This is a genomic window from Agrobacterium rosae (assembly GCF_002915175.1).
Lineage (GTDB): Bacteria > Pseudomonadota > Alphaproteobacteria > Rhizobiales > Rhizobiaceae > Agrobacterium > Agrobacterium rosae.
In genome coordinates this window covers 1-115,343 of sequence record NZ_NXEJ01000004.1, presented here as the reverse complement: position 1 = coordinate 115,343, position 115,343 = coordinate 1, and the positions used below count along the sequence as shown (strand labels likewise).

The following is a 115,343-nucleotide window of genomic DNA, read 5'->3' as shown; positions in this document are numbered from 1 at the left end:
GGTTTCTTCCTCATCACGGCGACCGAGCGAATTGGTGATCCGCTTCAGAAGACCCATCGGGCCACGCTCTTCTGGCACGGCAGATGCCGGGTGGGCGCGGTGATCCATCTCGGCTTTGACGACCGGAGGGAAATCCTCGACCTTTGGCATGCGGACCGGCTCAGGCGCACGGGCGACCGGGGCTGGCTCATGGTAAACAGGCGCTGGTGCCTGCATGCGAGGAGCAGGTGCTGCCACCTGTTCCGGCGCATGGTAGACAGGCGCAGGCGCGGTGTGCACCGGTGCTGCGGGGCGAGCAGCAACCGGTGCTTCCGCTGGAGCAGCTGCGAACAACTTGCTCTGAGGACGGAATTCGGCTTCTGCCTGGGCCTGACGGAGACGCTGTTCAGCGGCCGCCAGTGCCAGTTCGCGTTCCATGTCGGCTTCGCGAATGGTCTGGGCAATAGGGTCTATGGTCGACTTTGGTGCCTGCATGACTGGGGCAGGCTGAACTGCGGCCGGAGCAGAAGCAACGGCCGCGGAAGGACGGATAAGTGGCTTTGCAGCCGCAGCCTGGCGCAGTTCTTCTGCGTTGCGTTCCATCTGGCCAGGAACGCGGTCGATGCCTGTGGCAACAACCGACACGCGGATGAGACCTTCCAGAGCTTCGTCGAATGTCGCGCCGAGGATGATGTTTGCGTCCGGATCGACTTCTTCGCGAATACGGGTCGCAGCTTCGTCGACTTCGAACAGGGTCATGTCGCGACCACCGGTGATGGAGATCAGGAGGCCCTGCGCACCCTTCATCGATGTTTCATCGAGCAGCGGGTTGGCAATAGCCGCTTCCGCAGCCTGCATCGCACGGCCCTGGCCGGAAGCCTCGCCGGTACCCATCATTGCACGGCCCATTTCGCGCATCACGGAGCGAACGTCGGCGAAGTCGAGGTTGATAAGACCTTCCTTCACCATCAGGTCGGTAATGCAGGCAACGCCCGAATAGAGAACCTGGTCGGCCATCGCAAATGCGTCAGCAAACGTGGTCTTGTCGTTGGCAATACGGAACAGGTTCTGGTTTGGAATGACGATCAGCGTATCGACGGACTTCTGCAGTTCCTCGATGCCCTGTTCGGCCAGACGCATGCGGCGACCGCCTTCGAAGTGGAAAGGCTTGGTCACGACGCCAACCGTCAGAATGCCCTTGTTGCGGGCAGCCTGTGCGACGACGGGCGCAGCACCGGTACCGGTACCGCCGCCCATGCCGGCAGTGACGAAGCACATATGCGTGCCGTTCAGGTGGTCGATGATTTCATCGATGCACTCTTCGGCAGCAGCGCGGCCAACTTCCGGCTGCGAACCGGCACCCAAACCTTCGGTGACGTTGACGCCGAGCTGGATAACCCGGTCGGCCTTCGTCATCGTCAGAGCCTGTGCATCGGTGTTGGCAACGACGAAGTCGACGCCCTGAAGACCTGCCGTGATCATGTTGTTGACAGCATTACCGCCGCCACCGCCAACGCCGAAAACGGTGATGCGTGGCTTCAGCTCGGTGATATCCGGCTTTTGCAGCTGTATCGTCATTTTAACATTCCTTCTTTCTCTGGCCGCATCGCCCTGCAGGCCAATTCATATCAACTTCACTCGGTCCCCTGCCCGATGGGCAGGCAAGGGATCAAAAACTTTCCTTCAGCCATTGCCCTACGCGGGCTATCCGGCCACTACCTGTTCCGAACGGCGAGAACATTCCGTTCTGCGCCGCATGGATTTCGATGTCCGCGATCTGCGGATAAATCATCAGCCCGCAGGCTGTGGAAAAGGCCGGGCCTTTGGCCGCGACCGGCAGGCCGGACACGCCCATGGGGCGGCCGATGCGAACGTTGCGGGCAAGAATGCGCCGCGCCGTTTCCGGCAGGCCGGTCAACTGACTGGCACCTCCGGTCAGAACCACGCGCTTACCGACAATCGGGGAAAAACCCGATTTCTGGATGCGGTCGCGGATCAGTTCCAATGTCTCTTCGATGCGGGCCCGAACGATGCGGCTGACGAGCGCGCGCGAAACCTGCGAAGGCTGGTCGCGGTCGTCTTCGCCAATCGGTGGCACGGCAATCATGTCGCGGTCGTCGGAGCCGTTGGCCAGCGCCGAACCGTGAACGACCTTCAAGCGCTCCGCATCTTCGATACGGGTCGAAAGACCGCGCGCCAGATCGGTGGTGACGTGGTGTCCGCCAAGGCCGATGGCGTCAGTGTGAACCAGACGTCCCTCAGCAAAAACCGAAATCGTCGTCGTACCGCCGCCCATGTCGATGGCCGCACAGCCAAGCTCGACTTCGTCATCCACCAAAGCTGCAAGGCCGCTGGCGTAAGGTGTCGCAACGATGCCCTCGACCGAAAGGTGAGCACGGTTGATGCAAAGCTCCAGGTTCTTCAGAGCAGTCCGCTCAGCTGTGACCACATGCATGTCCACGCCCAGCAGGTCGCCATACATCGAAAGCGGATCGCGAATACCGCGCTCGCCATCCAGCGAATAACCTGTCGGCAGCGAATGCAGAATGGCACGATCCTGACGCAGAGATTGCTGGCTGGCAGCAATCAGAACCTTGCGCAGATCGCCCGATTCGACTTCTTGCCCGCCCAGATCGATGCTGGCGGTATAGATGTCGCTGGCCAGACGGCCTGCGGAAACGTTGACGATCAGGCTATCGACAGTCAGACCGGCCATACGCTCTGCTGCATCGACTGCCAGACGAATGACGCCTTCCAGCGCATCCAGATCGGCAATGACGCCGGATTTTACGCCGCGCGAACGCTGGTGGCCAATGCCGATGACGTCGACCTTGTGTGTGCGACCCGGCAGCACTTCGGTTTCCTCACGCGGCGTGAGACGGCCGATCATGCAGACGACCTTGGTCGAACCGATATCGAGCACCGAAACCACATGGGTCCGCTTGGACGACAATGGCTTCAGGCGCGGCAGACCGAAATGGGAAGAACCGAATAAGCTCATGTGTTCTTCTCCGCTGTCTTGAGCGCTTTGGAGCGAGCTTCAACCGCTTTCTGACGACGCTCGGCAGCACCTTCAGTCAGTTGAACCGTTGTGCGGTCCGACAGGCGCAGATCAACGGCGGCCACATCACGCGACAGAACTTTTTCTTCCATATCCATCCGCGACAACAGCTGCAGCGCCTTCGGAACATTCTCTTCCGGCAGCTTTACGACAATGCCGTTATCCAGATGCAGGTCCCAGCGACGTCCGGCGATGCGAACATAAGCGCGCACACGGTTGCGGATTTCCGGCCAGTCGGCCAGCTCGTCAACGAAACCGGCAGCGCCTGTTTCGGCATCACGCCCGACGAATAGCGGCAGACCAGCATATTTGTTGTCACGCAGCGGCGCGATGACGCTGCCGCTTTTTTCGATCAGCGAAAGCTCCGTGCCGTGCTGCCAGATGCCGAAGGCCTGACGTTCTTTCAAACGCACTTCGATTGTCTTGGGGTAGATCTTGCGGACATCTACATCCTCGACCCAAGGCAGTTCCGTCAGCTTCTTGCGCGCAGCGTTCACATCGAGCGCGATCAGCGATGTCGCACCATCAAGCCCGAGAAGCTGAAACACATCGATTTCAGACGTCTGGATATTGCCGGAAACCTTGACGTCCTCGATCGCAAAACCCGCAGCGGATGTAGTTGCCTGGGCAACGACATCGGTATGCCCACCCAGCGACATGCCGTAGAGACCGATAGCCGAGAAAAATGCGAGAGTCGCAAGCGTGCCCGTATGAGCGGGAATATGGACGCGTCCTGTGGCGAGCGAAACGCCGAAGCGAAAGCCCTTGCGCAGCGGACGTGGCAAAACCATCCGCTCTTCGGCAGAACCCGAGGCGGACTGCCCGCGCTTTTTAGCCGCCGATTTTTTGCTGTTCATCGCAAACACGATGCGTCCTCCACCATCCACCGGACCAAATCACCAAAGGTGTGTCCGGCATGAGCTGCCATTTCGGGCACGAGGGAGGTTGGCGTCATACCCGGCTGGGTGTTGACCTCAAGCCAGATAAGTTCGCCTTCTTCTGAGAAACGGTCGTCGTAGCGGAAGTCCGAACGGCTTACGCCACGGCACCCGATCACCTGATGCGCCATAACCGCCAATGATTGAATTTTTTGGTAAATTTTTGGTGAAATTTCCGCGGGAATGACGTGTTTTGAGCCACCTTTGGCATATTTCGCATCGTAATCGTAAAAGGCGTGACCCATTGGCACGACTTCGGTCACGCCCAGAGCCTCGCCGTTCATCACGCCGCAGGTGAACTCGCGGCCATGAATATAGCGCTCGACCATGACTTCATCGCCATAGCGCCATTCGGAGGAGCCGATGATCTGCGGCGGGTGCGATTGATCTTCCTGAACCATCACAACGCCGAAGCTGGAGCCCTCACGCACAGGCTTCACGACATAGGGCGGCTTCATGGGGTGCTGGTTGCCGATATCGAAGCGGCTCATGACCTTTTCAGCAGCAACCGGCATGCCGGATGCGGCAGCAATTTTCTTGGCTTTCGATTTATCCATAGCCAGCGAAGAGGCCAGCACGCCGGAATGCGTGTAGGGAATTTCGAGATATTCTAGAATACCCTGAATGGTGCCGTCTTCGCCGAAGGGGCCGTGCAAGGCGTTGAAAACGACATCCGGTCGCAGCCGTGAAAGCGTAGCGGCAACATCACGGTCCACGTCTATCCGTGTAACCTGAAAGCCCTCGCCTTCCAGAGCCGATGCGCAAGCCTCTCCGGACGAGAGGCTAACTGGCCGCTCGGAAGAAAACCCACCCATAAGAACAGCTACGTGCTTGCCGCTCATAAAAACCTCTGACACAAAAATCACTCAGACGAGACCACCGGAGCAACGAACCACTCCACGATTCGCTCGCCAGCTTCGTTCCAAACACTTAAGCGGCATTAAGGTTAATGAAGTGTTTACTTTCGTTAACCGATGCCAAGCCCGATGTAATTTTTGTTAAAGAATCACACGAGGTCCGGATTCCTTCCTTGGAATCAGAGAGTTGTGCGCAATGCAAGATTCAGAGTTCGAAGATAATAAAATAAAACTGTTGCACGCCCGTGAGGCCTCACGCCGAAAAGCAAGATCGATTCGTTAACGCAATCGGCTTTTCCCCAGCCAATTTTGGGACAGAGGGAGGAGCTCTCCCTCCCAGCGAACAATTATAACGTCGCCTTCAAGGCCTAAGCCACGACGTTTTTGTGGCAGCAAGCAACCCTCCCTCATTTCTGTCCTTGTGACAGGAATCCAGTCGACGCGCGTCTGCGCGGCTAAGGACGTCTTTTCAGCTCAGGACTTGGGCTGGCTGGATTCCTGTGACAAGCACAGGAATGAGGTGTGGGGATGTGGCGACATTTAACCCAGTGTGCCGCGTGCTACACATCCTCGCTTCTCAACACCCGACCTTTTCAGCCACATATATTCGCTCTTTTTGTGAAATATTGCGTTTCAGGCGTTTCAAAAGACGGAAAATTGCGTTAACGCACCGCTATCTCTTCCAAGAGTGATAAGTGTTACTTAACAACGGAATCCAAACAATGACCGACGCGATATCTCCAATATCGCCGACCGCTGACAATCCGAACGATGTAAAGACAAATTCGCCTGCACGAGTTCTTACTGCCAGCGTGGTCGGCACGACCATCGAATTCTTCGATTTTTACGTTTATGCGACCGCAGCAGTGCTCGTGTTTCCGACGTTGTTCTTCCCAAACAATGACCCGATGACGGCGCTTCTGGCATCTTTCGCCACCTTCTCCATCGCCTTCTTCGCCCGCCCGCTGGGTGCCGTGGTCTTCGGCCATTACGGCGACCGCATTGGCCGCAAGACAACACTCGTCGCCGCCCTTTTGACCATGGGCGTGTCCACCGTCATCATCGGTCTGCTGCCGACCTATGAAACCGCGGGCGTTCTGGCTCCGCTGCTTCTGGCACTGTGCCGTTTCGGTCAGGGCTTCGGCCTTGGTGGCGAATGGGGCGGTGCGGTGCTTCTGGCAACGGAAAACGCCCCTCCCGGCAAGCGCAGCTGGTACGGCATGTTCCCGCAGCTTGGCGCACCACTCGGCCTGTTCCTGTCATCAGGCGTCTTCTGGATTCTGCTGCACTTCATGTCGCAGGAATCGCTGCTGAGCTGGGGTTGGCGCATTCCCTTCGTCGCCTCGATCATCCTGATCGCCGTCGGCCTCTGGGTTCGTCTCTCGATCACCGAAACGCCCGCCTTCCAGAAAGCCATCGACAAGGACGAACGCGTTGCTGTTCCCGTTGCCGAACTCTTCCGCAACCACAAGCGCAGCCTGGCGCTCGGCACATTCGTCGCACTGGCCACCTTCGTGCTGTTCTACATCGGCACCGCGTACCTGCTGTCCTACAACGTCAAGATTCTGAAAATCCCGTTCCTCGACGCCCTGGAAATCCAGATCGTCGGCTCGATTGTCTTCGGTCTCTTCATTCCGTTCGCAGGCAAGCTGGCAGAGCGTTTCGGTCGTCGCGAAATCCTGATCCTCACCACGGTGCTGATCGCAGCTTTCTCATTCCTGCTGCCAAGCCTGATGAGCGGTGGCGAAGGCTCGATCTTCGTATTCGCGGCTCTTTCCATGGCATTGATGGGCATGACCTATGGCCTGATCGGGACGGCCCTCGCTGCCCCCTTCCCGACCACGGTGCGCTACACCGGCTCGTCGATCACCTTCAACATGGCCGGCATTTTCGGTGCATCGCTCGCACCTTACATTGCCACATGGCTACAGGTGAACTACGGCATGACCTATGTCGGCTACTACCTCTGCGCAGCCGCCGTGATCACACTGGCCTGCATTCTGATGTCTGGCAAAGACAAAGTCTAAGCCTTGAATCAAACACAAAGAAAAACCCGCGAAGTCATTGGCTTCGCGGGTTTTTTTGTCTCGTTATTTCTTATCGCTGACGGTGCCGATATTTATCATACACTAGCCAGCACAGGCCGGAAGCAGACACCAGCCACGGAAAAACATACCAAAAGAATTCCTGAGAATTCATACTTTAAGTCCTCCAAGGACGTGTCTTGCTAACAGACAAAGTACACCTGCGAGAAAAAATATCCCCCTCATTCCTGTGCTTGTCACAGGAATCCAGTCGTCGCGCGTCTGCGCGGCAGAGGGAGTCTTTTCAGCCCAAAGACTTGGGCTGGCTGAATTCCTGTGACAAGCACAGGAATGAGGGAGACAATAAGCGTAGTCGCGCTGACCGCGCTGACGCAATCACGCTCCCATAAACGGCTCAACCTCACGGCCCGGCATAAACAGCCCTAACCGCTTAATCTCCCATTCCAAACGAATACCCGCATGTTCGAACACGCGCTTGCGCACGGCTTCACCCAGATATTCCAGATCGTAGCCCGTGGCGTGGCCGGTGTTGATCATGAAATTGCAATGCAGCGAGGACATCTGCGCGCCACCAATAACCATGCCGCGGCCCCCTGCCTCATCGATGAGGCTCCAGGCTGAATGTCCTTCGGGATTCTTGAACGTCGAGCCGCCGGTCTGTTCGCGGATCGGCTGGACCGTCTCTCGGTGAAGGCGAACCGCATCCATGTCTGCGCGGATTTTTGCGCGATCTTCCGGGTGGCCTTCGAAAAGAGCGCCCGTAAAGATCAGATCCTTTGACGCTTCCGAATGACGATAGCTGTAGCCCATATCCGCGTTGGACAGCACGTGGCTGTTGCCCTTGCGGTCGACAGCATAGACTTCCACCACGCGGTCGCGTGTTTCGCCGCCATTGGCACCGGCATTCATACGCAGCGCGCCACCGATGGAGCCGGGAATACCGTAATAGAAATGGAAACCGCCGATGCCGTTGTCCATGGCCATCGCAGAGATGTGCTTGTCCGGGCAGATCGCACCGGCCTTGATGCGGTTTTCGCCCGCCAGTTCCACCTGGCCGAAACCCTTGGCGGACAGACGCACGACGACACCGGGAATACCGCCGTCACGAACCAGCAGGTTCGAACCGACGCCGACGACCGTCAGCGGAACGTCTTCCGGCAGAATTTTGAGGAACGCGATGAGGTCGTCCGTATCATGGGGCTGGAACATCAGTTCCGCCAGACCGCCTGCTCTGAACCACGTTACGCGATCCATCGGCGAATCCGGCGTTAAACGTCCTCTGAGTTCCTTTACTCCGTCGCCGAGTCTCTCCAGCAACTTTACCCCATCCACCTGTCTCATGCAGACTTTCCTGAAATGCTATCCAATTCCGAGGGCAGCACCGCTGCCCATTGCGTAATATTACCTGCCCCCAAAAGAACCACGAAATCACCCGGTTTCGCGATCCCTGCGACAGTCTTGGCCAGATCGTCGCGGGAGGTGAGATAGCGAGCATCACGATGGCCGGCAGCCCGTGTGGCTGAAACAAGCGTCTCGGAGTTCACACCCTCGATTGCATCTTCGCCCGCCGCATAGACCGGAGCAAGAAGAATTGTGTCCGCATCGTTGAAACAATGCGCAAAATCTTCAAACAGGCTGGACAGACGCGAATAGCGGTGCGGCTGATGCACGGCAATGATGCGACCGCTGCAAGCCTCACGCGCCGCCTTCAGCACCGCTTTGATCTCGACCGGATGGTGGCCGTAATCATCAAAAACCTGCACACCGTTGGATTCGCCTGTCAGCGTAAACCGGCGCTTGACGCCACCGAAGGAGGCGAGCCCCTTCTTGATATCCTCGACCGAAATGCCGAGACGATTGGCAACAGCAATCGCCGCCGTGGCATTCGAGACATTGTGGCGGCCCGGCATCGGCAGAACGAGATCGGTAAAGGTGAAGATCTTGCCGGTGCGACGACGACGGATTTCCACGTCGAAAATCGACTTGGTCCCGTTGATGCGAACATTGGAAAAGCGGACGTCGGCCTGCGGGTTTTCACCGTAAGTGATGACCTTGCGGTCCTCGATCTTGCCCACCAGCGTCTGCACTTCGGGATGGTCGATGCACAGCACGCCGAAACCGTAAAACGGCACATTTTCCACGAACTGGCGGAAGGCTTCGCGCACGGCATCGAAATTGCCGTAGTGGTCCAGATGCTCCGGATCGATATTGGTGATGACGGCGACATCGGCGGGCAGCTTCAGGAACGTGCCGTCGGATTCGTCGGCCTCCACCACCATCCACTCGCCCTCACCCATGCGCGCATTGGTGCCGTAGGCGTTGATGATGCCGCCATTGATGACGGTCGGGTCGAGATTGCCCGCTTCCAGCAGCGTCGCGACCATGGAGGTCGTCGTGGTCTTGCCATGCGTACCGCCAATGGCAATCGCATTGCGGAAGCGCATCAACTCGGCCAGCATCTCGGCGCGGCGAACGATCGGCAGATGCTTTTCACGCGCCGCGATCAGTTCGGGGTTGTTCTTCTTGATGGCAGTGGAAACCACCACCACCTCAGCATCGCCAAGGTTTTCGGCAGCCTGTCCGACGAAGACCTCGATGCCCTTGTCACGCAGACGCTGCACATTGGCGCTGTCTGCCTGATCGGAGCCCTGAACGCGATGGCCGAGATTGTGCAACACCTCAGCAATGCCGCTCATGCCGATGCCGCCAATTCCGATGAAATGGACGAGACCTATGGCTTTCGGCATCTTCATGGATGCACTCCTTTATTGTTTGTTTTGAATTGCGCAACCGGCTGTCCCCGCGCGATGGCTTCGACCAGATCAGCGAGCGCGCCAGCGGCATTCGGCTTGCCGGTTGCTTTCGCCGCCGCCGCCGTGCTTGCCAATCGTTCGGGATCGTTCATCGCATCGCTGAGCAGCGAAGACAATTTCTGCGGTGTCAGGTCCGACTGCTTGATAACGCTTGCGCCACCGGCAGCCGAAAGGGCCGCGGCATTGGCCGCCTGGTCATGATCCAGCGCATGCGGATAAGGCACGAGCACAGACGGACGTCCGATAACCGAGAGTTCGGAAACCGTCGAAGCACCCGAACGGCTGATGACGAGATCGGAACCGGCGATGCGCTCCGCCATATCGCCAAAGAACGGCGAGACATCTGCGGCAACGCCGAGCTTTTTGTAGGAGGCTATGACGCTCTCCTTGTCTTCAGGGCGCGCCTGCTGCGTCACGGAAATGCGGCTGCGCTGCTCATTCGGCATAAGGCAGATGGCCGCAGGAACAGCAGCCGAGAAAAACTGCGCGCCCTGGCTTCCGCCGAAAACAACCAGTTGAAACGGCTCACCAGCATGCGACGGCGTATAGGCCACGTCGGCAGCCGTCAGCACGGCGGGACGCACTGGGTTGCCGGTCGTCACCGTCTTGGCGGCATATTCCCCCTGGCTCTCGGGCAGGAAACCACCCGCGATAGCCTTCACACGCTTCGCCAGCGCCTTGTTGGCGCGGCCCATCACGGCGTTCTGCTCATGGATGATCGATGGCACACCGAGGCCCGTGGAGGCCAGAAGCGGCGGCACGGTGGGGTAACCACCAAAACCAACCACAGCCACCGGCTTCAACTTGGTTACCAGACGGCGGGCAGCGCGAAGGCCGGTCCACAGTTTCAGCAAGGCTTTGGCAACGGCAATGGGGTTCTTGGAGCCGATGGTGGCAGATGGCACGACGTGAATTTCATCTGCCGGAAACTTGCCCGCGTAACGTTCGGCGCGGCTGTCGGTCACCAGATGCACAGAATAACCGCGCGCCTTCAACTCGTATGCCAGCGCCTCTGCCGGAAACACATGGCCGCCGGTTCCCCCAGCGGCTAGCAGAACAATACCTTTGCTCATATTTTTACTCCGCAGGAAGGCCTGCATTGACCCGGAAGAAACTGCGCTCCTGCGCACGTTTTTCAGGGCGATGGCGGGTCAACGCCAGCAGAAAACCGGCCGTCACACAAATCGCCATCATGGAAGAACCGCCGTAGGAAATCAGCGGCAGCGTCATACCCTTGGCGGGCATCAGTTCCAGATTAACGCCGATATTGATCATCGACTGCATACCGATCTGCAGCACAAGGCCAGCAACGGCGAAACGGACGAAATCATCCTTTTCCTTGAAAGCGTGGCTCAAACCCCGCAGAACGATAAAGGCGAAAATCGCCACCAGCAGCATGCAGAACAGAATGCCGAACTCTTCCGCCGCAACGGAGAAGATGAAGTCGGTGTGGCTATCAGGGATGATGCGCTTGACGATGCCTTCGCCCGGGCCTTGGCCGAACCAGTTACCGCGAATGATGGCTTCGCGCGCCGTATCCACCTGAAACGTGTCGCCCTCGCCCGTCCAGAACCGGTCGATACGACCGGCAACGTGCGGCAGCATCAGATAGGCGGTGACGATACCACCAACACCTAGACCGCCGAGCATGATGATCCAGAACCACGGAATACCAGCCATGAAGAACATGCCGCCCCACACGACCGAAGTCAGGATGGTCTGGCCGAAGTCCGGCTGGGCGATAAGCAGCGCCGCCACGATACCGAATGTGATGATGGCAAACAGATTGCCCGGAATTTCAGGATGACGGGCGCGTTCGGCAAACAGCCACGCGCAGACGATGACGAAGGCAGGCTTCATGAATTCGGAAGGCTGAATGGAAAACGAGCCGATGGAAATCCAGCGGCGCGCACCTTTGACTTCGATCCCGAAGAAAAGCGCAAAAATCATCATCAGCAGCGCGGCAATCAGCATGATAACGGCGACACGGCGCACCTGGCGCGGCGTCAGGAAGGACAGGCCCAGCATGATCGCCACCGATGGCACCATGAACATGGCCTGACGCTCCACGAAGAAGAAGCTGTTGAGGCCGATGCGCTCGGCAACAGCAGGAGACGCCGCAAACGACAGCATCAGGCCGATGCCCATCAGCGCGATGAACGCCGTCAGGAAGAAACGGTCGATGGTCCAGAACCATTCCGCGACCGGTCCACGGTCAATACGGCTTACCATTTCTTCAGCCTCCCTTTTCCGAGCCTACCAACATCGTCATGCCATCCAGTGCTGCGACATGGCCGACGAACGAATCACCACGTATTTCGAAATTCTTATATTGGTCGAAGCTTGCGCAAGCCGGGGATAACATCACGACATTGCCATCTCTGCCATCCGCCTGCGCATCCGCTGCCGCATGCGCGACGGCCTTGTCCAGCGTCCCGGCGATTTCGTATGGTACGCTCTCACCCAGCGTCGCGGCAAAATCAGGTGCTGCTTCGCCGATAAGATACGCTTTTGCGACATGAGAGAACAGGGGTGAAAGGCTGCTGATGCCGCCCGCCTTCGGCAGACCGCCCGCAATCCAGTAGATGCGGTCGTAGCTCGACAGGGCTGGTGCCGCCGCATCCGCATTGGTTGCCTTGCTGTCATTGACGAAGGTCACGTTGCCACGCCGGCCAACCGGCTGCATGCGGTGTTTGAGACCGGGGAAGGAGTTCAGCCCCGCCTTCACCTCATCGACTGAAACGCCAACCGCGAGGCAGGCAGCAATGGCCGCTGCCGCATTCTGGGCATTGTGACTGCCGCGCAGGGTCTGGATGCCATCGAGATCAACCAGCAGCGACGAGGTGCCACCCTCGGCCTTCATGATGCGACTACCTTCGGCATAAAGACCGTCAGCCACCACGTTGCGTTTGGAAATCCGCGACACCTTGACGCCAGCGCGCTCGATGCGGTCGGCAATCAGTGTGCAATAGCTGTCATCCACGCCGACAACGGCCGTGTCGCTGCCCGCAACCAACCGCTCCTTGATGTCGGCGTAATGCTGCATCGTGCCGTGACGGTCGAGATGGTCAGGTGTAAGGTTGAGCAGAATGCCAGCGGTCGGGTTCAGTGTCGGTGCCAGATCGATCTGGTAGGACGAGCATTCGACCACGTAGAAGCGCTGCGCCTTCGGCGGCTCAAGGCTGAGGATCGCAGTCCCGATATTGCCACCCAACTGCGTGTCACGTCCCGACGATGTCAGAATATGCGCGATCAGCGCCGTCGTCGTGGATTTGCCGTTGGTGCCGGTAATGGCGATGAAGGGGCAATCCGGCGCATGCGCGCGGCGCTCGCGCACGAACAGCTCGATATCCCCAATCACCTCCACGCCAGCCGCCTTTGCAAGATCGACCAACCAATGCGGCTTGGGGTGCGTCAGCGGCACACCGGGTGCCAGAACGAAGGCCGCGAGCTTCGACCAGTCGAGCGTGCGCAGGTCGGCTGTGTGTATACCTTCGGCTTGAGCCTTGGCGACGCTATCCGGGTTATCATCAAATGCCGTGACATCTGCACCGCCAGCCACCAGCGCCCGCGCAGTCACGAGGCCCGAGCCACCCAGACCAAACAGGGCGACCTTTTTATCCGCGAGTGAGGTGACAGGGATCATGCGATTATCTCAGCTTCAACGTGGCAAGACCAAGCATCGCAAGACCGACGGAGATGATCCAGAAGCGGATAACAACCTGGCTTTCCGTCCAGCCCTTTTTCTCGAAGTGGTGGTGGATAGGTGCCATCAGGAACACACGTCTGCCGGTGCGCTTGAACCAGAACACCTGAATGATGACCGACAGCGTTTCCATGACGAACAGACCGCCGACGATGATCATGACGATCTCGTGCTTGACGGCAACCGCGATGGAGCCGATCAGGCCGCCAAGTGCCAGCGAGCCCGTATCTCCCATGAAGATAGCGGCGGGCGGCGCGTTGAACCAGAGGAAGCCAAGGCCCGCACCAATGACGGCGCCGACGATGACCGCGAGTTCACCCGTGCCGGGCACGAAATTGATCTGGAGATAATTGGCGAAAATCGCGTTACCGACGAGATAGGAAATGACGCCGAAGGTCGCCGCCGCAATCATGACAGGCACGATGGCGAGACCGTCGAGACCATCCGTGAGGTTAACGGCGTTGCCCGCACCAACAATGACAAATGCGCCAAACAGCACGAAGAAATAGCCGAGATTGACCACGAATTCCTTGAAGAATGGAAAGGCGATCGAGCTTCCAAGCGTGCCGCCATGCGGTGCGGTCGCCAACGCGATTTCCATCATGAAGAACACGGCAATCGCGGCAATCACGAATTCGATGCCAAGGCGTGCCTTGCCCGAAAAACCCTTGTCGCTCTGCTTGGTGACCTTCAGATAGTCATCGTAAAAACCGATGGCGCCAAAGCCGAGCGTCACCATCAGAACGGCAACGACATAGACGTTGGAGAGGTCACCCCAGAGCAGCGAACCGCCAAGAATGCCTGCAAGGATCATCAGTCCGCCCATGGTCGGCGTACCGGCCTTCTTGAAATGGGTCTGCGGGCCATCGGCACGGATCGGCTGTCCCTTGCCCTGGCGGATGCGCAGGGAATTGATGATGGCAGGACCAAATAGGAAGACGATGAGGGCGGAGGTGAACAATGCAGCGCCAGCCCGGAACGTAATGTACCGGAACAGGTTGAAGACTTGAACTTTGTCCGACAGTTCAACGAGCCAGATCAGCATGTTTGCCCTTTCAAAAGGCCGTTAAAGCGGCGGGCAGCAAAACGCGGGTGCCTGCGCCGCTTCAAGTTATCGTTTCAGCACGGTTTCACCGAACACTGCTCTAGTGTCCGGTTAAAACGCTCAGATTTGGCGTCCCGTCTCGGGGAATGCCGGATACTTGTCAAGAAGGGCGGTTACGATCTTACCGAAACCGACGCCAAGTGACGATTTTATCATCAATACGTCGCCCGGCTGTACCCATTTGAGAACGAATTCGTTGAGTTCTGCCGTTGTTGGAAACCACGCAACGCTCACGCTTTCCGGTAGAGCATCGCGAAGAGCCGTCATCGACTCACCCGCAAGCCACACATGTTCGATGCCGGCAGACAGAAGCGGGCCGGATAATTCCTCGTGCACTTCAGCCGCGAATTCGCCCATTTCAAGCATATCGCCCAGCACGGCCACGCGCCGCCCGTTACCGCTCACCTCTGCCGCCGCCAGCAGCGCGATGGCCGCGCGCATGGAAGCGGGATTGGCGTTGTAGCTCTCGTCGATCATCAGGAACGAGCCTTCGCCGATTGAGAGGCGATGACGCTGCCCCCTGCCCTTCACGGCTTCCAACGTTCCAAGTGCAGCAAACGCCTTGTCGATATCCGCACCCAGGACGGCAACTGTGCCGATAGCGGCCATGGCATTTTCGGCGATATGCCGTCCAGCCGCACCGATATGCAATTCGCTGGTCTCGCCGTTGATGATGGCCCAGATGGTAGATCCGTTCGGCGTGCTCTCGAAATCGGCCAGACGGAAGTCAGCCTTGGCATGCTGGCCGAATGTCAGCACATGCTCGATACCCGCATCGAATGCCGCTCGCTCCAGCTGTTCGAACTGCGCATTGTCGTGGTTGAGAATGACAGCGCCGCCCGGCAGGACTCCGTCGAAGATTTCTGCCTTGGCAGCTGCGATTTCTTCGAGATTGTTGAAGTTGCCGAGATGGGCCGCCGCAATGGTGGTGATGATGGCCAGATGCGGCTTGACCTGCTTGACCAGCGGGCTGATTTCGCCCGCATGGTTCATGCCGACTTCGAAAATACCGAATTCCGTATCGGCAGGCATGCGCGCCAATGTCAGCGGCACGCCCCAGTGATTATTAAAGGAAGACACCGCGGCATGAACCTTGCCGGAGGGTGCGAGCACCTGCCGCAGCATTTCCTTGGTCGTCGTCTTGCCGACAGAACCGGTGACAGCGATGACACGCGCCGACGTCCGCTCTCTGGCAGCGATGCCGAGCTTCACCAAGGCAGCCAGAACGTCTTCCACGACGATCATCGGTACGGTCAGCCGACCAAGCGCCGGCAGTTTGGATTCCGATACCACCAGAAGCCCCGCCCCATTGGCGACAGCAAAGCTTGCGTAATCATGGCCATCCACCCGGTCGCCCTTGATGGCGAAGAAGGCTTCGCCCTCCTGCACCGAGCGGCTATCGATGGAAATGCCTGTAATGCCTTGCGGCAGGTTGCCGACCGGACGGCCTGCCATGACGGCGACCATATCCGGGACTGTCCATAACCAGTTCAAATCTACAATCCTTCCAGCGCAGTACGCACCTGTTCATGGTCCGAAAATGGCAGCGTCACGCCGCCAACAATCTGACCTTCCTCATGCCCCTTACCCGCTACAATTAAAGTATCGCCATTCCCCAACAGCGAAACAGCATGGCTGATAGCCTCTGCCCGGTCTGCAATTTCAAGCGCACCGGGTGCCGCAGCCATGATTTCGGAACGGATGGTCTGCGGCTCTTCCGAGCGCGGATTGTCATCCGTCACGATCACGATGTCGGAGAGCCGGGTCGCGACCTCACCCATGATAGGGCGCTTGCCCTTGTCGCGATCTCCACCGCAACCGAACACGGTGATGATACGACCGGATGTAAATGGCCGCACCGACGTCAGTACATTTTCCAGCGCATCCGGCTTGTGGGCATAATCCACATAGGCCAGCGCACCGTTTTTCGTCTGGCCGATCAGCTCGAGACGGCCAGCCGCCCCAACCAGCTTCTCCAGCGCTTTCAACGCCACCGCAGGGGCAACGCCTGTCGAAATCGCAAGCCCTGCGGCTACCAGCGCATTGGCCACCTGGAAATCACCGGCCAGCGGAATATCGACTTCGTAAATCTTGCCCTGATGATGCACTTCGATCATCTGCTTGTGGCGGAAATGCTCGACGCGCTTCAGCGCAAGATAATCGCCCTTGCGACCAACGGTGCGCACATCATGGCCCGCATCCGTTGCGGCCTTGATGGCGCGGTCCGACCATGCATCGTCAGAGAAGATGACGACCGGCGAACCCTTCGGCAACAATGTATCGAACAGCCGCATCTTGGCAGCCATATAGTCTTCAATGGTTGGATGGTAATCCATGTGGTCGCGACCGAGATTGGTAAAACCGGCAGCAGCCAGTTTCACGCCATCCAGACGGCGCTGGTCGAGACCATGGCTGGAGGCTTCCATCGCCGCATGGGTCACGCCTTCGGAGGCCAATTCGGCCAGCAGCGCATGCAGGGAAACCGGATCAGGCGTCGTCAGCGAACCATACTCTTCGCGACCGGGTGCGATAACGCCTGTGGTGCCAATCTGTGCGGCAGCATGGCCCGCAAAAGCCCAGATTTGACGAATGAAGGAAGCGACCGAGGTTTTACCCGCCGTGCCGGTCACGGCAATCATCGTCTCAGGCTGCTTGCCATAGAAGCGAGCGGCAGAAAGGGAGAGATAAAGGCGCGGATCGGAGACAACGAGAACCGGTACACCGGCGTCAATGGCATGACCGGACACGACTGCGACTGCACCCTTGGCCACCGCGTCCTGCACATAAGTGCTGCCATCCGCCTTGGTCCCGGCAACCGCCACGAACAGCGATCCTGGCTGGGCCTTGCGGCTATCCGCCGTAATCCCGGTAATATCCAGCGCTCCGGTGTCTGTCCGCAGCAACTCGTTCAGTTCCGGAAACTCAGTCCCGGAGAGGTCTCGCAAATTCATCGATATGTCCGTCTTGTCCCCCCGGCGCGATTCGCCGGTCCGTCATAAGCTGTACCAATCAATAAGACACCAGCAAGGCCGAACCGTCCTTGCCGAACTTGGGTTTGACGCCAAGAATGGCTGCGGAACGGGCGATGATATCGTGCACCATCGGTGCCGCAGATGTACCGGCCAGTGCCGCGCCATTGCCCTTGTCCGTCTTCGGTTCATCGATGAAGGACAGAACCACATATTCCGGCTTGTCCATCGGGAAGGCAGAGAGGAAGGCGTTGAAGTTCTTGTCGTGAACGTAGCGACCATTGACGACCTTGTCGGCCGTGCCGGTCTTGCCGCCCACATTGAAGCCTTCGACACGCGCGTTACGGCCAGAGCCATTGACGCCGTTCCATTCGAACAGGAAGCGCATGTCCTTGCTGGCCCCCGGCTGCAAGACCTGCTTGGCAACCTGATCGGCCTGCGCCACCGTGCGCGGCAGGAAAGTCGGCTCAATCAGCTTGCCACCATTCACCAGTGCCGCACCGGCAATCGCCGTCTGCAAAGGTGTCGTGGACACGCCGTGACCGAAGGAAATGGTCACCGAGTTGATCTTCTTCCACACGCGCGGCTGCGATGGCATGGCGATTTCCGGCAGTTCAGTCTGCATCTTGGTCAGAAGACCAAGCCGCGTCAGAAACTCCTTATGGCCCTCGATGCCAACCGTATCGGCAATCTTTGCAGTACCGATATTGGACGAATACTGGAAGATTTCAGGCACGGACAGGATACGGCCCTTGCCGTGGAAGTCCTTAATGGTGAAGCCGCCGATGCGGATCGGCGCACGTGCATCGAACGTATCGTTGATGTGCACCTTGCCGGAATCCAGACCCATGGCGATTGTGAAGGACTTGAAGGTCGACCCCATCTCGAACGTGCCGTTCGACATACGGTTCAGCCAGCCCTCTTTGGCACCTTCGGCCGGGTTGTTCGGATCATAATCCGGCAGCGATGCCATGGCGAGAATTTCGCCGGTGTGAACATTGATGACGACGGCACCTGCCCCGATCGCCTGAAACTTCTTGATAGCGTCGGCAACCACTTCACGCACGATGGCCTGCACACGCAGATCGATCGAAAGCTTGACCGGCTCCAGCGGCTGGTCGGATGTCATGCCGAGCGCCGTCAGGTCAGCGAGACCCTGGCTGTCGAGATAACGCTCCATACCGGCAACGCCACGGTTGTCGATATTCACATGACCAACGACGTGCGCAGCGGTATGTCCACCCGGATAGAAACGGCGCTTTTCAGGACGGAATCCGATACCGGGAATGCCCAGCGCCAAGATCTGGCTCTGCTGCTTCGGCGTCAACTGACGGCGCAACCACTGAAAACGCGATTCGGATTTCAGTTTCTGGTAGGTGCCACGCGTATCGAGATCGGGCAGAACCGTCTGCAGTTTTTCGATGGCTTCATCGACATCGACAATGCGGTGCGGTTCGGCAAACAGGGATACGGTGCGAATATCGGTCGCCAGCACTTCGCCGTTGCGGTCCAGAAGGTCGGGGCGCGATGCCATCAACCGGTCTGCGGGCGCAATGCTGGAAACGGTTTCCGGCTGGGTCATACCATATTGAACGAGACGTCCCCCGACGACGCCGTAAAATGCGATGAAACCGACGATCAGCAGACCAACGCGGGTTTTCGCCTGTGTGGCGCGCCGCTTGCGCGCACCTTCAAAGGCAGCATGGTCGGCAAAGCCGCTTGTGCTGGCGGAAAAATGAGCCCTGCTTTTCAGAACCATGACGCGTGACAGAAAAGACATCAGTCCACCGCTCCAGTTATCGTTTCATCCATATCGCCAGCCTCGTCGCCCGGCTCTGCACGCACAGCCGGCATAGGCTGTGCGGGGCGCGCAGCCCGCGCACGCGGCTGTGGCACGGGGGTGCCGCCAGTGGCGACGATCTGTCCGGCAGGTTTGGATTTGGGTTTTGCGCCGCCCAGCGTCGCGCCGGGCTTGGAACCATTCATGGCAGCGGCAATCACATCTTCCACGCTCATGCCCTGCGGCTCAGGTGGCTGCGGCAATTGCGAGCGCAGCATCGGCAATTCCTTCGGCTGCGAAAGCTGCGTCGGCTGTGTCGGTGCCAAGGCCAGATCGCCCTGATAGGCATTGACCAGACGGTGCAGACGGTTGGGCTGCGTCAGCAGCGCCCAGTCGGCCCGCAGAAGGTCGATGGTGTCCTTCTCCAGCTTGATTTCGGTTTCCAGCTTCTTGACGGATTCCAGCTTCACATCGGCCTGATGCTTGATGGTGTAGGTAACGACGGCAGCAGACACCATCACACCCATCAAAATGAAATCGAGAGTACGCAGCATGTCAGCCTCCCATCTTTTCGAGGCTTGTGAGATCGGGAAGCTCGAAGATCGAAATATCGGCTGGCCGCGCGGGCGCCGTTGTGCGGACACCGGCGCGCAGCTTGGCAGAACGGGCACGCGGATTGATATCCGCCTCCTCGTCGCTGGCGGCAATCATCGGCTTGCCCAAAGCATCGAAAATCGCCGACTTGGCGGCGAGCATCGGCATATGGCGCGAACCCGCCGCACGGTCGGAACGATCGGCGAAATATTTCTTGACGATGCGGTCTTCCAGCGAATGGAACGTGACCACAACCAGCCGACCACCGGGCTTCAAAGCCCGCTCCGCGGCAAACAAAGCCTGCGCCAGCTCGCCCAGCTCGTCATTGACGAACACGCGCAACGCCTGAAACACGCGCGTTGCCGGGTGGATTTTGTCCTTGGCCTTGCGCGGCGTGACGATCTCGATCAGCCCAGCCAGATCACGCGTGGTGCGGAAAGGCTCGTCGGCACGCTTCTTTTCGATAGCGCGCGCGATGCGGCCCGACTGTTTTTCCTCACCCAGAAAACCGAAGATGCGAATGAGGTCACCGACCTTGCAACGATTGACGACATCGGCAGCCGATACGCCCGAGGACGACATGCGCATATCGAGAGGACCGTTGCGTTGGAACGAGAAGCCGCGCTCGGCCTCATCGATCTGCATGGAGGAAACGCCGATATCGAGCACGATGCCATCAAGCCCTTCGGCTGGCGCATGCGCTGCAAGATTGGAAAACTGCGATTGAATGAGCGACAGACGACCGCCATTGGCGGCAACCATGGCCTGCCCGTCGGCGATGGCGTTGGGGTCACGGTCGAGCGCAATGACATGCGCGCCCTGATCGAGAATGGCCTGGGTGTAACCGCCTGCACCGAAGGTGCCGTCGAGTATGACTTTTCCCGGCGCTGGCTCCAGCGCTTTCAGAACTTCGTGGAGAAGAACCGGAATGTGGCGAACCGGTCCGCCACCGGCTTCAGAAGATTGTTCGCCAGAATTCGCCGCCATTCCGTTTCCCCGTACTATACGGGGCGAGCAGCCGTAAAACCGCGCCCCGTTCTTGCAGCCTTCTGCGCCTCGTAAAACGCGTCCGGTTGCCACAACTGAAAATGATCCGCTCGACCCACAAAGGTTACCTCGGTCGTGATGTTGGTGAATTCCCGCATGAAATCCGTCACCATCAACCGCCCTTCCGCATCGAGCTTCATGAAAATGCCGCCGCCGTGAACCAGCAGCGACATCGCGTTCGCCTCCGGCGAGAACGCATCCATCGATGCGATCTGCCGTTCGTATCGTTCGAGCAAGTCCGGACCGCCCACGCTGATGGCCGGAAATGCGAAATCCTGAAGACAATAAAGCTCCTGAATGCCGCGCTCCGTCAGCACCGAACGAAACAGAGACGGAACCGAAACGCGCCCCTTGGCGTCGATTCTGTTCGTCACGTTCGATAAAAATCGACCCATTCTTAAACTCGCCAAAGCCGCCAAATGCAGAGCCAAAACTTGCACAGACCGGCAACACCGTTACGCACGACAAATCGCTGACCGGTAGGACGTAATGCCCATCGGACCCTTGCAGGCCTCTCCGTTTCAGAGATTGCGGGTCAAAAACACGACCCTTTGTGGTGTGCATTTGGGATACCATGGGACACTTTGGGCGTCAATGGGAGAAGCCGGCGGGATACCAGCCTCGGATCGAGTATTCATATCCCGTTAAGTTTAACGAATGGTTTACCGTGTTCATTCAAGGGCTTGAGCCACGACAATAAAAAATCGCCCCTAAAATCTTATTTAGAAGCAATAACAAATACTTATATATGATGAGGGAGGTCGGCTCCTAAGAGCCTGTATTAAAAAGGAATTTGCCAGTTGGCCTGTAAGCCGGGTTCTGTATGGCCCCGGTTTGACCCGGAACGTGGCAGCCATTCATCTGGGACGGCATTTGCACACCGCCTCTCGCAACCCACCCGGATGACTCGCCCAAAAACCGGCTGTAGGTCCGCTTGCGCGCACCCCACGTCATCCCTATTCGGTCTTGCTCCCGGTGGGGTTTACCATGCCACCCCTGTTACCAGCGGCGCGGTGGGCTCTTACCCCACCCTTTCACCCTTACCACTATAAAAGTGGCGGTCTACTCTCTGCGGCACTTTCCCTAGGGTCGCCCCCGCCGGACGTTATCCGGCACCGTGTTTTCGTGGAGCCCGGACTTTCCTCACCCTACCGTCTTTCGACATTGGTAAAGCGCGGCTGCCCGGCCAACTGGCACGGGCTCCTTAGACGGGTTCAGAAACGAAAGCCACCGGAAAATCCACAATTGGTTGATTAGGCGCAAAAGGACGGCGCGAAATCCGTCTCATAGCCTTTGTCGACGATTTGACCCTCAACGAGAAGCTCCGCTGCTAAACGCCCGATTTCATCAGAGCTTTTAGCAGCGGCACCGCATCCACCCGTCAAAACGGCGATGCTCGGCGAGGCCGTGTAGCCAATGGCCGGAAAACCGCTGCGCGTATAGGACGTCACGCAAGCCGCCATGGAAATGCGTGCGCGGTTGATGGACGGTATCAGTGTCTCGATGATATCGGACAGATTATCGCGAACCTCAGCGTTTCCGCCAGAGCGGAACCACTCGCGTATCTGCTGATCCGTCGTCAGAGGAACATCATCCGGCTCTCCACCGATCTTCAGATAAAACCTGCCGTCGGGATAGCGCACCGGCGGCAACAGATAGATATGTTTTCGCGGATCTTCAGGCTCGTAGATCAGCGACGGCATTCCGGCATAGCGATACAGCTCGTAATCGGGAATTTCGAAAAACGCGACCGTCCTCGCATAAACCTCCATCTCAAGCGCCTGCGGCAACAGCCCATCGGCAATGGAAAACCCGCCCGCTGCGACCAGAACCTTCTCCGCGGTATAAACCGCGCCGGAGGCAGTTGTCACCGTCGCAACACCACCCTCGTCCCGCACGCTGACGGCGATGTCATCGATCCGCGTCACGCCACGCTTTTCAGCGGCCGTGATCTGCGCCCGCACCAGTTCGCGCGGATTGACATATCCGGCACTGTTCTTTTCGAACACACCTTCGCAGCCACTCTCAAACGTAAAATAGGGGAACCGCGCAGCAAGCTCCGCATCATGAAGAATGTCTGTCTCAACACCAAGCTTCTCCGCAGCCGCACACACATTCTCGATGTAGGGAAAGCCAGTGCCACGCTTCTTACCGACAATCAGGCACCCGACCTCACCGTAAAACTCGACGCCGCTCTCGCGCTCTATGTCCGCGTACCGGGCAATCGAGCGGTTGGCGAGGCGCGCCCAATCCGCGTTGCTATCAATGGTGCGGGTAATGCGCGCCGCATCGTAATGGCTGGCGAAAACGCCGGTATGGCTCTTGATATCGGCAGGCTCACGCGGCCCGATCAACGCCACGCCATCAGAGTTTTCCGCAAGATGCCGAGCCGCCGCAGCCCCCATCATGCCCGCACCGACCACGATATATCTAAACTGAATTGCCATGTTCGAGCTCACCGAGTTTCGATTCCGTTACAACGAGTTGTAGCGGTTTGGTGAATCGGTTCCAGAGGGTTTGTGTCTGATAGGGGTGGCGGTGGGTGTGGCTTACCCCCCTCTGTCCTGCCGGACATCTCCCCCACAAGGAGGGAGATTGGCTGGGCGAACGAACCCCGCTTCACTCTCGACATTAGAGATGACCGAGAGCTAACCACGAGTCGATCTCCCCACCTGTGGGGGAGATGGCCGGCAGGCCAGAGGGGGGTAAGCCACACCCGCCATCATCCAATGCAGCACCTAAACAAACACCGGCCCCACCTGCCCCGCAAAATCCTCTTCCACCAACTGCCCATCCAGCAACAGAACCGCACCCAACCTACCGATCTCATCCGAAGACTTGGCCGAGACGAAATTTCCGCCCGTCAAAACGGCAATGTTCGATGACTGCGTAAATCCAATATAGGGATAGCCAGTGCGTGTGATCGAGGCCACGCAGGAGCCTGACGTAACAGGGCAACCGGCAAGCTCCGGCATCAACTCCACGGCGCGCTTCACCAGAAAATCGACCTCGCCTGCCGTCCCATCGGAGTGAAACCAGGCCACTGCCTCATCCAAGGTTTCCAGCCTGCCCTTTTCGCTCTCACCACCGATTTTCAGGTAAACCTTGCCATCGGGATATCTCACCGGCGGCAGAATGTAGACGATGTCGTTGGCATTTTCAGCAAGCACGATGGTCGAAGGCATCGCCGCGAACACCCGCTGCTTTTCCTCGTCCAACTCGAAAAACGCAATGGTCCGGCCCGTTGCCGCCATATCCACTTTCGATGGCAACAGATCGGCCATATTGGTGAAGCCACCGGCAGCGACAATGACCTTCTCCGCCGTGTAGCGATGTCCCCCATCCGTCACCACCTCAACGCCGGAGCCGGTGTCGTGAATGCGCATCGCCGTTTCGCGGACTAGCTTGGCACCCTGCGCTTCGGCAATCGCGACCTGCGCCTTCACCAAGGCGCGCGGATTGACGTAACCCGCATTGCGCGGCTCGAACCAACCCTCGTGATCATCAGGCAGATCGAACATCGGGAAACGCTGTCCCAGCTTTGCCGAACCAAGCACCTCCACCTCGAGGCCAAGCCTGTCACGCGCAGCCATGGCACCCGACACATAGTCGCCGCCCAAACCCTTGCCGTTGCCGGTAAACAGGCAACCCGCCTCATGGTAAAACCGGATGCCGCTTTCCGCTTCGATCTGCGCATAACGACCGATGGAGCGTTTTGCCAGCTCCGCCCAAACCGGATCACCATCGAAACCACGCGTGATTCGCGCCTCGTCGTAATGGCTGGAAAACACGCCGTTGTGGCTCTTGCGATCCAGCGGTTCAGCAGGCCCGATCAGCGCCACACCATCCGTGGCGAAGGAAAGATGGCGCGCCGCCGCAGCGCCCATCATGCCCGCACCGACGACGATATATTTGAAATCCGGCATTCACCGCGTCTCCTCAAGCCCCTCATTCCTGTTCCTTGTGACAGGAATCCAGTCAGCCCAAGTCTTTGGGCTGAAAAAGACCCTTTTACCGCCGCGCAGACGCGCGTCTACTGGATTCCTGTGACGAGCGCAGCAATGACGGTGGTGGAATGCATCAACTCTGCAACAGGGCCTGCACCTTGCCGCAATAACGCTTCGAAACCGGGTTCATGCGCGTGGCCCCGTGGCCTGCATTGTAGCGCAGGATCGTGCTGCACACCTGGCTGCCACCAAGCTGGTGAGCAATTGCCAGATATTGCATGCCCCAGCGGATGTTGGTCTCAGGGTCGTAGAGCGCCTTGGTCGTTCCGCGATAGCCCATCATCCGTGCGGTGGCGGGCTTGATCTGCATCAGCCCGACTTCGCCAGCACGTCCCCGCGCCTTCGGATTGAACTTGCTCTCGACGGAAACGATGGCATGCGCCAGATTGGTCGGCACGCCATAACGCTTGGCATATTTGACGATCAGGTCGGAATATTCATTCTTCAAAACTGTCGGAAGAGACTTCTCGGGAATGGGATAGCCGGGTTTGCGGAAATAGGTTTCCAGCGGAATGGTTTGGGTCTTCACGTCGTCCTTGGCTAAAACGATACCACTCTGTGCCGCGAGCATGGAAAGACAGGCAGAGACAGCAAAAAGCACTCTTCTCATCAGTAAAAAGGATCTCCGATACGAAGACTTTGGGGGCTTCACTGCATAGCGAAGCCAGCGGGAGAGTTCATCGAAACAATCCGGCAAAAGTCCTCATCATTATTGTTGACGATCTCTGTTCGAAACGGAACAGGTCGCGGTTTGATGAGGGGTTATAGAGGGGCATAATAAGGAATTACTGTGGCGACGCAGAAAATACGCTTGGCCAAATCAATTTTACCGAACGATTTTTCTAAGAAATCGCTTTAAGCGCTGCGAAATTTCGGCAGGCTTAAAATCAGCCGGTGCAGCGTATCGATGGTCGAGACATCGGCGATGCCATCCACCAAAGCAGGTCTGAAATGGCGCTGGAAAGCCGCCACGGTACCCTCGGTCTGCTCCCCATAAACGCCATCTATTTCAATGCCGTACCCGTAAAGAGACAGCATCGATTGCAGGGCTTCCACGGGCTGGCCACTATCGCCGCGCTGAAAGAAACGACCGCCGCCGATGGGCGCAGGTGCCACCCAGTGGCCGACACCGTTCTGCGACAGGATGTCCCACGGGAATTTTTCGCCCGGATCGATCTTGCGAATAGGCGCGATATCGGAGTGCCCCAGCACCCTTTCCGGCGCGATAGACCAGCGCGCGCCGCAATCGCGACACAATTCGATGACGGCTTTTATCTGGGGTTCAGGAAACTCCGGCAATCCCGCAGGATGTCCCTGATTGGCAATCTCGATACCAACAGAACGAGAGTTGATATCGGCAGCACCATCCCAGAGGCTCTTGCCCGCATGCCACGCGCGACGGCTTTCCGGCACCATCTGCACGACGCGGCCGTCTTCATAAACGAAGTAATGGCTGGAGACCTGGCTTTCAGGATTGGCCAACCACGCCAATGCGCCATCGGCACTGTTCATGCCGGTATAATGAAGAATGATGATGTCTGGGCCATCGACCCCTTCCCGCTCGCCATGGTTCGGCGAAGGCACGACGGAGGCACCCGCATAGTCCGCTGTGAATTCACTCATGCGACGCGGCGTTCTTTCTCGATGGCCGCATAGGCCGCGTTCAGCGCTGCCATACGCTCATTGGCCGCCGCATGCAGTTCCATGGGAACGCCACGCGCGATGAGCTTGTCCGGGTGGTGTTGCGCCACCAGCGAACGATAGCGCCGACGAATATCGGAAAACTCATCGGATGGCGAAACACCCAGAACCCTGTAGGGATCGCGCCCTTCCATGTGCACATGCCGTGCCATGATCGTTTCGAAATGATCGTCGCTGATACGGAATATTTCCGAGATGCGCCCCAGAAAGGCGAGTTCACGCTCGTGAATCAAGCCGTCAGCCTTGGCGATGTGGAACAGTCCGTCAACGACGCTTTCCAGCATTTCGCAGTTCTGGTCACCAGAACCACAAAGCCCGGCAAGCCGCTCCGCATAGGCCTCGTAACCGGCCACGTCCTGGCGAGCCAGATTGTAAAGGCGCGCAACGTTCTTGGCTTCATCTTCAGGAAAATCGAAAATCTGGCGAAAGGCCTGAACCTCGGCATCATTCACCATGCCGTCGGCCTTGGCCATTTTGGCAGAAAGCGCGATGATGGCGACGGAAAAGGAAACTTGCCTGCGTGTTTCCGCGTCACCTTCAAACACGGTTCGAACGGCTTCGATCACACGACCCAGCACGTTGCCTGCTGCATCGCCTATAGCGCCGAGCAGCCGTTCCCACAGAGATGAAAGTTGCAAACAGGCAAAATCGTACATCATGACGTCAAGCATAAAGCGCGGCTTGACGAATGCAATATGCATAAAGGTCGCGGCTCATTAACTTTTTTTCATCTTCGAGACCCGCTCGTGGTGTCGGATTGAGTGCGTGTGATGCGCGGTCAGAGTGGTTTTCCACAGGTCGGCAACGGCGCGGACCCAAGACCTGCGATTGAAACGATTAGATCGGTAAAAGCCGTCAATCACTTTGAAAATCGCCCCGAAACGCCCGATTTTCTTGAGAAATTCACTTTACATGCCACATTCTGTCACGCATCCATTTGCCACACGACATCTTTGGAATGAACACGAAGGAGTGCCACGATGGCCAAACAGAAAGTCGCAATGTTGACCGCAGGCGGTCTCGCACCCTGCCTCTCGTCTGCCGTGGGTGGCCTGATCGAACGTTACAGCGACATCGCGCCTGATATCGACATCGTGGCCTATCGCTCCGGTTATCAGGGCGTTCTTCTGGGCGACAGCGTCGCAATCACCGCCGATATGCGGGAAAAGGCGCATCTTCTGCACCGCTATGGTGGCTCGCCCATCGGCAACAGCCGTGTCAAGCTGACCAACGCTGCAGACTGTGCCAAGCGCGGCCTCGTCAAGGAAGGCGAAAACCCGCTGAAGGTTGCAGCCGACCGTCTGGCAAGCGATGGCGTTACGATTCTCCACACCATCGGTGGCGATGACACCAACACCACGGCGGCGGATCTTGCCGCCTATCTCGGCGCCAACGGCTATGACCTCACCGTCGTCGGCCTTCCCAAAACCGTCGACAATGATGTGGTGCCCATCAAGCAGTCGTTGGGTGCCTGGACAGCGGCCGAAGTCGGCGCGAATTTCTTCGACAATGTCAGCAATGAGCAAAGTGCTGCACCCAAAACCTTCGTCATTCACGAAGTCATGGGTCGCCATTGCGGCTGGCTCACCGCTGCGACAGCCCGCGCCTACATTCAAAAGACCAAGGGCAATGAATATGTCCAAGGTCTGTTGATGGACGAAAAGCTGAAAAGCATCGATGGCCTCTATCTGCCGGAAATGGCCTTCGACATTCAAGCCGAAGCCGAACGCCTGAAAAAGATCATGAACGATACCGGCTTCGTCACCCTCTTCGTTTCGGAAGGTGCAGGCCTCGATTCCATCGTGGCCGAGCGTGAGGCGGCCGGCGATACCGTCAAGCGCGATGCCTTCGGTCACGTCAAGATCGACACGATCAACGTTGGTGGCTGGTTCCAGAAGCAGTTCGCCAGCCTCATCGGTGCAGAACGCACCATGGTGCAGAAGTCCGGCTATTACGCCCGCTCCGCCCCTGCCAACGGTCAGGACCTTCGCCTCATCCAGAGCATGGTCGATCTGGCCGTGGAAAGCGCGCTCAACAAAATCTCTGGCGTCACCGGCCATGATGAGGACCAGGGCGGCAAGCTGCGCACCATCGAGTTTCCGCGCATCAAGGGTGGCAAGCATTTCGAGCTGTCCACCCCATGGTTCGGCGAAGTCATGGATCACATCGGTCAGCCTTACAAGGCTGCCTGATCCCTCGGCCAGGCGCTTCTCTTCGCCACATTATGTGTCTCCGCTAATAGACTGTGGCGGAAACACACCGCTCATCACGTTATCTATATCAGGCCCAGAAATCCGTTTCGGTTTCTGGGCCGATGTTGTACGTTAAAAGAAAATGACGTCGGGGAGGGCAAGGAGGAACGCATATGTCCGCACAAGTCTGGCTGGTCTTTTGTGCAGCCTGTGTGATTCTGTTCGCATTGCCTTCGCCCATATCCTTCAAAGTCGCGAGCTATGCAGCCATTCGCGGCAAACGCGCCTTCGCCGCCTCCGTCATGGGCGCAACGCTGGGCATCGTTACAACGGTGACGGCAGCCTCCATCGTCGTTGCAGGCTCAGAATTCCTGCCCTCAACCGTTCTCAATATCGTTCAATGGGCTGGGACCGGCTGGCTGATGCTGTTCAGCCTGTGGACGATAGCCACGCCAGCAGCGCGTGAAGCGAATGCGGATAACGACAATCTGCGCGGCAAGACCTTCGGCACCATTTTCACGGATTGCTTCGTCATCGCAGCACTGCGCCTGCGGTACTTCGGCTTCTTCGTCGCCTTCCTCGTGCAGTTCGTCAACGGCACGCGCGACGTCATCGAAATGATCATGCAAATGCAGGCGGTCGTCCTGCTGCTCGCCTTTGCCTGCCTGGTATTCCAGGCCACTTTTGCGCGGCTGACCATCACCTCCGTGCGGCGCATGTCCGTTACCAAAAAGCTGCGAAACCCCAAAAGAACACACTTCATTGCAGGGCGTGCCGTGACTGCCGGATACCGCCGAATCGCCGCCTGAAACGCGAATATAAGTCACTGCTTGCCGGAAACCTTACGATAGGTTAATGATCGCCGGATAGGGACTGCCTGCTTCGCAAGAAACGGGGGTATCGAGCGACAGGCACATTCAAGGGCGGACGCATGAAAATTGAGGGCAATTTTCGCCGAAAATCGGCTGTTCTTTTGTCGTCCACCGTGGCCATTGCGCTGACACTGGCTGGATGTACAAGCGTCGAAGTCGCATCCAAGGGCGATGTCGCGAAACCTCAGATAGCATCCGCACCACAGGCCACCGCCGCCCAGACCGCAACCACGACCGCCCAGACGCAGGAAACCGCAGCCGCAAACCCGGCGAGCGCAGCATCCGCCACAGCGCAGGTCGCAGCAAATTCCACGACCGAACCCCTGCCGACAGCAGTCGCCCTGAAGGGTGGTCGCGTCGCCTTGCCGCCTGCATCGGAAATTGCAGCCGCAGCAGCCATCGACGCACAAATTCAGCCACAGGCAGCAACCCAGCAGATTGCGCTGGCAGCACCGGTAGCAACAACGCCTGCTGCAGCCGCTCTGACACACCAGACCGCCACCTCTGCCCTGCCACAGGTCGTTGCACTCAAAGGCAGCTTCCCCCCTGCCCCAGGCGCACCCGGCACACCATCAGCAGCCGCTGTTCCATTGACGGAAGAGATGATGCGCCAGCAAAGCGTCATCCCTGTTCCCAAACCGCAAGGCACCATGCTGGCCTATGCCTCGGCTCCGCAAAACGCAGCCCTCGCCGCCATCAGCACCCGCGAAGGCCTGACGCCCTCACTGGATGCGCCATCCATGGCTGGCCGGCAGAAGCTCAGCGGCCTCATCACTAAATACGCGACTATGTATCAGGTGCCGGAAGATCTCGTCCACCGCGTGGTCATGCGCGAAAGCCGCTACAATCCCAATGCCATCAACGGCGGCCATTTCGGACTGATGCAGATCAAGCACGCTACAGCCCGCTCCATGGGCTTCGATGGCCCTGCCTCCGGCCTGTTCGATGCCGAAACCAACCTGAAATATGCGGTAAAATACCTGCGCGGTGCCTGGCTCGTCGCCGACAACGACCGCGACAACGCGGTGCGCCTGTACGCCCGCGGCTATTATTACGATGCCAAGCGCAAGGGCATGCTGCACGTTCTGCGCAAGTAGGACGAGCCGTCTCTCATTATACAAAATTGAACGTCGGCAGGTGGGGTTCACCCCCCTCTGTCCTGCCGGACATCTCCCCCTCAGGTGGGGAGATCGGCTAGACGTTTGCTCATCACTCCTCCCGCACCGTTCAAGATGGCCGAAAGGTCGCTACGATTCGATCTCCCCCCTTGAGGGGGAGATGTCCGGCAGGACAGAGGGGGGTGAACCCCACCCGCCAACCTTTAATGCAGCCCCCACCCCCGTCATCAAACTGTTGCGTCTCACCGCTAAACGCCTCTCAACCGAATGAGAGGTGGAATCAGATGACGAGTGTCGCGCCAAAAACCGGTTTCAGCAAAAACGTAAAACTCAAGTCCGCGCTCCTTCAGCACAAGGCCCTGTCCACCAGCGGCCTGTCTGAAAGATTGTTCGGCGTTTTGTTTTCAGGTCTGGTATATCCCCAGATATGGGAAGACCCTGAAGTCGATATGCAGGCCATGGAACTGCGTGACGACCACAGCATCGTCACTATCGGCTCGGGCGGTTGCAATGTCCTGGCTTACCTCTCGCGCAATCCGTCACGCATCGATGTGGTCGATCTCAATCCGCATCACATCGCGCTCAACAAGCTGAAACTGGCTGCATTCCGCCATCTGCCCGGTCATGGTGATGTCGTGCGCCAGTTCGGCGTCGCAAATGTGCGCTCCAACAGCGATGGCTACGATCAGTTCATCGCGCCGAACCTCGACGCACAGACCCGCGCCTATTGGTCCAAGCGCACCCTCAGCGGCCGTCGTCGTATCTCGGTCTTCGACCGCAATATCTACCGTACCGGCCTTTTGGGCCGCTTTATCGGTGTTGGCCATGTGCTGGCGCGTCTGCACGGCGTGAAGCTTCAGGAGATGGCCAATACCCGCTCGATGGATGAGCAACGCCAGTTCTTCAATGAAAAGGTGGCACCCCTGTTTGACAAGCCTGTCATCCGCTGGCTGACGAAGCGCAAGAGCTCGCTGTTCGGCCTCGGCATTCCGCCGCGCCAATATGACGAACTCGCCAGCCTTTCGGACGGCAACACCATTGCCCCCGTACTGCGTCAGCGTCTGGAGAAACTCGCCTGCGATTTCCCGCTGAAGGACAATTATTTCGCCTGGCAGGCCTTCGCCCGCCGCTACCCGCAAGCGCAGGAAGGCAACCTGCCCGATTATCTGCGCCGCGATTATTATCAGGCCATCCGTGAAAACGCCTCGCGGGTGCATGTCCACCACGCCACCTTCACCGAATTGCTCGCATCCAAACCAGCATCATCCGTCGATCGCTATGTGCTTCTCGATGCGCAGGACTGGATGACGGACACGCAGATCAACGAATTGTGGTCGCAGATCAGCCGCACGGCAGCACCGGACGCCCGTGTGATCTTCCGCACTGCCGCCGAAAAGAGCGTGATCGAGGGCCGCCTGTCGCCGGATATTGCCGCGCAATGGTCCTATCTCGCTGAGCGCTCGCATGAGCTCAACGCCCGTGACCGCTCCGCCATCTATGGCGGCTTCCACATCTACCAGAGGGCTCAGGCATGAAGATCATCGGCGACAATATCAGCCTTGGTGACGCCAATCATGCAAACCTGATGGACCGCATGTACCGCAACCAGCGGCACATCTACGACATCACCCGCAAATATTACCTCCTGGGTCGCGATACGACCATCGACAAGCTCGATGTCCCCCAGGGCGGCAGTCTGCTGGAAGTCGGCTGCGGTACGGGCCGCAATCTTCTGCGTGCATCGAAGCTGTTCCCCACCGCAAAGATTTACGGCCTCGATATCTCGGCCGAAATGCTGACGACGGCGGCCGAGAACTTTGGCGGGCGTCAGGAACGGCCGGTATTGCGCGTGTCGGATGCGACAACCTTCAGGCTCAGCGAATTCGCCCGCAACGAAGGCTTCGACCGAATCATGATTTCCTATGCCGTATCTATGATACCGGACTGGGAAAAGGCCGTGGAACGCGCGCTGGCGTCCCTCGCACCCGGCGGCTCCCTGCACATCGTGGATTTCGGCCAGCAAGAAGGCCTGCCCCGCCCCTTTCGTACTCTGCTGCAGGCATGGCTCACCAAATTCCACGTTACGCCCCGCGCCAACATGCGTTATGTTCTGGAAGCTCTGGCTGGCAGCCACAACGCAACGCTGGAGTTCCAGCCGATTGCCCGAGGATATGCGTGGCGTGCGGTGCTGACGCTGCCGAGGGGCTGAAGTCGAAACGTAGCGCATGGCAGTGGGTGTGGCTTACCCCCCTCTGTCCTGCCGGGCATCTCCCCCTCAAGGGGGGAGATTGGCTAGGTGCACGCTCGCCACTCTATCCGCAGCGTTCGAGATGGCCGAGGCCTCACCGCGATTCGATCTCCCTACCTGTGGGGGAGATGTCCGGCAGGACAGAGGGGGGTAAGCCACACCCACTGCCTTCGCTATTTCAAAGCCGCAGAATTTCCCGTCGCCCATCTTGCCATAACGGCTTGTTTACCCTGTTATGGTAAACAGGAGATTACGGCGCTTCTCACCAGGCAGCCGGCGGGGCTTTCATTCGTTTCACTGGGATCATCATGCAGCGGCTACTTCCAGCTCTTTTCGCGTCCATCCTCCTGTTGAGCGGCTGCACCTCCACCAGTTACGATTTCCTAGAGACGGCGTCCGTCGCCAAGCCGCGCTTCAAGGATAATGATCCGCAGGATTTCGGCGCGCGCTCGCCGCACAAGCACGATGTGCACGGCATCGACGTGTCCAAGTGGAATGGCGATATCGACTGGGCGACGGTCCGCAAATCCGGCGTGTCCTTTGCCTTCATCAAGGCAACCGAGGGCACGGACCGTATCGATGCGCGCTTCGATGAATATTGGCGCGAAGCCTCAGCCGCGGGCGTGCCGCACGCGCCCTATCACTTCTATTATTTCTGCGCGTCGGCGGATGCGCAGGCCGACTGGTTCATTCGCAGCGTCCCGAAAGAATCCATGAAGCTGCCGCCAGTGCTGGACGTGGAATGGAACCCCGCCTCCCCCACCTGCAAGACACGGCCTTCACCGGATGTGGTCCGCGCCGAAATCCAGCAGTTCCTCACCCGCATCGAACGCCATTACGGCAAGCGCCCGATCATCTACACCAGCGTCGATTTCCACCGCGATAATCTGGTCGGCCAGTTCAAGAACTACCCGTTCTGGGTCCGCTCCGTCGCTGCCCATCCGGCGCAAATCTATAGCGATCGCCAATGGGCCTTCTGGCAATATACCGGCACCGGCGTCATCCCCGGGATTTCCACGCCAACAGATATCAACGTCTTCGCTGGTACGGAAAAGAACTGGCGCACATGGGTGGCATCCGCCAACCAGCCGCGCGGCTGATTCAGAGATTTCAACTTGATTTTTGCGGCAATTCCAGCAGATGTGCTGTGAATTGATCGCATGGCGTTGGAAACAAACGTCTGTTGACGCATTTCCACTGTCTTGCCCACGCTTCTGCCATAAAATTTGGCGAACGCATGGTCTAAATCGCACATTTGAGGAATTCTGATGTTCAGCTTTTCGCCACGCAGCTTTGCACTTGCTGCCACCGTTTTTACATTGTCCTGCGGCTCGGCACTCGCCGTCACCCCCGTGGCTTCGCCGGATGACCCGAAGCAGGTCGCCTGCGGTGGCGATCTCAACACCTTCCTGCAAGGTGTGAAGACCGAAGCCGTCGGCAAGGGCGTGCCATCAGAAGCTGTGGACAAGGCGCTGGCTGGCGCACAGATCGACCAGAAGGTCCTGTCCCGTGACCGCGCCCAAGGCGTCTTCCGCCAGACCTTCCTCGAGTTCTCCCAACGCACCGTCAGCCAGGGCCGCCTTGATATGGGCCGCAAGAAAATCCAGGAGCTGAACACCACCTTCAAGCGCGCAGAAGATGAGTTCGGCGTTCCCGCAGGCGTCATCGCCGCATTCTGGGCGATGGAAACAGACTTCGGTGCCGTTCAGGGTGATTTCAACACCCGCAACGCGCTTGTCACACTCTCGCATGATTGCCGCCGCCCGGAACTGTTCCGCCCGCAACTCATCGCGCTCACCGAAATGGTGCAGCACGGCGATCTCGACCCGGCCACCAACACCGGCGCATGGGCTGGTGAAATCGGCCAGGTGCAGATGCTGCCGAAGGACATCATTGCCTTCGGCGTGGATGGTGATGGCGATGGCCACATCAACGTCAAGTCCAGCAGCCCGGATGCCATTTTGACGGCTGCGAAGTTCATCCAGCATCTCGGCTTCAAGAAGGGCGAGCCCTGGATTCAGGAAGTCTCCGTACCTGAGAACCTGCCCTGGGAAAAATCCGGTCTAGGCGGCACGCTGACGGCAAACGAATGGTTCAACCTCGGCGTTACGCCAAAGGATGGCAACAAGACGTTCGCCGCCCTGCCCGCAGCGCTCATCCTGCCCCAGGGCCGCAAGGGCCCGGCCTTCATCACCTACCCCAACTTCAACATCTATCTGGAATGGAACCAGTCCTTCATCTACACCACGTCCGCCGCCTATTTCGCGACCCGCTTCATGGGCGCACCGGTTTATGCAAAAGGCAATCCTGAGCCCGGCCTTGACGATGCCGCCATGAAGGAACTGCAGACCAAGCTCGACGCCAAGACCCATGACGTTGGCAAGATCGATGGCATCCTCGGCTCCGGCACCCGCATTGCCGTTCAGCGCGAACAGCAGCGCCTCGGCCTGCCCGCTGATGGCTGGCCAACCCGCGCGCTGCTTGACGCTCTCTGATCGGTCTCCCCCGTCATCCCGGACTTGATCCGGGAACCAGAGACCTGACCTCCGTCAGTTCAAAGGACTCTTACGCACCGCAGACTCGGTGCTGCTAGATGCCGGATCAAGTCCGGCATGACGGAAAGTCATAAAACGGCCATGGCATTAACCATGGCCGTTTACGTTTGTGGCCTACTCGCACCGAATTTTTCAAACCGTAATATAAGTTGTTTTTCAACGCATTGAGGCCAAGCGACGGAAATACTCGCTCTTTCGTGTGCACTGCATCATAGAAACCGCTTTCCAAGAGACACAAAACGGTCATAATGATTACTGTCAACACAATGGAGGCAGAGCATGGCACTATCAAATTCTCTTAATGCCTTAGCAATCGGTGTAGCGTTTGCGTTTGTCGGAGTGATGCTGTTCATCTGACAAGCGACTTTGGGGTTTAACACGCACACCCAGTCGTTGATTATCATAAGCCATTAAAAAAGCGCAGGTTTTCGGGACCTGCGCTTTTTTCATATGGGAGTGGATGCTGTTTAGGCAGCCGATTGTTTCAAAGGTCGGAAGCCGACATTTTCCAGAACCGCATTCACCAGCGGCGCACGGTTCATGGTGTAGAGATGAAACTCGTTGATGCCCTTGCTTTGCAGATCGAGAATCTGCTCGGCAGCCACATCCGCCGCCACCTTTGCACGCTCGACGGGGTTTTCATCGTAACCGGCAAATCGCTCATCGAGAAACGCTGGAATAGTCGTGCCACAACGCCCGGCAAACCGCTTCAACTGCGTCAGGTTCTGAATGGGCATGATGCCGGGAACGACCGGAATGGTAATGCCAGCCTTGGTAACCCGCTCCATATACCGCTCGAACATCGCATTATCGAAGAAGAATTGCGTCAGGGCGCGCGTAGCACCGTTATCGGCCTTGCGCTTGAGCATATCGATATCGACATCGGTGCTTTCGCTTTCCGGATGCTTTTCAGGATAGGCCGAGACCGAAATCTGAAAATCATCGATCTCGCACAGACCGCGAACCAGCGCTGCTGCATTCTCGTAGCCATCGGGATGCGGTTTGTAGGCCGTGCCGGGGCCAGTTGATGGATCGCCGCGCAACGCCACGAAATGCTTGACGCCGATACCGCGCAGCTCTTCCACAACGTCGTGCACTTCCTGCTTGCTGGCATCGACACAGGTCAGGTGCGAGGCGGTCGACAAACCGGCCACGGAAATCATCCGGTCGACCGCAACCAGCGTCGGTGCCTTTGTCGTGCCGCCAGCACCGTAGGTCACGGAAACGAAGTCCGGGTTCCAGCGCGAAAGCTCCTCGACCGTCTCCCAAAGCTGCACGTCCATATCGGCATTCTTCGGAGGGAAGAACTCGAAGGAGAGCTTGAAATTTCCGCTATTCTGGCGGTCTGCCTCGGTTTTTGTCATGTCATGCCCTCCCGGCTGAAAGAAGCGGTGCGTCGATGACCTGTTCGCCCGCAATCAGCAGACGCGGATCGCGCGCAACCCAGATTGTTACATCGAGAGACTGGGCAGAGGCGTTGCCGGAATGCAGATCGACTGCCTTCTCGGGCAAAAGCCCCGCCTTTTTCAGCCACTCTTCCATGGTTTGATGCGAGAAACCAAGACGAACATGCGCATGGTCTTCCCGCAGATATTCCAGCGTGTGCGGTGCCAGATCGATGATCACCAACCGGCCATTCGGGCGCAGCATGCGTGCCGCCTCGGCAAGCGCCATTTCGGGATGGTCGAGGAAGTGCAGCACCTGGTGAACCACCACCAGATCGAAATCCTGGCTCTCCAGCGGCAGGTTCAGGATATCGCCATGGCGCACGGAAGCATGTGCCACCCCAGCCTTGTCCAGATTGGAGCGGGCGACCGCCAGCATATCCCGGCTGGCATCGATGCCAATCGCGCGGCGATAGATACCGCTGAGAAGCTGAAGAATGCGGCCCGTGCCAGTGCCAAGATCCAGCATGGAATCGACAGGCGTCGTGCCGATCAGTTTCGAAAGCGCGCTCTCCACCGCATCGTCGCTGACGTGCAGACGGCGAAGCTCGTCCCAAGCGGACGCATTGCGGCTGAAATAATCCTGCGCCCGCTCCGCCCTCACCCGCTTGACGGAGGAAAGCCGTTCGAAATCCCGCAAAAGAACGGCGTCGTTAGGAGACGCGACGGACAGAAGCTGTTTGACCAGCTCGGCGGCCTTGCCATCCTGCTTCAAACGGAAGTATGCCCAGGCACCTTCCTGATACCGGTCGATCAGGTCTTCTTCGGCCAGAAGCTTCAGGTGCCGCGAAATACGCGGTTGCGACTGGCCGAGAATCTCGGTCAGATCCGTCACGGTCAGATCGCCCGCGCCCAACAGCGCCAACAACCGAAACCGCGTCGGCTCCCCCGCCGCCTTCAACAGCCCCACCAGATTATCAAGCCCTAGAGCCAATTCACAAACCTCAAGCCAATCAACATATAAAGATATCTTTATACGATTAGTGGGGATATGCAAGATGGGAGAGGCGTTCACGTAGAGAAATCTCGCCCTTCCATCAATGATGGTTGGCTAGCACTCCATGATATCATGGTCGTTGCACTGTAATGGCAGCATGCTAATTGTATGTTGCCGCGACAACACAATCGATGGATGAGAATTTGGCTCTAAAATTCATTTCCAGGTGGCTTGTTGTGTTAGCATTCCGAGCTTTGCTTCTGGGTTTAGCTAGCACGGCACAAGCCACCGATGTCCAGGTTTTTGATCAGAAGAGAGCGATTGCCGACGGCGTCTTTGACGGAGACCAAGCGGGCATGTTTTTGTGGTTGGATACCAAAAAGTTCTGCGCACCACTCAAAGAGGCGTTGAGCAAAACTTACGGCGACGATACCGCGCTCCTCTATTCCGATGAGAAACAAACTAAATTTTATGCTGGCAGGTGCGAAGGCAGCTGCTCACTGTCGGATGAAACGAAAGCCTTGGGCGCATGCCAAGCTGAGATAGGGCAATCGTGCCTTCTTTACGCTGCCATTCGCAAGGGTATCTCCTATGACCTAACCGTAAGTGCCAACGGCAAATCACTTTCCCATGCGTGCGAAACGGAATTGAGATGACAGTCAAACCCGATGACAGACAGCGGCAACCGTTTGATGATGTGACGAAAATCCCTTATGATGCGACCTTCTCAGCAGAAGACTATGACCGCATCCAGAGTGGGTTCTCACCAGCAGGGATGGAAGATAAATGGTTCATCTACTTTTCGGAATCGTCCCTTTTCCTGCACCGAAGTTGGACCGGCAAAGGTGTTTACCGGGTCGATTTTGAACCAGATCAGAACGGCGCAAAAGTACGTCAGGCCGTATGTGACGCCGAAGTCGTCGCCAAAAGCACAACTGCCTATCAAGCCCAATTGCTGGGTTTTCTGATAAGCAACATTCTACTGGACAAAGAAGAACCATTCCCTCTGCCAGCGGGCTTGGTAGAGCCCTCGCCTGGGGTCTACCAACATCATGTCTCCGGAACTGGTTATCGGCAGATAAAAACCAAGGGGAAACGACCATGGTGGAAATTCTGGATATCAAGACATTAGTCTAGATATTACTCAGGAGCGCGTTAAACGCCGAAGCGGTATCGGCGATTTTGTGGAGCTTCCGTTGAGTACGGAAGCCCCGCGTTAATAGGGTCAGAACTCTTCCCAGTCCGACGTCACCGCCAGCGCGGCGTTGCCATGACTCATCGGAACGCTGCGGCGGGCAGGGCTGGTCGCGGGGCGCGCCGCCTGAGGTACCGGGCGTGTGGCCGGAGCCTGCCTGCGGGCATCCTTTTGACCCAGCTGGAAGTTCGAAAGAAGGCCGTTCAGGTTGGCGCTTTCCTGGGCAAGCGAGGCACCGGCGGCGTTCATCTCTTCGACCATCGCCGCATTCTGCTGCGTCGCATGGTCCATATGGTTGACCGCCGTGTTGACTTCGGCAAGCCCGGAGGACTGCTCCTGCGCAGCCGTGGCAATCGCCTCCATATGCACGTTGACCGTCTGCACCAGTTCGGCGATCTCGCCAAGCCCGGCACCGGTATCACTCACCAGCCGCACACCCTCACCCACGGCAATCGCAGAGTTGCTGATCAACTCCTTGATCTCCTTGGCAGCCTTGGCAGACCGCTGCGCCAGTTCGCGCACTTCCTGCGCGACGACAGCAAAGCCCTTGCCCGCTTCACCGGCACGTGCCGCTTCGACACCGGCGTTCAGCGCCAGAAGGTTGGTCTGGAAGGCAATCTCGTCGATAACGCCGATGATCTGACCGATCTGCTTCGAGGAATTTTCGATCTTCTCCATCGCCGCAACCGCATTGCGAACCACGTCACTGGAATTGCTTGCCTTTTCGCGCGCAGTCCGCACCACGCCCCGAGCTTCGGCTGAACGTTTCGATGTCGAGGTCACATTGGCGGTGATCTGCTCAAGCGCCGCCGCCGTTTCCTCCAGCGATGCAGCCTGCTGCTCGGTGCGCTTGGCCAGATCATCCGATGCAGACGAGATTTCATGCGAGCCGCTCGTCACTGTCGAGACCGACTGGCCAACGCTGGACAGCGTCTCGCGCAACTGGCGAACCGAACTGTTGAAGTCGACGCGCAAAGTTTCGAACTGCGATGATAGCGGCTCGTGCAATTCGCATAGCATATCGCCCGCAGCTAGACGCTTCATGCTGGCGGCAAAAGTGCTGGTGGCCTGCACCAGACGCGCCTCGGCCTCGGCTTCTGCTGCCCGTTGCATGTCCACCCGTTCACGCTCGGCCTGGGCGCGGTTGTCGGCCTCTGCCGCTTCCAGTTCACGGTTACGGATGGCAGACTGCCGGAAGATTTCGACGGCCTGCTCCATATCGCCGATCTCGTCCTTGCGGCCCGAGGCGATGGCAGCATTGTCGATTTCACCTTTGGCAAGCCGACCCATGGCACCCACCATTTTTCCGATGGGGCGAACAACAGTCATGGCCATGATGCCGGAGAAAATCACCATCACGATGCCACCCGCAAGGGTCAGCAAGCCGATGATGAGAAGTGTCTGAAACGCCTTACCGGCACCCGCTTTTGCGAGATTAGAAATGTCTGCCAGATTGTCCGTTTCGATCTGTTTCAACTGATCGATCCGTTTGGTGGCCGTAGCAAACCACGTCGCGCTGTCCAGACCGCTCAGATCGGCACCCTGCCCGCCCCCAACGATTCGTGAGCGGAACTCGGCAATGTCCTTGGAAGCGGCGGACAGGAGATCGGCGTAGCTTGCTTTGCGCTGCGGCGTTTGCGCCAGCAGAAACGTATCAATCAAAGCTTGCTGGCCACCGGCCATGGCTGCGAAATCGGCAAAACGGGTTGGGTCCATCTTCTTTGCCGTTATGAAACCGTTGGCGAGACCACGTTCCTGCCCGGCAAGTTCCTTGGCCTTCATCAACTCCGCATAGGCACCGATCTGGCGAGCAATATCCGGGTCCCCCACCTCATCAACGAGATCGGATGCAATCGAAACAATATTGGTGATTGCCGAAGTATAAGAGCCGAAGGCCTGGGCGCCGCTAGCCGAAAGACTATCTACGGACCGCCGGACCTGCAACGCCGTGGCAAGACTTGCTTTGGCATCGGCGTATTTTGCTGCGACAGTGCCGCCGCTTACGTCCGAAAGGGATGCGGAAATCGCGTCGAACTTACCTGCAACACCGTCAGTTTGGGCGCGCGCGTTCGAAAGTTCGGAAACATTCTTCGTCCCCTTCGAACCGATAAAACCCGCCGTCAATCCGCGCTCGACCTGAAGGGAGTGCGCAATGTCGCTCAATTTCTTCAACTGGTCGCTGATCATAACGACATCATTCATGTTGTGATAGTCGTTGAGGCGTGCCGAAAGTTGAACATATGACAGATAACCGGCTGCGAGCATGGGCAGTGTAACGGCAGCCCAAAGCCGTTTGCTGATGGCAATGTCAACCAATTTCATGAGGTTCGCTCCTGTGTCGTGACCTCATGCCACCGAATGCCGCAAGTCATATGCGCGACACCGAATAAACATCACCTTTATTAAATAAGACTAAATCGAAAGTATTTCTCAAGGGTGACGATTTATTCGACAATAATCGATAAGTATAGATTGCACAAAATAAAAGCCGTTGCATCAAATTGATGCAACGGCTCTGACGTTCGCTTATTTTATCGGCAAATCAGCGCGTCAAACGCTTATACGCCTGGCTGCCAGGGTTGAGCGCATCTGCGCCCAAACGGCGGACCTTGTCCTGTTCGTAGTCTTCGAAGTTGCCTTCGAACCATTCCACGTGGCCATCGCCTTCAAACGCGAGGATGTGGGTGGCAAGGCGGTCGAGGAACATTCTATCGTGGCTGATGATGATGGCGCAGCCGGCGAAGTTTTCGAGTGCTGTTTCCAGCGCGCCGAGTGTTTCCGTATCAAGGTCGTTGGTCGGTTCGTCGAGGAGGAGAACGTTACCGCCCGCCTTCAGCATCTTGGCCAGGTGCACGCGGTTGCGCTGACCACCGGAGAGGTTGCCCACCTTCTGCTGCTGGTCACCACCCTTGAAGTTGAAGGCACCGCAATAGGCGCGGGAGTTCATGTCGAACTTGCCGAGCTTGATGATTTCGGCACCGCCGGAGATTTCTTCCCAGACGGTCTTGCTGCCATCCAGCGCATCGCGGCTCTGGTCGACATAGCCAAGCTGCACGGTCTCACCAATGCGAACCGAACCGCTATCGGGCTTTTCCTGACCGGTGATCATCTTGAACAGCGTCGTTTTACCGGCACCGTTGGGGCCGATGATGCCGACGATACCGCCCGGTGGCAGCTTGATCGACAGGTCGTTGATCAGCGTGCGGCCTTCAAAGCCCTTCACGATGCCTTCCATCTCGATGACTACCTGGCCGAGACGCTCGGACACGGGGATGATGATCTGCGCGTCGCCGGGACGCTGCTTGTCGGCGGCATCCACCAGCTGTTCGTAGGACTTGATACGCGCCTTGGACTTGGCCTGACGCGCCTTCGGGCTGGATGCGATCCATTCCTGTTCGCGGGAAATCGCCTTCTGGCGGCCTGCATCTTCGCGGGCTTCCTGCTGCATGCGCTTGGCTTTCGCCGTCAGGTAAGCCGAGTAGTTGCCTTCGTAAGGAATGCCGCGACCACGGTCGAGCTCGAGAATCCAGCCAGTGACATTATCCAGGAAGTATCTATCGTGGGTAATCATCATCACGGCACCGGGGTAATCGCGCAGGTGCTTTTCCAGCCAGGCAATGGTTTCGGCGTCAAGGTGGTTGGTCGGTTCGTCAAGCAGCAGTAGGTCCGGCTTGGACAGAAGCAGACGGCACAGCGCAATACGACGGCGCTCACCACCGGACAGCAGGGAAACGTCGCTCTCTTTTGGCGGGCAGCGCAGGGCTTCCATGGCCATTTCGACCTGCTGTTCCAGATCCCACAGGTTCTGGCTGTCGATGATGTCCTGAAGCTTGGCACCTTCGTCAGCAGTTTCGTCGGAATAGTTCATCATCAGTTCGTTGTAGCGCTCAAGCACGGCCGTCTTGTCGGCCACGCCGACCATGACGTTTTCGAACGCTGTCTTGGTCTCGTCCAGATGCGGTTCTTGCTCGAGGTAACCAACGGTCGCGCCTTCGGCAAGCCACGCCTCGCCGGTGAATTCCTTGTCCTGACCGGCGATGATGCGCAGCACGGTGGACTTACCGGCACCGTTGGGGCCGAGAATACCGATCTTGGCATCCGGGTAGAAGGACAGGTTGACGTTCTCAAGGATTTTCTTCGCGCCGTAAGCCTTGTTCAGCCCCGACATGTGGTAGATGAATTGACGTGCCATTGTAGCGAATGCTCCGCGTCAGATTTGAAAATTCGAATGGGAAATTTGCCGCTATGTAGGGTAAATAGGGCCTGGGAGCAACCTCTTGCCCAACAATAAGCACCGCTGCGGAGAGATGAATGGACGATATGGCCTTCAGTGAAATCAATCGGCTGGCAAGTCCGTCAGGCTCGTCCATCGCCTACCGGCATGAGCCGGCGCACGGCCAACCAAAGGGCGTCCTGATGATTTGCCACGGACTGGTGGAACATGCGGGCCGATACCGCCGCTTTGCCGATGTCATGGCGCAACAGGGCTTCGAGGTCTACGCCCACGACCATCGTGGCCACGGCCGCACCAAGGCAGACGACGCCCCCATCGGCCGTTTCGCCTGGAAAGAGGGCGTCACCAAGGTCATCAGCGATGTCATGGCCATGCGCACTCTGGTTGGCGAACGCCACCCCGGCCTGCCCGTCATCCTCTTTGGGCACTCCATGGGCGGCCTCATCGCGCTGAACACCGCCGTCAGCAATCCCGGCAGCTTCGATGCCCTGTCGATCTGGAACTCCAACCTCAACCCCGGCATCATGGGCCGCCTGGCGCAAATCGTTCTGCGCATCGAAAAAATGCTGAAAGGCTCCGATGTCCCAAGCGCCATCCTGCCCAAAGCGACCTTCCGCATCTGGAACAGCAAGATGCCGGAAAAACGCACGGTGGCCGATTGGCTGAGCCACGACAAGGCGGCAGTCGATGCCTATGTCGGCGATCCGCTCTGCCAGTTCGAAGCCAGCGTTTCGCTGTGGCAAGACGTCTTCGAAATGTCCTATCGCGGCCCGAAACTCCTGTCCCGCCTGCCCAAAGACCTACCCATCCTCCTCGTTAGCGGCAACGAAGACGCGGCCACCAACAACGGTCGCGAGATTGTCTGGCTGGCAGGACAGTTCCGCGATGCGGGCTTCACGCGTGTAGAAGACACAATCTACCCCAACATGCGCCACGAAACCCTGCACGAAATCGGCTGGGAACTTCCGGCAGCCGATTTCGCGGCATGGGCGCGGAAAATCACGGGTTGACCACCCGCTACCCTCATTCCTGTGCTCGTCACAGGAATCCAGCCGACGCGCGTCCGCGCGGCGAAAGGACCCTCCCCAGCCCAAGACTGGGCTGACTGGATTCCTGTGACAAGCACAGGAATGAGGGAGGTCGGAAGCAAAAACCGCATTTCATTTCCAAATCGGAATGCTCCCATGAGATAATTTCACATGCGCGCAAAAGTTCGTCCGTCTATAAACTCCTGAAAATTGTGAGAAAGACATGGCCGAACCTTCCAAGAAAAAACAACCGCCGCTGACCGGCATTCGTGTCATCGAACTCGCACGCGTGCTGGCCGGTCCCTGGGCCGGGCAGATGCTGGCCGATATGGGGGCTGACGTCATCAAGGTGGAGAGCCCTGATGGTGGTGATGACACGCGCGCCTGGGGGCCGCCCTTCGTGGAGAGCAAGGATGGCGATAATCTTTCCGCCGCCTATTATCACTCCACCAATCGCGGCAAGCGCTCCATCACACTCGATCTGAAGACCGACGAAGGCCGCCAGACGGTGCGCAGGCTGGTGAAGACCGCCGATGTCGTGATCGAAAACTTCAAGCGTGGCGGGCTGGAGAAATACGGGCTGGATTACCAGTCGCTCCGGGCGCTGAATCCCAAGCTCATCTATTGCTCCATCACCGGCTTCGGCCAGACTGGCCCTTATGCGGATTTTGCCGGTTACGATTACATCGTTCAGGGCATGTCGGGTTTCATGTCGATCACCGGCGAGCCGGATGGTCAGCCGATGAAGGCGGGCGTTGCGGTTGCCGATATCTTCACCGGCATCTATTCCGTCACCGGCATTCAGGCCGCCCTCATCCACGCCATGCGCACCGGCCAGGGCCAGCATATCGATATGGCGCTGCTGGATGTGCAGTCTGCCGTTCTGGCCAACCAGAACATGAACTACCTCATTTCCGGCAAGGCCCCCGTGCGGCTGGGCAACGCCCACCCGAACATCTCGCCCTATGAGGTCGTGCCGACCGCCGACGGCTTCCTCATTCTAGCTGTGGGCAATGACGGGCAGTTCCGTCGCCTCTGCAAAATCCTAGGCATCGATGCGATCGCCGATGATGAGCGCTACGCGACCAACAAGGCGCGCGTGGCCCATAAGGTCGAGGTCCGTCAGATCGTCTCCACCGAGACGCTTAAATGGATGAAGCGCGACCTGCTGACGGCATGCGAAACCAACGCCGTTCCTGCCGGACCCATCAATTCTATCGAGGAAATGTTTGCCGACCCTCAAGTCCAGTCACGTGGTCTGCGCGTTGATCTTCCAGCAGCAGACGGCACCGTCATTCCTGGTGTAAGAACACCTATCGTATTATCGGAAACGCCTCTGCGCTATGAGCGGCCCAGCCCGCGACTTGGCGAACATCAGGCAGAAGTGCTGGCTGAGTTGGACGACATAGAAAGGAACCTGGCACCATGAAAAGAACCGGCGGACAGTTGATTGTCGAAGCCCTGAAAGCCAATGGCGTTTCGCGTGTTTCCTGCGTGCCGGGCGAAAGCTATCTGGCCGTGCTGGATGCGCTCTACGAAAGCGGCATCGAAACCGTCATCTGCCGTCAGGAAGGTGGGGCTGCAATGATGGCCGATACCTGGGGGCGACTGACAGGCGAGCCCGGCATCTGCATGGTCACCCGCGGCCCCGGTGCCACCAACGCTTCCGCCGGTCTGCACATCGCCATGCAGGATTCCATTCCGATGATCCTGTTCATCGGCCAGGTCCAGCGCGATGCACGCGAGCGTGAGGCTTTCCAAGAGGTCGAATATCGCCGCGCCTTCACCGAATTTGCCAAATGGGTCGGCGAAATCGATGATGCCCGCCGCATCCCGGAATTCGTCACCCGTGCCTTTGCCGTCGCCACCTCTGGTCGTCCCGGCCCTGTCGTTTTGAGCCTGCCCGAGGATATGCTGGTCGATCTGGTGGACGCACCGGAAGCCCAGCCCTACACACCAGTTGAAAACCACCCCGGCCCGAAGCAGATGGCCAAATTCGCAGAGCTTCTGAATGCGGCCCAGCGTCCCATGGTCATCGTCGGTGGCACGCGCTGGACGGAAGACTGCGTGGCGAAATTCAAGACATTCGCTGAGACCTTCAAGCTGCCCGTCGGCTGCTCCTTCCGCCGCCAGGCGCTGTTCGATCACCTCAGCCCGTCCTATGCGGGCGATGTCGGCATTGGTATCAATCCGGCGCTGTCGAAGGAAATCAAGCAATCCGATCTGATCATCCTCCTGGGCGGTCGCCTCTCGGAAATGCCGTCTTCCGGGTACACCCTGCTCAACATCCCCTACCCATCGCAAACGCTGGTGCATGTCTATCCTCAAGCGGAAGAGCTTGGCCGCGTCTACCGGCCAGACCTTGCCATCTGTGCATCCCCCACGGAATTTGTGGAAGCGCTTTCGACACTGGAAGCGCCGCAAAACCCCGTCTGGGCAGAGCGCACCGCTGCCATGCACGAAGCCTATCTGAAATGGTCCACCCCGCCAAAAACCGGCCCCGGCCCGGTGCAGATGGGGCCGATCATGGACTGGATCGAAGCCAATACGCCTGTTGACGCCATCTTCACAAACGGCGCGGGCAATTACGCCACATGGCTGCACCGCTTCCACCGTTTCCAGCGTTTCAACACGCAATCGGCACCCACCTCCGGCTCCATGGGTTACGGCCTGCCTGCTGCGGTGGCCGCCAAGCACCTGTTCCCGGAACGCGAAGTCGTGTGCTTTGCCGGTGATGGCTGCTTCATGATGCACGGGCAGGAATTTATCACCGCCGTGCGCTACGGCCTGCCCATCATCACCGTGCTGGTCAATAACGGCACCTACGGCACCATCCGCATGCATCAGGAACGGGAATATCCCGGCCGCGTCAGCGGCACCGATCTCGTCAACCCCGACTTCGTCGCCTTCGCCAAAGCCTATGGCGGCCACGGCGAAATCGTCGAGAAAACGGAAGATTTCGGACCGGCTTATGAACGTGCCCGTGCCAGCGGTAAGCCTGCGATTATCGAGGTGAAGCTCGACCCGGAGGCGATTACGCCTGCGAAGACGCTGACACAGATTCGGAATAAGGCCTAAAAGTCTGCGCGAACGTTGGCGCAGATTCGTGGGCGGACGTAATCTTGCCGCTTGCTCTCCCCCTCATTCCTGTGCTTGTCACAGGAATCCAGTCAGCCCAAGTCTTTGGGCTGGGAGGAGTCTTGCGCCGCGCAGACGCCGGCACTGGATTCCTGTGACAAGCACAGGAATGAGGAAAGATAAATGGCAGAGCAGACACCAGCAGTCATCACCCCGCGCAACGCAACCATCGAACCCTCCGCTGGCGCCCCCTTCGAAGCCGTCCGCGTGGCACGCGATGTCCTGCACACCTGCCGCACCGCCGGTCTCGCCACGCTCGATCCGCACAGCGGCTATCCCTACAACATCGCCACCAACATTGCCGTGGAGTCGGACGGAACACCGTTCTTCTTCACCGCCCGCCTTGCCCTGCATGCCCGCAACATCAAGGCCGACCCGCGCATTTCGCTGGTACTGGCACCTTTCAACAAAGGCGATGCGCTGACCCTGCCGAGGCTGACGCTGGTCGGCAAAGCGGTGCTGATGGTTGATGACGAGGTGCCGTTGGCCAAGGCACGCTATATCGCTCGCTACCCCAAGGCCAAACTCTATCTCTCGCTGCCGGATACGCAGCTTTACCGCCTGAATATCGAAGGTGTCCAAATCAACGGCGGCCCTGCCCGCAATGCCAGCAACATCACGCCCGCTGATCTGCGCACGGATCTTTCAGGTGCAGATGAGCTGGAGGCCGAGGTCACCCGCCTCAACGCCATAAAGGGCGAAGCATCACGGCTGGCGGTCATGGCAGGCAGAAAATCAGGCGCATGGAAAATCACGTCGATCGACCCGGATGGCATTAATCTCGCCTCGGTGAGTGACCTTGCGCGGTTGTGGTTTGAAGAGCGTGTGGAGAACGTCAATCAACTTGCGAAGACGCTGACTCAAATGGCGAAGTCGCAGCGCTAAGGCATTCAGAAGGCAGCACTCCTCATCCATCATCCTGAGCCTGTCGAAGGAGAGGTAGGAGCAACACTACCCTCGAAGGACGAGGGGTGCGGGCTTTGGCCGAAATGTCCGGACGGATGCTTAGAGGGCGCTGCGCGGCGCCTCAGCATGAGGGCAGTGTGTGGCGACCGGTTGCAACCTGCAAAAAACGCAACGCCATACACCAATCCATCTCCGATATTTCCATTTCGTTAACCATCTTCGTTAACAATATGCATCGCACCATGAATGTCGCGGTGCGTTGAAGAGCGATGAATTCAGGCTCTGCATTCGGGGGCCCTTATGCCAGTCATTACATTTGCAAATACCAAGGGCGGCGCTGGCAAGACCACGGCCGTTCTACTGCTCGCCACCGAACTTGCCCGCATGGGTCACCGCGTAACCGTTCTGGATGCCGATCCGCAATTGTGGATTTCGCGCTGGTCCGAAATGTCCGGTGAGATGAAAAACCTCTCGGTCATCTCACACGTCACCATGGCGTCGATGGAAACGCATATTCGCGAGAACAGGTCCAATACGGACTGTTTCATCATCGACCTCCCAGGCACCAAAAGTCCCCTGCTGACGATGGCGCTCGGAATTTCCGACCACGTGTTGATCCCCGTTCAGGGCTCTGCCATGGATGCCCGCGGCGCATCCGAAGTGCTGGAGCATATCGAGCTTCTCAACCGCAAGATGGGCATGAAGATCGATCATTCCGTCGTGCTCACACGCGTCAACGCCATGATCAGCACCCGCTCCATGCTGCTCGTCAAGGCGCTGCTGGCGGAGAAGAACGTTCGCGTTTTGAACACGCCGATTGCCGAACGCGCCGCCTTCCGCGATATTTTTGATTATGGCGGCACGCTCGAAGCGCTGGACTGTCAAAAGGTCAGCAACGTCGAAAAGGCGATGGAGAATGTGCGCAATTTTGCCTACGAGGTTTTGCGCCTGATGCCAGTTCGCGTCGTTCGTTCTGACCGCGATGCAAAATTCCTCGGTCGAAAAGCGGCCTGATTACCCAACAATTTCATGCGCCCGGCACGTTTTGCGACCGGGCGCAAAATTCTTCTTGATTTGGAAATGATCGTTTCCTATATTGCGATCATGACCAACGCCCCATCACCATCTTACCCTATTCGCCAGCGCGGACGTCCGCGTGAGTTCGATGTCGATCTGGCCATCGACAAAGCCATCGGTGTGTTCTCCGAACGCGGCTATCACGCCACATCCGTGGGTGATCTGACGCAGGCAATGGAGCTGACGCAAGGCAGTCTCTACAAAGCTTTCAGGGACAAGAAGGACATCTATATCGCCGCTGTCGAGCGCTACAAGCTGGTGCAGACGCTGCGTTTCGAGGCGGCTGTTCGAACAGGCAAGACCGGGCGCGAGAAGCTGCGGGCCGCCATGAATTTTTATGCCGATGCCTGCGTGGGACAATCAGGCGGACAAGGCTGTCTCGTCGTCGGCGCTGCTGCCGATCTGACCTCTCTGGATGAGGATACGGCGCGTGTCGTGCGCGGTGCCATCAGGGCGCGCGAAACCATGCTGGGCCGCCTCGTGCGGGAGGGACAGGCGGACGGTTCGGTATCGAACACCATGGATGCAGACGCTGTGGCAAAGACGGTGCTCTGCCTGATTTACGGCATGCGGGTGGTCGGCAAGACCGGCCTTACGAAAACGGAACTCAACGCGGTGGTCGATGTGGCCATGAAGGTTTTCGACTGATTTTATGCGTATTTTGGAAACAAATGTTTCCTAATTTGGAGAATTGACATGACATCTACAGTGCTTGGTTCTGAACCTGCACAGGAAGAGACGATCTCTTCCGCGATGATTTTTCTGCTGGCCAGCGCCTGCGGCTTGATCGTGGCGAACCTTTATTACGCCCAGCCACTGGCCGGCGTCATCGGTGCGGAACTCGGCCTTTCCGCCGGTGCAACCGGGTTGATCGTGACGCTGACGCAGATCGGTTACGGCTTGGGACTGCTGTTCGTCGTGCCGCTGGGTGACCTCATCGAAAACAGAAAGCTGATCGTGACAACCGTCGTCATGGCGGTCGCGGCTTTGGTCGCGGCAGCACTGGCACCGCACGCCTCGCAATTTCTCACGGCTGTTTTCCTGGTCGGCATCAGTTCCGTAGCGGTGCAGATGATTCTGCCCCTTGCCGCGCATATGACACCGGATGCCAGCCGCGGTCGGGTTGTCGGCAGCATCATGAGCGGCCTGATGGTCGGCATCATGCTGGCCCGACCACTATCCAGCGTGTTGTCAGAGCTGGTATCGTGGCGCGGCGTGTTTCTGATATCGGCTGTCGTCATGGCCGTGCTGGCGCTGGTGCTCTATCGCCTGCTGCCACGCCGCATGCCGGATGCGAAGCTGCCGTACCGCGCCCTGCTCGCATCCATGGCAAAGCTGGCCGCGAACACCCCTCTTCTGCAACGACGCGCTCTCTATCAGGCGGGCATGTTTTCCGCCTTCAGCCTGTTCTGGACGGTAACGCCGCTGTATCTCAGCGGTCCGGTTTTTCAGTTGTCCCAAGGTCAAATCGCGCTGTTTGCGCTGGCGGGTGCCGCCGGTGCCGTCGCCGCGCCGATTGCGGGACGTCTGGCTGACCGAGGCTGGACATGGGCCGCAACGCTGGGTGCACTGCTGGCAGGTATGGCATCATTTCTCATCACCCACATCGCGCCCGAAGGTTCGCATCTGGCACTGGCGCTGCTGGTTGTCTCAGCAATCGTGCTGGATTTTGCGGTCACGACCAATCTCGTGCTGGGCCAGCGCGCCATCTTCACACTGGGTGCCGAATTCCGCAGCCGCCTCAACGGCATCTTTATGGCGACGTTCTTCATGGGTGGCGCTGTTGGTTCAGCGGTCGGTGCCTGGGCCTATTCGCAAGGCCAATGGACCGCCGCCTCATGGCTCGGCTTTGCGCTGCCTGCCATGGCATTCGCATGTTTCCTGACGGAACGGCGGGCCGGAAAACGAGTGCCAAAATTAGGGTAAGGCAGACCAACAATGTGTGCGTCATCCTCGCCCTTGTGGCGAGGATCTATCCACGTTCAATGTCGGGGTTCGTTAGATCCTCGGGACAAGCCCGAGGACGACGTTGGAGAGAGTGTCGAGCGAGTTGCTCTTACTCGGCAAACTCCACCACCACACCCGGGCGGACCATCTTGGCCAGTTCCGTCGCATCCCAGTTGGTCAGGCGGATACAGCCGTGGCTGTTGGTCTTGCCTATCTTGGATGGTTCCGGTGTGCCGTGAATGCCATAGGTTGGCTTCGACAAAGCAATCCAGACGGTGCCCACTGGGCCGTTGGGGCCGGGCGGGATCTGCAATATCTGGCTGTTCTGGCCCTGCTGGAAGTTGATCTTGGGGTTATAGGTGTAGCCAGGATTGAGCGCGATGCGTTCGACCGTATGCGTGCCGGATGGCGAAGGCGTATCCGAAGAACCGATGGTGGCGGGGTAAGCCGCAATCAGGACGCCCGCTTCATCATAGGCAAACACCTGCTTGATACCCTTATGGGCAACGATGCGTGCAACCTGACCCTTCTTGGTATCACCGGGATTGACGACCTTGATGATGGTGCCGGGCACGGTGAAATCGATGCCGGGGTTCAGTTCCTTCAAATAGGTTTCATCCATATGAAAACGCTCGGCCAGCGCCTCTGAAGTCGAGGTGAAGGCCATGGCCGGAAGCTGCGCCTTTTCGGCATAGTCATCGGGAATGGAAGCGACATAGGGACCAGCCGCATCGGCTGCTGTGATCGTGTAATCCACGATGGCCAAACCGCCGATGTTGCGCAGGCGCTCCAGAATGTCATCGGTGTTGTTGGGGTCCAGACGGTCGCCCGTCATGTCCTGCCAGGCGGCGATGGCCTTGTTGACGTTGTCGCCCATCTTGCCATCGATCACGCCAGGCGAAATGCCTTCGCGGTCGAGAAACACCTGCAGTGCCACGATTTCCTGGCGAGAGCGGTTGACCGGGGCTGTGACCGGCTGGTTCCGCTCGATCAGATGGTCTGGCTGCGGCACGGCGGTGACGGTGCTTTCGCCCGGCATGGGCTGGCCCAGCGGCGCGCTTTCCACGGCACCGGGTCCTGCGACGGAGCCAGTATATGGGTCTATATCGCTGCCATCGCCCCGGTACTGCCGGTAATCCTGGCCATTGCCGTTGCCCTGATAGCCATAATCGCGCTGGGGTGCGCCGTTTTGGCTGGGTGCCGGTGGATAATAGGTTTCGTTTTGATTCGAATATGGATCGCGATAGGCATCCTGCTGGGCCTGGCGGCGCGGCGCGGCACCCTGCGGCATTTCCGTTGCGAGGAGATTGCCGTAACGGTCGAAATAGACGGTGCGGCCCATTCGGTCACGGCTGATGACGATGTCGCCACGCTCGGGCATGAAATCGAGGACTCGCCCGTCAGGCGTGACCATCATGGGCTGTTCCTGATACACCTGTCGCTGCTGCGCGCTGGCCTCAGCAGGCAGGAGGACGGGTGTCATCGCCACAGCGAGACCGAACATTGCGTTAATTAAAAGTTTCACGATTCTGCGATCCCTTGGGTTCTTCCCAATACACACACGTTAATCTTGACCCTATTGTGAAAAAGATGAATTCGCGGTTAATGCAATCTTAATTTCCCGTCGCTGCGATAGCTTTTGCGTGATTGCGACGTCAATAGGTCAGTGAAGGAGCGAAAATGCGAGCGCTGAAAGCCGGAAAACCCCCCACCATCTTCCTCGATGAAACATCCCTTTTCGATATCGGTGCCTGCGTGGTCGATGGTGTCGATGTCGCTCCGGGGCGTGCCATCCCCGATGATGGCGATCCTCGTATCGATCATTCGCTAGAGGGGTTTCTCTTCACCTGTGGCCCTGACCATATTCGCCATCCTGAGCCCATAGAAGGTGATGCGGACGGAAGAAAATACCCTCTGCATGGTTCGTTTTCCTCCCACCCAGTTGAGATAACGCACTGGTCTACTGAGGGTGGTAATGCGAATGCCGGGGCAAGGGTTCCGCTGGTCCTGGCCGATGGCGGCACGGCCCTTCTGGAAAGGGAGTGGACTATCGACGGCGAAACCGGAGAAGTCAGCCTCAGCGACCGCGTCACCAACACCAGCGACACCGCGCGTCCCGTCTTTCACATGTACCACATGAATGTCGGCGCAAGGCTGTTCGATGATGCGGTAAAGCTGCAAGGCGCGATGTTTGACGGCGGTGGTTTCGGCTGGCGCTTTGGCGAGGAGCCGAGCGGCGTCTTCTGCGTGCCAGCGGGAGATGACGGCGACGGCTGGGCCACCATGATGCTTGGGCCGATTGCAGCCATTGGCGGGCGAACCCTAAAAGTCTGCTTCCGCACGGATACGCTTCCCTATTTGCAGATGTGGCGAAACCAGCAGGCCCCGGCCGATGTCATGGGCATAGAGCCGGTATCGCACCGCTGGGTCAGCCGCTCAGAACTTGAGGCGGCGGGTGAGTTTCACATGCTGAATCCGGGTGAAAACAGAACATACGGCCTGCGCTTTTCTATTCTCTGAACAGGCCCGCAATTGGAATGGCTTATCATTGACGCACCCTGTTTAACCCCTTAAACCGGGTGCGAAATTTAGGACGGCACGGCAATTTATGCCGGGCTGCCACGGTTACCGGAGGACGAGAAAATGGATATCAGGCGCATTGACGACGAATATTCCGTAAGCGGCCAGATCAGCGTTGCCGACCTGGATGAGGTCAAGGCGCTGGGTTTCAAATCCATCGTCTGCCATCGCCCGGATGGTGAAGAAGACGGCCAGCCGCTGTTTGCGGATATTGCCCACCGCGCCGAGGAACTCGGCATCGCCGTCGCACATGTGCCGGTCGGTCGCTTCGGTGTCGATGCCGATGCGGTGGCAGGCATGGTCGATGCGCTGGATGAGTTTCAGCGCCCAATGCTCGGCTTCTGCCGTTCCGGCGCGCGCTCCACGGCGATCTACGAAAAGACCCATCACATCCGCGGCTGATGACAACCGCAGCCGTTAATTCTACCCGAAATACCAACAGGAGTTTTCAGCATGAGCATCAAGCGTATCGAACCCGGCAAGCGCATGAGCGGCGCAGTCGTTCACGGCAACACCGTCTACCTCGCCGGCCAGGTGGGTGAAGGCACGTCTGTTACCGAACAGAGCAAGTCCGCTCTCGCCGAAGTCGACCGCCTGCTGGCTCTTGCCGGTTCCGACAAGTCGAAGATCCTCCAGACCATCATCTACATTTCCGACATGTCCACCTTCGGTGAAATGAACGCCGTCTGGGAAGGCTGGATCGACCCGGCAAACCCACCAGCCCGCGCCACCAGCGAAGCAGCGCTGGCGACACCTGATTACAAGGTCGAGTTCATCGTGACAGCTGCTATCTAAGCGGTTTGATTTCTTTGGAAAAGCCGGTCCTTGGGGCCAGCTTTTTTGTTGTTCGTTATCGGCGACACCCTTGCGCCCTCATCCATCATCCTGAGCCTGTCCAAGGAGAGATAACGCGCGGCACCCTCGAGCATCCGCCCGAAGCCCGCAACCCTCGTCCTTCGATGGAGTAACCCTCATTCTGAGCCTGTCGAAGGAGAGGTGGGAGCGAAGCGACCCTCGAAGGATGAGGGTTACTCCATCGCGCCAGCATCCAGCCTCCTATTCGTCCTGTCAAAAACCCCGGCACGCTTCGCCGTTCACGCGACGTCATCCGTCCGTGGTTTGTTTCGTCAATACCCCATGAGAACACACGCAAATGCGGAAATGTCTCTGGTATGATGTGGTCGTCGGTCCGCATTTGCGTGGCCTCCGGTCTTTCAATCAGCCAGACCGGATCGGGAAGAAACCGGGCCAGCTTTGGTCGTCTTCCTGTGAACCACCTGCCCCCGTTGCCCGAAAACCGTTTACGGAATTTCGGGCGATGGGGAAGATAGGCCCACAGGACATCGCCTTTGATGACCACCCGCACGTCTACGGCCAATCACCACCCTCCGCCTGCCCCGACAGTGTCTCGCGAAACACTCCAGCCGCGAAGGTGTGGGGATTGTAGGCATGGGGTTGGTGGCCGTGGAGAAAACTTTTTTATTTATTTTGGGGTGGGGAAAGTGACGATGGAGGGTGGGGCTTACCCCCCTCTGCCCTGCCGGGCATCTCCCCCTCAGGTGGGGAGATCGACTCGTGGCGACCTCTCGCACATCTTAGACGTGGAGATTGAAGTGAGGTGGTTCGGCTATCCGATCTCCCCCCTTGAGGGGGAGATGTCCGGCAGGACAGAGGGGGGTGAGCCCCACCCTCCATCATTAGCCAATATCAAAAGCACTCCAAAAACAGCGCCTTCGTATTCTCCGCCGTCATCTCCACCGGGTTGCCCCCGCAACTCGGGTCCTTGATCGCCTCTGCCACAAGCTCATCCACCCGGTCAGGCTTGATACCCATGGCCGTGAGGCTGTCAGGCACGCCGAGCTCCTTACGCAGCTCCAGCACATAATCATAGAATCCATCAAATCCGCCTTCAATGCCGAGATAGGCCGCAGCGCGGGCGATTTTGTCTTCGATAACGGGGCGGTTGAAGCGTAGGACGGCGGGCATGACGACGGCGTTGGTCATGCCGTGGTGGGTGTTATACACAGCGCCGATGGGGTGCGACAGGGAATGGATGGCACCGAGACCCTTCTGGAACGCAACTGCGCCCATGGCGGCGGCGGCCATCATGTTGGAGCGGGCTTCGATATCCGTGCCGTCCCTGTAAGCGCGCGGCAGGAATTCCTTCACCAGCCGCAGGCCCTCAAGCGCAATACCGGCACTCATGGGGTGGTAGAAGGGCGAGGAATAGGCCTCAAGGCAATGGGCAAAGGCATCCATGCCGGTACCGACAGTGATGGCCTTGGGCATGCCGACCGTCAGTTCCGGATCGCAGATGACGACACCGGGCAGGAATTTCGGGTGGAAGATGATCTTCTTCACATGCGTCTGCGAATTGGTGATGACGCTGGCGCGACCGACTTCAGACCCAGTGCCAGCCGTTGTCGGCACCGCGACGATGGGGGCGATGCCATCGGAGTTGGCGCGGGTCCACCAGTCGCCGATATCCTCGAAATCCCAGACGGGGCGGGTCTGGCCTGCCATGAAGGCGACGGCCTTGCCGAGATCGAGACCGGAGCCACCGCCAAAGGCGACGACGCCATCATGGCCGCCATCCTTGAAGGCTTTGACGCCGGCTTCGAGGTTGATCTCGTTGGGGTTGGGGTCCACCTCGGAAAAGATGGCGCGGCCAAGGCCTGCCTCTTCCAGAATATCCAGCGCGTGGGCCGTGATCGCCATGCTGGCGAGGCCTCTGTCGGTGACGAGCAGCGGCTTTTTGATGCCGAGCGTCTTGCAGGCATCCGCCAGTTCCTTGATGCGGCCGCGTCCCATCTTGATCGGGGTCGGGTAGCTCCAGTTTGCGACGATGTTCATTTCGTGACTTTCTTCAGATGATAGGATTTTGGACGGGTCAGGTTCTGGAATCCGATGACCGACAGCGAGCCGCCGCGACCGGTATCCTTGACGCCGGTCCAGCAGAGAGCAGGGTCGAGATAATCGGCGCGGTTCATGAAGACCGTGCCGGTTTCGATCTCGCGACCGATCCGCCCTGCCCGCTCAGCGTCCTGCGTCCACAGCGATGCGGTCAGACCGTACTTGCTGTCATTCATCAGGCGCAGCGCTTCATCGTCGTTCTTGACCTTCATGATGCCGACAGCGGGGCCGAAGGTTTCCTCGGTCATGAATTCCATGGAGTGATCGACATCGATGAGGATTTGCGGCGCGACATAGGCGCTCTCGCCATCATCTGCGGCAAACAGCTTGGGATCGACCAGGGCCTTCGCACCCTTGGCAACCGCATCGGCCACCTGCTGGCGCACGACTTTGGCGAAGCGCTTGTTGGCCATCGGGCCAAGCGAGGTTTCCTGTTCCAGCGGGTTGCCGAGCTTGTAATTGGAAACCCATGCAACGGACTTTTCAACGAAGGCATCGAACAGCGCTTCGTTGACATAGATACGCTCGATGCCGCAGCAGCATTGGCCGGAATTGAAAGTCGCGCCATCCATCAGCGTATCAACCGCCGCATCCAGATCGGCGTCTTCCATGACATAGCCGGGGTCCTTGCCGCCAAGCTCGAGACCGAGGCCGGTGAAGGTGCCAGCCGCAGCGCGCTCGATGGCCCGGCCACCTTCGACGGAGCCGGTGAAATTGACGAAGTTGAACAGGCTTTCGGAAATCAGCGCCGATGTCGTCTGGTGGTCGAGGAAGAGGTTGATGAACACATCCTCCGGCACGCCCGCTTCCACGAAGGCGCGGACCATCCGCTCACCCACCAGCAACGTCTGCGCGGCGTGCTTGATGACGACGGTGTTGCCGGCCATCAGCGCCGGTGCGATCGTATTGATCGCGGTCATGTAGGGGTAGTTCCACGGCGCGATGACGAAGACGACGCCATGCGCTTCGCGCTCGATGCGACGTTCGAAATTGCCGCTCTCCTCGATGACCAGCGGTGCAAGGGCATCGGCTGCAATGGCCGCGACATAGTTCGAGCGCTCGTTGAAGCCCTTGAACTCACCGCCATAGCGTACCGGGCGGCCCATCATGTGGGCCAGTTCCGGCACGACTTCGCCAACCATTTCGTTCAGCCGTGCCACGCCTTTCAGCACCAGTTGAACACGATCTTCCAACGGGCGTCGCGCCCAGGATTTTTGCGCAGCACGCACTTTCAATACGGCGGTCCGCGCCGCATCCAGCGACATCGCCTCGCGCTCGGCATAGACCGAACCGTCGATCGGCGAGATATTCTGGATCATGACCATGATGGTTTTCCTATGATTTGTTATGCCCGTTCAAACCCACGCGCGACTTCCCAATCGGTCACGCGGCGGTCGTATTCTTCCTGCTCCCACTTTGCGGCACGAACATAGTGATCGATCACATCATCACCGAAAGCGCCGCGCAGCATTTTCGAGCCGTTGAGGTGGTCCGTCGCATCGCGCAGCGTTTTGGGGACTTCGCGAATGTCCTTGCCGCCATAGGCGTCGCCTTCAAACTGCGGCTCAAGTTCCAGCTTATTTTCAATGCCGTCAATGCCTGCCGCAAGCAAGGCCGCCATGGCAAGATGCGGATTGATATCTGACCCGCCGACGCGGCATTCGATGCGGATGCCCTTGGTATCGGCACCGCAGAGGCGGTAGCCCGCCGTGCGGTTATCCGTGCTCCAGATGGCCTTGGTCGGCGCAAAAGTGCCAGCCATGAAGCGCTTGTAGGAGTTGATGTAAGGTGCCAGGAAATAGGTGACTTCGCTGGCATGCGCCAGAAGCCCGGCCACGTAATGGCGCATCATGTCCGACATGCCGTGTTCGCCGTTTTTGTCGAGGAACATTGGCGTCTTGCCATCCAGGCTCCATAGCGACTGGTGGATGTGCGAAGAGCTGCCTGCGGCATCGTAATTCCATTTGGCAAGGAAGGTGACGGCCTTGCCCTTGGACCAGGCGATTTCCTTGCAGGCGTTTTTGATGATGGCGTGGCGGTCGGCCATGGTGAGCGCATCGGCATAGCGAACGTTGAGTTCCACCTGACCGGCGGAGGCCTCGCCCTTGGTGTTTTCGATAGGAATGCCAGCGGCTTGCAGATTGTTTCTGATGGCGCGCATCACCTCTTCTTCCTTGGTGGTCTGGAAGATGTGGTAGTCCTCATTATAGGGGCTGGCGAGATTGAGATCGCGGTAGCCGCTGGCGCGGGCCGTTTCGAAACTCTGGTCGAACAGGAAAAATTCCAGCTCACTGGCCATAAAGGCTTTGAGGCCCATGGCTTCCAGGCGCGCGACCTGTTTTTTCAAAAGCGCGCGCGGCGAGTGGGCCACTTCAGCGTGGGTGTGGTGGTCGTAGGCATCGCACAGAACGAGTGCCGTGCCTTCCAGCCATGGCACGCGATGAAGCGTGGAGAGGTCAGGCTTCAGCGTATAATCGCCATAGCCTTTTTCCCAGCTGGTGGATTTGTAACCGGGAACAGTTTCCATCTCCATATCGGTGGCCAGTAAGTAGTTGCAGCTGTGGGTTTCCTCGTAAGCGCTTTCGACGAAAAATTCCGCCTGAAAACGTTTGCCCATCAGACGACCCTGCATATCCACGAGGCATGCCAGAACCGTGTCTATGCGCCCTTCAGCGACATCCTTTTTAAGCGCGTCGAATGTGTAGGTCGTCATGATGTTTCCTTTTGATTCAATCGGGCGACCGTTGCCGGTCGCCCTTTGGAGTTGGTTCAAGCCTTCGAAGCCGCCGCATTGAGTGCGGCCTGCTTGTGCTCCAGCGCAAATTCCTCTTCCGGCGACAGGATGAGGCGGTGACGGCCAACCAGCGCGAAATAGGCGATGGCGATGGCAAACCACAGCGCCACCCAGATGACACCCTTGGTGAAGTTCGGGTCCTGCACCTGATAGAGCAAGGTTATGACGGCAATAATGATGGTCAAGACAGCGCCGGGAATGCCGAGCGGCGAACGGAAGGGCCGTTCGATATCCGGCAGGTTACGGCGCAGCATGATGAACGAGATCGCCTGCATGATGTAGGAGAACATCGCGCCGAACACGGCCATGTTGAGCAGCACGCTGCCGATGATGCTGCCGCCTTCGGTCGCACCCAGCGCAAACCAGATGGTCATCATGACGGCGAGACCGACGATGGCACCCGTCAGCATCGCCACATGCGGTGTCTTGAACTTGGGATGCGTGACGGACAGCGCAGTCGGGAAATAGCCTGCGCGCGAGAGCGAGTAGATCTGGCGGCCTTGCGCATAGAGTATGGTGTGGAAGCTGGCGATGAGTCCTGTGAGGGCCACGAAGCCCAAGAGAACCACGCCACCATCACCATAAACAGCCTTGAAACCATCCAGCAGCGGTTCCAGCGACGAACCGAGATGGAAGGCTCCGATGCCGGGCAGAGATGGGTTGAGCAGCACGATCATGAAAGCGGAAATCATCAGCGTGATGATGCCAAGAATGATGCCCTTGGGCATATCGCGCTTGGGATCAACAGATTCTTCGGCAGCCAGCGGCAATTGCTCGATGGCGAGGAACAGCCAGACCGCAAAGGGCAGTGTGGCCAGAACGCCGGAGAAGCCGAAGGGGAAGAACGAGCCATTGCCTTCAGGCAGTTCGACGGCAGCACCATCCGGGCCGACACCGATGTTCAGCGCCCAACGGGAGAAGTCCATATTGGGAATGGCGCTGATCCAGAAGAAGACGAGAACAGCAAGCGAAATCAATGTGATGACCAGCGTTACCTTGAAGGACAGTTCAAGTCCGAAGACGTTGAGCGCCAGAAAGATGACGTAAAACAGCACCCAAAGGAGCGGTGAATAGACCGGATCGAGCCCCAGGATGGAGTTCACATAGGCCGTGATGAAGGTGACGATGACGGCGGGGGTGAGGACGTATTCGACATTCTCGCAAAGCCCGGTGATGAAGCCGCCCCATGGGCCCATGGCCGTGCGGGCGAAGGAATAGGCCGCGCCCGTATGTGGCAAGGCCGGGCTCATTTCCGCAATGGAGAATGTCAGCCCCAGATACATGACGGCAATGATCATGCCCGCAACCAGCATGCCGCCCCAGCCGCCGGTGGCGAAACCAAAATTCCAACCGGAAAAATGGCCTGAAATAACCGCGCCGACGCCCAGCGCCCAAAGCGACCAGACACCCGCGTAACGCGAGAGCCCTCGTTTTTCAAAGTAAGATGCGTCAGCCTTCTTATAGCTGACCCCTGATGATGAATTGTCCATGCCGTTCTCTCCTGATCAAGAAAAACAGGCTGTCAGCCAGAATGGCCGATTTTGCCCCAGTCTCGGCGCGACGGAAAACCCATGACGCCATGCACATCTGCTGTTCCCACGTTGCACCCGGACCTGTTTGGCCTTCTTTGGATATGCAACGGCATTCTTGCCCGGCGGGACAATGCCCGCCAAAGCGAATTCAGGGGCTGTGAGCGGCGATTGCCTTTGTCAAAAGACCACTCAGAAAATCGGCAGCAGCCCGCTGCCCCTCCTCGTTCTGGATCAGGTCGTTTCTGACCTCGATCATGACGTTCAAAAGCCCGTTCCGCAGTGCGTGGAGACGTAGCGTGTGCGTCACGCCATCCTCTGGGCCGTAGGGTTCGTTGCGCTCGACCTTGAAATCTCCACCCTCAGTGTGATCCAGCATCGCATCGACCAGCCGGGCATCCGTATCGTGCAGAAGGCCTATTTCTACGTCGCGGCGCTTGCCGTGATAGACAGGCGTGAAGCTGTGCATCGTCACCAGAACCGTCTCAATTCCCGCTTCCCGCCTCTCGTTGACAAGGTCGCTGACGCGGGTCTGAAACGGGATGTAGAGCGCTGCCGTGCGGATAAAACGCTCTGCTTCACTCAAATCCGCATTACCGGGAATGTCGTAAATCTCGCTGGTAACAGGCATGGCGGAAGGCGATTCCGGCGGGCGGTTGCAGTCGTAAATCAACCGGGAATAATTCTGGTAGATGACGGTAGCGTCGAGACTGGCTGACAAAAGACGGGTGACGGCGAGAGCACCGGGGTCCCAGGCAATATGGCTTGTGCGCACATCTTCACTGAGGCCAAGGGTGCCGAAACGGGCGGGCAGCGTGTGAGAGGCGTGTTCGCAGACGAGCAGCACCCGGCCCTTGCCGAGCGGGTTTTCCACGACAACGGGCTCAGCCTCGTCGCTTGTGAAAAACTGTGCTTGCACCGTCATGGTGTACCCCGCTGCCAACATCACTGTCCCCCGACAGTTAGAAAAGAATTCTTCACACACGCCAAAGTGTCAAATGGTTTTTGAAATTTTCTCTTCATTTTTTTGATTGACTCCTTTTGTCCCCCGTATCTTAATCAGCGCTAACAGACCGGCGAAAAGCTCGGCTGGGGGGAAAATTTGCACAGTTCGGCCGCGACCGTTTCGGACGTTATCCAGGCTCATTACGAGAGCCTGACGCGTGCCGAAAAGCGCCTTGCGGAAAGTCTTCTCGGCAACTACCCGGTCTCGGGGCTTGGCAGCATTACGACAGTTGCCGAGAATGCCGGCGTCTCGACGCCGACCGTGGCGCGCATGGTACAAAAGCTGGGTTTCAAAGGTTATGCCGAGTTTCAGGGGAGGCTGCATCAGGAGCTGGAAGCCACGATTTCCAACCCCATCGCCAAGCATGACCGCTGGGCCAGCAATGCGCCGGGCCTGCACATTCTCAACCGCTTCGCCGATGCCATAACGGGAAACCTGCGCGATACGCTGAGTGATCTCGATACGGCATCCTTCGACAATGCTGCCACCCTTCTGGCAGACAGAAAACGCAGCATCTACTTCGTCGGAGGGCGCATTACCGGGGCGATTGCCGAATATTTCTTCACGCACATGCAGGTCATCCGCCCCAAGACGTCGCTGATGTCGTCCAATTCCAGTTCATGGCCGCAATATATGCTGAACATGAATTCGGGCGACGTTCTGGTGATCTTCGATATCCGCCGTTACGAGCAGGACATGGTGACGCTGGCGCAGGTGGCGCATGACAACAATGTCCGCATTCTGCTGTTCACCGACCAGTGGACATCCCCCGTCTCGCGCTTTGCCGAACATACGTTTCGCGTGCGCATCGAAGCGCCATCCGCATGGGACAGCTCGGTGGTGACGCTGTTCGTGGTGGAAGCGCTGATCGAGGCGGTGCAAAGCAATGGCTGGGATGAAACCCGTCAGCGAATGAATTCGCTGGAAGGCCTGTTCGAGCAGACCCGCCTTTTTCGAAAGCCGGGAAAAGAGGAGAACTGAAGAAAGCGTCGCCCAACGAACAAATGGCGCAACACGAATTTTTTATGTCGTTTCTCAAATATCATGGCGACGAACGGGCGCAATGATGGCAAGAAAACGGCAGAGGCTATGATGAGGGCGAGTTTCGCCTGAAAAAACCGTCACATAACGTTCATGCAACCCACGTACAGCGTCGTCAGACGCATGAGACACAAGAGGAGACTAAACGTGATCTCGCACAGCCGCCGACTGCTATCGCTCACCACTGCCATGGTCATCGCATCCACTGCGATTGCCGCTGCAGCCCCAAGCGCAGAACTCATCGCAGCCGCCAAGAAGGAAGGCATGCTGACGACCATCGCCCTGCCCCACGACTGGTGTGGTTACGGCGACGTCATCGCCTCCTTCAAGGCCAAGTATCCTGAAATCCAGGTCAACGAACTGAACCCGGACGCTGGTTCTGCCGACGAAGTCGAAGCCATCAAGGCCAACAAGGACAACAAGGGCCCACAGGCACCTGACGTGATCGACGTTGGTCTGGCATTCGGCCCACAGGCCAAGAAGGAAGGCCTTCTCCAGCCTTACAAGGTTTCCACATGGGACGAAATTCCTGACAATGTGAAGGACGCCGAAGGTTACTGGTACGGCGACTATTACGGCGTCATGTCCCTGTTCGTGAACAAGGACCTCGTTGCCAACACGCCGAAGGATTGGGCCGACCTTCTGAAGCCTGAATATTCCGGTCAGGTCGCTCTTGCTGGTGACCCACGCGCCTCCAACCAGGCCATTCTCGGTGTTCTCGCTGCTGGTCTTGCCAGCGGTGCCAAAGACGGCAAGGCAGCTGGCGAAGCTGGCCTCAAATATTTCGGCGAGCTGAACAAGGCTGGCAACTTCCTGCCTGTTATCGGCAAGGCTGGCACCGTGGCTCAGGGCGCGACACCGATCGTCGTTGCATGGGACTACAACGCGCTGTCATGGGCAAAGACGCTGAACGGCAACCCGCCGACAGAAGTCGTCGTTCCATCGTCCGGCGTTCTGGCTGGCGTTTACGTGCAGGGCATCTCTGCCTACGCACCGCATCCAAACGCTGCCAAGCTCTGGATGGAACACCTTTACTCCGACGAAGGTCAGCTTGGCTGGTTGAAGGGCTATTGCCACCCGATCCGCTTCAACGCTCTTGCCAAGGCCAACAAGATTCCAAAGGACCTCCTGGACGCCCTGCCACCAGCAGCAGCCTATGAAAAGGCTATCTTCCCGACACTGGAAGACGTCGATGCCAACAAGGCTGCCGTCACCGGCGGTTGGGACAAGGTTGTCGGCGCGAACGTGAAGTAACGAACGAAACAGCCGCTCCGGTCTTTTTAAAGTCCGGGGCGGCTGATTTATATTCTATAAGACCGCAATGATCGCGGCGTTTGGGAACATCATATGTCATCAAACATCAATGGCGCGCCATCGCGACCAGCAGTCAGGCCTCGCCTGAAGCTGGAGTGGCTGGGCGTTCTGCCATTTGCCATTTTTATTCTGCTTTTTTTGATCATGCCGACGATGAAAATCGTCCTTGGCGCTTTTCAGACGCCCGATGGCAGCTTTACCTTAGAAAACATTGCGGGCCTTTTCACCGCGTCCATTCTCTCAGCCTACTGGATTTCCATCAAGATCAGCGTCGCCTCGGCAGCACTCGGCTGTCTCATCGGCTTTGGTGTGGCGACGGCCGTGGTGCTTGGCGGCCTGCCACAGAGAATTCGCTCGCCGCTTCTGACATTTTCCGGTGTGGCTTCGCAATTTGCAGGCGTACCGCTGGCCTTTGCCTTCATCGCCACACTTGGCCCTGTCGGTCTCGTGACCGTGTTTTTGAAAACGCAGCTCGGCCTCGATCTGCGCCTGCTGGGCTTCAACATCCTGTCCTTCTGGGGCCTGACGGTCACCTATCTGTTTTTCCAGATACCGCTGATGATCCTTATCATCACACCCGCGCTGGATGGCCTGAAGCGCGAATGGCGCGAGGCGGCGGAAATTTTAGGCGCTAGCGGCTTTCAATATTGGCGCATGGTGGCCTTTCCCATTCTGCTGCCCTCCATTCTCGGCACGTTCTCGCTGCTGTTTGCCAACGCCTTCGGCGCGGTTGCCACCGCTATTGCGCTCACCGGTTCCTCGCTCAACATCGTGCCCATTCTGCTGTTTGCGCAAATCCGCGGTGACGTGCTGGGCAATCCCAACCTCGGTTATGCGCTGGCCTTCGGCATGATTCTTGTCACCTGCATTGCCAACACGCTCTATATCTGGATGCGCACGCGCAGCGAGAGGTGGCTGAAATGAAGCGGATTTTCGCCTGGGGTGCGCTGCTGTTCGGCATGCTCTACTTCGCCCTGCCCTTGATCGGCATGACGAATTTCTCTTTGAAAATGCGGCGCGGTGAGTATTCTTTCGATGCTTACGGCAAGGTTCTCAGCGACCCGCGCTTTCAGGAGACGTTCACCTTCTCCATCGTGATGGCGTTGTGCACCATTATTTTCGGCATCCTGCTCGTCGTTCCCACAGCCTATTGGGTGCGGTTGAAGCTGCCAGCACTTCGCCCGGTCATCGAGTTCATCACGCTTCTGCCGCTGGTCATTCCGGCCATCGTCATCGTCTTCGGTTATATCAGGCTCTACAACACGTCCAGCTGGCTGCCGTTGACGGGCACGACATCGGGCACCAATCTGCTTCTGGTGTTCGGTTATACCACGCTGGCCCTGCCCTATATGTACCGTGCCGTCGATACCGGGCTTCGCACCATCGACATCACCACGCTGACCGAAGCCGCGCAAAGCCTGGGCGCGGGATGGACGACGATTCTCGCCCGCATCATTTTGCCGAATGTGCTGGTGGCGGTGCTATCGGGCGCATTTCTCACCTTTGCCATCGTCATCGGTGAGTTCACCATGGCGGCGCTGCTGAACCGCCCGGCCTTTGGTCCTTACATGCAACTGCTGGGTGCCAACCGCGCCTATGAGCCTGCCGCCCTTGCCGTCATTTCCTTCGGCATCACCTGGGGCTGCCTGGGTCTGATCCAACTCGTCTCGCGCTATCAAAAAGGCGCGCCTCCCAAGGCCTGAGGACTTATTTTATGAGCTTTTTGACACTGCACAACATCAGAAAATCCTTTGGTCAGGTTCAGGTCGTCCATGATTTCAACATGGCGATCGAGCAGGGAGAATTCGTTTCTTTCTTGGGACCATCTGGCTGCGGCAAGACCACTATTTTGCGCATGATCGCCGGTTTCGAGACGCCCAGCGAAGGCTCCATCGTCATCAACGGCAAGGACCAGACGACACTAAAACCCAACCAACGCAATATCGGCATGGTGTTTCAGGCCTATGCGCTGTTTCCCAATATGAATGTCTACGAAAACGTCGCCTTCGGTCTGAAAATCGCTGGCAAGCCAAAAGCTGAAATCGACGCGCGGGTGAAGGAAATGCTAGCGCTGATCCATCTGGATCATCTGGCCGACCGCTACCCCTACCAGATGTCCGGCGGGCAGCAGCAGCGCGTGGCACTGGCGCGGGCGCTCGCCCCCAAGCCGCAGGTTCTACTGCTGGACGAACCGCTGTCTGCGCTCGATGCCAAAATCCGCGTTTCGCTGCGGGAGGAAATCCGCAGTATTCAACGCAAGCTCGGTATTACCACCATTTTCGTGACGCACGATCAGGAAGAGGCACTCACGATATCCGACCGCATCGTGGTGATGAATGCCGGACGCGCCGACCAGATCGGCTCGCCCTTCGACATTTACAACAAGCCAGCGACCCGCTTCGTGGCGTCCTTCGTGGGTACGTTGAACCTGATTGATGCGACCGTTGTCGATGCATCCACCAGCACGATACAAATGGGTGACCAGCAGGTTTCGCTGAAGAAGCCGCTGGGCAAAGGCAATGGCGAGAAGGTCACTGTGGCATTGCGGCCCGAGGCCGGTTCTCTGGGTGAAGCCAATGTCGGTGACGTCGCCATATCAGGCACCGTAACCTCCAGCCACTTCCTCGGCTCGGTCATTCGCACACGCATGGATGTGGGCGGCGCGACGCTGTCCTTCGATATGTTCAACGATCCCGGCAAGACACCGCCCGCGATTGGCGAGCGCATCACGCTGAAATTCGCATCGGACGATTTGATGATTGTGGCAGACTGACAGCGGGACGGCGATCTGCACGTCTTTCGCCACAATGGACGACAGCGGGTGTGGCTCACCCCCCTCTGCCCTGCCGGGCATCTCCCCCACAGGTGGGGAGATCGATTCGTGGTGATCGCTCGATTATCTCTGACGTTGCGATTGAAGTGATGTCGGTGCGCCCATGCGATCTCCCTCCTTGTGGGGGAGATGTCCGGCAGGACAGAGGGGGGTGAGCCACACCCACTGTCACCCGCTGTATTTCAACGCGCCAAGACAGAACGTCCTCTCAAAAAAGAGATTCCGATTTTCGCTCCAACGGTGTCGTGACGACGGTCTCGGAAAAGACACCACCGGCCATCAGCGAACCCATCACACTGAAATTCGCATCAGAAGATTTGATGATTGTAGCAGGCTGGCGCACTGTTTCTGACTGGGAGATCGGGCTAGACAAGGCCATCTCAGGAGAAACACATGCGCGCATTGTTCTACGAACGCTTCGGCGAAGCACCCATCATCGCCAACCTGCCGGACCCGGAACCGACGCCGGATGGCGTGGTGATCGCAGTCAAGGCGACGGGCATGTGCCGCAGCGACTGGCACGGCTGGATGGGCCATGACAGCGACATCCGCTTGCCGCATGTGCCGGGCCATGAATTTGCGGGCGTCATTTCTGCTGTCGGCAAAAACGTCATGCGCTTCAAGGTCGGTGACCGCGTCACGGTGCCGTTCGTTTCGGGCTGCGGCCATTGCCAGGAATGCCGCTCCGGCAACCAGCAGGTTTGCGAAACGCAGTTCCAGCCGGGCTTTACCCATTGGGGCTCCTATGCCGAATATGTCGCCATCGATTATGCCGACCAGAACCTCGTGCATATGCCCGATGAGATGGGCTTCGATACGGCCGCCAGCCTCGGCTGCCGCTTCGCTACCTCGTTTCGTGCCGTGGTCGATCAGGGGCGGCTGAAGGGCGGCGAGTGGCTGGCCGTGCATGGCTGCGGCGGCGTGGGCCTTTCGGCCATCATGATCGGTGCGGGGCTCGGCGCGCAGGTCGTCGCCATCGATATTGCCGAGGACAAGCTGGCGCTGGCGAAAGAACTGGGCGCAACCGCAACCATCAACAGCCGCGAGGTTTCTGACGTGGCCGAGGCTGTGCGCGACATCACCGGCGGCGGCGCGCATGTCTCCGTCGATGCGCTAGGCCATCCACAGACCTGCTGCAACTCCATCACCAACCTGCGCCGTCGCGGACGCCACGTCCAGGTAGGGTTGATGCTGGCCGATCATTCCATGCCGCAGATACCGATGGCACGGGTGATTGCCCACGAACTGGAAATCTATGGCAGCCACGGCATGCAGGCCTGGCGTTATGATGATATGCTGGCGATGATCAAGACTGGAAAGCTCTCGCCGGAGAAGCTGATTGGGCGGCATATTTCGTTGTCGGATGCGGTGACGGCACTTCCCGAGATGGACACGTTTAGGGATAGTGGGATTAGTATTATTGATCGGTTTGAGTAGGTATGAGTGGGCGTTGGTGGGTGTGGTTTACCCCCCCCTCTGCCCTGCCGGGCATCTCCCCCTCAGGTGGGGAGATCGACTCGTGGTTAGCCTCCGGCCATCTTGACCGTTGCGAAGGCTGTTCCCCGATCTAGGACTGAGATGGAGCGAGGAGCGCGCCTCTAGCCAATCTCCCCACCTGAGGGGGAGATGCCCGGCAGGACAGAGGGGGGTAAAACCACACCCACTGCCGCTCACCGTAAAATTCCGTTATGCAGCAGCGATAGCCGCCAAAATCGTCATCAGCGCAGCAATTCGATTGATCTTGCTAGCGGTGTAGGACGCGACGCCGTCTTTGCCGCGAACGAGCCGCGCGCCGAGATAAAGAAGCGTGTGGGCGATGAAAAAGAAGACGATGGGGCCGATGAAGAGCGCGCCGACACCCTCGCCCCAATTGCCGTCGCTTGCTGCTCCAGTCACGAAACCGGCGCTCAAAATCATGAGGGTGACGAGGACCATCACGAGAGAAGAAAGCTGCTGCACGTTAACCTCCAGATGAGGGCCGATGACCGATTTAGCAACCCATAGATACATTCATATAATCTAATATTATGTAAAAGCTTTGTCGACAATTCTGTCTTCTGGCCGAAATACAAAGGCATAAGCAGCAGCCAGAACGACAAAAAGCGCGGAACGATCCGCGCTTTTTTAGTTTCAAATCAATGAGTAAGGCCAAGATTCGGAATCAGCCCGTCAACCACCTGAACAGGATTATCAGGCGGCGGTCTCGACCTCTTTTTTGGCTTCGACCGGCACATAGTTCAGCACTGGCCCAAGCCAGCGCTCAATCTCCTTGACAGGCATGCCCTTGCGCTTGGCATAGTCCTCGACCTGGTCCCGCTCCACCTTGGCGACGCCGAAATAGTAGCTTTCGGGGTGGCCGATATAGAGGCCGGAGACGGAGGAGCCGGGCCACATGGCGTAGCTTTCGGTCAGCACCACGCCGGTTTCTTCCGTCGCATCCAGCAGGCGGAACAGGGTTTCCTTTTCGGTGTGATCTGGCTGGGCCGGATAGCCGGGGGCTGGGCGGATGCCCGCATAGGCCTCACCGATAAGATCGTCAGGGCCGAAGCTTTCATTGGCCGCATAGCCCCAATATTCCTTGCGCACACGCTCATGCATGCGCTCGGCAAAGGCTTCGGCGAAGCGGTCGGCCAGTGCCTTGACGAGGATGGAGGAGTAATCGTCATTGGCCCGTTCGAAGCGTTCGGCAATCGCCACTTCCTCAATGCCCGCTGTCACCACGAAGCCGCCGACATAATCGGTGACATCAGTGTCCTGCGGCATGACGAAATCCGACAGCGCCACATTGGGGCGACCATCGCGCTTGGACAGTTGCTGGCGAAGCGTGAAGAAGGTGGCCAGTTCCTTGGCGCGGGTCTCGTCCGTAAACAGGCGGATATCATCGCCCACCGCATTGGCTGGCCAGAAGCCGATGACCGCGCGCGGACGAAACCACTTTTCGTCGATGATCTTCTTGAGCATCGCCTGCGCATCGGCAAAGAGCTGGCGCGCCGCCTCACCCTGCTTCTCGTCTTCGAGAATGGCGGGGTAGCGTCCCTTCATTTCCCAGGTCTGGAAGAACGGCGTCCAGTCGATGTATTTGGCAAGCTCTTCCAGATCATAGGTCTCGAAGGTCTTGGTGCCGAGGAATTGCGGCTTGACCGGCTGATAGGCCGTCCAATCCACCTTATGGGCATTGGCGCGTGCGCGCGACAACGGCAGGCGCAGCTTTTCGCGTTCGTTGCGAGCATGCGCTTCCGAAACCTTGGCGTATTCCGCCCTGATACCATCGATATAGGCGGGCTTCTGATCCTCGGACAGCAGGGCAGATACGACACCCACGGCACGCGAGGCATCTGTGACGTAGATCGCCTGCCCCTTTTCATAACGCGGATGGATTTTGACCGCCGTGTGGACGCGGCTGGTCGTGGCACCACCGATGAGCAGCGGAATGTTGAAGCCCTGCCGCTCCATCTCGGCGGCCACATGCACCATCTCATCCAGCGACGGCGTGATGAGGCCGGACAGGCCGATGACATCAACCTCTTCGGCAATCGCCGTTTCGAGAATCTTCGTAGCGGGCACCATGACGCCAAGATCGATGATCTCGTAATTGTTGCAAGCCAGAACGACGCCGACGATGTTCTTGCCGATATCGTGCACGTCGCCCTTCACGGTCGCCATCAGCACCTTGCCGGCGGCCTTACGCTGATCGCCGCCATTGAGGCGCTTTTCCTCTTCCATGTAGGGCAGCAAAACAGCCACGGCCTGTTTCATGACGCGGGCGGATTTGACCACCTGCGGCAGGAACATCTTGCCCGAACCGAACAGGTCACCCACCACATTCATGCCCGCCATCAGCGGTCCTTCGATGACGTGCAGCGGACGGGCCGCCTGCTGGCGCGCCTCTTCCGTATCTGCTTCGATATAATCGGTAAGGCCGTTGACCAGCGCATGCGACAGACGCTTTTCCACCGGCCATTCGCGCCAGGCCAGATCCTGTACCCGTGCCTCGCGACCCGGACCGCCGCGGAAACGCTCGGCGATTTCCAGCAGTCGCTCGGTGCCATCGGCACGGCGGTTCAGCACCACGTCTTCGCATGCCTCGCGCAGTTCCGGGTCGATGCTTTCGTAAACCGCCAGCTGACCGGCATTGACGATGCCCATATCCATGCCGACCTGAATGGCGTGGTAGAGGAACACAGCGTGCATGGCTTCGCGCACCGGCTCATTGCCGCGGAACGAGAAGGACAGGTTGGAAACACCGCCGGAAATATGCACCAGCGGCATGGTTTCGCGAATGGTGCGGGTGGCGTTGATGAAATCCACGCCGTAATTGTTGTGTTCCTCGATACCGGTGGCGACCGCAAAGACGTTGGGGTCGAAGATGATATCCTCAGGCAGAATGCCTGCCTTTTCGGTCAGCAGCTTATAGGCGCGCGTGCAAATCTCCACCTTGCGCTCGTAGGTATCGGCCTGCCCTACCTCATCGAACGCCATGACGACGACGGCGGCACCGTAATGGCGCACCAGACGCGCCTGCTCCAGAAACTTCTCCTCGCCTTCCTTCAGCGAGATGGAGTTGACGATGGATTTGCCCTGAACGCATTTCAGGCCAGCCTCGATGATCTCCCACTTGGAGCTGTCGATCATGACAGGCACGCGGGCGATATCCGGCTCGGCGGCGATGAGGTTCAGGAACTCGACCATGGCCTTCTGGCTGTCGATAAGGCCTTCATCCATGTTGATGTCGATAATCTGCGCGCCGTTTTCCACCTGGTCGCGGGCAACGGCGAGAGCGGCGGTATAATCGCCAGCGGTGATGAGCTTGCGGAACTTGGCCGAACCAGTCACGTTGGTGCGCTCACCGACATTGACGAAGGGAATGTCCTTGGTCAGCACGAAGGGCTCGAGGCCCGACAGCGACATGAAGGAGCGATGTTCGGCCACCTTGCGCGGCGCGTGACCGGCAACGGCATCGGCAATGGCGCGGATGTGCTCGGGCGTCGAGCCGCAGCAGCCGCCGACCACGTTGACGAGGCCTTCGCGGGCGAATTCCTCGACCTGCGCGGCCATCATGTCAGGCGTTTCGTCATATTGGCCGAATTCGTTCGGCAGGCCCGCGTTCGGGTAGGCGCAGATGAAGGTATCGGCAACCTCCGACAATTCCTGCAAATGCGGACGCATGGCGCTGGCACCCAGCGCGCAGTTGAGGCCGACGGTGAAAGGGTTGGCGTGGCGCACGGAATTCCAGAAGGCAGACGGGGTCTGGCCCGACAGCGTGCGGCCGGAAAGGTCGGTGATCGTGCCTGAAATCATCACCGGCAGATGAATGCCCTTGGCGGCAAAACGCTCTTCGCAGGCAAAGATGGCGGCCTTGGCGTTCAGCGTATCGAAAATGGTCTCGATGAGAATGAGATCGGCACCGCCATCGATCAAGCCGTCGATCTGCTCACCATAGGCCACGCGCAGGTCATCGAAGCTGACGGCGCGATAGCCCGGGTTGTTGACGTCAGGCGAAATCGAGGCCGTGCGGTTGGTGGGGCCAATGGCACCGGCCACGAAACGGCGGCGGCCATCTTCCCGCTCCGCGCGCTGGGCAGCGCGGCGCACGATGAAGGCACCTTCACGGTTGAGATCGTAGACGGCATTTTCCATCTCGTAATCCGCCTGCGCAATGCGGGTGGAGGAAAACGTGTTTGTTTCGAGAATATCCGCACCCGCCATGGCGTAGCGATAATGGATTTCCTCGATCGCATCCGGCTGGGAGAGAATGAGAAGGTCATTGTTGCCCTGCTGATGACAGGCGCAGCCGATAAAGCGATCACCCCGGAAATGGTCTTCATCGAAGCCCAGCCCCTGGATCTGCGTTCCCATGGCACCATCGAGAATGAGGATGCGTTCCTGAGCGGCCTGGCGGATCGCTTTCAGGATTTCCGCGCCGTCACGCTTGTTGCCCCCTACAGGGCCAAACAGATCGTCCAACATCGGTATACTCCTTATTCACTCGCTGATTTGCAGTTCGTCAGTCACATAAAGATATCTTTATGTCAATATATCGCTCATTTCCAGCTTTGGTTTTGCGTTGTAACTCAAGGGTACGAAATTTCAGTTATGGATGACACTGTTACGTCCCAAAGATATAGAGAATATCTGAGTGTACGATGACGGCTTCGAGATGTCTGCGCCCCTCTCCCTCATTCCTGTGCTTGTGACAGGAATCCAGTCGTCGCGCATCTGCGCGGCGAAGAGGTTCTTTCAGCCCAAAGACTTGGGCTGGCTGGATTCCTGTGACAAGCACAGGAATGAGGGGTGGGGGCACTGACTTTCAGGCACCGTTGTAACGCCTACCGCTAAAGACATGAACGAGGAGAAAACATGACCGAAACGGAACACGTGAAGTCGAACTGGAGCACCCTGCCCTGGCACCGCCAATGGCTGGCAAAGCAGGCGGAGGGTCTGTTCGACTTCTTCCAGTACCGCGCCATCAACCCCAAGGGTGGTTTTTTCGATCTGGATCGTGAGGGGGCTCCGCTTCAGCCGGACAATCCGGTGCGCGGTATCCACGCCTCTGCGCGCATGGTGCATTGCTTCTCCATTGGACATCTGCTGGGCCGCCCCGGCTGCGGCGATGTCATCGACCATGGCATGACCTATCTGTGGAACAACCACCGCGACGCCGAGCACGGCGGGTATTTCTGGCAGGTGGATGAGAACGGCCCGGTCGATGCCAGTAAGCAGGGTTACGGCCATGCCTTCGTGCTGCTGGCCGCCTCATCGGCAAAAACCGTGGGCCATCCGCTGGCCGATAAAATGCTGGCCGACATTACCGAAGTTCTCGACATCAGGTTCTGGGAAGAAAAGCATGGGGCCATCAACGAGGAATTCTACCGCGACTGGTCTCCCATCGAGAATTATCGCGGCCAGAACTCCAACATGCACCTGACAGAAGCGCTGATGGCGGCCTTCGAAGCGACCGGCGACAAGAGCTATCTGACCAAGGCCGAGCGCATTGCCGATCTCGTCATCCGCCGTGCTGCCGGTGCGCTGGATTTCCGCGTGCCTGAGCATTTCGATGAAAACTGGGTGCTGGACAAGGATTATCGCGGCAACGAGATGTTCCGTCCTTCCGGCTCCACCCCCGGCCATTGGCTGGAATGGGCGCGCCTCCTTCTTCAGCTCTGGGTACTGGGCGAGCGCAAGCATGACTGGATGCCGACAGCGGCCAAATCGCTGTTCGTGCAATCCATGTCGCTGGGCTGGGACCGTGAAAAAGGCGGCTTCTTCTACACGCTGGATTGGGACAACACACCCGCCAAGACGGAAAAGCTCTGGTGGCCAATGTGCGAGGCCGCCGGTGCGGCGCATTTCCTCAACGAGCACCTGCCCGCCGATGAGTTCTACGAAGACAGCTATCGCCGCATCTGGAGCACCATCGCCAACAGCTTCCTCGACCACAAACAAGGTGGCTGGCACGAGGAACTGACGGAAAATCTCGTTCCCGCCAACACCATTTTCCCCGGCAAGGGCGATATCTACCACGCCCTGCAAGCCTGCCTCATTCCGCTGTTTCCGGCGGATGGCAGTTTGACGAAGGTGATTTCGGAAAAGGGCGGGCGGTTTTAGGGGTTTCTTGGGCAGGTAGCCCCACATTCACCACCGTCACCCCGCACTTGATGCGGGGTCCAGCAGACGCGCGTCTGCGCGGCGTAAAAGTTCTTTCAGCCCAAGGACTTGGGCTGACTGGATCCCGCATCAAGTGCGGGATGACGGAAGAAATGTCAAAACCCTATCGTTTCCTCGAAATCATCCCAGGACTGGTACATCTCGTAACGCCCCACGCCCTTGATCGGCACGTGCCCGTAATAGGGTGAAAGCTGGAATTCTGCGGCCTGTTCGCTTTTCTTGGCCACGGCCCCAACATAGATGGCGGAAGCGAGCCCGGTGCGGTTGGCACCATGTTCGCAGTGAATGAGGATGGGCTTTGGCGCATCCTTCATGATGCGCACCAGCTCTTCAGCCTGATCTTGCGGAAGCTCCTTGCTGGAACTCAGGGGGAAATCGATAAGCTTGACGCCACTGGCGTCTGCGGCGGCTTTTTCGTCGCGGTACCAGTCTTTACGGTCTTCGTTGCGCAGATTGATGATGGTTTTGATGCCGAATTGCTGCGCGTATTTCGTGACGTCTGCGCCGCTTGGCTGCGCGGACCGATAAAGCTCACCCGGCAGAACCTCATGGAAATTGCCCGTCAGCTGATTGATGCCCATATGCGCGCCGACAGATGCGGGCAGAGCGACGAGGCAAAGAACGCCTATTTTCAAAACACGAGATACAGAAACCAAAACGCAACCTTCTGGAGCAATTCAAGAATTGCCGCTCAAGTGGCACCGCCAGAAGACACATACAAGAGCGCCATGGTTGCATGGCCACGGGCGACAGCGCATCTACCGCGCACGCAAAAACACCGCAGCCGTTATCAGCCAGTTTTTATTAGCGGATTTTTTGGACGGGAAATCGACCATCAAAAAATCGTGAGAGGATGCTCGATCAGCGCATTCTGTCTAATCGAACTCAGCCGAGTCGATGGTGACCCGCCACTCGAGATTTTTGGGATCAACCGTCTCATTGTTGCGCAACCGGAATGGACGGCACGCAGCATAGGTTTCATTCGCCTCAATCCGACGCTCGCTGATTTGATAGGGATCGAAGGAAACAGAGGCCCGGAATGCCGCCTCGAAACCTTCCAGCGTATAGGTCAGACGACGCACGGCAACATTGTTGGTGTTCTGAAAGCTCAGCCGAATAGGCGCATTCGCCTCTGTGCAGGTTGGATCGAACAAAGCCGTGGCAATGATCGCCTTCACCCTTTCGCCGGACCGCAATCCATCAAATAAAATCCATGTTGCGGTTCCCGACCAGATGACCGCAAGCCCGATAACGACCGGCTTAAGACGTTTGGGATAGGCGATCAGGAAAAGCATCAAGATCGCAGTTAAAACGATGCCAACGATCATAGGCGCTGCATGCCTTGCGGTCCGGTCGTCCATTGTTTCAAGATGATATCTCCCCCAATCAATCTGAATATCCAAGCACCGATGCGGCGGCGGACACCCCGTGTCAAGCTACACGCAGTGCCCTAGATCGATCAAAGCCTCAAATGCCAAGGCTCGATCCGCCCACAACACCTTTTCGTGATTACACCTCAACTGTGCTGCGCGGCCTGCGAATGGCTTCGATGAGCGCGTAACCGACGGCGACCAGCACCAGCACGGTCGTGCCACTGAGCGGAACCGGAAAGATCACCCGCTGCGTCACAAATTCTCCTCCCACAATCAGCACGATCTGCGTGACAGCGAGCACAAGCATCGATGTCACGGGAAGAGTTACACCTTTATGCGCGAAATAGCGCCGGTAGCCGATAACAAAAACGGGGATGAGAAGAGCTGTCATCGCTAGGAAATAGATGGTTACGGATGAAGCATCCGAAAAAGAATCGGGCGTCACAAAAGCCAGCGGCATGAGGAGATACCCCGCCGCGCTTGCCGCCAGAAAAGGCGGCCACACCACGACGTTCATCAAGAAAACAGATTTCGTGACATCTCTCGTAAGCGTCCCTCGATCTTCGTTGGTCATCACGGTGCGAATGGCAAATATCGCAAGTGCAACACCGCCAATGATAACGAATATCGGAACGACGAGGTGCGACCCGTCGAACCCACCTGTGCGAAACAGATATAGCGAGGAATAAATCTGTGATGGCTTATTGATGAGATCCGGAAGCAGCCATAACATCCAGAAAGCGGATGCGAGGCTTGGTAGGACGACTTGCCTCGACATCACCAACATTAGAGCGACGCCGCCCACAAGGGATGAGATGACGAGTGCCAAACCAAAGGAGCTCTCATCCGTTAAACGACCCATAGCCGAAAACGAGAGCGCGATTCCATAGGCCTGTGAACCCGCCAGCAACAGAGCACCAACGTTTTCGGCGGCAACCAGAAACTTGCTATCTGCGAGACGTGGGGTAATGAGTCTGACGATCTGCCCAAGGGCAAGTGCCGTCAGAATGGGCCACACCCCCAGCGCCAAGATGGAGAGCGCTGAAGCACCACCAGCCCGTGATTGTGTTTCCAGAAAAGCAGGATCAAGCCCCGGCAGCGCGATGTTCCAGCCGATGATGGCCACAAGCGAAACCAGAAGCACCTGTCCGATCACGGCAAGCGGCCTGCCCCGTTGGGCGCTCATTTTGTCAACCATAACGCTCATCAGGCACTCCCATTACGCAACCATAGATCATAGCGAAACTCTGACCTGTCACGCCTATTCCGCAAGACGGCTCAGTTTGGCAGAAGGTCTTTCAAGCTGGCGGTGATCATTGCATGGTCCTCGATATCTGGCAGTCCACTGACCGCCACGGAACCAATCAGCGTTCCACCGCGCAAAACGAGGGGAAATCCACCGCCGCTGGCGACGAACTGCGACACGGGCAGACCGAATTTCGCATTGAAATCATAGCCCTTCGCTTCCGCTTCGAGCCGAACCCGCAATGAACTGCGATGGAAGCGGTGGACGACTGCGCATTTGCGGCTGGTCCAGCCAAAATTATCGATTGTCGCACCCGGGAGAAGGCTCGCAAAGACGACATCTGTGCCATGCCTGACTTCAATGGCGACGGGCAGCTTCAAAGACGCCGCCTGTTGCCTGATGTGGCTGCCCAATATCCAGGCGAAATCATAATTGAAGCTATCAAGCCTCAAGGCTTCTTCTTCGGCAATCAAACTGGCTATGGTCGGTGCTTCCAGGGCCATGACGTATTCTCCAATGTTCTGCATTCGCGAGAAGCTTTTACCCGGCGGAACCGGTTGCCGGTTGTGCCTGCAACGGACGTGGTTTCGGAAGCGGCACGTCCACCGCGGTATCGCTGGGCCAGGTGGTTATGGTGCGGACCTGCCCCGCGATCTGGTCATGCAGAAACGATTCGTGTCCCGGCAATCCCATGGGATAAAGCGCTTCGCGCTCGGCCTCATAGGCAGCACTCTTGTCCGTGCAGAGACGGATGCGCATATCCTGCGGTGCGACCTCGGGATGGTTTTGCACCGCCTCGACAGGCCCTGATGCCGTCAACTGGCCGTCAAATGCCTGGGTCAAATATTGTGCAGATCGTTCGTTGCGTTCCCGCTCCGTCGTGGCACCCAGAACGACCACCATCACCCGCTTGCCATTGCGCGTGGCAAGGCCGACGTAATTGCGGCCCGATGCACACAGGAACCCGGTTTTCATTCCCACCGTACCGCTGAAACGCGTCAGCAAAGCATTGTTGGATTTGACCTCCTTGCCATCGATGACGACGGCTGAGCCCTGAAAGAAACGGCTATATTCCGGAAATACCCGGTCGATTTCCATTCCGAGAATCGCAAGATCACGCGCCGTCGAATAATTGCTGCGGTCAAACAGGCCGTTCGGGCTGGAAAAATGCGTTCCCGTCATACCAAGGCGCGTGGCCTGCGCATTCATTCGCTGAACGAACAGGCTCTCATCGGAAGCCACCGCTTCTGCCAAGGCGACCGCAACATCGTTTGCCGAGGCCGTCAGTGCTGCAAAAAGCGCATCTTCGAGTGTCATCGTGCGCCCGAAGGTCAGACCGGACTCCAGAAATGCCTGTTTCGTCGCGTTGCGCGTCATCATGACCGGCGTGGTCAAGGTCACCTCACCGGACCGCAGTGCCTCGAAAACAACCAGCGCCGTCATGAGCTTGGTCGTTGACGCCGGGTACCACGGCACCCCGGCATCCTCCTGATAAAGGACCTCGCGACTTGCCGTATCGACCACCAGCACAGGCGTAGCACTGGCCGCGCCCCACGCAAAAAGGGAAGCCGCAAATACCAGTCCTGCCCGTAACCGTCCGGCCAATATCGTTCTCATCATGTATCAGTCTCCACGCAGTCCTATCCTCTGACATGAGAGGTGATGCAGATACAAGCCGCTAAGGCGCGATCTTGGCAAGTCTGGGACGGAAGACGTGGGAATGTCAGAAGATGTGTGGTGGGCCCGGAGAGACTCGAACTCCCAACCAAGCGGTTATGAGCCGCCGGCTCTAACCATTGAGCTACAGGCCCTTCCGATTGCGTGAAGCGGGTCGGAATGCGGGGTTGCAATGGTTCAACCTGACGCGGATTTGGCTTTAGCGGAATTTTTTGGATGCGACAAGCCGTTGTCATGGTCGCATGGGCAAACTATGCCGTATTAGTCCCATAATCTCCTGCGACACCGGCAGCAGGGACGCTAAAATAAGAGGAGCTTCAATGACATCGATACTAGCACGCACCGTGGCGCTTGGCGCTTTTACCGCACTTGCCGTTCTGCCCATAGCCGTATCGGCCCAGGAAAGCACGAAGCGTGAGCCTGTTATAAGCGTTTCGGGAGAAGGTGACGCGGCGGTGGCACCGGATATGGCGGTTTTGTCGTTCAGCGTGGTGAAGCAGGCGGAAACGGCGGCAGCAGCGCTGACCGAAAACAGCAAGGCCATGAAAGAGGTTCAGGCTGCGTTGAAATCCGCAGGCATTGCCGACCGTGACCTGCAGACGAGCAATTTTTCCGTGCAGCCGCTTTACAAACAGTTCGAGCCCAAGGACGGCGTCTACGTTCCGCCTGAGATCACCGGTTATCAGGTCACCAATGGCTTAACGGTGCGGGTGCGTGATCTTGCCAAGCTGGGCGAGATTCTGGACAGCTCGGTCAAGCTTGGAATCAATCAGGGCGGCGATATCGCCTTTACCAACGACAAGCCCGATGCGACCGTGACAGAAGCGCGCAAAGCGGCGGTGGCGGATGCCGTTGCCAAGGCGAAGACGCTGACGGAAGCAGCCGGTGTGAAACTCGGCCGTATTCTCGAAATCAGCGAAAATATGCAGCGGCCTATGCCCGTTCCACAGACCATGATGCGGGCAGCCGCGATGGAAAAATCCGATAGCGTACCGATCGCCGCAGGTGAAAACACCTATAAGGTCAATGTCAACGTGACATTCGCACTGGAGCAATAGGAAGAGGAGGCGCAAAACTGCGCCTCTTTTCACCCCGGCTCCACAATCAAAAAACCCCTCGCCGTGCAATACGGCGAGGGGTTTTCTTTGATTCAGTGATTGGATCTAACCGTTAGCGGCGGATGACCGGGCAACCACGGACGTTTGCGAAGACCACACGGTCGCGACCTTGGCGATCGAAACCGGCAACGACGACGCGGCGCGGAGACACGTCAACGACGCGGGCGCGACGAAGGCCCATGCGGCTGGCTTTTTCTTCGGCCATCCAAGGTGCGCAACGGTCACGATCGCGGCCGCGATCCGGACGACCCCAGCCCTGGGGGCCGCCGTGACGATAACCATCTTGCACGTAAACTCGGTATTGAACGTCCGGTCCCGCCGACGCGGCGGATGCCGTCGCAGAGATACCACCAAGGGCGATAAGGGCCGCAACGCCTGCTTTTGCAAATGTGCTGATCATTGTCATACTCCGTTTCCTCACGTTCGCCGGAATGTCTGGCATCCCGGTCGACTGTCATCACGATAATCAGCGGCGTGTGAATGTTTTCCGAACCAGCCGTTCAGCCTGTATTCATGGCGGCAAACTGCCGATTTGCCGCCCTCAAGCCGACAGGTGCAGGACGATCTGCCGTTCATGGGGCTGGTTTCTATGTTCGAAAAGATAGATGCCCTGCCATGTTCCCAAAACGAGTTTGCCCCCGGACACCGGAATGCCGATCGACACCTGCGTCAGCGCCGATTTGATGTGCGCTGGCATGTCGTCCGGCCCTTCCATGGTGTGGACGACCCAGACCATGGAGGGATCACTGGATGGCGGGACGAGCCGCGCGAAGAAAGTCTTCAGATCACGCTGCACATCCGGGTCCGCATTTTCCTGAATCAACAGCGAGCAGGATGTGTGGCGCACGAAGACGGTAAGAAGGCCTTCTTCCTGGGCAGATGCTTTTATGAAGGCTTTAGCCTGGGCCGTGAACTCATAGAGTCCCTGCCCGCGCGTGGTTATGGAGAGTAATGTTTGTGGCACTGTGATTTTTGCTTTCGGGTCTGGAACCAAACATGAGGCTGATACGTTTGATGTAATCAAGCGATGTTTTGTGCAGCCCTTCCACGTTTAAAATTAAAACGGAATGGGCACACAAGGGAACCACATAAAGAATGTTCGACTATACCGATGTACGAAACGACGATATCATTCAGCAAGTTCCGAGACAGTTGTTCGATACATTTCTTTTAGTGCAAAATCGTTTATTGAAAACAATAAGCCAGACAGACATCGCCACAGCTTGCCATCGAAAGACCAACATATGACGTCGCCAGTTCAGCAGGTCGATCTTACAAACTGCGACATTGAACCTATTCACATTCCCGGTTATATTCAGCCGCATGGTTGTCTTGTCGCGTGTGATAGTGCCATGCGCACCGTGCTGCGCCATTCCCTAAACTGGAATGAGATCACGGGATTGTCTGGCGACATCATCGGTCGACCGATTGAAGAATTCTTCGGCAACGATCTTGTCCACGATTTGAGAAACGCACTGACGGTGACGGCAAACAGCAGCCGCCCGGCCATGCTTCCCAAGGTCAAACTGCCGAACGGAAAAACATTCGACGTTGCGATACACCGATACAAATCGGTTTCCATCATCGAGCTTGAACCGGCCAGTGACGAATCGCAGCCTTTGCACACAGCCCAACTGATGATCGACCGCATTCGCGAAGCTGATAACGTCGATAGCCTGATTTCCCGCACCACGCGACTGGTCAAGGCGATGCTGGGTTATGACCGAGTGATGGTTTACCGGTTCGAGCAGGATGGTGCTGGCAAAGTCATCTCGGAGGCCAAGCAGCCTGCTCTGGAAAGCTTTCTCGGTCAGTATTTTCCGGCCAGCGACATTCCCCAGCAGGCACGTGCGCTCTATCTGAAAAACACCCTGCGCATCATCTCGGATTCCAATGGCGAGCGTATCCCAATCGAACCCGTGATCGATGCCTCCGGCGAGCCGCTGGACCTGTCATTCTCACACCTTCGCAGCGTTTCTCCCATCCATTGCGAATATCTGCGCAATATGGGCGTATCGGCCTCCATGTCCATCTCCATCATCAATGATGGAGAATTGTGGGGCCTGATTGCCTGTCATCATTATTCTCCGCGCATCTTGCCGATGCCCATGCGGATTGCCGCCGAGATGTTCGGAGAGTTTTTCTCACTGCATCTGCAGGCATTGAAGCAAAAGAAAAAGCTGGCCACTGCCTATGACGCACATGCGTCACTCGACAAGTTCCTTCGTCTTGCCGCCCATCACAACAATGTCGAAGAGTTGCTGGTCGAGAACCTGCCTGATTTCAGCAGGCTTCTCCCTTGCGATGGTGTCGGTGTGTGGATGAACGAGCGCTGGTTCAGCATAGGCTATGCGCCGCCGGAGCTGCTGGCACCGCAACTGGGGCGGTTGGTGAGTTCCGTTTCAGAAGGCCGTGTCTGGGCGACCCACGCGTTGATCAACCACCTGCCGGAAGCGGAAAGCATTTCGGGCGACGTTGCCGGCGTGCTGGCCGTGCCGCTCTCTCAGGTCAAGAACGACTACCTGATGTTCTTCCGGCGCGAGCTGGTCCAGACACTGAACTGGGGTGGAAATCCCGATAAATCCTATGAGACCGGCCCGCTGGGCGACCGGTTGACGCCGCGCAAAAGCTTCGCGCTGTGGAAAGAGACCGTTCACAAGCAGGCGCAGCCATGGACGGAAGAAGACCGGCAAATTGCCGAAGCCGCCCGCGTTGCTCTGGTGGAAGTCGCCTTCCGCCACAGTGAATTGATGGCCGGTGAGCGTGCGCAGGCGGAAGTGCGCCAGCGCATGCTGAATGAAGAGTTGAACCACCGCGTTAAAAACGTTCTGGCCATCATCAAGTCGCTGGTCGGCAATCCCACGCAAGAAGGCCGCACACTTCAAGAATATGTTTCTGCCTTGAAAGGGCGCATTCAGGCGCTGTCCTTTGCGCATGATCAGGTGGTGCGCGGTGAAGGCGGCGGGCTGCTTCGGGATCTGCTGGACGCGGAGCTATCGCCACATCGCTCGCCCGACAGTGAAATCGAGGCCAATGGCCCGAATATCCTGCTGGATTCACGCGCATTTTCCGTCATGGCGCTGGTGCTGCACGAGCTGGCCACCAATGCTGCGAAGTACGGCGCCCTTGCGCTGGCTGGCGGCAAGCTTTCGATTTCGTGGGAGCTGAACGACGTCGGTGACTGCGTGATCTCGTGGCGCGAGACAGTGTCTGCGACAGTCACACCGCCAACCAGAACCGGCTTCGGCTCAGCCCTGATCAGCCGCAGCGTGCCCTACGATCTGGGTGGCAAAAGCAAGATCACCTACCACACGCACGGCATCGAAGCCGAAATCGTGCTGCCTGCCCGTCATGCGACGGCAGGGCCTTCCTCCGCGACGCATGATGCTGCGGTCGGCATTCACAATGATTACACACCTTATTCCGCGGAGGAACCATTGCGGGTATTTCTTGTTGAAGATCAAATGCTTATCGCCATGGATGTCGAGTACATGCTTGAATCTCACGGTGTAACCAACATCGAGACATCAACATCGTCTGCAACGGCGCTGGACAAGCTGAAAAGCCAGACACCCGATGTCGCCATTCTGGACATCAATCTCGGCTCGGACACATCGATTCCCGTGGCCTATGAGCTTCTTCGTCGCAACATTCCCTTCATGTTTGCAACCGGTTATGCCGATGGCATCATGATCCCGCCTGAATTTTCTCACGTTCCCGTTATCCGCAAACCCTATGATGAAGAGGCTTTGATGGCCACCATCGGGCGGTTGGTGGATAAAACGGTGGCGGCCTGAACGGAGCTGCTAGCGCAGGACCAGACCTAGCCGCTTGATATCGTCGGGAGACAGTTTTGGGCCGATTCTGTATCGAAAGTCGGTGACGAGGTAATTATCGATATCGACTTCGCAGCGGTAATCGATGGGAAACCACTGTGTGCCGACATTGAATGCGCCTTTAGCGTCCATCACGTTTCCGACAATCGGATAGTTCTTGCCCGTATGCGGCTCCAGCCCGTCATAATGGCCTTTTCTGTCTTCCTTGATCTGCGCCATCGCCTCAGCAACGCACAATTGCCCCACCCTTTCGCGGGGTGGCAGGTTGCCCATGATCTGTCGCAACATCGGACCGGGGCGCTTTGCACCGACAAGTATCTTTTTCGCAGGCTTTAGCGTGGGATCGCCCTCTCCATCCGGCGGGGCTTTTACGGGCTGCGCAGGTGCCGGCGTTACCTCCGGCTTGGGTATCGGAACAGCCACGGCGGCAACATCAGCAGGCACGGGCGCGTCAGCAGCCGGTATTTCCCCCTGCTCCGCAGTCGGTGCCGTGGGCGGCGGCTCGGACGTTGGTTCGGTTTCAATGGGATCCGGAGACGGTGGGGCCACAGGCTGCGGAGGCTCTTCCTGTTTATCCGGTGTCTTCTGTTCCTGACCACCCGCTTCCTGCTGGCCAGGTTCATCGCGTTCGTCCATCTGCGTTGGACCGGGACGAATGGCCACATTCGGCATCTGCGATGGCGCAGGTGGTTGTGGAGGTTCCTCCTTGGGCTTTTCTTCCGCAGGCGGCGGTGGCGGTGGCTCTTGCGCCTTTTTCTCTTCCGGCTTTTTCTCTTCGGGTTTTGGTGGCGGCTCCTCTTTGGGTGGCTCTACCATTTCCACGCTGACGCTCTCCGGCTCGGCGGGAGCTGGCGTCGGTCCCGGCCACAGCAGATAGCTCGTTCCGATAAGAACATGCAGCATGATCGAGAGCGGGATTGTCCAGCTCCCGTGCCACCATTTGTTCTTGCCGGTCGTTACCATCAGGGCGTCATGTCCTTTGATTGCTAGAGATAGCGGTTTCCGGTGCAATCACCATCCGAAAAAAGAAAAACCCGGCCAGAAACTGACCGGGTTTGATGTCTTCCACTGACGAAAACTCAGCTGTCCAGGAACGAGCGCAGCTTGCGCGAACGGCTTGGGTGCTTGAGCTTGCGCAGAGCCTTGGCTTCGATCTGACGAATACGTTCGCGGGTGACCGAGAACTGCTGTCCGACTTCTTCCAGCGTGTGGTCCGTGTTCATACCGATGCCGAAGCGCATACGCAGAACGCGCTCTTCGCGTGGGGTCAGCGAGGCCAGAACGCGGGTCGTGGTTTCGCGCAGATTGGCCTGAATGGCAGCATCGATGGGCAAAAGCGCGTTCTTGTCTTCGATGAAGTCACCCAGATGCGAATCCTCTTCGTCACCCACGGGGGTTTCGAGCGAGATCGGCTCCTTGGCGATTTTCAAAACCTTGCGCACCTTTTCAAGCGGCATGGCCAGCTTTTCAGCCAGCTCTTCCGGTGTCGGTTCGCGACCAATTTCATGCAGCATCTGGCGCGATGTACGGACGATCTTGTTGATCGTTTCGATCATGTGCACCGGAATACGGATGGTACGAGCCTGGTCGGCAATCGAACGGGTGATTGCCTGACGGATCCACCACGTCGCATAGGTCGAGAACTTGTAACCGCGACGGTATTCGAACTTGTCGACCGCCTTCATCAGGCCGATATTGCCTTCCTGAATGAGATCGAGGAACTGCAAACCACGGTTGGTGTATTTCTTCGCAATCGAGATAACCAGACGCAGGTTGGCTTCGACCATTTCCTTCTTGGCGATGCGCGCTTCGCGCTCGCCCTTCTGGACCATGGAGACGATGCGGCGGAATTCAGCGACGGAAATACCGGTTTCCTGCGCCAGATTCTGAATTTCCATGCGGATATCGCGGATCGTATTGTTTTCTTCGCGCGCGAATTCCTTCCAGCCTTTGGCGGCCAGATTGGCAATCGACTTCATCCAGTTCGGATCGAGTTCCGCACCGTGATACTGCTCCAGGAAGCTGTCACGCTTGACGCCATAGGATTCGGCAAGGCGCAAAAGGCGACCTTCGTTCTGCATGAGACGCTTGGAAATGTCGTAGAGCTGCTCGACAAGGCTGTCGACGCGGTTCTGGTTCAGCGACAGCGACTTCACAGCCGTGATCAACTGATCCTTCAGTTCCTTGTAGCGACGTTCCTGCCCCGTGGACAGCGTGCCGGTGCAAGCAAGACGTGCCTCCACCTGCTGGTCCTGAAGCTTGCGTAGCTTCTTGTAGGTGTCGGCAATCGTATCCAGCGTTTCCATGACCTGCGGACGCAGTTCGGCTTCCATCGCAGCCAGAGAAAGGTTGGACTCGTCGTCGTCCTCTTCTTCCTCTTCATGCGGAAGGCCTTCGCCGCCGACATTGGTCACATCGTCTTCACCGCCGGGATTGCGCAGGCGACGAACCTTTTCCTTCTCTTCGGCAGCCTTGCGGTCAGCCTCGATCTTTTCAGGGCTCTGGAACTGCGGCGCAGCCTTGGCTTCAGGGCCGGAATAGGTCGTTTCGAGATCGATGATCTCGCGCAGCAGCGTTGTGCCTTCGTTGAGTTCGTCGCGCCAGATGATCAGCGCCTGGAACGTCAACGGGCTTTCGCACAGGCCGGAGATCATCGTCTCGCGGCCAGCCTCGATGCGCTTTGCAATCGCAATTTCGCCTTCACGCGACAGAAGCTCGACCGAGCCCATCTCGCGCAGATACATGCGCACCGGGTCATCGGTACGGTCGGTCGGCTCTTTCTTCTTGGCGGTCGCAAGGGCCGTGCCGCTGGAAGGCGCAAGTTCGCCACCCTCGGCTTCTTCATCCTCGGCATCTTTGTCTTCGGCTTCCGCAGGCGCCTCTTCGGCGTCCTCGTCCTCGACGACATTGATGCCCATTTCACTGAGCATCGCCATGATGTCTTCGATGCGATCAGGATCGACCTGATCCGATGGCAGAACTTCGTTCAGCTCATCCATAGTGACGTAGCCGCGTTTTTTCGCGGCCTTGATCATCTTCTTGACCGCGTCATCTGAAAGATCGAGAAGCGGCCCATCCGTAGCGCTATCGCGTTCGTTTTCTGCTTCTTCGTTTTCTTTGACTTTGGTTGCCATCTATCTCGTCGCTTTCCCTGACGCTAACATCCGCTTCGCCGCAAGCCTGATTGCCTCGAAAGGCACCCGGCACTGGCGACGAATCACTGTTAAACACCTAACGGAGTGATCTTTAACTGCCGATTAAATACGGCTACCACTGGCGGAATACCAAGACTGTGCATCCAGAAATGCTTTTTCCTGCAGTTTCGATCCGCCAAGGTCAATTCCACCTTACTGTTCCTGAAATGGTGATTCCCGCTATTTCCCGTCACGTCAAGCCTTTATGGCCCGACCGAGGGTTAAAAACCAAAAAAGCCGCGATTGCGACAACGTTTTGCGGGCCTTCACCGACTTATCCCCTATTTAGGTCGATCTGCGTAAAAGACAAGCCTTTACCCGCGCAAAAGCACTAACCATGGCTATAAGCTGCCCCCTTGACCCTGCCGGACATGACCCCGAAACCATCGATGATCGCCTCCTGATTTTCCATGCGCCCGATTTCCAGCTGAACCTCGGAGAGCGCACGCATCAACTGCACCATACGCTCGCCGTCACCCTCTTCGGTAGCGTCGGCAACCTCTCGCTCAAGCTCGATCTTCTGCCAGCGCAGCGCCTTGGTGCGTTTGTGTAGAGACAGCGATTGCGTATAGCCCTCCCGCGCATCCTCCGGTGCCGCTTGCTCGGTTGCAGTCCAAAGCCGAGCATTGCGCACCTGCTGGTTCATGGCTTTCAGCAGCACATCGAAACCTTGCGCCTCCAGCCGTGCCATCAGACCATCCCGCGACAGCTCGGTCGCATTTTCCGCTGCATAGGTCAGCACCTGCGACCACAGGCGTTGCAGATCACGGTTCTCGTAATCGATGGCGGCAATCTCGTCATACTCCTCCAGCAGAAGCTGCGGATGATTGACGATGGTCAGTGCCAGCACGCTTTCCCGCAAGGCAGGAGCCGCAAGATAACCCTTTACCAAACCGGACTGGCTGAGACGATCCGATATGCTTCCTGCACCTGTCGTGGTTCCCCGCGCCGGACCTTTTTGGCCGTTGCGGCCATTGCCAGCATCGCCGCGTGAGAAGTTTCGATTGGGCGCATTGCCACGCTGAAACTGTGGTTGGAAAAACGCATTCAGCCGATCGCGCATGTCCTGCTGGTAAAAGCGGCGCACGCTTTCATCGCCGATGACGGATACGATCTGACGCAAACGGTTTTCCAGTTCGGCGCGCTTTTCCGGCGTATCGAAGGTAACGGACGCGGTCTCGCGGCTCCAGATCATGGCGGCCAGTGGCTTGGCTTCCGATAGCACCCGGTCGAATGGCACCCTGCCCTCGTGGCGCACGAGATCATCCGGGTCCTTACCGTCAGGCAGCAATGCGAAGCTCACGGAACGGCCAGGCTTGATATGCGGCAGCGCCAGATCGGCGGCACGGCTGGCGGCGCGAATGCCCGCGCCATCACCATCAAAGCACAAAACCGGCTGTGTCGACATTTTCCACAACAGGTCGAGCTGGTTTTCGGTCAGCGCGGTGCCGAGCGGTGCCACGGCGTTTTCAACACCCGCCTGATAAAGCGCGATGACGTCCATATAACCTTCGACGGCAATCACCGTGCCTGATGTCTGCGTGGCGCGGCGCGCGCGCGCAAAATTGTAAAGGACGTTGCCCTTGTGGAAAAGCTCGGTCTCGTTCGAATTGAGATACTTGGCCATCGCATCCGCCGCCATGGCGCGGCCGCCGAACGCAATCACTTTTTCCCGCGATGAGAGAATCGGAAACATGATGCGGTCACGAAAGCGGTCATAGGACACTGGCACATTCTCATGCACCACCAGCCCGCAGGCCTCCATCTGTTCCTTGGTGATACCCTTGCCTGCCAGATGCTCTTTCAAGGCATTGCGGCTATCCGGCGCAAAGCCAAGTCGGAACGTCTCGATGGTGCGGCCGCTCAAACCCCGATCGCGCAGGTAAGCCCGCGCCCGCGCACCGACCGACGTCTGCAACTGGTCCTGAAAGAACAGCGTCGCCATTTCCATGACGTCTTGAAGCGAAGCCCGCTCGCGTTCACGCCGCTCCGCCTGCACATCCGGCTGCGGCATCGAAACGCCAGCCATATCGGCAATCTGCTGCACGGCCTCGGGAAAACCCATGCCATCGAGATCGGTCAGAAAGCGGAAATGATCACCGGACACACCGCAACCAAAGCAGTGGTAACGCCCTTTGCGGTCCTCACAATGGAAGCTGGGGCTCTTCTCGCCATGGAACGGGCAGCAGGCCCAATAATCGCCCTTGGACGCGTTGCTCTTCTTCCTGTCCCACGTCACACGTCTGCCGATGACATCAGAGATGTTCACCCGGTCACGTATCTCGTCGAGAAATGAGTTTGAAAAGCGCATTTTGTCCTGAAGCCACTGCCTGTTTTCGGCCAGTCTTTCATATAAGCGCAGCGAGCTCTGATTACCAAGGGCAGAAACGAACAGTGCCCGTTATTCACAGGCTTGACTGTATATGCGGGTGTATATACATTTGTATTATCAAATGGCGCATGAGTGCCTTGGAATCTAAAATTCAGGGTCACTCATGTTTGCGGTCAAGAGAGAGTTCATCTCCTTTGAGTGGGATGAAAACAAACGGCTCAAGAATATCGAAAAACACGGAATCGACTTTCCCAGAGCAGCAAGAGCGTTGTCGCACCCTCACTTGGAAAGCCAGTCCGATCAAAATGGAGAAAGCCGCATTCTTGCTATATGTCCAGAAACAGAGCGTTTGATCGCTATTGTCTATACGATGCGAGCCGATGTCTGTCGGATAATATCAGCGCGTGCGGCGCGGAAAAATGAGCAAACAGCATATCGTCAAATATTCGGCTGATGAAATCCGACAAAAGATTGCCAACGGCGAAGATCGGACCGATTGGGCACGCGTCGATGCTATGACCGATGCGGATATCGAGCGTGCGATGCGTGACGATCCGGATTGGGCAGAATGGATCGATGTCGACTGGTCGAAGGCAGAACTGGTGATTCCCGCGACGAAGAAATCGATTTCGATCCGGTTGGATGAGGAAGTGATCGACTTTTTCAAAGCCACGGGAAAAGGCTACCAGACACGCATGAACGCAATATTGCGTCACTATGTGCGTGAGCAAAAAAGCAACAACGGTTGAAGCTGCCTTACATTGCCCGGCGATACCGGCTAGGCGCGAACTTCCGGCAAATTTGCGGCAGAAAAACCCTGCAAAACATTACGTTTTTGTAATTTGATGGCGGGCGTCAAACGGCGTAATTTACGTGTATCGGCATGATGCCGAGCGTAAGCGTAATGCTGGAATGTCCGGGCGTTTCCCCCCAATCGCGCCCGACTATGCGCTTCCTAGAAAGCGCGCCCAGACATAAAAGGCAGGACACCCACATGTGTCCTGCCTTTACGTTTTTATCGACCCGGTTTTACTTCAGCAGTTCCTTGATCAGACCGGACGCCTTGCCGAAATCGATCTGGCCGGGATAGCGCTCCTTGAGAACAGCCATCACCTTGCCCATGTCACGCAGGCCGGACGCTTCGGTCTCGGTGATCACGCCTTCAAGGATAGAGCGCACCTTCTCTTCTGGAATTTCTTCCGGCATGAAGCTCTTGATGATGACGATTTCCTCGCGCTCATGCTCTGCGAGTTCAGCGCGACCGGCCTTGTCGTAAATACCGGCGGACTCTTCGCGCTGCTTGATCATCTTTGCCAGGATCTGCAGAATTTCCTCATCGGATACAGGCTCTTTGCCAATGCCGCGATTGGCGATATCGCGATCCTTGATCGCGGCCTGAACGAGGCGAATTGTCGAAAGCCGGCGCGGTTCGCGGGCTTTCATGGCGTCTTTCAAAGCGTCGGCGAAGGTATAGCGGATCATGTGTCTCTCCTTGGAAAAGCCGTCTCGACCGGCATATCCCAGCCAGACATTTCCTTCATAAATTTGGCCGTGACATAAACGAGCAACCGGGTATCGGCAAATCATTTACATAAACCATTGAATCGGCTGCTTTTAAATTCGGGGTAATTCTTGAAGGCGCGGTTGACCCTTTGCGCCCCTTTCGTTATTTTCCGGCACCTGCACAGGATTTTAACGAAGGTTACGACGCGAAGGCTTTCGCGCGCCCTTATCCGCGAAAAAAGATGACCGCTTTACACCTGCCTTTCAAGAGGCGGGACGAAGCGGCAGAAACGGGAAACGAGATGACCGAGACAGCACCCTGGACAACCCGCAAACCCACCGCCATGCTCGTTCTGGCCGATGGCACAGTGATCGAGGGAACCGGCATCGGCGCAACCGGCAAGGCCCAGGCCGAGGTCTGTTTCAACACCGCATTGACTGGCTATGAAGAAATTCTGACCGACCCATCCTATCTTGGCCAGATCGTCACCTTCACTTTCCCGCATATCGGCAACATCGGTGCCAACGAAGAAGACATCGAAGACCTGACGCCTGCGGCGCGGCGCGGCGCGGTCGGTGTCATCTTCAAGGCTGACATCACGGAACCGTCGAATTACCGGGCTGCCAAGCATCTCGATACATGGCTGAAAGCTCGCGGCATCGTCGGCCTTTGCGGCATCGACACCCGCGCACTGACCGCCTGGATCCGTGAAAACGGTGCGCCTAACGCCGTCATCGCCCACGACCCGAACGGCGTTTTCGATATCGAAGCGTTGAAGGCGGAAGCCAAGGCATGGAGCGGCCTCGAAGGCCTCGATCTCGCCATCGAAGCCACATCCGGCCAGTCATCCGTCTGGAGCGAGACACCCTGGGTGTGGAACGAAGGTTACGGCAAGCTCGATGAAGCCGATGCCAAGTATCATGTCGTCTGCGTCGACTTCGGTGTAAAGCGCAACATTCTGCGCCTCTTCGCCGGTCTTGATTGCAAGGTCACCGTCGTGCCTGCGCAGACATCCGCCGAAGACATCATGGCGCTGAAGCCGGATGGCGTGTTCCTGTCCAACGGCCCGGGCGACCCGGCAGCGACCGGCGTCTACGCCGTTCCAGTCATTCAGGACCTCATCAAGACGGAGCTGCCGGTTTTCGGTATCTGCCTTGGCCACCAGATGCTGGGTTTGGCAGTTGGCGCAAAGACGGAAAAGATGCATCAGGGCCACCACGGCGCGAACCACCCGGTCAAGGACTTCACGACCGGCAAAGTGGAAATCGTCTCCATGAACCATGGCTTCGCAGTCGACAACAAGTCGCTGCCTGATGGCGTTGAAGAGACTCACATTTCGCTGTTCGATGGCACCAATTGCGGCCTGCGCATCACCGGCAAGCCGGTCTTTTCCGTGCAGCACCACCCAGAAGCATCGCCTGGCCCGCAGGACAGCCACTATCTGTTCCGCCGCTTCGTCAACTTGCTTCGTGAGAAGAAGGGCGAACCGGCTCTCACAGAGCGTTGATCGGCATCAGGAAATTATAGACACCATGCGGCCCGCTTTTAGCGGGCCGTTTGCATTTCGCGCTTCACCATGAGGTAGAAGCGTGTCGTAAGAAGAACGGCGGCAGTCGATAGACCGATCACGAAGCCGAACCAGACACCGGGGCCGCCGAAGCCAAGCGGAAAGGCCGCAATCCACGCCAGCGCCAGGCCAATGGGCCAGTAGGAAATCAGCGCCAGAATCATCGGCACGCGCGCGTCCTTCAAGCCGCGCAGCAGACCTGCCGCAACCGCCTGCATGCCATCAACCAGCTGAAACACACCGGCGATGATGACGAGCGTGCTGGCATAGGCCAGAACTTCCGGCGCGCCGGGAAGGCTGGGGTCGAGGAACCAGCTGGCCAGATATTGCGGTGCCAGCGCAAACAGCAATCCACCGCAAGCGGCGATGACACATGCCACGCCATAGACGGTTATCGCGGCCCGCACCAGGTTGGGATAATCATTCTGCCCATGTGCCACGCCGATGCGCACCGTTGCCGCCTGCGCCAGCCCAAGTGGAATCATGAAAGCGATCGACGCCAGTTGTAGCGCAATGCCGTGCGCTGCCAGTTCCAAGGTTCCAATCTGGCCCATGAGAACGGAGGCGGCCGAAAACAAAGTGACTTCCGCCAGGATCGTGACGCTGATGGGAAGACCGAGGCGGATTACCTCCCACAGAGCATGCAGGTCCGGTTTCCAGAACCGCACGAACAATTCATATCGCCGCGTTTCGTCCCGCGTCTGGATATAGACGACGATGAAGATGAAACTGAAAGCATTGACGATAACTGCCGCAAACGCCGCGCCGATCATGCCGAACGCGGGAAACCCGAAGTGGCCGAGAACCAGCGCATAGGCTAGAAAGCCGTTGAGCACCAGCATGGCAATGGTGACGTAAAGAACAATGCCGGCACGCCCGATGGCGCTGACCAGACCACGCATGACATAAAACAGAAGCGCTGGCAGAAGCCCGAATTGCGCAACGGCCAGATATTGACCGGTCTGCGCAGACACGGCTGGATTTTGCCCCAGCGCCAGAAGGATTTTTTCGGCGCTGAGAAATAGCGGTACCGTCAGCAGCCAGTAGACGGTCGCCACCCACATGCCCATGCGCAGGGCGCGGCGCGCGGACGTGGCATCGCCCTGCCCGTAAGCATTCGCGACCATGGGAACAACGGCAACGGAAAAGCCCGAACCAAAAATGAAGACGACGAAATAAAACTGGCCAGCCAGCACCATGGCCGCCAGCTTTTCGGCCCCGAGTTGGCCAACGATGATCATATCAGTGGTATGGATACCAAGCTGCGCCAACTGCGCGCCGATCAAAGGAATTCCCAGCGCAAGCGTTGCCCGCAAATGCGCTGTCCACGAGTTGGCACCCACAGGGGTACTGTAAGCCGTGACCGACGAAGACATGTATCACCTCAAAAAAACAAAAGCCGCTTTCCTGCAAAGAGTGAGGAGAGCGGCGCGTCACCTGATAGGATATTTGCTTTGATTGCGCAAGAATGCGGCAGAAGCACAAAATCTGATCAATACAAAAGATTAACGAAATGAAACAGTTACTTACCTTAAAAATAGCAATACATGCTTTAAAAACTTAAACTTTCTTTACGCTCGACCAGTAATGGTAGGGCGCAAAAAGCAATAATATTTCTGGGTGCATGAAGCACGCCACACACGCCAAGAGGCATGTCTCCATCACAATCCGGTGCCACCGGTCTCCTTTAAGGTCCAGAAATTGTCCAAAAAATCCAACTTGATGACGCGGATCGTCGTCGCGGCGTCCTGCGTCGTGGTTGCAGCGTTCGCGGGTTTTTCCATTTACATTGATGGCTTGCAGCGCGATGCGGCCAACCATTTCGTTGAAGATAAAATCAACGCTGCCGGTAAACAGTCCGCTCAGAGCATTGCCAACTGGCTGAACGGCCGCGTGATGATGACCGAAATGGTCGGCGCATCCATGGTAACGGCAACGACGCAGGAAAAGCTGGAACTTGCCCTGCACAATGATGTGCTGGCACGCGAGTTCAAATCCACCTACTTCGGCGATGAAGCCGGTGTGTTCAACAACTTCCCATCGACCAAGATGCGCGAAGGCTACGACCCACGCCAGCGTCCCTGGTACCAGGCGGCCGTCAAGGCCAACTCCACCGTTCTGACCGAGCCCTATACGGATGCCACCACCGGCAAACTGGTGGTCAGCGCCGCCCTGCCCGTCAAGCGTGACGGCAAACTGGTTGGCGTCGCCGCAAGCGACTTCCTGCTGACGACACTGGTTTCCATGATTGGCTCTGTCGATGCGGGCAATGAAGGCTATGCGTTTCTGGTCAACAAGGATGGCAAAATCCTGATTCATCCAGACGAAGCCATGATCAACAAGACGCTGACCGACCTCTTCCCGGTCGCAACACCGAAGATTTCCCAGGCCGTTTCGCAGACCGAAATCGGCGGCGCTGACAAGATCACCAGCTTCATTCCCGTCCCCGGTCTTCCCGGTGTCGAATGGTCCGTGGGCCTCGTCATCGACAGCAACACGGCTTTCGCATCCATCTCGCAGTTCCGTATTGCCGCCGTTATCGCCACCATTCTGGCTGTCGCTGGCATGATCGCGTTTCTGGCATTCCTCGTGAACAGCCTCGTCATCAAGCCTGTCACGCAGATGACATCGGCCATGGACGCATTGGCGGCTGGCAATTTGAATGCGACAATTCCCGGACAGGAACGCAAGGACCAGATCGGCTCCATGGCGGCTGCCGTTGCCGTTTTCCGCACCAATGCGCAGGAGCGTCTTCGCCTGGAAGGCGACGCCGAACAGACACGCAGCCTTTCGGAACAGGAGCGGAGCGAGCGCGAACAGCTTTCTGCCAAGGACACGGCCGATATCCAGTTTGCAGTCGACTCGCTTGCCAAGGGTCTCGCCCATCTCTCCGACGGCGACCTGAATTACCGCATCAGCACGCCATTCGTAGCGCGCATCGACCGGCTGCGTGAGGATTTCAACGCATCCATCAGCAAGCTGAACGGCGCTCTCGTCAATGTCGGCCACAACGCACGCGCCATCGACGCTGGTGCCAGCGAAATCCGCCAGTCTGCCGACGATCTTGCCAAGCGCACCGAACAGCAGGCCGCATCGGTAGAAGAAACCGCAGCAGCGCTCGAAGAAATCACCACCACCGTCAAGGATTCGGCAAAGCGCGCCGAAGAAGTCGGTCGTCTGGTCGCCCGCACCCGCACCAATGCCGAACAATCCGGCGTCGTGGTGGGTGATGCCGTCAAGGCGATGGAGGGTATCGAGCAATCATCCTCCGGCATTTCCAAGATCATCGGTGTCATCGATGAAATCGCCTTCCAGACCAACCTTCTCGCCCTGAATGCCGGTGTTGAAGCCGCGCGCGCCGGTGAAGCCGGTAAGGGCTTTGCCGTGGTTGCACAGGAAGTGCGTGAACTTGCTCAGCGCTCTGCCAACGCCGCCAAGGAAATCAAGGTCCTCATCAGCGCCTCGACAACCCAGGTGGAAGCGGGCGTCTCGCTGGTTGGCAATGCCGGCAAAGCGCTGGAAACCATCGTGGCCGAAGTGCAGGAAATCAACCAGCACATCAACGCCATCGTGTTGTCATCCCGCGAACAATCCACCGGTCTGCAGGAGATCAACACGGCCATCAACACCATCGACCAGAGCACGCAGCAGAATGCTGCTATGGTTGAGGAACAGACCGCCGCAAGCCACGGCCTTGCTTCGGAAGCAGCGGCCCTCAACGCCCTGCTGGAGCAGTTCCAGCTGGCAAACGCCCGTAGCAATAACGGCTACAGCCGCGCTGCCTGATCTGGCGGCCATATGAAAAGACCAGAGGCGTGACCGGAATAACGGTCACGCCTTTTTTGTTTGGAGGGGTGGTGCGGTGTTTATGGAGTGGCGACAGAGCCACACACCCTGCCGTCATCCTTGGGCTTGTCCCAAGGATCTAACCACGCACCTGCGCACTCTCCCCGTCGAGTGTGCAGGAACGGCAGCAGATCCTTGGGACAAGCCCAAGGATGACGGCGGTGAGTGTGCTGCCCTCAAAGCCACCTTGTAGACACGCCCAAAACCCGACACCCTACCGATACACATTTGTGAGTCGGAGGGAGGACGTCATGGTTTGGGAAATCGTCTGGCGTGGCGTGGCCATGGGCATTGGCGGCACGGTTTTTATGGATATCTGGGCGATCATTCTGCAAAGGGTCTTCCACCAGCCCGCCCCGAACTGGGGACCTGTGGGACGGTGGTTCTGGCATTTGCCAAAAGGCACCGTGTTCCACGACAACATCGCGAAGGCAGCACATTACGAACACGAAGTCGCGCTCGGCTGGATCTTGCATTATGCCGTTGGCATCATCTACGGCGTTCTGCTTGCGGTGATCGCACCTGCCGGGTGGTTTGCCGCACCGACGTTTCTTCTCCCGTGGATCGTCGGCATCGTCACCGTCGGTGCTGGCTGGTTTTTGCTCCAGCCCGGCCTCGGCATCGGTTGGGCAGCGTTCAAGACGCCAAACCCCAACAAGGTACGCGCCCTGAACCTCGTGGCACACACGATCTTTGCACTTGGGATGTTCGTAACGGCGCTGATCATTCGCTGACACGCAAAAGGGGGCTTTCGCCCCCTCTTCCAAGTTCTGATCATTCAATCAAATATCAGCCGAAAACGTGTCGCAGTCCTCCACGCGACCGCTTTGGAAACCGCGCTTGAACCATTCTGCGCGCTGCGCGGACGTGCCGTGGTTGAAACTATCCGGCACGACATAGCCCTGTGACTTCTTCTGCAACGTGTCGTCGCCGATCTGGTGCGCGGCGTTCAGAGCTTCCTCCAGATCGCCCGCTTCCAGAATACCCTTCTGCTGCGTGGACTTGCCCCAGATGCCGGCATAGCAATCCGCCTGCAACTCGACCTTGACAGACATCTTGTTGGCTTCGGTCTCACCCATGGACTGACGCTGACGGTTAAATTCCGGCAGGACGCCCGTCAGGTTCTGAACGTGGTGGCCCACTTCATGAGCGATGACATAGGCCTGAGCAAAATCGCCGGATGCGCCGAAACGCTTGTCGAGCTCACGGAAGAAATCCGTGTCCAGATAGACTTTGCGATCGACCGGGCAATAGAACGGACCGCTGGCCGACGATGCCGTGCCGCATGCGGAGCGAACCTGTCCGCCGAACAAGACCAGCGTCGGCTTCTCATAGGTTTGATTGGAGGCGCTGAAAATCTTTGTCCAGGTATCTTCCGTTTCAGCCAACACCGTGCGGACGAAAGCCGTTGTCTCGTCACTGGACTGGCCTTGCGGGCGCGTACCTGTGGTCTGCTGGCTGCCGCTATCGGTGGAAACGTCACCGCCAGACAGAAGCGTCAGCGGGTTGATGCCCAGCGCCCAGCTGATCAGCAAAATGACCACAAGGCCACCAATACCGATGCCGCCGCCACGACCGCCACCTGTCGGAAGGCGAAAGCCGCCACCGCCCGTGCCGGACGACATGCCGCGCCTGTCTTCGATGTTGTCGGATTGGCGACGCCCTCTCCACTGCATATGTGTCTCCCCTTCAGTGACTTGCCTAAACGCTAGAACCTTCAAAGCGTTCCGGCAAGTCAGCTATTGGCGTAAACATAAGCGCCGCCTTTCTTAAGGGCACGCTGATAGGCAGGGCGCGCGCGGATGGTTTCGAGAAAACGGCGGATTGCCGGTCGGTCGTTGATGCCATCCACCCGGCTCATCGCCGCCTCCACCGGAAAGCTCATGGCAAAATCCGCGCCGGTCAGTTCGCTGCCCGCAAAAAGCCCGTCTTTCGCAAGCTCGCTTTCCCAATAGGCAGTATGATCCGCCAGTTGCGGATCAACGAACTGGCTGGCAACGCCTTTTGAAATCATGTTGGCGACCGGGCGCAGGAAGAATGGCACCTGACGCGGAATGCGGGAAAACAACAGTTTCATCACCAGCAGCGGCATCGCCGAACCCTCTGCATAATGCAGCCAGTAGATATAACGTCTATATGCATCCGTGCCGTGTTCTGGCCGGAACGCGCCGTTTGCGTAGGTATCCAGCAGATATTCGATGATCGCGCCGCTTTCGGCATAAACCTTTCCACCATCCTCGATAACCGGAGACTTGCCGAGCGGGTGAACGGCTTTGAGGCTCTTCGGAGCGCGCATGTCGGGACCGCGCGCATAGGTCTTGACGTCATAGTCGACACTAAGCTCTTCGAGCAGCCAGAGAATGCGGTGCGCACGGGAGTTTTCGAGATAATGAACGGTAATCATAAATGCCCTGCTCTGTGATTTTGGAAACGGAGGTAATTCATTCAAATATCTCTACGTTTTTATTGGCGGAAAGGATCAGCCTGCAACACAGATATATAGAGAGCCAACTTTCCTGTCGGAAAGCGAAGATTCGGGGTTCCGTTCGCCAAAACATTTGCCTATAAGCCGCTTCTAGCCTGAAAAGATTGGAATTGCGCCCGCGGCCGGTGAGTTTCACCTTGGCCGTTTTTTGCGCAACACGAAAAGCGGAACGAGAGCCATGCCGAAGCGCCAAGACATCAAATCCATCCTTATCATCGGCGCTGGTCCGATTGTCATCGGTCAGGCATGCGAGTTCGATTATTCCGGCACACAGGCCTGCAAAGCGCTGAAAGAGGAAGGCTACCGCGTCATCCTCGTCAACTCCAATCCTGCAACCATCATGACCGACCCCAATCTGGCGGACGCGACCTATGTCGAGCCGATCACGCCGGAAGTGGTGGCCAAGATCATCGCCAAGGAGCGCCCGGACGCGCTGCTGCCGACCATGGGCGGCCAGACGGCGCTGAACACTGCCCTTTCCCTGAAGCGGATGGGCGTGCTCGACCGCTACAATGTCGAGATGATCGGCGCAAAGCCCGAAGCTATCGACATGGCCGAAGACCGCGCTTTGTTCCGTGAAGCCATGAAGCGGATCAACCTTGAAACGCCGAAGTCGATGCTGGCCAACGCCACCGACATCAAGGACACAGACCGCAAGACGCATGAAGCCGCACGCGCAGAACTGAAAGCCAAACTTTCCGGCGCGGACCTGGACAAGGCGCTCGACAACCTCGAAAACCAGTGGAACCTCGGCGAAACCGACCGCAAGCAGCGCTACATCAGCCACGCCATGGCCATCGCCGCGCAGGCCATCGATGTCGTCGGCTTGCCCGCCATCATCCGCCCGTCCTTCACCATGGGTGGCACCGGCGGCGGCATTGCTTACAACCGCTCTGAATTCTTCGAAATCATCGGCGGCGGTCTCGATGCATCGCCGACCACCGAAGTGCTGATCGAAGAATCGGTTCTCGGCTGGAAGGAATATGAAATGGAAGTGGTCCGCGACAAGGCGGACAACTGCATCATCATCTGCTCCATCGAAAACATCGACCCAATGGGCGTCCACACCGGCGATTCGATCACCGTTGCCCCTGCCCTGACGCTGACGGACAAAGAATACCAGATGATGCGCAATGCATCGATTGCGGTTCTGCGCGAAATCGGCGTCGAGACCGGCGGCTCGAACGTGCAGTTCGCCGTCAACCCGAAGGATGGCCGTCTGGTTGTCATCGAAATGAACCCGCGCGTGTCTCGCTCGTCTGCGCTCGCCTCCAAGGCCACCGGTTTCCCGATTGCCAAGGTCGCTGCCAAGCTCGCGGTCGGCTACACGCTGGACGAACTGGACAACGACATCACCGGCGGTGCGACACCGGCGTCCTTCGAACCATCCATCGACTATGTCGTCACCAAAATCCCGCGTTTTGCTTTCGAGAAATTCCCGGGCGCATCGCCAATCCTCACCACGGCCATGAAGTCGGTCGGTGAAGTCATGGCGATTGGCCGTACCTTTGCGGAATCGCTGCAAAAGGCGCTTCGCGGCATGGAAACCGGCCTCACCGGTCTCGATGAAATCGAAATCCCCGGTTACGAAGAAGGCGAAGGTTCCAAGAACGCCATTCGCGCCGCCATCGGCACGCCGACGCCGGATCGTCTGCGCATGGTCGCACAGGCCCTGCGCATGGGCATGTCCGAAGCCGAAGTGCATGAAAACAGCAAGATCGACCCATGGTTCATCGCTCAGTTCAAGGCGATCGTAGACATGGAAGCGCGTGTGCGCGAACACGGCCTGCCGCAGGATGCTGAAAACCTGCGGTCGCTGAAAGCCATGGGCTTCTCCGACGCCCGCCTTGCAAGCCTGACCAAGAAGCGCCCCAAGGAAGTGGCAGAGCTTCGCAACAGCCTGAACGTGCGCCCGGTCTTCAAGCGCATCGACACCTGCGCTGCCGAATTCGCTTCGCCAACCGCTTACATGTACTCCACCTATGAGACGCCATTCGTCGGTCAGCTGCGCTCCGAAGCGCAGGTTTCGGATCGCAAGAAGGTCGTCATTCTCGGCGGTGGTCCCAACCGTATCGGCCAGGGCATCGAGTTCGATTATTGCTGCTGCCATGCCGCCTTCGCGTTGAAGGATGCGGGCTTTGAAGCCATCATGATCAACTGTAACCCGGAAACCGTCTCCACCGACTACGACACCTCCGACCGCCTCTATTTCGAACCACTGACGGCTGAAGACGTGATCGAAATCATGCGTGCCGAGCAGGAAAAGGGTGAACTGGTTGGCGTTATCGTGCAGTTCGGTGGTCAGACGCCGCTGAAGCTGGCCGAAGCGCTGGAAAAGAACGGCATTCCGATCCTCGGCACAGCGCCTGATATGATCGACCTTGCCGAAGACCGCGACCGTTTCCAGAAGCTTTTGATGAAGCTCGATTTGGCGCAGCCGAACAACGGCATCGCCTATTCCGTCGAGCAGGCCCGCGTCGTGGCGTCCGAAATCGGCTTCCCGTTGGTCGTTCGCCCGTCCTACGTTCTCGGCGGCCGCGCCATGCAGATCATTCACAATGAAAGCATGCTGCAAAGCTACCTGCTGGATACGGTTCCAGGTCTCGTGCCTGAGGATATCAAGCAGCGTTACCCCAACGACAAGACCGGCCAGATCAACACGCTTCTGAGCAAGAACCCGTTACTGTTCGATAGCTACCTGACGAACGCCGTCGAAGTGGACGTGGATGCGCTGTGCGATGGCGAAAACGTCTTCGTATCAGGCATCATGGAACACATCGAAGAAGCCGGTATTCACTCCGGTGACAGCGCCTGCTCGTTGCCATCGCGCTCGCTTTCCGAGGATATGCTGGACGAGTTGGAACGCCAGACGACGGCGCTTGCCAAGGCGCTGCATGTCGGTGGCCTGATGAACGTGCAATACGCGATCAAGGACGGCACGATCTACGTGCTGGAAGTCAACCCGCGCGCGTCGCGTACCGTGCCGTTCGTTGCCAAGACCATCGGCGCGCCGATTGCCAAGATCGCCGCCCGTATCATGGCTGGCGAAACGCTGGATGCGGCGATTGCCGCTTACGGCGAAAAGCCAGACCCGCGCAACCTCAAGCACATCGCCGTCAAGGAAGCCGTCTTCCCGTTTGCCCGTTTCCCCGGTGTCGATATTCTGCTGGGACCGGAAATGCGCTCCACCGGTGAAGTCATCGGCCTCGACACCGACTTCGCGCTGGCCTTCGCCAAGGCGCAGCTGGGTGCAAGCGTCGATCTGCCACGCTCCGGTGCAGTGTTCGTTTCGGTTCGCGATGAGGACAAGGAGCGGGTTCTGCCTGCCATCCGCCATTTGGTCGAAATCGGCTTCAGGGTTCTGGCGACAGGCGGCACGCAGCGCTTCCTGGCCGAACAGGGCATCAACGCCGAGAAGATCAACAAGGTGCAGGAAGGACGTCCGCACATCGAAGACGCGATCCGCAACCGTCAGGTTCAGTTGGTTATCAACACGACCGACAGCAACAAGGCGATCTCCGACTCCAAGTCGCTGCGCCGCGCAACGCTGATGCAGAAGGTGCCTTACTACACGACGATGGCCGGTGCGGAATCCGCAGCCCTCGCCATCAAGGCGCTGAAGGCAGGTAGCCTGGATGTGCGGCCTTTGCAAAGCTACTTCGCGTAAGCCTGTAACTTACCAAAAAACAGAAAGGGCGCGTCGGTGACGCGCCCTTTCTCGTTTCAGCAAGCGATGTTAATGCGCCACATTCGCAGCAGCCACACCGTCCAGTTCGGTCATGACATCATCCGACAGAACGAGTTCGGCGGCCTTGAGGTTCTCATGCAAATGGGCAACGGATGATGTGCCCGGGATCAGCAAAATGTTAGGGCTGCGGCGCAACAGCCAAGCAAGCGCGACCTGCATCGGCGTTGCCTCCAGACGCGCCGCCACATCCGAGAGGGCCGAAGACTGAAGCGGGCTGAAGCCGCCAAGCGGGAAGAACGGCACATAGGCAATGCCATCATCGGCCAAGCTATCGATCAGCGCGTCGTCCTGGCGATGGGCCAGATTGTACATGTTCTGAACGCAGACGATGTCAGCGATCTTGCGACCCTCCTCAACCTGTGCCGCCGTGACGTTGCTGAGCCCGATATGGCGAACCAGACCCTGACGCTGCAACTCGGCAAGCGGCGTCAGCAATGGTTCGATGGAGCCTTCTGCGGGTCCATGCACATCGAACATGACACGCAGATTGACGACATCCATAACGTCGAGACCAAGGTTGCGCAGATTGTCATGGACGGCGCTGGTCAACTCTTCCGGCGAGGATGCCAGGTTCCAGGATTTGTCCTCGCCGCGCTTGGCACCGATTTTCGTGACGATGACGAGATCGTCCGTGTAGGGATGCAGTGCTTCACGGATCAACTGATTGGTGATGTGGGGGCCGTAGAAATCGCTGGTGTCGATGTGGTTGACCCCTGCCTCGATGGCGGCGCGCAGAACGGCGAGCGCGCCGTCATGGTCCTTTGGCGGGCCAAACACGCCGGGACCGGCCAATTGCATGGCACCGTAACCGAGGCGTTTGACCGTGTGGTTGCCGAGCTTGAATGATCCGGCCTTGTCGATGTCAGTCATGATTGTTCTCCTAATGTTGGAGAGAAGATAGACGCTGTCGATATCCAAGAGAATAGGATACAATCCGGACGGGCTGTGCGAGAATATGAACAATGAAGATTGATCTTGATGATCTGAATGCTTTTGTCGCAGTGGCGCGCGCGGGCGGGTTTCGCGAGGCGGCACGGCTTAACGACAGCAGCGCGTCAGGCCTCAGCGAAGCGGTGCGGCGTCTGGAAACCGGGCTTGGCGTTCGTCTGCTGAACCGCACCACGCGCAGTGTCTTGCCGACAGAGGCCGGCCAAGGCCTTCTTGCCCGGTTGGCACCGGCGCTGACCGAAGTCGAGGCGGCACTCGATGTCGTCAACGGCTTTCGCGACAAGCCCGCCGGCACGCTCAGGCTCAACGTTCCCGTGAGCGCAGCAAGGCTGATCCTGCCTGACTTGGTGCCGCAGTTTCTCGCCGCCTACCCCGACATCCGCCTTGAAATCATCACCGATGAAAGCTTCGTTGATATTCTGGCCGCAGGCTGTGATGCGGGCATACGCTATGACGAACGCTTACAGCAAGACATGATTGCCGTACCGATTGGGCCAACCACTCAACGTTTCGCCACCGCTGCCTCGCCCGCTTATCTCGGGAGGTTTGGACGCCCCGACCATCCCCGCGACCTGTTGAACCATGCCTGTATCAGAGGCCGTTTTGCCAGCGGTGTCATACCGCCATGGGAATTCGAGCGCGATGGCGAAGTCCTGTTGATCGAGGCCGACGGGCCGTTGATCGTCAGGATCGGCGGCGCAACGGACCTCGCCGTCGATGCGGCCATCGCGGGTTCCGGCATCATCATGCTCTTCGAAGACTGGCTGCAACCCTATTTCGACAGCGGCGTGCTGGCACCGGTGCTGGAGCCGTGGTGGCAAAGTTTCTCCGGCCCGTTTCTCTATTATCCCGGCAGACGGCTGGTTCCGGCACCGCTCAGAGCTTTCATTGATTTCGTGAAAGCCGCCAATGACCGCAAGGTGCGATAACCCTTATCCAATATGTGAAACACGGGAATCGGTTTCTCTGCCAATCTCCATAAGCCTTTGAACACTTTGCATGTCTTCCCGAAACCGCCGCATCTCTTCCGCCTTCTTTTGCTCATCAGGAATACGCAAAAGATAGGACGGGTGGACAGTCGCAAAGAGCATCTTGCCACCATCCATCGGCATGGGTCTGCTGCGCACATCCGATAGTTTTTCTTTCATACCCGTCAAGGCAAACACCGCCGTCGCGCCCATGGCCACGATGAGCTTCGGCTGCACCAGATCGATCTCACGCGTCAGCCACCACCGGCAACGCTGAACTTCGCCGGCATCCGGCCGCTGGTGAATGCGCTTCTTTCCGCGCGCCTCATATTTGAAATGTTTGACGGCATTGGTGACATACATTGCCTTGCGGTCCATGCCGGTCTCACCCAGCACCTGATCGAACACCTTGCCCGCCGGACCGACAAAGGGACGTCCGGCCAAATCCTCGAAGTCACCCGGCTGCTCGCCGACGACCATGACGTCAGCATTGGCTGGCCCCTCACCGAACACTGTTTGCGTTGCCTTGCAGTGCAACGGACAGAGCGTGCAGCTTTGCGCCTCGTGCTTCAATCCCTCCAACGTATCGGCATCCGGCAGCGCAGGTTGCGGTCTGCTATCTGCCGCCGCTTGAAGACGATGGTGAAACAATTGCGGCTCGGTCGCAGCTTTGGCACCCATCTCAAGCACCCGCCGCTCGGCGTTCAAGATGAGGTCTGGAATGAGGTCCGCCTCGGGCAGGTTCTTCCAGTATTTTTTCGGCATCTCTGCCGTCATCGCCTTGATCTTCAACCGCGCCGGATTGAAGATATTGGCGTAATAGGTGCGCCACAGCTCATCTGTGTCGTCTGAAATATCCGGCTTTTCCGCCGCCATTCTCGACGTCTGCATTGTTTCACCATCCCAGCGCGCCGAGCCCTTTGGGGTGACGATCAACCAGTCCATATCGGTAAAACGTCGCTGGAAAAACGCCGCCTTGCGTTCAACGATGAAGTGGTCAGGCTCGAACCACGCGATAAAACGTCGTCGTCCAACGACGTCCTGCGGCAACGGAACCTCCTTGAATCGAACGAAGGCCGTCATCTTGTGGCTATCACGACGAACGGATTTCTCCATCTTTCGGGCTTCGGCCACATCAGGATCAGACTTGAACTCCAACAGCGCCCTATCCTGCCCCAGACGCCACAACAGGCGATAAAGCAACGCAAAGCGTGTCGGATCACTGTGGCAGATGATGGTTTGCGCAAACGGCATGAAGGCCGCTGGCACATTCACGCTGGCTGAACCGCCGATCTGCGGAACGCGATCTCCCTCTTCGACCCCGAAGAGACCGGTTTCCTCACCTTGAAACCGCCACTCGATCTCATGCGGAGCAACATTCGCCGACAGGAAGGTGCGGGCCGCATCCCGCCACTCGGTAAAACCCCCCCGCCCCTCCAGTGAGACCCTATACATTACAGCAACGACAATTGTTCGGGCTGCGGCGCAAACATGTCGCGCAAATCAGGTCGCTCCGTCAACTTCCCCGGCGACCACCCTCCAGCTACCACGAAGGCTTTCACCTTCTTCAGCGACACGCCAAAACGGGCGATATCTTCCAACCGCAATTGCCTGAAACGGCGCGACGAGAGAATGGATTTCACCGTCTTCGTGCCAAAGCCTGGCACGCGCAGCAACGTCTCGCGATCCGCCTTGTTGACATCGACAGGAAACTGCTGACGGTTTGCCAGTGCCCATGCCAGCTTCGGGTCAATATCGAGATCCAGCATGCCATCCTTCTGCGTGGAAGCGATTTCATCGATATCGAAACCATAGAATCTATAGAGCCAATCGGCCTGATACAGGCGATGTTCGCGCATCAAAGGCGGTTTGATGAGCGGTAGATTTTTTGACGAATCCGGGATCGGGCTGAACGCTGAGTAATATACCCGCCGCAAACCGTAGCTGCCGTAAAGACGCGCGCTTGTGGACAGGATGGTCGTATCATTGGCACCATCGGCACCGACGATCATCTGGGTACTTTGTCCCGCAGGCGCAAACTTTCTGACGCGTTTCGTCTGCAACGTCGGCTCGCCCGCCTCTTCTATTTTCAGACGAATATCGGCCATCGATTTGCGGATATTGATGGGGTGCTTCTCGGGCGCAAACTGGCCGATACCGCTATCCGTCGGCAGTTCTATATTTATCGATAGGCGGTCAGCATAAAGCCCTGCCTCTTCCACCAGACGAGCGGATGCTTCGGGAATCGATTTGAGATGGATATAGCCGCGGAAACCATGGGTCACCCGCAACTCTCTCGCCACCCGCACCAGTTCTTCCATCGTGTGATCGGACGAGCGAATGATGCCGGATGACAGAAACAGGCCTTCGATATAATTGCGGCGATAAAATTCCAGCGTCAGCCACACAACCTCTTCCACGGTAAAACGCGCCCGCTCGACATTGCTGGAGGAGCGATTGATGCAATAAGCGCAGTCATAAATGCAGAAGTTGGTGAGCAGAATCTTCAGCAGCGAAATGCAGCGTCCATCCGGCGCATAGGCATGGCAAATGCCCGACCCTTCGGTCGAGCCCAGCCCTCCCGATGTGGATGAATTGCGCTTCGTCGTGCCGCTAGAGGCGCATGACGCGTCATACTTTGCCGCATCGGAGAGAACTGCCAGACGCTCTTTTATAGACTTTTTCATAGTATGTTCACTATATGTTCTTGCAAAAACTGTCAATCTCTGCGCAAATCACGTCAAGGATTTTTACACGGGAATGACGATTTCAAATTATCTGGCAATTGGTGGCGGTCTTCTGATATAGTCGTTCAAATTGTGATTTTGACATGGTTCCGTAGTTTTGCTCCGGAACCTGTTTCTTTTTGTGTCTGCGGGTGCCGCGGGTTGAATGCGAAGGAAGAAAAAATGGTAGAAAAAGTACCAATGACTCAGGGTGGGTTCGTCAAGTTGCAGGAAGAACTGCGCTTTCGTCAGCAGGAAGAACGCCCTCGGATCATCGAGGCAATTGCCGAGGCGCGCGCCCATGGCGACCTGTCCGAAAATGCCGAGTACCATGCCGCCAAGGAAGCGCAGAGCCACAATGAAGGCCGCGTTGCCGAGCTTGAAGATCTGACGGCGCGTGCCGAGGTCATCGACCTCTCGAAAATGTCCGGCACGACAATCAAATTCGGTGCCACGATCAAGCTTGTGGATGAGGATTCCAACGAGCAGAAGACCTATCAGATCGTTGGCGATCAGGAAGCCGACGTGAAGCAGGGCCGTATCTCCATCTCCTCGCCTATCGCGCGTGCGCTGATCGGCAAGGAAGTGGGCGACAGCATCGAGGTGCATGCACCTGGCGGCTCACGCGGCTACGAAATCCTCTCCATCAACTGGGGCTGATCGAAAGCTCCCTTCCCCCGAGAATCCGATTTTGCCTTACATTGACTTGGCTAACGTCCGGGTGCTTGCGCCAAATTTCAAGCGCAGGCTTTCCGGCGTAACATCGACCATTATTCAGCTTCTGCCCGTGCAAAACAGGCAGGGGCAAGATGTGGCGGCCATCGGACCGGGTTTGCCCGACAGCCTGCCACATGTTCGCTTTCGCGATTTGTGGCAGCTGTGGAAATTGGGGCCAAATCATAAGCCGCGCGTGTGGCATGCGCGGCGCAATATCGAGATGCTACCGGGCATCGTCATGCGTGATATCTTGCGCATGAAGCTGAAACTGGTGTTCACCTCAGCGTCGCAACGCAAGCATAGCGGCTGGACCAAGTTCCTGATTTCCCGAATGGATGCGGTTATCGCCACCAACGGCAAGACGGCAACCTATCTGGAGGTGCCGAGCACCGTCATCATGCATGGCATCGATACGGAACGCTTTTCGCCTGCCGTCGATAAGGCCGCGTCGAGACGGCTTCTTGGTCTGGATGTGCATCAAAAATATGCTGGTTGCTTCGGCCGGGTGCGCCACCAGAAAGGTACCGACCTGTTTGTCGACACCATGATTGCCGTGTTGCCGCAACGACCCGAATGGTCTGCCATCATTGCAGGACGCGCCACCGGTCCGCATGTGGAGTTTGAGAACGGCCTGAAAGACAAAGTTCGCGCCGCAGGACTTGCGAACCGCATTCTTTTCGTTGGTGAACATACCGATATCAACGACTGGTACCGCACCCTCGACTTGTTCGTCGCCCCGCAACGTTGGGAAGGCTTTGGCCTGACGCCACTCGAGGCCATGGCAACCGGCGTGCCGGTCGTCGCCACTGATGTCGGCGCGTTTCCGGAATTAATTGCAGAGCCTCAGACCGGTGAAATTATCAGCCGGGACGACCTGGATGCCATGGTTCGCACCGTTGCGATGTGGATGGAAGACGCGGCGAAACGCGATCATGCGAGCGGTCTTGCTCGCTCACATGTCACGGAAAACTTCACCATAAACGGTGAAGCCGACAATATCGGTAAGGTCTACGCGGCGCTTACGGCTTCCGCTTGAACAGATCGATGTAGGCGTTGGCCACGGCCTCTTCAGAGAACTGACCGACCAGCGTGGCACGACCGTTCTCGCCGAGACGTGCTGCGAGAGCAGGGTCGGCGATCAGCTGGTTTATGGCGCGGGTATATCCGGCAACATCGTCGATATCGACGAGCAGTCCGTTTTCACCGTCACGCATGAACCACGAAGGCCCTTCCGAACGCGACGAGATAACAGCACGGTTTTGCGCCCATGCTTCAAAGATCACATTGCCAAGCGGCTCGTGACTGGAAGGCATGACGAAAATATCGGCCGCAGCAACGTAAGGTCTCGTATCCTTTTGCCAGCCGAGGAAACGTACTCTTTCCTCCATCTTGTGCTCACGGGTGACGGCCTCTAGCGCTTCGCGCTCCTCGCCATCACCGACAATCCAGAGATAAGCATCAGGCACAGCCGCTACCGCCTCAATGAGAAGATGGAAACGCTTGCGCTTGACGAAACGTCCCATGGTCACGACGAGCGGCACACCCTCAGGCGTATTGACGGACGCCCGTGATATAGGTGCTACCGTTGTGGTATCGGTGAAGTTGGAGATTACCTCCACACCGCGCGTCCAGCCGAGTTTGCGCACATGATCGCCAATACCCGGCGTGTTGCACACCAGAATATCCGTGTTCTTGAAATAGCCGAGATGCGTGGGGTAGTCGCCAAGCCGAGACAGCTTGATGCCGCCCTTGTAATCCGGCATCAAACGCGCACCACGTGTCGACCATGAGATGATCGCATCCGCCTTATCACGCTTGGCAATCGACAAGACCTTCATTGGAAGCAGAATGCGATCGATCGATAGGTTACGAAAGTTGCTCTGGATGACTTTGGCATGAACTTCGACATCTTCGCGCCAACGGCGGTTCCAACGCATGACCGCCGTCTGCTCCACGCCACGCCGGGCCAGAGCACCAACGAGATGCACGAAGAACTTTTCCGCGCCGCCGTCTTTGCCGAAAATATACTGATGAACCCGCATACGTCTTTATCCTGAACTTCGCCTTTGGCAACTCTATCCACCGCAAACCAGCATTTGCAGGCATTGCGGTCTTTATGTTCTGGTTACCGCATCGGTGCAAGTGGAAAGGAGTGCATTCCTGAATTCTCGCACCCTCTATTGTCGCCGCATGAAACCGCTTGTTCTGGACGGCTTTGCCGGGATATTGGGAAGATGGTGACATCACGTTCGCATATCGGACAAGACAGGACATAAAGCCAGACATGCAATCTCTTGGAATTTTCGTCATCAATCTCGATGGCAGCCATGACCGCCTTGCATCGATAAGCGACAAACTCGCCGCATTCGGCATTGCGTTCGAGCGCGTATCCGCAGTCGATGGCCGTCCACTCGATCTGTCCACGGTCAGCGACTACAATGCCGACCGCGCTGAGCGATATATGGGCCGCAGCCTCGTCGGTGGCGAAATCGGCTGTTATTACAGCCACCTCAAGGTGGCAAAACAGTTTCTCCAATCGCAGGACAACTATGCGCTTGTTCTGGAAGACGACGCTCTACCGCTCTGCAACCCAGTCGCGCTGCTGGAACAGGCATTGCCGGAGCTGGAAGCCGTTGATCCGGAATGGCGTTTGATCAACATTGGCAACAACAAGCTGAAGATCGCCACGCCCATCGCCGACTACAGAATCGATGGCCACGCGTGCCAAATGGTCGCCGCCCATTACTTCCCGATGACGACAAGTGCCATCGTCTGGTCACGCGAGGGCGCACGGCTTTTCATTGAAGAACACGACGAGATTTTTGCGCCTGTGGATAATTACTTCCGCTACTGGCTGACCCGCGCCGGACATGGATATTCGTTCTGGCCGGCACCCGTTACCACCACGGACGCAGCAAGCCAGATTGTTGCAGGCCCTGGACAGCGGCGCAACACCCATAAGAGGCGCTGGTATTACGGCCTCGCAAAGCAATACCGGCTGCTCATGGACAAGTTCATTGCCGGCAGACAGAAACAGAGATTTGCCAAATCACGACAAACGAAATGAGTCGAAAAGGCGCATAGATTCGCTGTAGGTACAAACACCTTTTAAAATCTGATGTTTATTTTGCACTCGACTTGAGATATCGCACAAGCAAATAACGTGCGCTTAAAAGAGCAGCACCCAGGGCCAATGGAGCGCAAAGCGCTTGAGGCCGCATAGTGCGATAGAAGAAAGCGGATTGAATGTCTGACGAAGCGAAGGTCGCCCTCATTACTGGCGTCACAGGCCAAGACGGTGCCTATCTGGCGCAATTGTTGCTGGACAAGGGCTACATCGTCCACGGCATCAAGCGCCGCTCCTCATCCTTCAACACCGGGCGCATCGAGAACATCTACCAGGATCCGCATGAGGAGAACCCAAGGTTTTTCCTTCATTACGGTGACATGACTGATGCGACCAATCTCATCCGCATCGTGCAGGAAACCCAGCCGGACGAGATCTACAACCTTGCTGCGCAAAGCCATGTGCAAGTGTCCTTTGAGACACCGGAATACACGGCCAATGCAGACGGCATCGGCACGCTGCGGTTGCTGGAAGCAATCCGCATTCTCAAGCTGGAGAAGAAAACCCGCTTCTACCAGGCATCGACGTCAGAGCTTTACGGTCTGGTTCAGGAAGTTCCGCAACGGGAAACCACGCCCTTCTACCCGCGTAGCCCATATGCAGCGGCAAAGCTCTATGCCTACTGGATTGTGGTCAATTACCGCGAAGCTTATGGCCTGCATGCCTCGAACGGCATCCTGTTCAACCACGAGAGCCCCCTGCGCGGCGAAACCTTCGTCACGCGCAAGATCACGCGCGCAGCAGCAGCCATCAAGCTCGGGCGTCAGGAAAAACTCTATCTCGGCAATCTCGATGCAAAGCGGGACTGGGGTCACGCCAGGGAATATGTACGCGGCATGTGGCTGATGATGCAGCAGGACCAACCAGACGACTACGTGCTGGCAACAGGTGAAACGACACCCGTGCGCCAATTCGTGGAATGGGCCTTCGAGGATGTTGGCATCACCCTGAAATGGCAGGGCGAAGGTGTCGACGAAAAGGGCACAGACGCCGCCACCGGCAAGGTTCTGGTCGAAGTCGACCCACGCTACTTCCGCCCGACTGAAGTCGAATTGCTGATCGGCGACCCAACCAAGGCGCACGAGAAGCTCGGCTGGAAACATGAGACGAGCGTGCGTGAACTGGCAAGGGAAATGGTGGTGGAAGATCTGCGCATCATGCAATCGGACATCGTGACGAAGGGCGCTTGAACATGAGCCTCTACGACCTCAAGGACAAACGGGTTTGGGTTGCGGGCCATCGCGGTATGGTCGGCTCGGCCATCGTTCGGCGCTTGCAGCAAGAGGGTTGCGACATTCTGACGGTTGGTCGGGATGAGGTGGACTTGCGCAACCAGGCGCAGGTTTCCGCATGGATGGCGAACAACAAACCGCAAGCCGTTTTCCTGGCCGCAGCAAAAGTCGGCGGCATTCTGGCCAACGACACCCGCCCGGCAGAATTTCTCTATGAGAACCTGATGATCGAAGCCAACATCATCGAGTCCTCCTACCGCGCCGAGGTGGAAAAACTCCTCTTCCTAGGCTCATCCTGCATCTACCCGAAATTTGCAGACCAGCCGATCACCGAAGACGCCCTCCTCACCGGCGCGCTGGAGCCCACGAATGAATGGTATGCCATCGCCAAGATCGCTGGCATCAAGCTGACACAGGCCTATCGCAAACAATACGGATGCGACTTCATCTCTGCCATGCCGACGAACCTCTACGGCCCCGGCGACAACTTCGACCTGACCTCCAGCCACGTCCTACCCGCACTTATCCGCAAGGCGCATGAAGCAAAAATCCGCGGCGACAAGGACATGACCATCTGGGGCACCGGCACCCCCCGCCGCGAATTCCTCCACGCCGACGACTGCGCCGATGCGCTGGTCTTCCTGATGAAAAACTACTCAGACGAAAGCCACGTGAACGTCGGCAGCGGCGAAGACATATCCATCCTCGACCTAACGAAACTCATATGCGAAATTGTTGGTTTCGAGGGCGATATCAAGCATGATCTCAGCAAGCCGGACGGCACGCCTAGGAAGTTGATGAGCGCGGAGAAGTTGAGGGCTATGGGGTGGGAGCCGGAGATTGGCTTAGCCGAAGGCGTTAAGGCGACTTACAGAATATTTGAAGTCGACCATCTCATGAACTAACAAACAAATCTCGCGTAAAAGTCACGCGTCGTTTATATCGAAGGTGCCTCATGCTTATCAAAGCGGGATTTATTTCGTCGTCTTCGGAGTGGCAGTGGGAGCGACAGTTTCCTGATAACATAACAGTTTGGAACGGCGTAGACTTCATCTTCTCAGGCGATTTTCATGACTGTGATGTCCTGTTTGTTTTCGACGCGATACCGCTCGATATGGTCGGGAAAATACATGCCAACCGAAGCGTCTTCATTGCGTCAGAACCGGCGAGCATAAAGACGTATCATCCAGATTTTCTCAATCAATTTGACTTCATTCTCACCACGGATACCACCACCAGACATCGGAACGTTTCATTTGGACAAATAGGATCTCCTTGGCATATCGGGGCTTGGGACAATAACGGGCATCTTTTATCGACTCCGGTGAACTACAGAAATTTTGAGACACTAAGCTCTCCGAAAACGAAATCGATATCAGTCGTGTCCTCCAACAAAGCTCGAACAGAAGGGCATAGAGCCAGACTGGAATTTGTTCAGAAGCTCAAATCATATTTCGGGACCGAAATTGATGTATTTGGGCGGAACATAAACGGTTTTGGAGATAAATCTGAAGTTCTGAATGATTATCGATATCATATTGCAATAGAGAATAGCTGCTATCCAGACTACTGGACAGAAAAACTGGCCGATCCGTATCTTTCTTTGACCTATCCTATCTATTATGGATGCCCCAATATCACGGATTATTTTTCAAAAGAATCGTTGGCACCAATCGACATTGCCAATCCTGAGAATGCAATCGTCATTATTCGCGATCTGATTGAATCGGATCGAGCGGAGACTGCACGCCCCCACCTCGAAGAATCCCGTAGACGCGTTTTGAATGAACATAATTTGTTCTCGATCCTCTCTGTCCTAGCGACGGATATTATAAAAATGGATCGAAGCATGAACGATCTGGAAGCAGAAAAGTACTTTTCGCGTTGGAAGTATCGTCTGAAGAGGAGGTCAATAAAAAATTTAAATCTTCTCTCAAAGTTGCTTTTTAACAAACGTTCAATTCCTTGTTAAATAATGCCAAAGCAACATACATCGTTGCGCAGAAAAGGTAGAAAATGAGCCTTCTTCGAGAACTCAGGAAAATGGCCAGAGTGTGCGGTATAGATACCAACAAGCTGTACAATTATCGTTTTATGAGGCGCTACCTGGCTGACAAGAAAGAATGGCTCGAAAAAGGGGGCAAAATCGATAAACTTCGCATGGTGCTCGAAGATTTCTCTGACAGTGCGGGCATCGTTAAAGGACACTATTTCCATCAAGATCTTCTGGTTGCTGGTTACATTCATGCAGCCAATCCAGTGCGCCATATCGACGTCGGCTCCAGGATCGATGGTTTTGTTGCGCATGTCGCGTCGTTCAGAGAAATTGAAGTATTGGACGTAAGGCCTCTACAACCGACTTCACATAAGAACATTGTGTTTCAGCAGGCTGATTTAATGCGCGATGCAGGTGAGGAAATCACGGATTCGCTCTCTTGCCTGCATGCAATCGAACATTTCGGCTTAGGCCGCGTCCCCATAAACGGGGTTCATCTTGTTGATGTTGTGTGATTCAATCTCTTTGGAAGGA

At 57.7% G+C, this 115,343-nt stretch carries 94 protein-coding genes, 1 tRNA gene and 1 other RNA gene (1 of these 96 running past the window's edge); 43 read left to right on the top strand and 53 right to left on the bottom strand.

Going from position 1 to position 115,343, the window contains the following annotated elements; translation table 11 throughout:
* The 4 genes from ftsZ to CPJ18_RS07815 all read right to left on the bottom strand — a co-directional run.
* A protein-coding gene (gene ftsZ / locus CPJ18_RS07830) for a cell division protein FtsZ (RefSeq protein WP_103657644.1) crosses the window boundary here: on the bottom strand, positions 1-1,557 show its 5' portion. Its footprint begins 192 nt before the window's first position; 1,557 of the gene's 1,749 nt are visible here — the first part of the coding sequence; its start codon is at positions 1,555-1,557; the stop codon falls past the left edge of the window.
* Positions 1,558-1,648: 91 nt separating this feature from the next.
* The gene (gene ftsA / locus CPJ18_RS07825) at positions 1,649-2,980 is read right to left on the bottom strand and encodes a cell division protein FtsA (protein ID WP_077107328.1); all 1,332 of its coding nucleotides are present in this window, start codon (positions 2,978-2,980) and stop codon (positions 1,649-1,651) included.
* Entirely contained in the window at positions 2,977-3,906 is a 930-nt protein-coding gene (locus CPJ18_RS07820; RefSeq protein WP_407026430.1) for a cell division protein FtsQ/DivIB, read from the bottom strand. The genes ftsA and CPJ18_RS07820 overlap by 4 nt, the downstream gene beginning before the upstream one ends.
* Complete coding sequence (locus CPJ18_RS07815) at positions 3,894-4,820, bottom strand: D-alanine--D-alanine ligase (protein ID WP_077117454.1); 927 nt, start codon at positions 4,818-4,820, stop codon at positions 3,894-3,896. The genes CPJ18_RS07820 and CPJ18_RS07815 overlap by 13 nt, the downstream gene beginning before the upstream one ends.
* A 737-nt stretch (positions 4,821-5,557) precedes the next feature.
* Between CPJ18_RS07815 and CPJ18_RS07805 the strand changes: the two genes are divergently transcribed.
* The gene (locus CPJ18_RS07805; protein WP_103657642.1) at positions 5,558-6,862 is read left to right on the top strand and encodes an MFS transporter; all 1,305 of its coding nucleotides are present in this window, start codon (positions 5,558-5,560) and stop codon (positions 6,860-6,862) included.
* 393 nt (positions 6,863-7,255) lie between these two features.
* On the opposite strand, the gene murB is transcribed toward CPJ18_RS07805, so the two are convergent.
* The 18 genes from murB to CPJ18_RS07705 form a co-directional block, all read right to left on the bottom strand.
* Positions 7,256-8,221, bottom strand: a complete 966-nt coding sequence (gene murB, locus CPJ18_RS07795; protein WP_077107332.1) for a UDP-N-acetylmuramate dehydrogenase — start codon at positions 8,219-8,221, stop codon at positions 7,256-7,258.
* Positions 8,218-9,633: a UDP-N-acetylmuramate--L-alanine ligase gene (gene murC / locus CPJ18_RS07790; RefSeq protein WP_077117459.1), complete on the bottom strand. Its 1,416-nt coding sequence runs from the start codon at positions 9,631-9,633 to the stop codon at positions 8,218-8,220. Before murC ends, murB begins: the two co-directional genes overlap by 4 nt.
* Positions 9,630-10,766, bottom strand: coding sequence for an undecaprenyldiphospho-muramoylpentapeptide beta-N-acetylglucosaminyltransferase (gene murG, locus CPJ18_RS07785; protein ID WP_103657896.1), 1,137 nt, complete (start codon positions 10,764-10,766; stop codon positions 9,630-9,632). The genes murC and murG overlap by 4 nt, the downstream gene beginning before the upstream one ends.
* Positions 10,767-10,770: 4 nt before the next feature.
* Positions 10,771-11,925 carry a putative lipid II flippase FtsW gene (gene ftsW / locus CPJ18_RS07780; protein ID WP_077107335.1) on the bottom strand — a complete coding sequence of 385 codons (1,155 nt, stop codon included), beginning with the start codon at positions 11,923-11,925 and terminating at the stop codon, positions 10,771-10,773.
* 4 nt (positions 11,926-11,929) lie between these two features.
* Complete coding sequence (gene murD / locus CPJ18_RS07775) at positions 11,930-13,339, bottom strand: UDP-N-acetylmuramoyl-L-alanine--D-glutamate ligase (RefSeq protein WP_103657640.1); 1,410 nt, start codon at positions 13,337-13,339, stop codon at positions 11,930-11,932.
* A 4-nt stretch (positions 13,340-13,343) separates the two neighbouring features.
* Positions 13,344-14,444: a phospho-N-acetylmuramoyl-pentapeptide-transferase gene (gene mraY / locus CPJ18_RS07770; protein WP_077107337.1), complete on the bottom strand. Its 1,101-nt coding sequence runs from the start codon at positions 14,442-14,444 to the stop codon at positions 13,344-13,346.
* A 120-nt stretch (positions 14,445-14,564) separates the two neighbouring features.
* Entirely contained in the window at positions 14,565-15,998 is a 1,434-nt protein-coding gene (locus tag CPJ18_RS07765) for a UDP-N-acetylmuramoylalanyl-D-glutamyl-2,6-diaminopimelate--D-alanyl-D-alanine ligase (RefSeq protein ID WP_103657639.1), read from the bottom strand.
* A gap of 2 nt (positions 15,999-16,000) precedes the next feature.
* Complete coding sequence (locus CPJ18_RS07760) at positions 16,001-17,455, bottom strand: UDP-N-acetylmuramoyl-L-alanyl-D-glutamate--2,6-diaminopimelate ligase (RefSeq protein WP_103657638.1); 1,455 nt, start codon at positions 17,453-17,455, stop codon at positions 16,001-16,003.
* 58 nt (positions 17,456-17,513) lie between these two features.
* Positions 17,514-19,253 (bottom strand): peptidoglycan D,D-transpeptidase FtsI family protein, encoded by a 1,740-nt coding sequence (locus CPJ18_RS07755; protein ID WP_077107340.1) that lies wholly within the window; start codon positions 19,251-19,253, stop codon positions 17,514-17,516.
* Entirely contained in the window at positions 19,253-19,807 is a 555-nt protein-coding gene (gene ftsL, locus CPJ18_RS07750; protein WP_077107341.1) for a cell division protein FtsL, read from the bottom strand. Before ftsL ends, CPJ18_RS07755 begins: the two co-directional genes overlap by 1 nt.
* 1 nt (position 19,808) lies before the next feature.
* Positions 19,809-20,834, bottom strand: coding sequence for a 16S rRNA (cytosine(1402)-N(4))-methyltransferase RsmH (rsmH, locus tag CPJ18_RS07745; protein ID WP_077117468.1), 1,026 nt, complete (start codon positions 20,832-20,834; stop codon positions 19,809-19,811).
* Between the two features lie 14 nt (positions 20,835-20,848).
* Entirely contained in the window at positions 20,849-21,289 is a 441-nt protein-coding gene (gene mraZ, locus CPJ18_RS07740; protein ID WP_077117470.1) for a division/cell wall cluster transcriptional repressor MraZ, read from the bottom strand.
* A 397-nt stretch (positions 21,290-21,686) separates the two neighbouring features.
* Positions 21,687-22,088: RNase P RNA component class A (gene rnpB, locus CPJ18_RS07735), an RNA gene on the bottom strand.
* A 59-nt stretch (positions 22,089-22,147) separates the two neighbouring features.
* Entirely contained in the window at positions 22,148-23,341 is a 1,194-nt protein-coding gene (locus tag CPJ18_RS07730; RefSeq protein WP_103657637.1) for an NAD(P)/FAD-dependent oxidoreductase, read from the bottom strand.
* 291 nt (positions 23,342-23,632) lie between these two features.
* Positions 23,633-24,820, bottom strand: coding sequence for an FAD-dependent oxidoreductase (locus CPJ18_RS07720; protein WP_103657636.1), 1,188 nt, complete (start codon positions 24,818-24,820; stop codon positions 23,633-23,635).
* A gap of 154 nt (positions 24,821-24,974) precedes the next feature.
* Positions 24,975-25,511, bottom strand: a complete 537-nt coding sequence (locus CPJ18_RS07715) for a lytic transglycosylase domain-containing protein (protein WP_103657635.1) — start codon at positions 25,509-25,511, stop codon at positions 24,975-24,977.
* Between the two features lie 245 nt (positions 25,512-25,756).
* On the bottom strand, positions 25,757-26,524 hold the full coding sequence (locus tag CPJ18_RS07710; RefSeq protein ID WP_103657634.1) for an N-acetylmuramoyl-L-alanine amidase: 768 nt from the start codon (positions 26,522-26,524) through the stop codon (positions 25,757-25,759).
* A complete protein-coding gene (locus CPJ18_RS07705) occupies positions 26,521-27,261 on the bottom strand; it encodes a J domain-containing protein (RefSeq protein ID WP_077107353.1) in 741 nt (246 codons plus the stop codon). The genes CPJ18_RS07710 and CPJ18_RS07705 overlap by 4 nt, the downstream gene beginning before the upstream one ends.
* Before the next feature lie 321 nt (positions 27,262-27,582).
* On the opposite strand from CPJ18_RS07705, the gene CPJ18_RS07700 reads away from it, so the two are divergent.
* From CPJ18_RS07700 to CPJ18_RS07665, 7 genes are all read left to right on the top strand, one after another.
* On the top strand, positions 27,583-28,794 hold the full coding sequence (locus tag CPJ18_RS07700; RefSeq protein ID WP_103657633.1) for a pyrophosphate--fructose-6-phosphate 1-phosphotransferase: 1,212 nt from the start codon (positions 27,583-27,585) through the stop codon (positions 28,792-28,794).
* A gap of 173 nt (positions 28,795-28,967) precedes the next feature.
* Positions 28,968-29,603 (top strand): LysE family translocator, encoded by a 636-nt coding sequence (locus CPJ18_RS07695; RefSeq protein ID WP_103657632.1) that lies wholly within the window; start codon positions 28,968-28,970, stop codon positions 29,601-29,603.
* 122 nt (positions 29,604-29,725) lie between these two features.
* The gene (locus CPJ18_RS07690; RefSeq protein ID WP_103657631.1) at positions 29,726-30,763 is read left to right on the top strand and encodes a lytic transglycosylase domain-containing protein; all 1,038 of its coding nucleotides are present in this window, start codon (positions 29,726-29,728) and stop codon (positions 30,761-30,763) included.
* Between the two features lie 305 nt (positions 30,764-31,068).
* Positions 31,069-32,319 (top strand): BtaA family protein, encoded by a 1,251-nt coding sequence (locus tag CPJ18_RS07685; protein ID WP_077107775.1) that lies wholly within the window; start codon positions 31,069-31,071, stop codon positions 32,317-32,319.
* Positions 32,316-32,993 (top strand): class I SAM-dependent methyltransferase, encoded by a 678-nt coding sequence (locus CPJ18_RS07680; protein WP_167397858.1) that lies wholly within the window; start codon positions 32,316-32,318, stop codon positions 32,991-32,993. Before CPJ18_RS07685 ends, CPJ18_RS07680 begins: the two co-directional genes overlap by 4 nt.
* A 347-nt stretch (positions 32,994-33,340) precedes the next feature.
* Positions 33,341-34,132, top strand: coding sequence for a glycoside hydrolase family 25 protein (locus CPJ18_RS07670; protein WP_077107573.1), 792 nt, complete (start codon positions 33,341-33,343; stop codon positions 34,130-34,132).
* A 168-nt stretch (positions 34,133-34,300) separates the two neighbouring features.
* Positions 34,301-35,527: a lytic murein transglycosylase gene (locus tag CPJ18_RS07665; RefSeq protein ID WP_103657630.1), complete on the top strand. Its 1,227-nt coding sequence runs from the start codon at positions 34,301-34,303 to the stop codon at positions 35,525-35,527.
* Between the two features lie 527 nt (positions 35,528-36,054).
* Here the strand turns inward: CPJ18_RS07665 and metF are convergent.
* Together metF and CPJ18_RS07655 are read right to left on the bottom strand one after the other, a co-directional pair.
* Positions 36,055-36,951: a methylenetetrahydrofolate reductase [NAD(P)H] gene (gene metF / locus CPJ18_RS07660; protein WP_103657629.1), complete on the bottom strand. Its 897-nt coding sequence runs from the start codon at positions 36,949-36,951 to the stop codon at positions 36,055-36,057.
* Between the two features lies 1 nt (position 36,952).
* A complete protein-coding gene (locus CPJ18_RS07655; protein WP_077107576.1) occupies positions 36,953-37,966 on the bottom strand; it encodes an ArsR/SmtB family transcription factor in 1,014 nt (337 codons plus the stop codon).
* A 194-nt stretch (positions 37,967-38,160) separates the two neighbouring features.
* Here CPJ18_RS07655 and CPJ18_RS07650 point away from each other — a divergent pair, with 194 nt between their 5' ends.
* Both CPJ18_RS07650 and CPJ18_RS07645 read left to right on the top strand, forming a co-directional pair.
* Complete coding sequence (locus CPJ18_RS07650) at positions 38,161-38,625, top strand: hypothetical protein (RefSeq protein ID WP_103657628.1); 465 nt, start codon at positions 38,161-38,163, stop codon at positions 38,623-38,625.
* The gene (locus CPJ18_RS07645) at positions 38,622-39,101 is read left to right on the top strand and encodes a hypothetical protein (protein WP_103657627.1); all 480 of its coding nucleotides are present in this window, start codon (positions 38,622-38,624) and stop codon (positions 39,099-39,101) included. Before CPJ18_RS07650 ends, CPJ18_RS07645 begins: the two co-directional genes overlap by 4 nt.
* Before the next feature lie 93 nt (positions 39,102-39,194).
* Here the strand turns inward: CPJ18_RS07645 and CPJ18_RS07640 are convergent, their stop codons facing one another.
* Positions 39,195-41,486, bottom strand: coding sequence for a methyl-accepting chemotaxis protein (locus CPJ18_RS07640; RefSeq protein ID WP_146258664.1), 2,292 nt, complete (start codon positions 41,484-41,486; stop codon positions 39,195-39,197).
* 220 nt (positions 41,487-41,706) lie between these two features.
* The gene (gene ettA, locus CPJ18_RS07635) at positions 41,707-43,356 is read right to left on the bottom strand and encodes an energy-dependent translational throttle protein EttA (protein WP_077107581.1); all 1,650 of its coding nucleotides are present in this window, start codon (positions 43,354-43,356) and stop codon (positions 41,707-41,709) included.
* Between the two features lie 119 nt (positions 43,357-43,475).
* Here ettA and CPJ18_RS07630 point away from each other — a divergent pair, with 119 nt between their 5' ends.
* The 7 genes from CPJ18_RS07630 (at position 43,476) to CPJ18_RS07600 (ending at position 51,473) form a co-directional block, all read left to right on the top strand.
* On the top strand, positions 43,476-44,408 hold the full coding sequence (locus tag CPJ18_RS07630) for an alpha/beta fold hydrolase (protein WP_103657626.1): 933 nt from the start codon (positions 43,476-43,478) through the stop codon (positions 44,406-44,408).
* A gap of 241 nt (positions 44,409-44,649) precedes the next feature.
* Complete coding sequence (gene caiB, locus CPJ18_RS07625) at positions 44,650-45,855, top strand: succinate--glutarate CoA-transferase (RefSeq protein ID WP_103657625.1); 1,206 nt, start codon at positions 44,650-44,652, stop codon at positions 45,853-45,855.
* A complete protein-coding gene (locus CPJ18_RS07620; protein WP_103657624.1) occupies positions 45,852-47,504 on the top strand; it encodes a thiamine pyrophosphate-binding protein in 1,653 nt (550 codons plus the stop codon). Before caiB ends, CPJ18_RS07620 begins: the two co-directional genes overlap by 4 nt.
* A 183-nt stretch (positions 47,505-47,687) precedes the next feature.
* Positions 47,688-48,449 (top strand): HugZ family pyridoxamine 5'-phosphate oxidase, encoded by a 762-nt coding sequence (locus CPJ18_RS07615; RefSeq protein WP_103657623.1) that lies wholly within the window; start codon positions 47,688-47,690, stop codon positions 48,447-48,449.
* 321 nt (positions 48,450-48,770) lie between these two features.
* Positions 48,771-49,484, top strand: a complete 714-nt coding sequence (locus tag CPJ18_RS07610) for a ParA family protein (protein WP_103657622.1) — start codon at positions 48,771-48,773, stop codon at positions 49,482-49,484.
* Between the two features lie 66 nt (positions 49,485-49,550).
* Complete coding sequence (locus CPJ18_RS07605; RefSeq protein WP_167397857.1) at positions 49,551-50,195, top strand: TetR/AcrR family transcriptional regulator; 645 nt, start codon at positions 49,551-49,553, stop codon at positions 50,193-50,195.
* Positions 50,196-50,243: 48 nt separating this feature from the next.
* Positions 50,244-51,473: an MFS transporter gene (locus tag CPJ18_RS07600; protein ID WP_103657620.1), complete on the top strand. Its 1,230-nt coding sequence runs from the start codon at positions 50,244-50,246 to the stop codon at positions 51,471-51,473.
* Positions 51,474-51,603: 130 nt separating this feature from the next.
* Here CPJ18_RS07600 and CPJ18_RS07595 read toward each other — a convergent pair whose 3' ends face one another.
* On the bottom strand, positions 51,604-53,019 hold the full coding sequence (locus CPJ18_RS07595; protein ID WP_103657619.1) for a L,D-transpeptidase: 1,416 nt from the start codon (positions 53,017-53,019) through the stop codon (positions 51,604-51,606).
* Between the two features lie 155 nt (positions 53,020-53,174).
* Here CPJ18_RS07595 and CPJ18_RS07590 point away from each other — a divergent pair, with 155 nt between their 5' ends.
* From CPJ18_RS07590 to CPJ18_RS07580, 3 genes are all read left to right on the top strand, one after another.
* Entirely contained in the window at positions 53,175-54,014 is an 840-nt protein-coding gene (locus CPJ18_RS07590) for a DUF4432 family protein (RefSeq protein ID WP_103657618.1), read from the top strand.
* Positions 54,015-54,137: 123 nt separating this feature from the next.
* Positions 54,138-54,476, top strand: coding sequence for a protein tyrosine phosphatase family protein (locus tag CPJ18_RS07585; RefSeq protein WP_103584347.1), 339 nt, complete (start codon positions 54,138-54,140; stop codon positions 54,474-54,476).
* A 51-nt stretch (positions 54,477-54,527) separates the two neighbouring features.
* Complete coding sequence (locus CPJ18_RS07580; RefSeq protein ID WP_067645210.1) at positions 54,528-54,869, top strand: RidA family protein; 342 nt, start codon at positions 54,528-54,530, stop codon at positions 54,867-54,869.
* A 912-nt stretch (positions 54,870-55,781) separates the two neighbouring features.
* Here CPJ18_RS07580 and CPJ18_RS07570 read toward each other — a convergent pair.
* The 5 genes from CPJ18_RS07570 to CPJ18_RS07550 form a co-directional block, all read right to left on the bottom strand.
* Positions 55,782-56,927: an iron-containing alcohol dehydrogenase gene (locus CPJ18_RS07570; RefSeq protein WP_103657616.1), complete on the bottom strand. Its 1,146-nt coding sequence runs from the start codon at positions 56,925-56,927 to the stop codon at positions 55,782-55,784.
* Positions 56,924-58,312 (bottom strand): aldehyde dehydrogenase family protein, encoded by a 1,389-nt coding sequence (locus CPJ18_RS07565; RefSeq protein ID WP_103657615.1) that lies wholly within the window; start codon positions 58,310-58,312, stop codon positions 56,924-56,926. The genes CPJ18_RS07570 and CPJ18_RS07565 overlap by 4 nt, the downstream gene beginning before the upstream one ends.
* Positions 58,313-58,332: 20 nt before the next feature.
* Positions 58,333-59,700: a glutamine synthetase family protein gene (locus CPJ18_RS07560; protein WP_103657893.1), complete on the bottom strand. Its 1,368-nt coding sequence runs from the start codon at positions 59,698-59,700 to the stop codon at positions 58,333-58,335.
* A 56-nt stretch (positions 59,701-59,756) separates the two neighbouring features.
* A complete protein-coding gene (locus CPJ18_RS07555) occupies positions 59,757-61,271 on the bottom strand; it encodes an amino acid permease (protein WP_103657614.1) in 1,515 nt (504 codons plus the stop codon).
* 190 nt (positions 61,272-61,461) lie between these two features.
* Positions 61,462-62,235, bottom strand: a complete 774-nt coding sequence (locus CPJ18_RS07550) for an N-formylglutamate amidohydrolase (RefSeq protein WP_103657892.1) — start codon at positions 62,233-62,235, stop codon at positions 61,462-61,464.
* A 177-nt stretch (positions 62,236-62,412) separates the two neighbouring features.
* Between CPJ18_RS07550 and CPJ18_RS07545 the strand changes: the two genes are divergently transcribed.
* From CPJ18_RS07545 to CPJ18_RS07520, 6 genes are all read left to right on the top strand, one after another.
* Complete coding sequence (locus CPJ18_RS07545) at positions 62,413-63,297, top strand: MurR/RpiR family transcriptional regulator (RefSeq protein ID WP_103657613.1); 885 nt, start codon at positions 62,413-62,415, stop codon at positions 63,295-63,297.
* A gap of 207 nt (positions 63,298-63,504) precedes the next feature.
* Positions 63,505-64,611 (top strand): ABC transporter substrate-binding protein, encoded by a 1,107-nt coding sequence (locus CPJ18_RS07540; protein WP_077117533.1) that lies wholly within the window; start codon positions 63,505-63,507, stop codon positions 64,609-64,611.
* Positions 64,612-64,704: 93 nt separating this feature from the next.
* Positions 64,705-65,595, top strand: a complete 891-nt coding sequence (locus CPJ18_RS07535; RefSeq protein ID WP_077117535.1) for an ABC transporter permease — start codon at positions 64,705-64,707, stop codon at positions 65,593-65,595.
* Entirely contained in the window at positions 65,592-66,374 is a 783-nt protein-coding gene (locus tag CPJ18_RS07530) for an ABC transporter permease (protein WP_103657612.1), read from the top strand. Before CPJ18_RS07535 ends, CPJ18_RS07530 begins: the two co-directional genes overlap by 4 nt.
* Before the next feature lie 11 nt (positions 66,375-66,385).
* Complete coding sequence (locus CPJ18_RS07525; RefSeq protein WP_103657611.1) at positions 66,386-67,444, top strand: ABC transporter ATP-binding protein; 1,059 nt, start codon at positions 66,386-66,388, stop codon at positions 67,442-67,444.
* A 453-nt stretch (positions 67,445-67,897) separates the two neighbouring features.
* Entirely contained in the window at positions 67,898-68,941 is a 1,044-nt protein-coding gene (locus tag CPJ18_RS07520; RefSeq protein ID WP_103657610.1) for a zinc-dependent alcohol dehydrogenase family protein, read from the top strand.
* Between the two features lie 249 nt (positions 68,942-69,190).
* On the opposite strand, the gene CPJ18_RS07510 is transcribed toward CPJ18_RS07520, so the two are convergent.
* On the bottom strand, positions 69,191-69,463 hold the full coding sequence (locus tag CPJ18_RS07510; protein WP_146258663.1) for a hypothetical protein: 273 nt from the start codon (positions 69,461-69,463) through the stop codon (positions 69,191-69,193).
* A gap of 231 nt (positions 69,464-69,694) precedes the next feature.
* Positions 69,695-73,471, bottom strand: coding sequence for a methionine synthase (gene metH / locus CPJ18_RS07505; protein ID WP_103657608.1), 3,777 nt, complete (start codon positions 73,469-73,471; stop codon positions 69,695-69,697).
* A gap of 390 nt (positions 73,472-73,861) precedes the next feature.
* Between metH and CPJ18_RS07500 the strand changes: the two genes are divergently transcribed.
* Entirely contained in the window at positions 73,862-75,109 is a 1,248-nt protein-coding gene (locus CPJ18_RS07500) for an AGE family epimerase/isomerase (protein WP_103657607.1), read from the top strand.
* Between the two features lie 155 nt (positions 75,110-75,264).
* Here the strand turns inward: CPJ18_RS07500 and CPJ18_RS07495 are convergent, their stop codons facing one another.
* The 6 genes from CPJ18_RS07495 to CPJ18_RS07470 form a co-directional block, all read right to left on the bottom strand.
* Positions 75,265-75,825, bottom strand: coding sequence for a dual specificity protein phosphatase family protein (locus CPJ18_RS07495; protein ID WP_103657606.1), 561 nt, complete (start codon positions 75,823-75,825; stop codon positions 75,265-75,267).
* A gap of 219 nt (positions 75,826-76,044) precedes the next feature.
* The gene (locus CPJ18_RS07490; protein ID WP_103657891.1) at positions 76,045-76,497 is read right to left on the bottom strand and encodes a hypothetical protein; all 453 of its coding nucleotides are present in this window, start codon (positions 76,495-76,497) and stop codon (positions 76,045-76,047) included.
* A gap of 181 nt (positions 76,498-76,678) precedes the next feature.
* Positions 76,679-77,749, bottom strand: a complete 1,071-nt coding sequence (locus CPJ18_RS07485; protein ID WP_103657605.1) for a hypothetical protein — start codon at positions 77,747-77,749, stop codon at positions 76,679-76,681.
* Positions 77,750-77,820: 71 nt separating this feature from the next.
* Positions 77,821-78,291 (bottom strand): heme-degrading domain-containing protein, encoded by a 471-nt coding sequence (locus CPJ18_RS07480; protein WP_103657890.1) that lies wholly within the window; start codon positions 78,289-78,291, stop codon positions 77,821-77,823.
* A gap of 37 nt (positions 78,292-78,328) precedes the next feature.
* Positions 78,329-79,408 carry a D-alanyl-D-alanine carboxypeptidase family protein gene (locus CPJ18_RS27155; RefSeq protein WP_103657604.1) on the bottom strand — a complete coding sequence of 360 codons (1,080 nt, stop codon included), beginning with the start codon at positions 79,406-79,408 and terminating at the stop codon, positions 78,329-78,331.
* A 115-nt stretch (positions 79,409-79,523) separates the two neighbouring features.
* Positions 79,524-79,599, bottom strand: a tRNA-Ile gene (locus CPJ18_RS07470).
* Positions 79,600-79,785: 186 nt separating this feature from the next.
* Between CPJ18_RS07470 and CPJ18_RS07465 the strand changes: the two genes are divergently transcribed.
* Positions 79,786-80,523 carry an SIMPL domain-containing protein gene (locus CPJ18_RS07465; protein ID WP_103657603.1) on the top strand — a complete coding sequence of 246 codons (738 nt, stop codon included), beginning with the start codon at positions 79,786-79,788 and terminating at the stop codon, positions 80,521-80,523.
* Between the two features lie 112 nt (positions 80,524-80,635).
* On the opposite strand, the gene CPJ18_RS07460 is transcribed toward CPJ18_RS07465, so the two are convergent.
* Both CPJ18_RS07460 and CPJ18_RS07455 read right to left on the bottom strand, forming a co-directional pair.
* Entirely contained in the window at positions 80,636-80,983 is a 348-nt protein-coding gene (locus CPJ18_RS07460) for a hypothetical protein (RefSeq protein WP_077118033.1), read from the bottom strand.
* A gap of 141 nt (positions 80,984-81,124) precedes the next feature.
* Positions 81,125-81,547: a secondary thiamine-phosphate synthase enzyme YjbQ gene (locus tag CPJ18_RS07455; RefSeq protein WP_103657889.1), complete on the bottom strand. Its 423-nt coding sequence runs from the start codon at positions 81,545-81,547 to the stop codon at positions 81,125-81,127.
* Positions 81,548-81,827: 280 nt separating this feature from the next.
* Between CPJ18_RS07455 and CPJ18_RS07450 the strand changes: the two genes are divergently transcribed.
* A complete protein-coding gene (locus CPJ18_RS07450) occupies positions 81,828-84,380 on the top strand; it encodes an HWE histidine kinase domain-containing protein (protein ID WP_103657602.1) in 2,553 nt (850 codons plus the stop codon).
* Positions 84,381-84,389: 9 nt separating this feature from the next.
* Here the strand turns inward: CPJ18_RS07450 and CPJ18_RS27745 are convergent, their stop codons facing one another.
* The 3 genes from CPJ18_RS27745 to dnaG form a co-directional block, all read right to left on the bottom strand.
* Positions 84,390-85,382, bottom strand: coding sequence for a DUF930 domain-containing protein (locus CPJ18_RS27745; RefSeq protein ID WP_103657601.1), 993 nt, complete (start codon positions 85,380-85,382; stop codon positions 84,390-84,392).
* 116 nt (positions 85,383-85,498) lie between these two features.
* Positions 85,499-87,553 (bottom strand): RNA polymerase sigma factor RpoD, encoded by a 2,055-nt coding sequence (rpoD, locus tag CPJ18_RS07440; protein WP_103657600.1) that lies wholly within the window; start codon positions 87,551-87,553, stop codon positions 85,499-85,501.
* A 391-nt stretch (positions 87,554-87,944) separates the two neighbouring features.
* Entirely contained in the window at positions 87,945-89,924 is a 1,980-nt protein-coding gene (dnaG, locus tag CPJ18_RS07435) for a DNA primase (protein ID WP_103657599.1), read from the bottom strand.
* Positions 89,925-90,108: 184 nt separating this feature from the next.
* On the opposite strand from dnaG, the gene CPJ18_RS07430 reads away from it, so the two are divergent.
* Both CPJ18_RS07430 and CPJ18_RS07425 read left to right on the top strand, forming a co-directional pair.
* Positions 90,109-90,399 (top strand): BrnT family toxin, encoded by a 291-nt coding sequence (locus CPJ18_RS07430; protein WP_103657598.1) that lies wholly within the window; start codon positions 90,109-90,111, stop codon positions 90,397-90,399.
* The gene (locus tag CPJ18_RS07425; RefSeq protein ID WP_103657597.1) at positions 90,365-90,694 is read left to right on the top strand and encodes a BrnA antitoxin family protein; all 330 of its coding nucleotides are present in this window, start codon (positions 90,365-90,367) and stop codon (positions 90,692-90,694) included. The genes CPJ18_RS07430 and CPJ18_RS07425 overlap by 35 nt, the downstream gene beginning before the upstream one ends.
* A 280-nt stretch (positions 90,695-90,974) precedes the next feature.
* Here CPJ18_RS07425 and CPJ18_RS07420 read toward each other — a convergent pair whose 3' ends face one another.
* Positions 90,975-91,427, bottom strand: coding sequence for a GatB/YqeY domain-containing protein (locus tag CPJ18_RS07420; RefSeq protein WP_103657596.1), 453 nt, complete (start codon positions 91,425-91,427; stop codon positions 90,975-90,977).
* A gap of 323 nt (positions 91,428-91,750) precedes the next feature.
* Here CPJ18_RS07420 and carA point away from each other — a divergent pair, with 323 nt between their 5' ends.
* Positions 91,751-92,956, top strand: a complete 1,206-nt coding sequence (carA, locus tag CPJ18_RS07415; protein WP_077118035.1) for a glutamine-hydrolyzing carbamoyl-phosphate synthase small subunit — start codon at positions 91,751-91,753, stop codon at positions 92,954-92,956.
* Positions 92,957-92,994: 38 nt separating this feature from the next.
* Here the strand turns inward: carA and CPJ18_RS07410 are convergent, their stop codons facing one another.
* A complete protein-coding gene (locus CPJ18_RS07410) occupies positions 92,995-94,392 on the bottom strand; it encodes an MATE family efflux transporter (protein ID WP_103657595.1) in 1,398 nt (465 codons plus the stop codon).
* A gap of 325 nt (positions 94,393-94,717) precedes the next feature.
* Here CPJ18_RS07410 and mcpU point away from each other — a divergent pair, with 325 nt between their 5' ends.
* Both mcpU and CPJ18_RS07400 read left to right on the top strand, forming a co-directional pair.
* Complete coding sequence (gene mcpU / locus CPJ18_RS07405; RefSeq protein ID WP_103657594.1) at positions 94,718-96,802, top strand: methyl-accepting chemotaxis protein McpU; 2,085 nt, start codon at positions 94,718-94,720, stop codon at positions 96,800-96,802.
* A 311-nt stretch (positions 96,803-97,113) separates the two neighbouring features.
* Positions 97,114-97,596 carry a DUF2938 domain-containing protein gene (locus tag CPJ18_RS07400; protein WP_103657593.1) on the top strand — a complete coding sequence of 161 codons (483 nt, stop codon included), beginning with the start codon at positions 97,114-97,116 and terminating at the stop codon, positions 97,594-97,596.
* A 48-nt stretch (positions 97,597-97,644) separates the two neighbouring features.
* Here the strand turns inward: CPJ18_RS07400 and ypfJ are convergent, their stop codons facing one another.
* Both ypfJ and CPJ18_RS07390 read right to left on the bottom strand, forming a co-directional pair.
* On the bottom strand, positions 97,645-98,538 hold the full coding sequence (ypfJ, locus tag CPJ18_RS07395; RefSeq protein WP_103657592.1) for a KPN_02809 family neutral zinc metallopeptidase: 894 nt from the start codon (positions 98,536-98,538) through the stop codon (positions 97,645-97,647).
* Positions 98,539-98,597: 59 nt separating this feature from the next.
* Positions 98,598-99,266: a glutathione S-transferase gene (locus CPJ18_RS07390; protein ID WP_103657591.1), complete on the bottom strand. Its 669-nt coding sequence runs from the start codon at positions 99,264-99,266 to the stop codon at positions 98,598-98,600.
* Between the two features lie 259 nt (positions 99,267-99,525).
* Here CPJ18_RS07390 and carB point away from each other — a divergent pair, with 259 nt between their 5' ends.
* Positions 99,526-103,014, top strand: coding sequence for a carbamoyl-phosphate synthase large subunit (gene carB, locus CPJ18_RS07385; protein ID WP_103657590.1), 3,489 nt, complete (start codon positions 99,526-99,528; stop codon positions 103,012-103,014).
* Between the two features lie 69 nt (positions 103,015-103,083).
* On the opposite strand, the gene CPJ18_RS07380 is transcribed toward carB, so the two are convergent.
* Complete coding sequence (locus tag CPJ18_RS07380; protein WP_103657888.1) at positions 103,084-103,965, bottom strand: aldo/keto reductase family oxidoreductase; 882 nt, start codon at positions 103,963-103,965, stop codon at positions 103,084-103,086.
* Positions 103,966-104,057: 92 nt separating this feature from the next.
* Between CPJ18_RS07380 and CPJ18_RS07375 the strand changes: the two genes are divergently transcribed.
* Positions 104,058-104,972, top strand: coding sequence for a LysR family transcriptional regulator (locus CPJ18_RS07375; protein WP_103657589.1), 915 nt, complete (start codon positions 104,058-104,060; stop codon positions 104,970-104,972).
* Positions 104,973-104,975: 3 nt separating this feature from the next.
* Here CPJ18_RS07375 and CPJ18_RS07370 read toward each other — a convergent pair whose 3' ends face one another.
* Both CPJ18_RS07370 and CPJ18_RS07365 read right to left on the bottom strand, forming a co-directional pair.
* Positions 104,976-106,466, bottom strand: a complete 1,491-nt coding sequence (locus tag CPJ18_RS07370) for a UdgX family uracil-DNA binding protein (RefSeq protein WP_103657588.1) — start codon at positions 106,464-106,466, stop codon at positions 104,976-104,978.
* Positions 106,466-107,698: a putative DNA modification/repair radical SAM protein gene (locus tag CPJ18_RS07365; RefSeq protein WP_103657587.1), complete on the bottom strand. Its 1,233-nt coding sequence runs from the start codon at positions 107,696-107,698 to the stop codon at positions 106,466-106,468. The genes CPJ18_RS07370 and CPJ18_RS07365 overlap by 1 nt, the downstream gene beginning before the upstream one ends.
* 222 nt (positions 107,699-107,920) lie before the next feature.
* Between CPJ18_RS07365 and greA the strand changes: the two genes are divergently transcribed.
* Positions 107,921-108,397 carry a transcription elongation factor GreA gene (gene greA, locus CPJ18_RS07360; protein ID WP_067645116.1) on the top strand — a complete coding sequence of 159 codons (477 nt, stop codon included), beginning with the start codon at positions 107,921-107,923 and terminating at the stop codon, positions 108,395-108,397.
* 31 nt (positions 108,398-108,428) lie between these two features.
* The gene (locus CPJ18_RS07355) at positions 108,429-109,490 is read left to right on the top strand and encodes a glycosyltransferase family 4 protein (RefSeq protein WP_245445365.1); all 1,062 of its coding nucleotides are present in this window, start codon (positions 108,429-108,431) and stop codon (positions 109,488-109,490) included.
* On the opposite strand, the gene CPJ18_RS07350 is transcribed toward CPJ18_RS07355, so the two are convergent.
* Positions 109,474-110,496 carry a glycosyltransferase gene (locus CPJ18_RS07350; protein ID WP_077117587.1) on the bottom strand — a complete coding sequence of 341 codons (1,023 nt, stop codon included), beginning with the start codon at positions 110,494-110,496 and terminating at the stop codon, positions 109,474-109,476. The genes CPJ18_RS07355 and CPJ18_RS07350 overlap by 17 nt on opposite strands.
* Positions 110,497-110,738: 242 nt before the next feature.
* Between CPJ18_RS07350 and CPJ18_RS07345 the strand changes: the two genes are divergently transcribed.
* From CPJ18_RS07345 to CPJ18_RS07325, 5 genes are all read left to right on the top strand, one after another.
* Positions 110,739-111,521, top strand: coding sequence for a glycosyltransferase family 25 protein (locus CPJ18_RS07345; protein ID WP_146258660.1), 783 nt, complete (start codon positions 110,739-110,741; stop codon positions 111,519-111,521).
* 179 nt (positions 111,522-111,700) lie between these two features.
* The gene (gmd, locus tag CPJ18_RS07340; RefSeq protein ID WP_103657584.1) at positions 111,701-112,771 is read left to right on the top strand and encodes a GDP-mannose 4,6-dehydratase; all 1,071 of its coding nucleotides are present in this window, start codon (positions 111,701-111,703) and stop codon (positions 112,769-112,771) included.
* 2 nt (positions 112,772-112,773) lie between these two features.
* Positions 112,774-113,718: a GDP-L-fucose synthase gene (gene fcl / locus CPJ18_RS07335; protein ID WP_103657583.1), complete on the top strand. Its 945-nt coding sequence runs from the start codon at positions 112,774-112,776 to the stop codon at positions 113,716-113,718.
* A gap of 50 nt (positions 113,719-113,768) precedes the next feature.
* The gene (locus tag CPJ18_RS07330; RefSeq protein WP_103657582.1) at positions 113,769-114,785 is read left to right on the top strand and encodes a glycosyltransferase family 10 domain-containing protein; all 1,017 of its coding nucleotides are present in this window, start codon (positions 113,769-113,771) and stop codon (positions 114,783-114,785) included.
* 44 nt (positions 114,786-114,829) lie between these two features.
* A complete protein-coding gene (locus CPJ18_RS07325) occupies positions 114,830-115,324 on the top strand; it encodes a hypothetical protein (protein ID WP_146258659.1) in 495 nt (164 codons plus the stop codon).
* Positions 115,325-115,343 lie beyond the last annotated feature (19 nt).

What these genes read in the sequence shown, in the direction of transcription:
- ftsA (WP_077107328.1), bottom strand. Translation starts at nt 2,980, where the DNA reads ATGAGCTTATTCGGTTCTTCCCATTTCGGTCTGCCGCGCCTGAAGCCA.
- CPJ18_RS07815 (WP_077117454.1), bottom strand. Translation starts at nt 4,820, where the DNA reads ATGAGCGGCAAGCACGTAGCTGTTCTTATGGGTGGGTTTTCTTCCGAG.
- CPJ18_RS07805 (WP_103657642.1), top strand. Translation starts at nt 5,558, where the DNA reads ATGACCGACGCGATATCTCCAATATCGCCGACCGCTGACAATCCGAAC.
- murB (WP_077107332.1), bottom strand. Translation starts at nt 8,221, where the DNA reads ATGAGACAGGTGGATGGGGTAAAGTTGCTGGAGAGACTCGGCGACGGA.
- murC (WP_077117459.1), bottom strand. Translation starts at nt 9,633, where the DNA reads ATGAAGATGCCGAAAGCCATAGGTCTCGTCCATTTCATCGGAATTGGC.
- murG (WP_103657896.1), bottom strand. Translation starts at nt 10,766, where the DNA reads ATGAGCAAAGGTATTGTTCTGCTAGCCGCTGGGGGAACCGGCGGCCAT.
- ftsW (WP_077107335.1), bottom strand. Translation starts at nt 11,925, where the DNA reads ATGGTAAGCCGTATTGACCGTGGACCGGTCGCGGAATGGTTCTGGACC.
- murD (WP_103657640.1), bottom strand. Translation starts at nt 13,339, where the DNA reads ATGATCCCTGTCACCTCACTCGCGGATAAAAAGGTCGCCCTGTTTGGT.
- mraY (WP_077107337.1), bottom strand. Translation starts at nt 14,444, where the DNA reads ATGCTGATCTGGCTCGTTGAACTGTCGGACAAAGTTCAAGTCTTCAAC.
- CPJ18_RS07760 (WP_103657638.1), bottom strand. Translation starts at nt 17,455, where the DNA reads ATGAATTTGCGAGACCTCTCCGGGACTGAGTTTCCGGAACTGAACGAG.
- CPJ18_RS07755 (WP_077107340.1), bottom strand. Translation starts at nt 19,253, where the DNA reads ATGTCTTTTCTGTCACGCGTCATGGTTCTGAAAAGCAGGGCTCATTTT.
- ftsL (WP_077107341.1), bottom strand. Translation starts at nt 19,807, where the DNA reads ATGCTGCGTACTCTCGATTTCATTTTGATGGGTGTGATGGTGTCTGCT.
- rsmH (WP_077117468.1), bottom strand. Translation starts at nt 20,834, where the DNA reads ATGGCGGCGAATTCTGGCGAACAATCTTCTGAAGCCGGTGGCGGACCG.
- mraZ (WP_077117470.1), bottom strand. Translation starts at nt 21,289, where the DNA reads ATGGGTCGATTTTTATCGAACGTGACGAACAGAATCGACGCCAAGGGG.
- CPJ18_RS07730 (WP_103657637.1), bottom strand. Translation starts at nt 23,341, where the DNA reads ATGGCAATTCAGTTTAGATATATCGTGGTCGGTGCGGGCATGATGGGG.
- CPJ18_RS07720 (WP_103657636.1), bottom strand. Translation starts at nt 24,820, where the DNA reads ATGCCGGATTTCAAATATATCGTCGTCGGTGCGGGCATGATGGGCGCT.
- CPJ18_RS07715 (WP_103657635.1), bottom strand. Translation starts at nt 25,511, where the DNA reads ATGAGAAGAGTGCTTTTTGCTGTCTCTGCCTGTCTTTCCATGCTCGCG.
- CPJ18_RS07710 (WP_103657634.1), bottom strand. Translation starts at nt 26,524, where the DNA reads ATGAGTGAATTCACAGCGGACTATGCGGGTGCCTCCGTCGTGCCTTCG.
- CPJ18_RS07705 (WP_077107353.1), bottom strand. Translation starts at nt 27,261, where the DNA reads ATGATGTACGATTTTGCCTGTTTGCAACTTTCATCTCTGTGGGAACGG.
- CPJ18_RS07700 (WP_103657633.1), top strand. Translation starts at nt 27,583, where the DNA reads ATGGCCAAACAGAAAGTCGCAATGTTGACCGCAGGCGGTCTCGCACCC.
- CPJ18_RS07695 (WP_103657632.1), top strand. Translation starts at nt 28,968, where the DNA reads ATGTCCGCACAAGTCTGGCTGGTCTTTTGTGCAGCCTGTGTGATTCTG.
- CPJ18_RS07690 (WP_103657631.1), top strand. Translation starts at nt 29,726, where the DNA reads ATGAAAATTGAGGGCAATTTTCGCCGAAAATCGGCTGTTCTTTTGTCG.
- CPJ18_RS07685 (WP_077107775.1), top strand. Translation starts at nt 31,069, where the DNA reads ATGACGAGTGTCGCGCCAAAAACCGGTTTCAGCAAAAACGTAAAACTC.
- CPJ18_RS07680 (WP_167397858.1), top strand. Translation starts at nt 32,316, where the DNA reads ATGAAGATCATCGGCGACAATATCAGCCTTGGTGACGCCAATCATGCA.
- CPJ18_RS07670 (WP_077107573.1), top strand. Translation starts at nt 33,341, where the DNA reads ATGCAGCGGCTACTTCCAGCTCTTTTCGCGTCCATCCTCCTGTTGAGC.
- CPJ18_RS07665 (WP_103657630.1), top strand. Translation starts at nt 34,301, where the DNA reads ATGTTCAGCTTTTCGCCACGCAGCTTTGCACTTGCTGCCACCGTTTTT.
- metF (WP_103657629.1), bottom strand. Translation starts at nt 36,951, where the DNA reads ATGACAAAAACCGAGGCAGACCGCCAGAATAGCGGAAATTTCAAGCTC.
- CPJ18_RS07650 (WP_103657628.1), top strand. Translation starts at nt 38,161, where the DNA reads ATGGATGAGAATTTGGCTCTAAAATTCATTTCCAGGTGGCTTGTTGTG.
- CPJ18_RS07645 (WP_103657627.1), top strand. Translation starts at nt 38,622, where the DNA reads ATGACAGTCAAACCCGATGACAGACAGCGGCAACCGTTTGATGATGTG.
- CPJ18_RS07640 (WP_146258664.1), bottom strand. Translation starts at nt 41,486, where the DNA reads ATGAAATTGGTTGACATTGCCATCAGCAAACGGCTTTGGGCTGCCGTT.
- ettA (WP_077107581.1), bottom strand. Translation starts at nt 43,356, where the DNA reads ATGGCACGTCAATTCATCTACCACATGTCGGGGCTGAACAAGGCTTAC.
- CPJ18_RS07630 (WP_103657626.1), top strand. Translation starts at nt 43,476, where the DNA reads ATGGACGATATGGCCTTCAGTGAAATCAATCGGCTGGCAAGTCCGTCA.
- caiB (WP_103657625.1), top strand. Translation starts at nt 44,650, where the DNA reads ATGGCCGAACCTTCCAAGAAAAAACAACCGCCGCTGACCGGCATTCGT.
- CPJ18_RS07620 (WP_103657624.1), top strand. Translation starts at nt 45,852, where the DNA reads ATGAAAAGAACCGGCGGACAGTTGATTGTCGAAGCCCTGAAAGCCAAT.
- CPJ18_RS07615 (WP_103657623.1), top strand. Translation starts at nt 47,688, where the DNA reads ATGGCAGAGCAGACACCAGCAGTCATCACCCCGCGCAACGCAACCATC.
- CPJ18_RS07610 (WP_103657622.1), top strand. Translation starts at nt 48,771, where the DNA reads ATGCCAGTCATTACATTTGCAAATACCAAGGGCGGCGCTGGCAAGACC.
- CPJ18_RS07605 (WP_167397857.1), top strand. Translation starts at nt 49,551, where the DNA reads ATGATCGTTTCCTATATTGCGATCATGACCAACGCCCCATCACCATCT.
- CPJ18_RS07600 (WP_103657620.1), top strand. Translation starts at nt 50,244, where the DNA reads ATGACATCTACAGTGCTTGGTTCTGAACCTGCACAGGAAGAGACGATC.
- CPJ18_RS07590 (WP_103657618.1), top strand. Translation starts at nt 53,175, where the DNA reads ATGCGAGCGCTGAAAGCCGGAAAACCCCCCACCATCTTCCTCGATGAA.
- CPJ18_RS07585 (WP_103584347.1), top strand. Translation starts at nt 54,138, where the DNA reads ATGGATATCAGGCGCATTGACGACGAATATTCCGTAAGCGGCCAGATC.
- CPJ18_RS07580 (WP_067645210.1), top strand. Translation starts at nt 54,528, where the DNA reads ATGAGCATCAAGCGTATCGAACCCGGCAAGCGCATGAGCGGCGCAGTC.
- CPJ18_RS07570 (WP_103657616.1), bottom strand. Translation starts at nt 56,927, where the DNA reads ATGAACATCGTCGCAAACTGGAGCTACCCGACCCCGATCAAGATGGGA.
- CPJ18_RS07565 (WP_103657615.1), bottom strand. Translation starts at nt 58,312, where the DNA reads ATGGTCATGATCCAGAATATCTCGCCGATCGACGGTTCGGTCTATGCC.
- CPJ18_RS07560 (WP_103657893.1), bottom strand. Translation starts at nt 59,700, where the DNA reads ATGACGACCTACACATTCGACGCGCTTAAAAAGGATGTCGCTGAAGGG.
- CPJ18_RS07555 (WP_103657614.1), bottom strand. Translation starts at nt 61,271, where the DNA reads ATGGACAATTCATCATCAGGGGTCAGCTATAAGAAGGCTGACGCATCT.
- CPJ18_RS07550 (WP_103657892.1), bottom strand. Translation starts at nt 62,235, where the DNA reads ATGACGGTGCAAGCACAGTTTTTCACAAGCGACGAGGCTGAGCCCGTT.
- CPJ18_RS07535 (WP_077117535.1), top strand. Translation starts at nt 64,705, where the DNA reads ATGTCATCAAACATCAATGGCGCGCCATCGCGACCAGCAGTCAGGCCT.
- CPJ18_RS07530 (WP_103657612.1), top strand. Translation starts at nt 65,592, where the DNA reads ATGAAGCGGATTTTCGCCTGGGGTGCGCTGCTGTTCGGCATGCTCTAC.
- CPJ18_RS07525 (WP_103657611.1), top strand. Translation starts at nt 66,386, where the DNA reads ATGAGCTTTTTGACACTGCACAACATCAGAAAATCCTTTGGTCAGGTT.
- CPJ18_RS07520 (WP_103657610.1), top strand. Translation starts at nt 67,898, where the DNA reads ATGCGCGCATTGTTCTACGAACGCTTCGGCGAAGCACCCATCATCGCC.
- metH (WP_103657608.1), bottom strand. Translation starts at nt 73,471, where the DNA reads ATGTTGGACGATCTGTTTGGCCCTGTAGGGGGCAACAAGCGTGACGGC.
- CPJ18_RS07500 (WP_103657607.1), top strand. Translation starts at nt 73,862, where the DNA reads ATGACCGAAACGGAACACGTGAAGTCGAACTGGAGCACCCTGCCCTGG.
- CPJ18_RS07490 (WP_103657891.1), bottom strand. Translation starts at nt 76,497, where the DNA reads ATGATCGTTGGCATCGTTTTAACTGCGATCTTGATGCTTTTCCTGATC.
- CPJ18_RS07485 (WP_103657605.1), bottom strand. Translation starts at nt 77,749, where the DNA reads ATGAGCGTTATGGTTGACAAAATGAGCGCCCAACGGGGCAGGCCGCTT.
- CPJ18_RS07480 (WP_103657890.1), bottom strand. Translation starts at nt 78,291, where the DNA reads ATGGCCCTGGAAGCACCGACCATAGCCAGTTTGATTGCCGAAGAAGAA.
- CPJ18_RS27155 (WP_103657604.1), bottom strand. Translation starts at nt 79,408, where the DNA reads ATGATGAGAACGATATTGGCCGGACGGTTACGGGCAGGACTGGTATTT.
- CPJ18_RS07465 (WP_103657603.1), top strand. Translation starts at nt 79,786, where the DNA reads ATGACATCGATACTAGCACGCACCGTGGCGCTTGGCGCTTTTACCGCA.
- CPJ18_RS07460 (WP_077118033.1), bottom strand. Translation starts at nt 80,983, where the DNA reads ATGATCAGCACATTTGCAAAAGCAGGCGTTGCGGCCCTTATCGCCCTT.
- CPJ18_RS07450 (WP_103657602.1), top strand. Translation starts at nt 81,828, where the DNA reads ATGACGTCGCCAGTTCAGCAGGTCGATCTTACAAACTGCGACATTGAA.
- CPJ18_RS27745 (WP_103657601.1), bottom strand. Translation starts at nt 85,382, where the DNA reads ATGGTAACGACCGGCAAGAACAAATGGTGGCACGGGAGCTGGACAATC.
- rpoD (WP_103657600.1), bottom strand. Translation starts at nt 87,553, where the DNA reads ATGGCAACCAAAGTCAAAGAAAACGAAGAAGCAGAAAACGAACGCGAT.
- dnaG (WP_103657599.1), bottom strand. Translation starts at nt 89,924, where the DNA reads ATGCGCTTTTCAAACTCATTTCTCGACGAGATACGTGACCGGGTGAAC.
- CPJ18_RS07430 (WP_103657598.1), top strand. Translation starts at nt 90,109, where the DNA reads ATGTTTGCGGTCAAGAGAGAGTTCATCTCCTTTGAGTGGGATGAAAAC.
- CPJ18_RS07425 (WP_103657597.1), top strand. Translation starts at nt 90,365, where the DNA reads ATGAGCAAACAGCATATCGTCAAATATTCGGCTGATGAAATCCGACAA.
- CPJ18_RS07420 (WP_103657596.1), bottom strand. Translation starts at nt 91,427, where the DNA reads ATGATCCGCTATACCTTCGCCGACGCTTTGAAAGACGCCATGAAAGCC.
- carA (WP_077118035.1), top strand. Translation starts at nt 91,751, where the DNA reads ATGACCGAGACAGCACCCTGGACAACCCGCAAACCCACCGCCATGCTC.
- CPJ18_RS07410 (WP_103657595.1), bottom strand. Translation starts at nt 94,392, where the DNA reads ATGTCTTCGTCGGTCACGGCTTACAGTACCCCTGTGGGTGCCAACTCG.
- CPJ18_RS07400 (WP_103657593.1), top strand. Translation starts at nt 97,114, where the DNA reads ATGGTTTGGGAAATCGTCTGGCGTGGCGTGGCCATGGGCATTGGCGGC.
- ypfJ (WP_103657592.1), bottom strand. Translation starts at nt 98,538, where the DNA reads ATGCAGTGGAGAGGGCGTCGCCAATCCGACAACATCGAAGACAGGCGC.
- CPJ18_RS07390 (WP_103657591.1), bottom strand. Translation starts at nt 99,266, where the DNA reads ATGATTACCGTTCATTATCTCGAAAACTCCCGTGCGCACCGCATTCTC.
- carB (WP_103657590.1), top strand. Translation starts at nt 99,526, where the DNA reads ATGCCGAAGCGCCAAGACATCAAATCCATCCTTATCATCGGCGCTGGT.
- CPJ18_RS07380 (WP_103657888.1), bottom strand. Translation starts at nt 103,965, where the DNA reads ATGACTGACATCGACAAGGCCGGATCATTCAAGCTCGGCAACCACACG.
- CPJ18_RS07375 (WP_103657589.1), top strand. Translation starts at nt 104,058, where the DNA reads ATGAAGATTGATCTTGATGATCTGAATGCTTTTGTCGCAGTGGCGCGC.
- CPJ18_RS07370 (WP_103657588.1), bottom strand. Translation starts at nt 106,466, where the DNA reads ATGTATAGGGTCTCACTGGAGGGGCGGGGGGGTTTTACCGAGTGGCGG.
- CPJ18_RS07365 (WP_103657587.1), bottom strand. Translation starts at nt 107,698, where the DNA reads ATGAAAAAGTCTATAAAAGAGCGTCTGGCAGTTCTCTCCGATGCGGCA.
- greA (WP_067645116.1), top strand. Translation starts at nt 107,921, where the DNA reads ATGGTAGAAAAAGTACCAATGACTCAGGGTGGGTTCGTCAAGTTGCAG.
- CPJ18_RS07350 (WP_077117587.1), bottom strand. Translation starts at nt 110,496, where the DNA reads ATGCGGGTTCATCAGTATATTTTCGGCAAAGACGGCGGCGCGGAAAAG.
- CPJ18_RS07345 (WP_146258660.1), top strand. Translation starts at nt 110,739, where the DNA reads ATGCAATCTCTTGGAATTTTCGTCATCAATCTCGATGGCAGCCATGAC.
- gmd (WP_103657584.1), top strand. Translation starts at nt 111,701, where the DNA reads ATGTCTGACGAAGCGAAGGTCGCCCTCATTACTGGCGTCACAGGCCAA.
- fcl (WP_103657583.1), top strand. Translation starts at nt 112,774, where the DNA reads ATGAGCCTCTACGACCTCAAGGACAAACGGGTTTGGGTTGCGGGCCAT.
- CPJ18_RS07330 (WP_103657582.1), top strand. Translation starts at nt 113,769, where the DNA reads ATGCTTATCAAAGCGGGATTTATTTCGTCGTCTTCGGAGTGGCAGTGG.
- CPJ18_RS07325 (WP_146258659.1), top strand. Translation starts at nt 114,830, where the DNA reads ATGAGCCTTCTTCGAGAACTCAGGAAAATGGCCAGAGTGTGCGGTATA.